This window comes from Aeromicrobium sp. UBA7512, assembly GCF_002476985.1.
Classification (GTDB): domain Bacteria; phylum Actinomycetota; class Actinomycetes; order Propionibacteriales; family Nocardioidaceae; genus Aeromicrobium; species Aeromicrobium phoceense.
Window position 1 is genome coordinate 176,523 of the sequence record NZ_DLNK01000005.1, and the last position, 109,944, is coordinate 286,466.

The following is a 109,944-nucleotide window of genomic DNA, read 5'->3' on the forward strand; positions in this document are numbered from 1 at the left end:
CGACACGATGCAGTTCATCTCCAACGACATCGTCACCGTCGGCATGGGCCTGGCCGCCTCGATGGGCCAGTTCCTGCTCGCCGCCGGCACCGCGGGCAAGCGCTACGCGCTGCCCCACACGCGGATCATGATGCACCAGCCCTCGGGCGGCATCGGCGGCTCCGCGTCCGACGTCAAGATCCAGGCCGAGCAGTCCATCCTGCTGAAGAAGCAGCTCAACCAGCTGCAGGCGCAGCACACCGGCCAGAGCGTCGAGCAGATCGAGGCCGACGCCGACCGCGACCGCTGGTTCACGCCCGCGCAGGCCAAGGAGTACGGATTGATCGACGAGATCGTCAACACGGCAGGAGACGTGCGATGAGTTATTACATGCCGCAGTGGGAAGAGCGCACGTCCTACGGATTCCGCCGGATCGACCCCTACACGAAGCTGTTCGAGGACCGCATCATCTTCCTCGGCACCCCGATCAGCGACGACGTCGCCAACGCGGTCACGGCCCAGCTGCTGTGCCTGCAGTCGATGGACCCCGATCGCGACATCAGCATCTACATCAACAGCCCCGGTGGCTCGTTCACCGCGCTGACGGCGATCTACGACACGATGCGCTACATCAAGCCCGACGTGCAGACGTTCTGCCTGGGTCAGGCCGCCTCGGCCGCCGCGGTGCTGCTGGCCGCGGGTACGCCCGGCAAGCGCTTCGCGCTGCCGAACAGCCGGATCCTCATCCACCAGCCCTACACCGAGGGCACGGGCGGCCAGATCTCCGACCTGGAGATCCAGGCCAACGAGATCATCCGGATGCGCGAGCTGCTCGAGAAGATGCTCGCCGAGGCCTCCAACAAGACGGCCGAGGAGGTCAGCCGCGACGTCGAGCGCGACAAGATCCTCACCGCCGCCGGTGCTGTGGAGTACGGAATCATCGACCAGGTGCTCGACACCCTCAAGGTCCCGGTCTGAGCGACACGACCGGACCGAACCGCCGTTGACGGGTCCCCCACGACGCCTCCGTGTGGCATCGTGGGGGGACCGCCAGGAAACGACAGGAAACAACTCGCATGGCACGCATTGGTGAGACCGCCGACCTGCTGAAGTGCTCCTTCTGTGGGAAGAGCCAGAAGCAGGTCAAGAAGCTGATCGCCGGACCCGGCGTCTACATCTGCGACGAGTGCATCGACCTGTGCAACGAGATCATCGAGGAGGAGCTGGCCGAGGGCGCCGAGGTCAGCCTCGGCGAGCTGCCGAAGCCGGCCGAGATCTACGAGTTCCTCAACACCTACGTCGTGGGCCAGGAGGGCGCCAAGAAGTCGCTCGCCGTGGCGGTCTACAACCACTACAAGCGCGTGCAGGCACAGGCCTCGGGCCGGATCAACAAGGACGAGACGGTCGAGCTGGCCAAGTCGAACATCCTGATGGTCGGCCCCACGGGCTGCGGCAAGACCTACCTCGCCCAGACGCTGGCGCGCATGCTCAACGTTCCGTTCGCCATCGCCGACGCCACGGCCCTCACCGAGGCCGGCTACGTCGGCGAGGACGTCGAGAACATCCTCCTCAAGCTCATCCAGGCCGCCGACTACGACGTCAAGAAGGCCGAGACGGGCATCATCTACATCGACGAGATCGACAAGATCAGCCGCAAGAGCGAGAACCCCTCCATCACCCGCGACGTGTCGGGCGAGGGCGTGCAGCAGGCGCTGCTGAAGATCCTCGAGGGCACCACCGCCTCGGTGCCGCCGCAGGGTGGTCGCAAGCACCCGCACCAGGAGTTCATCCAGATCGACACCACCAACGTGCTGTTCATCGTCGGTGGCGCCTTCGCCGGACTCGACCAGATCATCGAGCAGCGCAGCGGCAAGAAGACCCTCGGCTTCAACTCCGACATCGCGCCGGTGGTCGAGGAGAACGACCTGCAGAAGCTGTCGAAGGTCGTGCCCACCGACCTGCTGAAGTTCGGCCTGATCCCCGAGTTCATCGGCCGCCTGCCGGTCATCGCCGCGGTCAACAAGCTCGACAAGCCCGCCCTCATCTCGATCCTCACCGAGCCGCGCAACGCGCTCACGAAGCAGTACATCCGGCTGTTCGCGATCGACGACGTCGAGCTGGAGTTCACCGAGGACGCGTGCGAGGCGATGGCCGACCTGGCCCTCGAGCGCGACACCGGCGCGCGAGGCCTGCGCTCCATCGTCGAGGACGCCCTGCAGGACGTCATGTACGAGATCCCCAGCCGCGAGGACGTCGCGAAGGTGATCGTCACGGCCGACACCGTGCGCCACCACACGCCGCCGCGGGTGCTCACCCACGACGAGGCCGACAAGAAGGCGAGCTGACCCCGGTATAGCGTCGACCCATGGTCGATCTCACGCTCTTCGGAGCCACCGGGTTCACCGGCGGTCTCACCGCCGACTACCTCGCCGTCCACCTGCCCGCCGACGCCACGTGGGCGATCGCGGGCCGCTCGCGCGCGAAGCTCGAGCAGGTGGCGGCGCGCATCGCGGCCACGGGTCGTGAGGCGCCCGCGATCGTCGTCGCCGACCTGGCCGACGACGCCTCGATGGCGACGATGGCCTCCGGCACGCGGGTCCTCATCAGCACGGTCGGGCCCTACCTCGAGCACGGCGAGCCGGCGGTCAAGGCCGCCGCGGAGGCCGGTATCGACTACGTCGACCTGACGGGCGAGCCGCAGTTCGTCGACGAGATGTACCTCAAGTACCACGAGACCGCGGTGGCCGCCGGGGCCCGGCTGGTGCACTCCTGCGGCTTCGACTCGATCCCGTACGACCTGGGCGTCTTCCACACCGTGCAGCAGCTCCCCGCCGACGCCCCCATCACGATCAAGGGCTACATCCGCGCGAAGGCCTCGTTCTCGGCCGGCACGTACCACTCGGCGCTGGGCCAGATCGGCCAGTTCCGCGGCTCGAAGGCCGCCGCCAAGCAGCGTCGTGCCCACGAGGGCCGGCCCACGGGCCGCCGGGTGCGTGGCGGCGGGCGCGTCGGTCGCGCCGAGCCGCCCGTCAAGGGGTTCGGGGTGCCGTTGCCGACGATCGACCCGCAGATCGTGCTGAGGTCGGCCCGGGCGCTCGAGCGCTACGGCCCGGAGTTCACGTACGAGCACCACGCCCACTTCAGGACCCGCCGGATGATGGCGTTGGCCGCCCCCGTGCTCGGTGCGGTGGCGGTGGGCGCCCTGATCCCACCGGTGCGCACCATGCTGGTCAAGCTCAAGGCGGCCGGCGACGGCCCCACCGAGGAGCAGCGGGCGAAGTCGTGGTTCACGCTCACGCTCGTCGGAATGAGCGGCGACACCAAGCTCGTCACCACGGTGCGCGGCGGCGACCCGGGCTACACCGAGACCGCGAAGATGCTCGCGGAGTCGGCCATGTCGCTGGCCTACGACGACCTGCCCGAGGTCTCGGGACAGACCACCACCGCCGTCGCGATGGGCGCCGCCTTGGTCAACCGGCTGCAGAACTCCGGCATCGACTTCGCCACCCAGCCCGTCGAGTAGCGGTCAGGCGACGACGACCTCGACGCCGACGTCCTCGAGCATCGCGCGGTCACGTCCGGTGATGCCGTCGTCGGTGACCACGGCGGACGCATCGCCGAGGTCGGCGAACGAGAACACCCGGTGCGGGCCGAACTTCGTGGAGTCGGCGAGCACCACCCGGGTGCGCGCAGATCCGAAGAGCGCGCGCTTGACGGCGGCCTCCTCCGAGTCGGGGGTGCTGAAGCCGTGGTCGGCGGCGATCCCGTTCGTGCCGATGAACGCCACGTCGGCGCGCGTCCCGCGCAGGGCCTCCACCGTGGTCTGGCCCACGGCCACGCCGGTGACCTCGCGGACGCGGCCCCCGAGCGTGTGGAGGGCGATGCCGTCGTGGCCGAGCAGCAGGTGGGCGATGGCGACGCTGTGGGTCAGCACCGTCAGGTGGCGGTCGGCCGGCAGGACGTCGGCCAGGTGCGCCACCGTGCTGCCGCCGTCCAGCAGGATGCTGCCGCCGGTGCCGGGCAGGAACTTCAGGGCGGCCGCCGCGATGCGCGACTTCAGCTCGGGCCGCTCGCCCGTGCGCTGGGCGAGGCTGGCCTCGATGCGCGCGTACGCCGTGGACAGCACCGCACCGCCGTGCACCCGCGTGGCGGTGCCGGCGCGCTCGAGCACGTCGAGGTCGCGGCGGATCGTCTCGGTGGACACCGACAGCTCCGCCGCCACCTCGTTGACCGAGAGCCGCCCGTCGCGGGTGAGGCGCTCGGCCAGCAGCACCTGACGTTCAGCGGCGTACACGTGACCTCCCGAGCTGTGGAACTCTGTGGCTTTCGCTGGGAGTTTACGCGGTCAGGACTCCGCGAGCGTGGCGTCGACCTTCAGCGCGCCCTCGCCGGCGGTGGTGACGACCTCGCCGACGACCCGCCCGGCCGCCCGCACGTCGGGCAGCGCCGACGCGAGGAGGTCGAGCGTGGCGGCGTCGCCCGAGATCTCCACCTGCGTGACCTCGGTGCGCTGGCTGACCTTCGCCGTGGACTTCGCACCACGGATACCGGCCAGTGCCTCGCCCGCGATCGCGAGCAGACGAGCGTCGAACGCCTCGATCGCGAGGTCGTCGGCGGTGGGCCACGCGGAGCGGTGGATCGACCCCTCCTGCCACCACGACCAGACCTCTTCGGTGACGTAGGGCAGGAACGGCGCGAGCAGGCGCAGCTGCACCGAGAGCGCCAGCACGAAGGTGGCCTTCGCCGAGGTGCCCGAGGCGTCCTCGGCGCGGGCGCGCTCCTTCACGAGCTCGAGGTAGTCGTCGCAGAAGTCCCAGAAGAACTTCTCGGTGACCTCGAGCGCCGAGGCGTAGTCGTAGGCCTCGAAGTGCGCGGTGGCCGTCTCCACGACGTCGCGCAGGCCGGTGAGCAGCGCCCGGTCGAGCGGCTCGGTGACCAGCGTCGGGTCGAGCAGGGAGGCGTCGGCGCCGAGGCCGTACTGCTCGACCGGGGCGACGACGAACTTGCTGGCGTTCAGCACCTTCATCGCGAGGCGACGCCCGACCTTCATCTGGGTCTCGTCGAACGGCGAGTCCGCGCCCGGGCGAGCGCCCGCGGCACGCCAGCGCACGGCGTCGGCGCCGAACTTCTCGAGGATCTCGTCCGGGACGACGACGTTCCCCTTGGACTTGCTCATCTTCTTGCGGTCGGGGTCGACCACGAAGCCCGAGAGGGCGGCGTGCTTCCACGGAACGGTGCCGAACTCCTGGTTGGAGCGCACCACGGTGGAGAAGAGCCACGTGCGGATGATGTCGTGGCCCTGCGGGCGCAGGTCCATCGGGAACGTGCGCTCGAACAGGTCGAGGTCCCGCTCCCAGCCGCACACCAGCTGGGGGCTGAGCGACGACGTGGCCCACGTGTCGAGCACGTCGGGGTCGGCGATGAAGCCGCCCGGCTTGCCGCGCTGGGACTCGTCGAAGCCCGCCGGCGCCTGCGAGGCGGGGTCGACCGGCAGGTCGTACTCCGGCGCGAGGATCGGGTTGTCGTGGTCGGGCTCGCCGTCCTCGTCGAGCAGGTACCAGACGGGGAACGGGATGCCGAAGAACCGCTGGCGGCTGACCAGCCAGTCGCCGTTGAGGCCCTCGATCCAGTTCGTGTAGCGCGACTGCATGTAGCCGGGGTGCCAGTCGATGTCGTAGCCGAGGGCGACCAGGTGCTGGCGCAGCTCGGCGTCGCGGCCGCCGTTCTTGATGTACCACTGGCGGGTCGAGACGATCTCGAGCGGCTTGTCGCCGCGCTCGTAGAAGTTCGCCATGCGCTGCGTGGGCGTGGGCTCGCCGTCGAGATCGCCCGACTCCGCGAGGGCGGCCGTGATGGCCTCACGGGCGCTGAAGGTGGTCTTCCCCGCGAGCTCGGCGTAGACGCTCTCGCCCGGACCGCCGGCGACCCACTCGGGAACCTCGCGCAGGATGCGACCGTCGCGCCCGATCACGGTGCGGTTGGGCAGGTCGAACTCGCGCCACCACTGGACGTCGGTGAGATCGCCGAAGGTGCAGCAGTGGACGATGCCCGAGCCCTTCTCCGGGTCGGCCAGCGTGTGGGCCAGGACGGGCACCTCCACGCCGAAGATCGGCGAGTGGGCGGTGGTGCCGAACAGGTGCTGGTAGCGCTCGTCGTCGGGGTGCGCGATGAGCGCCACGGCGGCCGGGGTCAGCTCGGGACGGGTGGTCTCGATGAACACCTTCTGGCCGTCCGCGAGGTGGTAGGCGACGCGGTAGTAGTGGCCGGGGTAGTCACGTGCCTCGAGCTCGGCCTGGGCGACGGCGGTCTGGTAGGTGACGTCCCACATCGTCGGCGCGTCCTGGCTGTAGGCCTCGCCGCGCGACAGGTTGCGCAGGAACGCGCGCTGGCTGGTGACCTGCGCGTCGTGGCCGATCGTCGTGTACGTCTGCGACCAGTCCACCGAGAGGCCGAGCGTGCGCCACAGCTTCTCGAAGACCTGCTCGTCGCGCACGACGAGCTCGTTGCACAGCTCGATGAAGTTGCGCCGGCTGATCGGGATCTGCTTCTTCGGGTCGGGTTTGGCCGGGGGAGTGAAGCCGGGGTCGTACGGCAGCGAGGGGTCGCAGCGCACGCCGTAGTAGTTCTGCACGCGGCGCTCGGTGGGCAGGCCGTTGTCGTCCCAGCCCATCGGGTAGAACACCTCGAGACCGCGCATGCGCTTGTAGCGCGCCATCAGGTCGGTGTGGGTGTAGCTGAAGACGTGACCCACGTGCAGCGAGCCCGAGACGGTGGGCGGCGGGGTGTCGATCGAGTACACCTCGTCGCGCGTCTTGGTGCGGTCGAACGCGTACGTGCCCTGCTCGGCCCATACGTCCACCCACTTCTCCTCGAGGCCTTCGAGGACGGGCTTCTCCGGAACGCGGTTCTGTGCAGTGGTCACGAGCGTCGATTCTACGTGGCTTCGCCGGTGACATCCGCCGCGGGAGCACGGCCCGTCGCTCGGGCTCTACGGACCGGGGATCGCGATTCCGGGGTTGAGGATGTCGCCGGGGTCGAACGCCTGCTTGACGAGGCGGTGGGCGCGTACCGCGGAGGCGTCGAGCTCGGTGCCGAGCCACCCCCGCTTGAGGGCTCCGACCCCGTGCTCGCCGGTGATCGTCCCGCCCAGCTCGAGCGCGCGAGCGGTGATCTGGTCGAAGGCACGCAGCGCGGCGACGCGACTGTCGGGCCGGCCCTCGTCGTAGATGATCGTGGGATGCATGTTCCCGTCCCCGGCATGGCCGAAGACGCCGATCACCAGGCCCTCACGCGCGGCGATGTCCTCGACGGAGGTGATGAGGTCGACGATGCGGGACCGGGGCACGCAGACGTCGTCCAGCAGCCAGTCGCCGAGTCGCTCCAGGGCCGGCAGCGCGAGCCGTCGTGCCTGCAGGAGCAGGTCGCCCTCGCGGAGGTCGTCGCTGACGGCCACGTCCTCGGCCCCTGAGGCCCTGCAGAGGTCGGCCGCGAGGGCCACCTGCGCGGCACTGTCGGGCTCGTCGCTCTGGGCGAGCAGGACGGCGGCGGTGCCGGTGTCGAAGCCGAGTGGGCTCATCGACTCGATGGCGCTCAGCGTGGTCCGGTCCATGATCTCCAGCAGCGACAGCCGCGTGCCCGCCCGCGTCAGCTGCTGGACCGCGGTGCCGGCCGCGGCGAGCGTGCCGAAGGTGGCCAGCATGGTCGTGGGCGGCGCGGGCCGCGGGACGAGCCGCACCGTGATCTCGGTGATGACGCCGAGCGTGCCCTCGGAGCCCACCAGCAGCGAGGTGAGGTCGTAGCCGGCGACGCCCTTCGCGGTCCGCCGCCCGGTCCGCATCACCGAGCCGTCGGCCAGCACCACCTCCAGCCCACGGACGAAGTCGCGGGTGACGCCGTACTTGACGCAGCACATGCCGCCGGCGTTCGTGGCGACGTTCCCGCCGATGGTGCAGCTGTCGACGCTGCCGGGATCCGGCGGGTAGAAGAGGCCGTGCTCCAGCACCGCCGCACGCAGGTGGCCGGTGACGACGCCCGGCTGGACCACCGCGACCTGCTCGTCGGGGTCGATGGAGACGATGGAGTCGAGCCGGTGGGTCGAGAGCAGGATGGAACCGCGCTGGGCGTTGGCCCCGCCACTGAGGCCCGTGCCGGCGCCGCGAGTCACCACCGCCAGCCCGCGCCGAGCCGCCTCGCGCAGGACCTCGGCGACCTCCTCGGTGCTCCTGGGCGCGAGGACGGCCACCGGCATCGCGTGCTCGGTGAACCGCGACTGGTCCCGCGAGTAGCTCGCCATGACCTCGGGATCCGTCGACAGCAGCGCGGGTCCCCACCCGGAGAGGTTCGCGTCGTCCATCGGTCGATCCTTCCCTCGGTCCGGGTCGCGGGCAGCGCTGCCGCCGCCCGAGTGTCAACCTAGCCAACGTGGAGCAGGCGCCTCCCGGGCCGGTCGGGTGGTCGGCTCCGGCCGGCGGTCGAGCAGGATGGGGACCGGAGGCGATCAGATGAGCGAGGACGAGAGGCCGACGATCCACGTGGTCGCGGCGTTCACCACCGACGCGCAGGACCGGATCCTCATGGTCCGCAAGCGTGGCTCGGAGATGTTCATGCAGCCCGGCGGCAAGCCCGAGCCGGGCGAGGATGCGGTGCCGGCGCTCGTGCGCGAGCTGGCCGAGGAGCTGCTCGTCGAGGTCGCCCCGGACGACCTCACGGCGTGGGGCCGGTTCGAGGCCGACGCCGCCAACGAGCCCGGGCACCACCTCGTGGCCGACGTGTTCGCGCTGCGCCTCGACGGCGAGGTCACGGCGGCGGCCGAGATCGCGGAGGCCCGCTGGTTCACGCGGGAGGAGGCCCGGGCCCTCGGCGAGCGCCTGGCCCCGCTGGCCCGGCGCATGCTCGAGGTGCCCGAGGTCCGCTCGCACCTCCGGCCCTTCCGCTTCACCGAGCCGATCGAGACCGAGCGACTGCGGCTGCGGCCGATCACCCTGGACGACGTCGACGCCTTCCACGCGTACCAGGGCCGCGAGGACGTCGCCCGCTTCATGCTGTTCGAGCCGCGCACCCGCGAGGAGATGGCGGCCAAGGTGGCGGAGTGGTCGTCGCACACCGCGCTGGAGCGCGAGGGCGACTTCCTGGAGATCCCGGTCGAGCGCCGCACCGACGGGCGCATGATCGGGCACCTCTACCTGAGCCTGCGCAGCGTCGACCACCTCACCGCCGAGATCGGCTGGGGCCTCCACCCTGACTTCCAGGGGCAGGGCTTCGCCGAGGAGGGCGCCCGAGCGCTGCTCCGGCTCGCGTTCGAGGACATGCGCCTGCACCGGGTCGTCGCCGAGCTCGACCCGCGCAACGACGCCTCCGTGGCCCTGTGCCGCCGCCTCGGCATGCGCGAGGAGGCGTTCTTCCGTCAGGACATGTGGTTCAAGGGCGCCTGGGCCGACACCGGCGTCTACGCGATGCTCGCGGGCGACTTCTCCTCGACCTGAGGCTCCGGCGGTGCGGAGCCGTCGGTGCGGCCGAGCCGGCTGGGCCACCAGATCGACTTGCCGATGTCGAGGTTCAGCGCCGTGACCAGCACCGACCGGACGATGATCGTGTCGAGCAGCACGCCGATCGCGACCGCGAAGCCGAGCTCGGCCAGGAACACGATCGGCAGCGTCGCCAGGGCGGCGAACGTGCCGGCGAGCACGAGGCCGGCCGAGGTGATCACGCCACCGGTGGCCGCCAGCCCGATCAGCGCGCCTCGGCGCGTGCCGTGCAGCAGCGCCTCCTCGCGGACGCGGGTCATCAGGAAGATGTTGTAGTCGATGCCCAGTGCCACGAGGAACACGAACGCGAAGAGCGGGAACGAGGAGTCGGCGCCCTCGAAGTCGAACACGTAGTGGAACACCAGCGCGCTGATGCCCATGGCGGCCGCGAACGACAGCACGACGGTCAGCAGCAGGATCAACGGCGCGGCGATGGACCTCAGCAGGATCATCAGGACCAGCAGCACGACGAGCAGGATGATCGGGATGATCAGCCGGTTGTCGGCCGACGACGCCTCCTGGACGTCGAGGTTGAGGGCGGTGTTGCCGCCGACGAGGGCGTCAGCACCCTCCACGTCGTCGAGCGCCGTGCGGGTGTCCTCCACGGCGGTCTTGGCCTCCTCGGAGTCGCTCGGGACGCTCAGCGTCGCCTCGAAGTACGCGAGGTCGTCCTGGACCTGCGGCTCGGTGACCGTGGCGGGATCGACGTTCTCGACCCCGGCCACGACCTCGCGGACCTCAGCGGCCTGGTCGGCGTTCGTGATGATCTGGAGCGGGTCGCCTGCACCTGCCGGGAAGTGCTCGGCGATGCGCTCCTCGGCGACCACCGAGGGCTGGGTGGTGGTGAACGCCTCGGCGTTGCTCAGGCCCGTGGCGTCGAGCTTCACGATGCCGAACGACAGCGCCACGAGGATCAGGCTGGTGACGACCCAGACCGCGCGGGGCGCTCGGGCGATCCGCGTGCCGACCTTGGCCCAGAACCCGGTGTCGGTGCGCTCGGGGTCGCCGAAGTGGGGGATGAAGGGCCAGAACACCCAGCGTCCGAAGATCACGAGCAGCGCGGGCAGCAGGACCAGCATCGCGAGCAGGGCCACCGCGATGCCGGCGGCGCCCACCGGGCCGAGGCCGGCGGTGGAGTTCATCTGCGCGAAGAGCAGGCACAGCAGACCGATGATCACGGTGCTGCCACTGGCGAACACGGCGGGCGCCGCCCGGTGCAGCGCGTGCGCCATCGCCTCGTGCCGGTCCTCGTAGCGACGCAGCTCCTCGCGGTACCGCGCCACGATCAGCAGCGCGTAGTCGATGCCCGCGCCGAGCACGAGGACGCTGAGGATGCCGGCGCTCTGACCGTTCACCGTCAGCCCGCCGTACTTGGCCAGCAGGTAGACCAGGCCCTGCGAGGCGAAGACGCTCATCAGGCCGCAGAACAGCGGGATCAGCCACAGGATCGGGCTGCGGTACGTCAGCAGCAGCATCACCACGACGACGCCCACGGCGGCCGCGAGCAGGATGCCGTCGATCCCGGCGAACGCCTCGGCCTGGTCGGCGCCGAGCGCGGCCGGACCGCCCACGTCGACGCGCAGGTCGGTGCCCTCGACCGCGTCCTCCGCCGCCTCGGTCACGTCGTCGATCCAGTCGGGCAGCTCCTCCCAGCCCTCCTCGTCGAGGGTGATGGGCACGATGAGCTGCGCGGCCACGCCGTCCTCGCTGGGGATCGGCCCCGCGACCTCGCCGACCGGCACGTCCTCGAGGGCGCCGATCGCGGTGGCGGCCTCCTGGGCGGCGGCCAGGTCGGCCGGCGTCAGCGGCTCCTCCGACGTCAGCAGCACGATCGCGGGGGCCATGTTCTCGTCGTAGAACGAGCCCGCCTGCTGGATCACCTGTGTCGACTCGGCCTCGTCGGGAAGCCACGAGGCGATGTCGTTGTCCTGCACGCTCGTGAGCTTGGCGCCGAACGAGCCGAGGCCGCCGAGGATGACGAGCATGACGACCAGCACGACCCACTTGACCCAGCGATGAGTGATCCAGCCCGCGATCTGACGGTTCATGCGTTCAGTCTGTGACCGCGCTGTGGCCCCTGACCATGGGTGAAGACCCCGATTCTCGGACCGGTTCCGGCCACCCGCCACAGCAGGCGCCTCAGCCCCATGGGTGACGCGACAAACGCCTGTGACGCCACGCGATGCCCGGGCTGGGATACTGGGGACGATGAGGCCCACCTACCCCGATGTCGAGCTCGCTCTGCTGTCCCGCTGGCCCGAGACGCGGCTCGAGCCGTCGCTCGACCGGATCCGCGCCATCTGCGAGCTGATGGGTGACCCGCAGCGCGCCCAGCCGGTGATCCAGTTGACCGGGACCAACGGCAAGACCTCGACGAGCCGCATGATCGACGCCCTGCTGCGCGCGCTCGACCTGCGCACGGGTCGCTTCACGAGCCCGCACCTGCAGCGCATGAACGAGCGGATCTGCGTCGACGGCGAGCCGCTCTCGGACGAGCTCTTCGTCGACGCCTACGCCGACGTCGCGATCTACGCCGACCTCGTAGACCAGGGCCAGCCGCACCCCTTGAGCTTCTTCGAGATGCTCGTGGCGATGGGCTACGCGGCGTTCGCCGACGCCCCCGTCGACGTCGCCGTCGTGGAGGTCGGCATGGGCGGCGCGTGGGACGCCACCAACGTCGCCGACGCCTCGGTCGCCGTGATCACCCCGATCGACGTCGACCACGCGTCCTTCCTGGGCGACACGCCCGCCGACATCGCGGTGGAGAAGGCCGGGATCATCAAGCCCGGCTCGCGCACCGTGCTCGCCTCGCAGCCCGAGGAGGTCCTCGAGGTCATCATGGGCCGCGCGAACGAGGTCGGCTCGATGCTCGTGCTCGAGGGTGCCGACTTCGGCGTCGAGTCCCGCACGGCCGCGGTCGGTGGCCAGGTGCTCACGATCCAGGGGGTCAAGGGCCGGTACGAGGACATCCTGCTGCCGCTGCACGGTGCATTCCAGGCCCGCAACGCCGCTCTGGCGGTGGCCGCCGTCGAGGTCTTCACCGGTGACGCCGAGCTCGATCCCGACCTGATCCGCGCGGGCTTCGGTGCCGTCACCTCTCCCGGACGGCTCGAGGTCGTGCGCCGCAGTCCCACCGTCGTGCTGGACGCCGCCCACAACCCGCACGGGGTGCGGGCGATGGTCGAGTCGATCAGCGAGGAGTTCGCGTTCAGCCCGCTCATCGGTGTCGTCGGCATCATGGCCGACAAGGACGCCGAGGAGATCCTGCGCGAGCTCGAGCCCGTCGTGGCCCACCTCGTCTGCACGCAGAACAGCACCGAGCGGTCGCTCGACGCCGCCGACCTCGCCGAGGTCGCGAGCGGGGTCTTCGGCCCCGAGCGGATCACCGTCGTGCCCCGGCTCGACGACGCGCTCGAGCGGGCCATCGGGCTCGCCGACGCGTCCGGCGAGGACTTCGGCGACTCGATCGGCTCTGGCGGCGTGATCGTCACGGGCTCGGTCGTCACCGTGGGCGAGGCCCGCACGCTGCTGCGCGGCGGTGAGTCGCAGTGAGGCACATGTGCGCGGCGATGCTGTCGCTCCAGGCGATCATCCTGGGCCTGTCCATCCCGGTGATGATCGCGGTCGAGGACGTCTCGGCGCCGCTGGCATCGCTGATCGGCGGTGGGCTGGCCGTGCTGTGCGTCGTCGTGGCGGGTCTGCTGCGGCACCCGTGGGCCTACTGGGTCGGGCACGGGATCCAGGTGGCCACGATCCTCACGGGGTTCCTCGTGCCGATCATGTTCTTCATCGGGCTGATGTTCGCCGCCCTGTGGCTGGGTGCGTTCTTCCTCGGACGCAAGATCGCGGCCGACAAGGCCCGCTGGGCCGCCGCGGAGGAGTAGGAAGAGTCGCGCGATGTGACATGGCTCACCATGTTCCCCGGTACGGTTGAGACATGGTGCGCGTGCTCGTGGTCGCTGACGAGATCTCGCCGGTGATCCACGACGCCGGCGTCCGTCGGCTGCGCCCGGACGTCGTGCTCGGCGCGGGCGACCTGCCGTGGGACTACCTGGAGTTCCTGTCCTCGATGCTCGACGTGCCGGTGGTCTTCGTCCCGGGCAACCACGACCCCGCGGTGGAGGCGCCGCTCTCGGGCTTCCGCGGCTGGCTGACCAGCAACGGTCTGCCCCAGGAGGATCCGCGCCCCCTCGGCGGCGTGAACGCCGACGAGTCGGTGGTCGACGTGGCCGGACTCCGAGTCGCGGGCCTCGGCGGCAGCATCCGGTACAACGACGGCCCGAACCAGTACACCCAGGACGAGTTCGCCAAGCGTGCCAAACGCCTCATGAAGGTCGCCGCCAAACGTGGGGGAGGGGTCGACGTGCTGCTCACGCACTCGCCGCCGCGCGGGCTCGGTGACGGCGAAGACCCGCCGCACCACGGCTTCGAGGCGCTCCACGAGGTGATCGAGACCCTGCGGCCCACGTGGCACCTGCACGGTCACATCCACCCGTTCGGCCAGCCCCAGCCCGACCGGGTCGTCGGCGACACCACGATCCGCAACGTCGTGCCCTACAAGCTCCTCGAGATCGAGTCGGTGCTCGACCCGGTGGGCGGTCATGGCTGAGTCCGGCTCTCCCCGGATCGACGCCGAGAGCGACTTCATGCGGGCTCGGCGCCTGCAGACGCTCTCCGCCCTGGCCGCTCGCCTGCGCGGCGAGGGTGGCGAGGGCACCCGTGCGCTCTCCTTCGACGAGGTGGTGGACGCGCTCGGCCGGCGCGGCGAGCGCAGGATCGGGCTGCACCTGATCCCGCTCGACGCGATCATCGGCTCGGTCGACAAGGTGCGCGACTTCGACCGGCGGTTCCGGCCCACCTCGGACAAGAGCCGGGCGCGCTGGGAGCGGATCGCGCGTGCCAGCCGGATCGGCGAGGAGATCCCGCCGATCGACGTCTACAAGCTGGGCGACTACTACTTCGTGCGCGACGGCCACCACCGCGTGTCGGTGGCTCGCGCCCTGCGGCTGCGCCTCATCGAGGCCGAGGTCACCGAGGTGCAGACCCTGCTGGAGCCGCGCGACATCGGCCGTCGTGAGGACCTCGAGCTGAAGCACTGGCGCAAGGTGTTCCTGCAGCGCGTCCCGCTGCCCCCGGGAGTGCGCGACAAGGTCCGCGTGACCAAGCCGCACGGCTACGGCGTGCTGGCCGAGATGGTCGAGGCGTGGGCCGCCCGCACGATGCAGGCTGAGGCCCAGCTGATGGACAAGAAGACCATGGCGCAGCGCTGGATGGACGAGGAGTTCCTGCCGGTGCTCGAGCTGGTCGACGAGGCCGGCCTCAAGGGCGAGGACGAGACCGAGGGCGACGCCTACATGCGCGTGTCGGGGGAGCGGTACCGGCTGATCCGCGAGCACGCGTGGGACCGCGAGATCATGAAGCAGGTGGCCGCGGGCAAGCGGCGGCGGCGCAAGTCTCGTTGACCTGCGCCGCGCCCGCCCCGGGTCTCAGTGGGCGATGTTCTCGCCGGACTGCGCGTCGAACACCTGGATCTTGCTGGAGTCGACGTACAGCTCGGCGCTCTGGCCGCCGGCGACCTTCGACTCGGCGCTGAGCCGGGCGTTGACCTGCGTGCCGTCGCCGGCCATGTCCTGCCCGGTGTCCTTGGCCAGGTCGTCGAGATCGGCGTTCGCCGCCCCGCCCTGCACCGTGAAGTAGGCGTAGACGTCGGAGCCCATCTGCTCCACGAGGTCGACGTTCACCTCCACCCGCGCGCCGGGCACGTCGGAGGACACCAGCGAGGCGTCCTCGAAGTGCTCGGGCCGGATGCCCACGATGACGTCGCGGCTCGCGCTGCCCGACCGCAGCGCCTCGCGATACGCGTCGGGGACCGGCAGGTCGCCGATGGAGGTCGACAGCGACTCGCCCTCGATCGTGGCGGGCAGGAAGTTCATCGACGGGCTGCCGATGAAGCCCGCGACGAACAGGTTGTTGGGGTTGTCGTAGAGGTCGGTCGGCGAGCCCACCTGCTGGATCTTGCCGGCGCGCATGACCACGACCCGGTCGCCCAGCGTCATGGCCTCGGTCTGGTCGTGCGTGACGTAGACCGTGGTGGTGCCCAGCGTCTTCTGGATCCGCGCGACCTGCGTGCGCATCTGCACGCGCAGCTTGGCGTCGAGGTTCGACAGCGGCTCGTCCATGAGGAACGCCTTCGGGCTCCGCACGATGGCGCGGCCCATGGCGACGCGCTGGCGCTGGCCGCCCGACAGGTTGGACGGCTTGCGGTCCAGGTGCTGCTCCAGCTCGAGCATCTTCGCGGCCTCGGCGACCTTCTCCTTGATGGTGGACTTGTCCACACCGGCCAAGGTCAGCGGGAACGCCATGTTCTCGTAGACGGTCATGTGCGGGTACAGCGCGTAGGACTGGAACACCATGGCGATGTCGCGGTCCTTCGGCGCCTTGTCGTTGACGACCGTGCCGTCGATCTTGAGGTCACCGGTGGTGATGTCCTCCAGCCCCGCGATCATGTTCAGGGTGGTGGACTTACCACAGCCGGACGGGCCCACCAGGATGATGAACTCGCCGTCGGCGATCTCGAGGTTGAAGTCCTCCACCGCGAGGGCTCCGTCGGGGTACCGCTTGACCACGTGGTCCAGGACGATTTCAGCCATGATGATTCCTTTCAGCCCTTGACGGCGCCGCTGGTGAGGCCGGCAACGATCCGGCGCTGGAAGAAGAGGACGAAGATGACGATCGGGATGGTGATGACCACCGCGGCTGCGGCGATCGCCTGGGTGGGCTTCTCGAACGTCGTGGCGCCGGTGAAGTAGCTCAGGGCCGCCGGCACGGTGCGCGAGCGCTCACTGGAGGTCAGCGAGATGGCGAACAGGAAGTCGTTCCAGCAGGAGATGAAGACCAGGATGGCCGTGGTGAAGACGCCGGGCATCGCCAGCGGAGCGATCACCTTGCGGAACGCCTGGTAGGGCGTGGCGCCGTCCATCTTGGCCGCCTTCTCCAGCTCCCAGGGGATCTCGCGGAAGAAGGCGCTCAGGGTGTAGATCGCCAGCGGCAGGGCGAACGTGATGTAGGGGATGATCAGGCCGAGCCAGGTGTCGAACAGCCCGATGCCGGTCAGGATCTTGAACAGCGGCGTGACCAGCGCGATCTGCGGGAACATCGCGATCATCAGCGAGGCGCCCACGACGAACTTCTTGCCCGGGAAGTCCAGGCGCGCCACGGCGTAGGCCGCCATCGTTCCGACGACGATCGCGATGAACGTCGAGATGAGGCAGATGCCGATCGAGTTGATCAGGGCTCGGGTGAAGCTGTCGTTCTGGAAGATCGCCTCGTAGTGCTCCCCGGTGTACTGGCTCGGGAAGAAGCTGCCGTCGTTGAGGATCGCGTCGGGCTTGACCGACAGCGAGATGATCCACAGGACCGGGATGAACGCGTAGATGAGGACGATCGCGTTGACGCCCCACCAGATCGCCTTGCGCTTCGGTGTCTCCACTGCCGTGCTCATGGTCATCGCCTCCCTTCATCGGAGCCCGGCGCCGCGGCGCCGAACAGCTTCACGAAGATGAACGCGATGATCGCGATCGTGATGAAGATCAGCACCGACATCGTGGAGCCGATGCCCAGGTTGAGCCCTCGGATGAGGTTGTTGTACGCCACGATCGACACGCTGGAGGTGTCGTTGGCTCCGCTGGTCAGCACGTAGATGTTGTCGAAGACGCGGAAGGCGTCCAGCGTGCGGAACAGCACCGCGACCAGAATCGACGGCTTGATGAGCGGCACCGTCACCTTCCAGAAGCGCTGCCACGGGGAGGCGCCGTCGATCGAGGCCGCCTTGAGCAGGTCCTCGGGCACGAGCGCCAGGCCGGCCATCAGCAGCAGGGCCATGAAGGGGATGGTCTTCCAGACCTCGGCCAGCACGATGATCCAGAACGAGGACCAGTGGCCGGTCAGGGGTGCGTTGTCCCCGGCCAGCCAGCCGATGTCCTGGCTCCAGGCGAACCGCCAGCTGAACGCCGCGACGACCGTGACGATCGCGTACGGCACCAGCGCCGAGGTGCGGATGAGCCCGCGTCCGACGATCGTCCGGTGCATCACGATGGCCAGCCCCATGCCCAGCACCAGCTCGAACGCCACGCTGACCACGGTCAGCAGCAGCGTGAAGCCGAAGGCGCTCCACCAGATGTCGCTGGTGAGGACCGTGACGTAGTTGTCCAGGCCGACGAACTCGTTGTCGTCAGGGGTGCGCAGGTCCGCGCGGAACAGCGACAGCCAGATGGCGTACCCGATCGGGTACGCCGTGACGGCCACCATGAGGATCACGGCCGGCGCCACGAGCATCAGGCCCAGCCGGCGCTCGGCCTTCTTGCCCTCGCTGTAGCGCTGACGTGCGATCTCAGCACTCTCGTCGTCCGTGCGGGACTCGACCGGTGCGGTCGTGGTCATGGCAGGATCCCCTTCCCCACAATGGCGTCGTTGATCGCCGTGTCGAGCTCCTCGGCCGTGTTCTCACCGTCGATGCTCGACGGGGGCGAGAGTGTGGAGGAGATGATCGTCGAGATGTTCTGGTAGACCGGCGAGATCGGACGCGAGCTGGCCGCCTCGAGCGAGTCCAGGAGCACCTGGCCCTGCGGGTAGGCCTCCTTGAACTCCGCCTCCTCGAACACCGACTCGATGACGGGCGGCTCACCGGCCGTCAGCGAGTGCTTGAGCTGGTTCTCGGGGGAGCGCAGGCACATGGCCGCCTCGAACGACTCCTCCGGGTGCTCGCTGAACTTGCTGATGGCGAAGTTCATGCCGCCGACCGTGACCTTGGACGGCTGGCCCTCGACCGTGGCCGGGAACGGCGCGAACGCGAGGTCCTCGGCGATCTCGGGGCTGGCCTCGCGCATGGCGCTGAGGACGTACGGCCAGTTGAGGCTAAAGGCTGAGGCGCCGTTCTGGAGCTGGGCGAAGACCTCGGGCTCCTGCGAGTTCGACAGCGACGCGTTCGCCAGGCCCGACGTCGCGAGCTTGTTCAGCAGGTCCAGCGCCTGCACGGTCTTGTCGTCGATCGTGGTCTCGGTGCTGTCCTCGTTGACGATCGTGCCGCCGAACGAGGAGAGGATCGTGTTGAACCCGACGACGAGGCCCTCGTAACGGGCACCGGTGAAGCCGATCTCGTACGGGTCGCCCTCGGCCTTGAGCTTCTCGGCCATGTCGAACATCTCGTCCCACGTCTTCGGCGGCTCGCCGTTGCCCACCTTGTCGACGAGCGACTTGCGGTACCACATCAGCTGGGCGTTGGTGTGCTTCGGAATCGCGTAGAGCTTGTCCTTCCACGTCGCCGTCTCGAGCGGCACGGCGAGCGTGCCCTCGGACGCCTCGGCGCGCTGCGCGTCGGTCAGCGGGAGGATCCAGCCGGCCTCGGCGAACTCGGCGGTCCAGACGACGTCCATGCCGATCAGGTCCATGCCGGTGTCGCCCGCGGCGAGGCGGCGGACCATCTGCTCGCGCTGACCATCCGCGTCGCTGGGAACGAGGTTGCCCTCGATCTTCCACTTGCCCTCGGCCTGCTCGTTGCAGCCGTCGATGAGGTCCTGGAATCCCGTGGCGGACGCGCCGCCGAAGAGGTTGATGGTCGGGACCCCGCCCTCGTCACCGCCGCCACAGGCAGCCAGTGTCGCCATGAGGGTTGCGGCGGCAGCCAGCCCTATTCCACTGCGCGTCTTCCTCGATCGCCTAGTCACGTGCACCACCCGACCTTCCCCCGAGATCCTGCGGCGTGCGACTCGTGGAAATGTGACGCCGCTCACATGAAACTACGGCGGGTGGAAGAACGCCGCAAGTCCGGCGAGCGGGCGAATGTTCAGCCGGGGGCGATCCAAGCCGTGGTGTCGGTGGGCAGGCGGTGCCCGTCCAGCGGACCGCTCACGGCCAGGAGCTCGCCGTGGGGAAGGTCGATCGGATCCGCGCCGAAGTTCGTCACCACCTGCACCCGGCGACCGCCGGAGCCCACGACGGTGAACGCCAGGAGGTCGTCGGAGCCCTCCTGCCAGTGCAGCTCGCCACGGCCGAGGCCGTACTTGCGGCGCACGGTGAGCAGGCGCCGGTAGAACTCCAGCGTGCTGCCCGCGACGCCGTCCTGGCGGTTGGGCGCGAGGTCGCCGTACACCTCCGGCTGCGGCAGCCAGCTGCGGCCGGTGGGGGAGAACCCGAACGCGGGCTGGTCGGCGTGCCACGGCACGGGAACGCGGCAGCCGTCGCGGCCCACGTCCTTGCCCTCGGTGCGCGCGAACGTGGGGTCCTGGCGGACCTCGTCGGGCAGCGTCGTGGCCTCGGGCAGGCCGAGCTCCTCGCCCTGGTAGAGGTAGGCCGAGCCCGGCAGCGCGAGCATGACGCCCGTGGCGGCCCGCGCGCGGCGCAGGCCCAGCTCCGCATCGGGCTGGGGGTCGTCGGGACCGATGCCCAGCACGCGGGTCGCCCGGTCGATGTCGTACGACAGGCGCGACGCGTGACGCGGCACGTCGTGGTTCGACAGCACCCACGTCTGCGGCGCGCCGACGGCCGCGGTGGCCTCGAGTGCGGAGGTGATGGAGTCCCGCTGGTGCTGCGCCCTCCACGGGGTCATGAGGTAGCCGAAGTTGAACGACTGGTGCAGCTCGTCCGGCCGGACGTACTTGGCCAGGGACTCCTCGGGCACGACCCACGCCTCGGCCACCAGGATGCGGTCGGCGTCCTGGCCCTCGACGCGGTACTCGTCGACGAGGCGGCGCCAGTCGCGGTAGACCTCGTGCACGGCGGGCTTGTCCCACATCGGCTGGGCGGAGGTCGGGTGGATCGCGAGGTCGTAGTCGTCGGGCGCGTCCGGCAGGCCGGGCTCCTTGTGCAGGCCGTGCGCCACGTCGATGCGGAACCCGTCGACGCCGCGGTCGAGCCAGAAGCGCAGGACCGAGCGGAACTCCTCCTGGACCTCCGGGTTGTTCCAGTCGAAGTCGGGCTGGCTGGGGTCGAACAGGTGCAGGTACCACTGGCCGGGCGTGCCGTCGGGGTTCTGCACGCGGGTCCACGCCGGGCCGCCGAAGTTGCTCTCCCAGTTGTTCGGCGGGAGGTCGCCGTTCTCGCCCCGGCCGTCGTGGAAGATGTAGCGCGCGCGCTCGGGGCTGCCGGGATCCGCCGCGAGGGCCTCCTGGAACCAGGCGTGCTGGTCGGAGGAGTGGTTCGGGACGAGGTCGACGATGACGCGCAGGCCCAGCTCGTGGGCGCGGGCGGCCAGTGCGTCGAAGTCGGCGAGCGTGCCGAACAGCGGGTCGACATCGCGGTAGTCGGCCACGTCGTAGCCGGCGTCGTTCTGCGGGCTCGTGTAGAACGGCGACAGCCAGACGGCGTCGACGCCGAGCGCGACCAGGTGGTCCAGGTGCGCCGTGATGCCCGGCAGGTCGCCGATGCCGTCGCCGTCGGAGTCCGCCCACGAGCGCGGGTAGACCTGGTAGATCACGGCGTCCCGCCACCAGGCGGGAGTGGTGGTGTGGGTGCTGTCGACCATGGGAACTCCTTGGCGAGCGCGGGGGATAGGTTGGGCACATGACGCAGCGCACGCTTGTTCTCATCAAACCCGATGCCGTGGCCCGGGGCCTCGTGGGGGCCGTGCTCTCGCGGTACGAGGCCAAGGGATTGCGCATCGTGGCGATGGAGCACCGCGCGATCGACGCCGAGATGGCCGACGCCCACTACGCCGAGCACACCGAGCAGCCCTGGTACCCGCCGCTGCGCGAGTTCGCGGTGTCCGGCCCGCTCGTGGCCCTGGTGCTCGAGGGCGACGAGGCGATCGAGGTCGTGCGTGCGCTCAACGGCGTCACCGACGGCCGCAAGGCGGCGCCCGGCACGATCCGGGGCGACCTGTCGCTGTCCAACCGCGAGAACCTCGTGCACGCGTCGGACTCCGAGGAGTCCGCGGCGCGCGAGATGAGCCTGTGGTTCCCGGGGTTGTGACCCCATGGGCCCGCCGTTGATCCAGGCCTGCATCAACGGCGCGCGTCCTCCCGCAGTCCATCCGGCACTGCCCGTCACCCCGGTCGAGATCGCCTCGGACATCGCGGCGGTCCTGCGGGCCGGGGCCGACGGCGTCCACGTGCACCCCAAGGACGTCGACGGGCTCGACACCCTCGATCCCGACGCCGTCGACGCCGTGATCACGGCGGCCCGCTTCGTCCTGCCCTCGAGGCCGATCGGCGTCACCACCGGCGCGTGGGCCCTGCGCGACCCGGCCGCACGGGTGGCGGCCGTCCGCCGCTGGAGCGTGCTGCCCGACCTCGCGTCGGTCAACTGGCACGAGTCGGGGTCCGAGGCGGTGACCGCGGCGCTGCTCGAGCGAGGCATCGGCGTGGAGGCGGGCCTGTGGACGGTCGACGACGTCCGGGAGTGGGCCGTGTCGCCCCTGCGCGACGAGGCCGTCCGTGTCCTCCTCGAGCTGCCCGAGGGGATCGGCGACGCCCAGGTCGTCATCCTCGCCCAGGAGATGCTCGACGTGGTGCGCGAGGTCGCGCCCGCCGTCCCGGTGCTGCTGCACGGCGAGGCGCACTCCGCCTGGCCGACGCTGCGTCATGCGCTGCGCCTCGGCCTGCAGGCCCGCATCGGGCTGGAGGACACCCTGCAGCTGCCGGACGGCTCGATCGCCCCGGACAACGCCGCCCTGGTCCGGGCTGCGCGGTCGTTCGCCGACCAGCAGGCGGTAGACGTCGGCCTGCCCGAGCAGGACGACTCAGCGGTCTGACGGAGCCTGCTCCGCGAACTCCCCGTCGAGCCACGCGACGCGCCGCTCCAGCCAGCGTCGCAGCAGGTCGACCTCGTTCCGCCAGCCCTGGCCCACGTCGACGGCCGGGTCGGAGTTCGCGAACACGTACACCTCGGGGTCGTTGTCGAGGGCACTGGCGGCCACCGGCAGACCGGGGCCGTCGACCTCCGGAGGGCTGAAGTTGTCGACCGCGTCGTCGGCGATCACGGCCGCGCGCTCGTCGACGAAGTCCCCGATGGTGGAGAGGTCCTCGGACACCTCGGTCCACCGCTGCGCCACGCGCCCGGCGAAGTCGGGGTCGGACATCAGCACGTTGAAGTAGTGGCCCTGCGGCTCGTTCCAGACCTGCGTGGGCGAGAACGCGCGACGCCAGGCGGGGTCGTCGCTGATCGCGTACCAGGACCGCTGCAGCCACCAGCCCTTCGGATGGTCCAGGCGCCAGGAGCCGTTCCGGCGATTGCCCTGCGAGGCCGAGAAGTCCCACGGAGGCCCCATCGCCAGCGTGCCGTCACCGCGCAGCACGAAGTACACATCGTCGTAGAGCGGGCTGCCCAGGTTCTTGGTCACCTCGTTCAGCAGGTACCAGTCCACGAAGGAGTCGACGTCGATGCGGTCGCGGTAGCCGTTGTCGGGGAAGGCAGGGTCGTAGAGCAGGTCCTCCACGGCCTGGAAGCCCGCGGCCACCTCCTGCGGGTCGGCCTCCTCCGGGTCGGCAACGTGGACGCGCAGGCCTCGCTCGGTACTGAACCGCGGACCCTCGAGGTCGCGCGCGTCGGCCAGCAGCAGGACGTCGTCGTCGGCGAGCTCCGCGCGACCCTCCTGCGCGGTCGGGACCTCGCCGAACGAGTACAGGCCGCAGGGCGTGCCGTTGATCTCGAGGTTCGCCGGGACGAGTCGCGGTACCCAGTCGATCCCCAGGCGCCGGGCGATCTCCATCGCGGAGGCGGTGCGCAGCAGGGACCGGTCGGCGAACTCGTCGAGCAGCATCCAGTCGCGCGACGCCGGGAGCCCGAGCACGGAGGCGGGGTCGGCCAGCTCGACGGTGTACGGGCGCTTGAGGCCGTTGAACGGGTTGGCCGTCGCGGAGACGCGGACCTCGGCATCGAGCTCCTGCTGCTCCCCTTCGGAGGCGGTCACGGCCAGCTCGACGGACTGCGGGTCCGTGGCGCTCGTGACGAGGTCGCTGCACGGGGCGGCGGGCTCGGTGGCGAAGTCGTCGGTGGGGACGGTGAGCCGCACGGTGGCGACCCGTTCGACGTCCACCTGGGGCTGCTCGCGGGTCTCCTCGGCTGCCTCCGGGGCAGTTGCCTCGGGTGCCGCGCGGACGTTGACGACGATGACGAGCGCGAGGAGGGCCAGGGCCAGCAGGGCCGCCAGCGCCACGGCGGTCATTCTGGTCCGGCTCATGGTCCGACGATACGTCCCACGGGTCACGGGAGCACTCAGGAGCCCCCGGCGCCGAGACGGACGACGAAGGAACCGCAACCGAGGGTTACCGCCCGGTACGGTGTCGGGGTGAACCGATGGATGCCTTGGGTGTGGGCCGCGGTCGTCGGCATGCTCTACAGCCTGATCTCCCTGCTGTCGTGGCGGCGACTGACCGTGAACTCGTGGGACAACGCGATCTTCGAGCAGGCCGTCAAGGCCTACTCGCGGTTCGAGGCGCCGATCGTGCCGGTGAAGGGACCCGGGTACAACATCCTGGGCGACCACTTCTCGCCGATCGACGCACTCCTCGCGCCGGCGTACTGGCTGTTCCCCTACGGGCAGACGCTGCTCGTCGCGCAGGGGCTGCTGATCGGCCTGTCGGTGGTGCCGATCACGCGCCTCGCGGTCGACCGGCTCGGCCCGCGCGTGGGGTGGACCATCGCGCTGATGTACGGGTTGGCCTTCGGCTTCGGCAACGCCGTGGTGGCCGACTTCCACGAGGTCGCGTTCGCGGTGCCGATCCTGGCGATGGCGGGCGTGGCGTTCGTGGAGCAGCGGTACAGCGCCGTCGTGTGGTGGTCGCTGCCGCTGCTGCTGGTCAAGGAGGACATGGGCGTCACTGTCGCGGCCGTGGGCGTGGCGCTGTGGCTCGCCGGCGAGCGCAGGCGCGGACTCCTCCTCGCCCTGGGCGGGGCCGTCGCGCTCGTGCTGGTCGTGTGGGTGATCATCCCGGCGTTCAACACCGGCGGCGGCTACGACTACACCGGCAACCTGGGCGGCGAGGTGGGCGTCTGGGAGACGCTCACCACGGAGGCCGACCGCAAGCTCCTGACGCTGCTGCTGACCTTCGGCGTCACCGGCTTCGCGGCGCTGTGGTCGCCGTGGGCCGTGGTCGCGGCGCCCACCTTCCTGTGGCGATTCCTCGGCGACGTCGAGTACTACTGGGGCACCGAGTGGCACTACTCGATCGTCATCATGCCGATCGTGTTCGTCGCGATGATCGACGCGATCGGCAAGCGCCCGCGGCTGGAGTGGCCGGGTGTCGTGCTGGGCGCCGCGGTCGGCGGCTACCTGCTGGCCGGCGGGCCGGTGGTCCAGCTGCTCGAGCCCGAGACGTGGGACGCGTCGCCGCGGCGCGAGGCGATGCAGGAGGCGATCGCCACGATCCCCGAGGACGCCGTCGTCGAGACCGACATCGCGGTCCTGAAGTACCTCACCGGCAGCCACGACGCGGCCTACTGGATCGGCACGATCGGCGACGTCGTGCCCGACTACATCATCTTCGACCGCAACCTCACGCAGACCGACCCCATCCAGCACGGAGCCGAGCACGGTGCCTCGTACGAGGTGGTCTTCGAGCGCGACAACTACGTCGTCGCCCGCAAGGTGGGCTGATCTCGATACGCGTCTCGCTGCGCTCGCCAGCTACTCGATCACCGGGAGGCGGTGATCTCGATATGCCGCTCGTTCCTCGCGAGCTACTCGATCACCGGGTGGCGAGCTGGTGATCGAGTGCCGGCGAGCGGAGCGAGACGGTGTATCGAGATCAGGCACAACGACGAACGCCGCCCGCTCCAACGAGCAGGCGGCGTTCTCGGCTTCAGGCCATCAGGGGTGGGTCATGCTCATGACGTCCAGGGCGGCGTCGAGGTCGGCCTCGCTGATCTCGCCGCGCTCGACGTAGCCGTCCTCGATCACGACCTGGCGGATCGTCTTGCGCTCCTTGACCGACTTCTTCGCGATCGCGGCGGCGTTCTCGTAGCCGATGTGGCGGTTGAGCGGCGTCACGACCGACGGGCTCGACTCGGCCAGCTCGAGGCAGCGCTCCACGTCCGCGGTGATGCCGTCGATGCAGCGGTCGGCCAGCGTCGTGGAGGCGTTCGCCAGCAGGCGCATCGACTCCAGGATGTTGCGACCGATCACCGGCAGCATCACGTTGAGCTCGAAGGAGCCGGAGGCACCGGCGAACGCGATGGCGGCGTCGTTGCCGATGACCTGGGCGCACACCATGAGCGTGGCCTCGGGCAGGACCGGGTTGACCTTGCCGGGCATGATGCTCGAGCCGGGCTGCAGGTCGGGCAGGTGGATCTCGCCCAGACCCGTGCGCGGGCCCGAGCCCATCCAGCGCAGGTCGTTGTTGATCTTGACCAGGCTCACCGCGATGGTGCGCAGCTGGCCCGACATCTCGACCAGGCCGTCGCGGGCGCCCTGCGCCTCGAAGTGGTCGCGCGCCTCGGTCAGCGGCAGGCCGGTGCGCTCGGCGAGGATCTCGATGACGCGCTGCGGGAAGCCCTTCGGGGTGTTGATGCCCGTGCCCACGGCGGTACCACCGAGGGGGACCTCGGCCGTGCGGGGCAGAGAGGCCTCGACGCGCTCGATGCCGCGGCGGATCTGCGCGGCGTAGCCGGCGAACTCCTGGCCGAGGGTGACCGGCGTGGCGTCCATGAGGTGCGTGCGGCCGGACTTGACGACCTCGGCGAACTCGGCGGCCTTGGCCTCGAGGCTCGTCGCGAGGTGGTCGAGCGCGGGGATGAGGACCGTGAGGGCCGACTCGGTCGCGGCGACGTGGATCGAGGTGGGGAACACGTCGTTGCTGGACTGCGAGGCGTTGACGTGGTCGTTCGGGTGGACCTCGATGCCCGAGTTCCTCGTCGCGAGGGTCGCGATGACCTCGTTCGTGTTCATGTTGCTCGAGGTGCCCGAGCCGGTCTGGAAGACGTCGATCGGGAAGTGCGCGTCGTGGGCGCCGGTGGCGACCTCGTCGGCGGCGGCGACGATCGCGTCGGCCATCGCCTGGTCGAGGATGCCGAGCTCGGCGTTCGCGGTCGCGCAGGCGGCCTTGATCCGCGCCAGCGCGCGGATCTGCGCCGACTCGATGGGCGTTCCGGAGATCGGGAAGTTCTCGACGGCGCGCTGCGTCTGGGCGCGATAGAGGGCGTCGGCGGGGACCTTGACCTCGCCCATGGTGTCGTGCTCGATGCGCCACTGAGTGTTGTCGGTCATGCCTCGCACCTTAGTGGGCCGCGGTCGTCAGGACGTTGAGAGGTCGGGCCTCAGCGGGTGCGGGCGGCGGTGGCCGCGATGGCGTCGACGAAGGTCCCGTACAGCTGGGCCGGCAGGTCGTGGCCCATGCCGGCGATCTCGAGCAGCTCGGCCCCGTCGATGGCCGCGGCGGTGGCCCGGCCGCCCGAGCGGTGCACGAGCAGGTCCTTCGAGCCGTGGATGACCTGGGTGGGCACCGTGACCGCGCCGAGGCGCTCGGTGCGGTCGGGCTGGGTGAGCACGGCGAGCATGTGGCGGGAGACGCCGCTGGCGATCCAGCCCCGGTCGTAGGTCTCCAGGGCGCGGGCGTGGGCCACGTCGTCAGGGGTCGGGAACGCGGGGGAGGCCACCGCCTTGCCGTTCCTGACCGAGAGCTCGGCGTACTCGGGGCGGGTGCGGCCCGCCGACGCGAGCATCGTGCGCATGATCAGCGGGTGGATCCAGCCGACGCGGCGGCGACCCGTGGTGGACATGATCGACGTGAGCGAGCGGACCCGGTCGGCGTGCTCGACCGCGAGGGTCTGCGCGATCATGCCGCCCATCGAGACCCCCACGACGTGGGCCGCGTCGATGCCGAGGTGGTCCAGCAGCGCCGCGGCGTCGTCGGCGAGGTCGTCGAGCCCGTAGGGCGCCGAGCCGCGGCCGAGGTAGGCCTTCACGATGTCGGTCCGGGACACCCTGTGGTGGCGCAGCTTGGTGGAGCGGCCGGTGTCGCGGTTGTCGAACCGGGTCACGTGGAATCCGCGGGCGGCCAGCTGCACGCAGAACGCCTCGGGCCACCATGTCATCGGGCCGCCGAGCCCCATGATCAGCAGGACCGGCTCGTCGCCGGGGTCGCCGAACGTCTGGTGGCACAGGTCGAGCCCGCTGGGCAGGTGCGCGAACGACTCCTCGGAGACCGCGACGGACTCCTCGCGTGCCGGCCCTGGACCCATGGGCTCAGTGCTCGTAGTCGATGGAGGAGAAGGCCATCAGCTTCTGCAGGCGGTGCTCGCTGCGGATCGTGCGGATCGTGCCCGAGCGGGAACGCATGACGATCGACTCGGTGGTGGCGCTGCCGGCGCCGTACCGCACGCCGCGCATGAGGTTGCCCGTCGTGATGCCCGTGGCGACGAAGAAGCAGTCGTCGGCGGTGACGAGGTCCTCGGTGGACAGGATCCGGTCGAGGTCGTGGCCCGCGTCGATCGCGCGCTGGCGCTCCTCGTCGTCCACGGGCGTGAGGCGGCCCTGGATGACGCCGCCGAGGCACTTCATCGCGACCGCGGTGATGATGCCCTCGGGCGTTCCGCCGATGCCCAGCAGCAGGTCGACGCCGGAGTCGGGGCGGGCCGCGGTGATGCCGCCGGCGATGTCGCCGTCGGCGATGAACTTGATGCGGGCGCCGGTCTCGCGGATCTCGTGGACGAGTGCGTCGTGGCGGGGGCGGTCGAGCACGCAGACCGTGACGTCCTCGACGTCGAGGCCCTTGGCCTTGGCGACGATGCGGATGTTCTCGGCGGCGGGCAGGCGGATGTCGACCTTGTCGGCGGCCTCGGGGCCGGCGATGAGCTTCTCCATGTAGAAGACCGCGGAGGGGTCGTACATCGAGCCGCGCGGTGCGACGGCCATGACCGAGATGGCGTTGGGCAGGCTCTTGGCCGTGAGGGTGGTGCCGTCGATCGGGTCGACGGCGACGTCGCACTCGGGGCCGGTTCCGTCGCCGACGTGCTCGCCGTTGTAGAGCATGGGCGCGTCGTCCTTCTCGCCCTCGCCGATCACGACGACGCCGTCCATCGCGACGGTGTTGATCATCGACCGCATCGCGTTGACCGCGACGCCGTCGGCGCCGTTCTTGTCGCCCCGCCCGACCCAGCGGCCGGCGGCCATGGCCCCGGCTTCGGTCACCCGGACGAGGTCCAGGGCGAGGTTGCGGTCGGGGGCGGCCTCAGCGGGCTTCAGTCGGTCCACGCGGTCATCCTATCGGGCACGAAGGCTAGGCTGGCCAGCGCGACCGAACGGTTCTTCCCGGCACGACAGGAGCACGATGAGCGGGTACTCGCGAGGCAATCCGGCGATGGGCGACGTGGTGCGCTCGGTCCTCGTGCTCGGTGCCATCGTGGTGGGCCTGTTCCTGTTCGGCCGGCTCTTCACCGAGACACCCGACAACCCCACCTCCGAGGTCGACTGGCGCGGTGCCGCGTCGGGCGTGGAGGTGCGCGCCGGATTCGTGCCCCTCGTTCCCACCGAGCTGCCCGAGCGCTGGCGCGCCACACGGGCCGAGCTGATCGACGACCGCTGGCAGCTCAACGTGGTCACCGACGAGGGCGACTACGCGGGCCTGACGCAGCGGATCGGCGAGGCCGACGACCTGCCCAACCTCGTGGAGGACCGCGCGGCCGGCAGCACGCCCGACGGCGAGCAGAAGATCGCGGGCACGACGTGGCAGGTGTTCTCCGGACCCGACGACGCCGTCACCTTCGGCGCGGTCGTGGGCACCGAGCTCGTGGTGGTCACCAGCGGCGCCGAGCGCCCCGTGGTGGAGGACTACGTGGCCTCGCTGGAGCCCTTCGCGTCCTGACCCGGGTCGATCCGGGCCCGCGCGCCGTCGAGCCAGTGCTGACACGCCTCGGCGAGCGCCTCGCCGCGCTCCCACAGCGCCAGCGACTCCTCGAGCGTCGTGCCTCCGGTCTCGAGGCGCTGGACGATCGAGACCAGCTCGTCGCGGGCCTGCTCGTAGGAGAGCTCGGCCGGGTCGGTGGGCGTGGGTTCACTCATGCGGGTGCTCCTGCAGGTCGGTGACGCGGACGGTGGCGTGACCGTCGGTGAGGTGGAGGACGAGGTCCTCGCCGGCGGCGAGCGTCTCGACGGACGTGACGGCCCGGCCCGACGGGTCGAGGGCGACGGCGTAGCCGCGCTGCATCGTGGCCAGGGGTGAGAGGGCGCGAACGCGGGCCAGGTGGTGGCCGACCTCGTCGTGGGCCCGGTTCAGCCGGGCGCGCATCGCCAGCCGGGCGCGCTCGCGCTGGGCGGAGACCACGTCCTGCTGCGTGTCGACGAAGGCCGCGGGGGAGCGGAGTACGGGTCGGCTGCGCAGGGCGGCGAGCCCGGCCGCCTCGCGGTGCAGGTGGGCGGCGACGGCCTGGCGGGCTCGTTCGCGGGCGGCGGCCAGCCCGGCCAGCTCGTCGCCGACGTGGGGCACGACGCGCTTCGCGGCGTCGGTGGGGGTGGAGGCGCGCAGGTCGGCGACGAGGTCGAGCAGGGGCACGTCGGGCTCGTGCCCGATCGCGCTGACGACGGGTGTGGTGGCGCCGTGCACGGCCCGCACGAGCGCCTCGTCGGAGAAGGGGAGCAGGTCCTCGAGCGAGCCGCCGCCGCGGGCGATGACGATGACGTCGACGTGCTCGGCGGCGTCGAGCTCGCGCAGGGCGCCGATGACCGCCATCGCCGACTGCGACCCCTGCATCAGCGCGTGGCGCACCTCGATCGAGGCGCCGGGCCAGCGGTCGTGCACGTTCTGCAGGACGTCGCGCTCGGCGGCCGATCCCTTGCCGGTGACGAGCCCGATCGAGCGCGGCAGCAGCGGCAGCGGGCGCTTCCAGCGGGCCTCGAACAGGCCCTCGGCGGCCAGCAGCTGGCGGCGCCGCTCGAGCTGGGCGAGCAGCTCGCCCTCGCCGGTGGGGCGGATCTCCAGCAGCTTGAGCGAGAGACGGCCGTTGGGCGAGTAGAACTCGGGCTTGGCGTGCACGATCACGCGGGTGCCGTCGGTGATCGGGGTGGCGCTGGACTCGATCACGGCGCGGAACGCGATGGCACTGATGCTCATCGTGGCGGTGAGGTCGCGCAGGGTGAGGTAGTAGGTGTTGCCGCTCAGCTTCGGCTGCACGACCTCGGCCTCGACCCACACCGCGCCGAGGCGCGCGATCCAGCCCTGCAGCGCCAACGAGATGGAGCGCAGGGGAGCCGGGTTGTCCGCGCTCGTCTCCAGGGCCATGCGCCCACCCTATGAGGCGGCGCCGACGCTGCGGTCGTCTTCGGCGGGTCGGTAGGCTGGGCGACATGTCCACTCAGGTCAATCTCGGCATGCCCGGAACGTCGGGCCAGGTTCTCTTGGCCGACCCGCGAGGTTACTGCGCCGGCGTCGACCGAGCGGTCATCACCGTCGAGAAGGCGCTCGACCTCTACGGCGCGCCCGTCTACGTGCGCAAGCAGATCGTGCACAACAAGCACGTGGTGAACGACCTCGCCGCGCGCGGCGCGATCTTCGTGGAGGAGCTCGACGAGGTGCCTCACGGCGCCACCGTCGTGTTCAGCGCGCACGGCGTCTCGCCGGCCGTCCACGCCGAGGCCTCCGAGCGCAGCCTCAAGACGATCGACGCCACCTGCCCGCTGGTCACCAAGGTGCACCATGAGGCACGCCGCTTCGCCTCTGACGGCTACCGCATCCTGCTGATCGGGCACGCCGGTCACGAGGAGGTCGAGGGCACCGCGGGCGAGGCTCCCGAGCACATCACCCTGGTCGAGCACCCCGACGACGTCGACGGCCTCGAGTTTCCCGAGGGCACGCGGCTGAGCTGGCTGAGCCAGACCACTCTGAGCGTCGACGAGACGATGGAGACCGTCCGCCGGCTGCGCGAGAAGTTCCCGCAGCTGGAGGATCCGCCCAGCGACGACATCTGCTACGCCACCCAGAACCGCCAGGTCGCGGTGAAGGAGATCGCCAAGGACGCCGATCTGGTGATCGTCGTGGGCTCGTCTAACTCGTCGAACTCCGTGCGTCTCGTCGAGGTCGCGCTCGAGGCCGGCGCCAAGGCGTCGTACCGCATCGACGACATCACCGAGATCGACGAGGCGTGGCTCGAGGGCGTCAGCACCGTGGGCGTCACCTCCGGCGCCTCGGTCCCCGACGACCTCGTGCAGGACGTGCTCGGCTACCTCGGCGAGCGCGGCATCGGCAACGCCAAGGCCATCCGCACCGCCGACGAGTCGCTCATCTTCGCGCTGCCGCCCGAGCTGCGCCGTGACATGAAGGCCGCGGCGCAGGCCTGACGCCTCGCTGCTCGTCTCGAGGTCACGTCATCGGTGTGGTCTCGATTCACCGTCTCGCTGCGCTCGCCAGCACTCGATCACCGAGGCCGCCACCGGTGGTCGAGTGCCCGCGAGGAACGAGCGGCGGGGGCACCTCCCGCTTGCGGGGGAGTATCGAGACCGGTCAGCGACGACGGACCGGCTTGACCACCAGGGCGGTGCCGCCGCCCCGGCGCTGCGGCTCGGCCGCTGCGGTGGTGAGACCGCGGCGATCCACCTCGATCGTGGCGGCCGCGCCGATCTCCGCGGCCGACGTGAACGTGTCGCCCGACGGCACCAGCGTCTGACCGAACGGCGCGAGGTCGTCCGCGTACTGCTCGATGAAGGCCGGCTCGGCCGGGGTCGTGGCCGCGTTGCGCTGCGAGGCCCGCGGTGCCGCCACCGCCTCGGGCAGTGTCATGCCGAGGTCGATCCGGTTCATCAGGATCTGCAGCACGGTCGTGATGATCGTGGCGCCACCGGGGGAGCCCACCACGAACCGCACCTGGCCGTTCTTGGTGACGATCGTGGGCGACATCGACGAGCGCGGTCGCTTGCCCGGCTCGATCCGGTTCGGGTCGGTCGCGACGTACGTGGTGCTGAAGTCGGTCAGCTCGTTGTTCAGCAGGAACCCGCGACCGGGGACGGTGATGCCCGAGCCGCCGGTCTGCTCGATCGTGAGCGTGTACGCCACCGCGTTGCCCCACTTGTCGACCACGGACAGGTGCGTGGTGGAGACGTTCTCGGTGTCGCGCATCTCCTCGAAGGGCGCCGCGCCGCAGCCGGAGCCGTCGAGCGCGCCGGCCGGGACCGGGCGGGTGGACGCCTGGTTCGGGTCGATGGTGCAGTCACGCGAGTTGGCGAACCACTGGCTCAGCAGCGTGCGGGTGGGCACGTCGACGAACGCCGGGTCGCCCAGGTAGGCGGCACGATCGGCGAAGGCCCGGGCCGAGGCCTCGAGGTAGAGGTGCAGGCTCTGGCCGATCCGGGCGCCGCCGCCGAGACGGTGGTTCTCCAGGATGTTGAGTGCCTCGCCGACGGCGATGCCGCCGGACGACGAGGGCGCCATGCCGTAGACGTCGTAGCCGCGATAGTTCACCTTCGTGGGCTTCTGCAGGCGCACGGAGTAGCCGGCGAGGTCGCGCGTGGTCATCGACCCGGGCGGCACCGGCAGCGTGGTGTCGGGGCTCTTGGGCGGAGCCTGGACGGTGCGGGCGATGTCCTCGGCGAGCGCTCCGCGGTAGAACGCCTGCGGTCCGCGCCGCGCGATGAGCGCATAGGTCCGGGCGAGGTCGGGGTTGCGGAAGCGCGAGCCGACGACCGGCAGCTGGCCGCCCGGCAGGAACAGCCGCGCGGTCTCGGGGAAGGCGGCGAAGCGCGTCGCGTTGTCCTTCGTCTGGTTCTGGAAAGTCTGGTCCACCGTGAAGCCACGCGCGGCGAGCGAGGTGGCCGGCGCCAGGTTCCGCTTGAGGGAGCGCTTGCCGAACAGGCGGGTCGCCTTGTCCCACGTGGCGACCGTGCCGGGGACGCCGACGGAGACGCCCGAGGAGACCAGGTCGGCGAACGGGCGCGGCTGGTTCGTCGCCGGGTCGTAGAACGTGGTGGGGGTGACGCCCGCCGGAGCGGTCTCGCGGCCGTCGATCGTCGTCACCCTGCCGGTGCGGCCGTCGCGGAACACGAAGTAGCCGCCTCCGCCGACACCGGCGCTGTAGGGCTCGGTGACGCCGAGCGCGGCAGCGGTGGCCACGGCGGCATCGGCCGCGTTGCCCCCGGACTTGAGGACGGAGAGTCCGACCTGGCTCGCGTCACGGTCGACCGAGCTGACGGCACCGCCGTAGCCGTAGGCCGTGGGGCCCGCGGCGGTGGGGCGATCGGGGTGGTGGCCCCCACGGGCCTGGGCCGGTGACTGCAGGGCCACCGCGCCGGCGGCCAGGGTGAGGGCCGACAGGGCGGCGACGGAACGGCGGACGAACATGGTTTCCCCCCGGAAAGTGGTCGTCCTGCCACGGTAGGTCTCGCCCGGCAACTGGGCAACCGGGTCGTTAGGGTGGGGGGCCGCCTCGGGGAGGGGCGCGCCCGTACCGAGCGAAGGGGAGTTCCATGCGCCGCGATCAGACGCTGCTGCTGACCAAGGTGATCTCGTGCGTGGTGGCCGCGGGGGTGCTCCTGTACCTGCCGATCCTCATCGACGAGTCCGACGATCCGGAGCCCGGCCTGCTCTTCCTGACGCTGCTGATCTCCGGCATGGTCGCCGGCGTTCCCGTGCTGGTCAGCGCGGTCGTGCACGGGTGGGCGGGTCGCGCCGACACGTGGACGCCGCTGGTGGCCTCGGCGGCCACGGTGGCCGCGACGGTCATCCTGCTGACGAAGGGCGGTCGGGTCGCGAACCTGCTTCCCACGGCGTTCGTCCTCATCGCGCTCTTCACCGCGCTGATGTTCGTCGGGCTGTGGGTGGCGCGCCGGGTGTCGGGCGGCGGCGCGAAGGGGCTCAGCGCCGAGCGCTGAGTATCCGCGCCACGATCACGGCGATGGCCAGGGCGTGCCCGATCAGCAGGGGTACGCCGTGGGCGATCGTCGCGTTCAGCGTCAGGCCGAACACGCCGGTGGTCTCGGGCAGCCCCTCGATCACGATCGCGTCCGGAACGGTGGAGGCGAGCAGCAGCAGGGCACCGACCAGCAGCACCGGCGGCAGGACGCCGACGGTGAACAGCCCGGTCTCCTGCACCGCGGCGGCGGCCGTAAGGACCACCAGGACGAAGCCGACGGCGAAGGCGGGGCCGAGGCGCCCGTCGATGAGGTCGAGGCCCGTGACGGCGGCGAGGGTGAGCACGGCGCACAGGACCGTGGCACGCGGCGTCAGGTCGTACCTGGAGGCCGCGGCCGGAGTCCTGGCCAGGGCCATGACGGCGCCGGCTGCCGGCGAGCTCATGGTCATGAACTTAGTTCATCGAGCAGCTCGGGAGCGGTCATGACGCGGGGTGTCGCCTCGATCACACGCGGGTGGAACGGCGGGGTGTCGTCGACCTTCAGGTCGTGCAGTCGCCGGGCGCTGACGAGCAGGCGCGACTCCACCGAGGCGACCGTGTCGTTGTACGAGCGCACGGCGCGCTCGAGTGACGATCCGAGCCGGTCCACGTGGCCGGCGACCGTGCCGAGGCGCTCGTAGAGCTCGCTGGCGACGCGGTGGATCTCGCGGGCGTTCTCCGCGAGCGACTCCTGGGTCCACGCGAGGGCGACCGTGCGCAGCAGTGCCACCAGGGTGGTGGGGGAGGCCAGCACGACCTGCCGCTCGGCCGCGTGCTCCAGCAGCCCCGTGTCGGCCTCGAGGGCCGCCGAGAGGAACGACTCGCCGGGCACGAACAGCACCACGAACTGGGGCGCGGAGTCGAACTGGCGCCAGTAGGACTTGGCCGCGAGCTGGTCGACGTGGCTGCGCAGCTGGCGGGCGTGCCGGTCGAGGTGGGCCTCGCGGGCGTCGGGGTCGTCGCTGGCCGTGGCGTCGAGGAAGGCGTCGAGCGGCACCTTCGCGTCGACGACGATGTCGCGGCCGCCGACCAGCCGCACGACCATGTCGGGGCGCAGGCGGCCATCCTCGGTCGTGACCTGGAGGTCGAAGTCGCAGTGCTGCGTCATGCCGGCGAGCTCGGCGGTGCGCCGCAGGTGCATCTCGCCCCAGCGGCCGCGGACCTCGGGCCGGCGCAGGGCGGTGGACAGCGAGGCGGTCTCGCGGCGCAGGGCCTCGCCCGTGACCCGCACGGACTCCACCTGCTCGCGCAGCTGGGCGTGCCACTCGATGCGGCTGGACTCGAGGTCGCGCAGCCGCGTGTCGAAGCGGTCGAGGCTCTCGCGGACCGGCGCGACGGCGCGGGAGGTGGCGGTGGTGGCGATCTCGACGTCGTGCGCCGACGCGGTGCGCGTGCGGGTGCCGAGGAGGTAGCCGAGCGCGCCGGCGAGGCCGGCGAACAGGAGCAGGACGAGCAGCGCGGTCAGGCTGGGGAAGGTGGCCATGCGGCCATGGTGGCGGCGGGCACCGACAGTTCCCGGTCGCGAGGGCGTGGAGCGGTGGACACGGTGCGGTCGGGCGGGTCACGATCGAGACACCGGCGCACCCAGGAGGCACCATGCCGAAGATGACACTCACGATCAGCACGACGCTGGAGCCGCGCGGTCCCGCGGCGGCGGTGATCCTCACCGACCAGCAGGTGGCCTCGTTCGGCGCCGGCAAGTCGTTCCCCGTGCGGATCACGATCGGTGGCGTCACCGAGCCGGCGCGCCTCGCCCGCATGGATGCGGAGAACCTGATCGGCCTCAGCAAGGCCAAGCGGGAGGCGCTCGGCGTGAAGATCGGGGACGAGGTGGACGTGCGGATCGAGCTCGACGACGCTCCTCGTGAGGTCGACGTGCCCGATGCGCTCGCGGAGGCGCTGGCCGCGGCGGGACTGCGGGAGGCCTTCGATGCGCTGGCCTACTCGCACCGCAAGGAGCACGCGCGCTCGGTGGAGGAGGCGAAGAAGGACGACACGCGGGAGCGCCGGGTCCAGAAGGTCCTCGACGCCCTCCGCGGGTCGTGAGGGGTCAGCCCTGCGAGAGGTCGGCGACCTCGTAGCTCCAGACCTCGCTGTGGGTGGACACGGGCTTCGGCGCCTCGCCGCCCGACCGCTCGGACTCCGAGCGGTGTCCGTGCCCGAACGCGGGGGAGCTCAGCCACGCCTGGAACGACTCCTCGTCGCGCCAGCGAGTGACGACGAGCCACTGCTCGCGGTCGTCGGTGGGCTTGAGGAGCTCGAACCCCTCGAAGCCCTCCTGGCCGTCGACGGCTCCGGCGCGCTTGGCGAAGCGGTGGGCGAGCTCGTCGCCGGAGTCCTTGGGCACGGTGATGGCGTTGATCTTGATGACGGTCACGCCAGCCATGATCCCACCGACTCCGGATCCAGGACCAGCACGGCGTCCTCGTCGTCCTGCCACGCGATGCGGCCCGGGACACTCGCGGCCTGCTCGACCGAGAGCAGGGTGACGAACGCACCGCCGGGTGCGAGCCAGGCGGCGAGCGGCGCGACGACGGCGCGCAGGTGGTCGAGCCCGTCCCCGCCGCCGTCGACGGTCGAACGCGGCTCGTGGGCGCGAAAGTCGGGGTGGATGCCGTCGACGCGCGTGCTGGGGACGTGGGGGAGGTAGCCGACCGCGAGGTCGATCCGTCCGCGCAGGCTGCGCGGCAGGCCGTTCCACCAAGAGCCGTGGTGGGCGGTGAAGCCGAACCGCCGGCCGTTCGCGCGGGCCACGACGACCGCGGTGGGGTCGAGGTCGACGGCGTGGATCTGCGCGGCGGGCAGCAGCCGGCTCATCGCCGCGGCCAGCGCCCCGGACCCACAGCCGAGGTCGACGACGATGCGGGCGTCGGGCCGGTGGGCGGCGGCCGCCTCGGGGATCGCCTCGGCCCGGCGGCGCGGGACGAACACGCCCTCGGCGACCGCGACGGTCACGCCGTCGAACTCGGCCACACCCACGGCCTGCTCGAGCGGGACGCCGGCCACCCGGGCCGTGACCGCGCGCTCGACGTCGCCGGGATCGACGAGGTGGCGGCGCACGAAGGCGGCCTCGCGCTCGGCGAACACACAGCCCGCGGCGCGCAGCCGGGCGATGATCGGGTCGCTCTCCACGACTCGATCATCGCCCGGTCGGCTCATCGGGCTGCCGTCAGGGCAGCAGCCACAGGGAGCTGCAGTTCGACCTCACGGACTTGCCCGTCAGACGGTCGGCGAGCCAGTCGTGGGTCTGGCCCAGGCGCGTGATGGCCGGACCGAGGTGGTTGAGCGCCGTGCCGCCGGTGCCGACGAGCTGCACCACCGGGGTGTAGGTGACGTTCACGCCCTTCGCGCACCAGTCCTTCGCCAGCTGCTTGGCCTGCGCGTGGTCGACGATGTCGTCCTTCGTGCCCGTGAGCACCTGCACCGGCACGTTCGGCTTGAGGCGGCCGATCCGCTGGGCGTCGACGGGGGCGCGCAGCGCGGGGTCGGCCTTGACGATGTCGTACAGCGACTGGCCCGTGGTGGTCCACTTCGAGGTCTTCTGGAACCCGTACGAGAACAGCGTGCCACCGATGCACTGGGTCTTGACCTTCTCCAGCGCCTCCTTGCCGGCCGGCGTCGCGAGCTGGTCGAGCGCACCCTGCAGCTCGGGGTGGTACGGCGTGATGCCGTTGATCGCGTACGCGATGACGCCCGTGAGGTCGGTGCCGTCGGCGGACTTGAGCACCTCGACCAGGTTCGCCGGGGGAGCACCGGCGTAGGCGCCCTTCAGGTTCAGCTCGGGGGCGTAGGTGGGGGCGAGCTCGGCCGCGGAGCCGGCCGCGCCGCCACCCTGCGAGTAGCCGTAGAGGCCGATCGGCGAGGACGTCGTCACCGACGTGTCGGGCAGGTTCAGCGCGGCGCGGGCGGCGTCGAGGAGAGCCTGACCCATGTCGAGGCGGTTCGTGTAGGTGTGCACGCGGTCGGTGGTGCCCAGGCCGATGTAGTCGGTCAGGACGACGGCCATGCCGCGGTTGAGGAAGTCGTGGATGCTCGGGATCTCGTAGCCGATGCCGAACTCGTCGCCCTCGACGTTGAGGAAGGTCTCCAGCGACTTGGAGGGGGCGCACGCGTCACCCTGTCCCTGGGTGCCGGCGGCGACCGCGACCAGCGGGCGGGGGCCGGTGCCGGTCCACTTCTTCGTGGGCTCGATGTACGCGCCGCTGACGGCGGCGGGGGCGCCGGCCTCGTCGGTGGAGGTGTACATGATCCGCGTGGCCTTGCCCGGGAGGTAGAGGCCGTTGAGGGTCAGCGCGAGCTTCATCGGCTCGGTGCGGATGACCGTGCCCTTGCCGGCCGGCAGGTCCGCGGGCGGGTCGTAGAACGTGGGCGCGGCGGTGGCCTGGGGTGCCGCGGCGAGGCCGGCGACGAGGGCGCCGGCGGCCGCGAGGCCGAGGAATCTTGCGGAACGGAACACAGGGTACTCCCAAGTAATGTGACGCTGGTCACGCGAAAGGTATCACGGAGTTACACCTGAGCGACATGGGGAATTCTCTGGCTCGCAGGTCCCGGCAGTAGGCTGGCTCCCCGTGGCCCTCACCATCGGAATCGTCGGACTTCCCAACGCCGGCAAGTCGACGCTCTTCAACGCCCTGACCAAGAACGACGTCCTCGCGGCGAACTATCCGTTCGCGACGATCGAGCCCAACGTCGGAGTGGTCGGCGTGCCCGACTCCCGCCTGGAGAAGCTGGCCGAGATCTTCGGCTCGGAGCGGATCCTGCCGGCCACGGTCGAGTTCGTGGACATCGCCGGCATCGTCCGCGGTGCGTCCGAGGGCGAGGGCATGGGCAACAAGTTCCTGTCCCACATCCGCGACTCGGACGCGATCTGCCAGGTGACGCGCGTGTTCCGCGACGAGGACGTCACGCACGTCGACGGCGACGTGAACCCCGCGAGCGACATCGAGACGATCGCGATCGAGCTGATCCTCGCCGACCTCCAGACCGTCGACAAGGCGCTGCCGCGCCTCGACAAGGAGTCGCGCAAGGACAAGTCGCTCGTGGCGCAGTTCGAGGAGGCGAAGAAGGCCAAGGAGGCCCTCGAGGCCGGCACCGGCGTGCGCAACGCCGGACTCGACCTCGAGGCGCTGCGCGACCTGCACCTGCTCACCGCGAAGCGCTTCCTGTACGTCTTCAACTGCGACATCGACGAGCTGTCCGACGAGGACCTCAAGTCGAAGATGCGCGAGATCGTCGCGCCCGCTGAGGCCGTCTTCCTGGACGCCAAGAGCGAGGCCGAGCTGGTCGAGCTGGGCGACGACGAGGAGGCCGAGCAGATGCGCGCCGAGATGCTCGCCGACCTCGGCATCGAGGAGCCGGGCCTCGACCAGCTCGCGCGCGTCGGCTTCGACACCCTCGGCCTGCAGACCTACCTGACCGCGGGCCCCAAGGAGTCGCGCGCCTGGACGATCAAGAAGGGCGCCACCGCCCCCGAGGCCGCCGGCGTCATCCACACCGACTTCCAGAAGGGCTTCATCAAGGCCGAGATCGTGTCCTTCGAGGACCTGGTCGCCGCGGGCTCGATGAACGAGGCCAAGGCCGCCGGCAAGGTGCGCATGGAGGGCAAGGACTACGTCATGGCCGACGGCGACGTGGTGGAGTTCCGCTTCAACGTCTAGAACCTCTGGCAGCCGCCCTCGGCTGATGGAGCTGATGCTCGCGGACCCCTGGGCTGAGGGGTGAGCCCGCCTGACAGCCTACTGTCATGGGTCACGTCGACGTCGCACACCTTGATTACGTCCTGCCGGACGGGCGGATGCTGCTCGGGGACGTGTCGTTCCGCGTGGGGGAGGGTTCCGTCGTGGCGCTGGTCGGCCCGAACGGGGCCGGCAAGTCGACGCTGCTCCGGCTGATCGACGGCTCCCTCCAGCCCGACTCGGGCACCGTGAACGTCTCCGGCGGCCTGGCGGTGATGCCGCAGTTCGTCGGGACGGTTCGTGACGGGTCGTCGGTGCGTGACCTGCTGGTGACTGTGGCGCCTGATCGGATCCGCAACGCCGCGCGGGCGGTCGATGCCGCCGAGGCCGCGCTGGCCTCGAACGACGACGAGGCCACGCAGATGGCCTACGCCCAAGCGCTCTCGGACTGGGCCGAGGCCGGCGGCTACGACTACGAGAACACCTGGGACATGTGCACGATCGAAGCACTGGGTGCCTCGTACTACTCCGTCATGGACCGCGAGGCCGTGACGCTGTCGGGCGGCGAGCAGAAGCGGGTCGTGCTGGAGGCGTTGCTGCGCGGACCGGCCGAGGTGCTGCTGCTCGACGAGCCCGACAACTACCTCGACGTGCCCTCCAAGCGCCGGCTGGAGCAGCAGCTGCGCGAGACCCGCAAGACCGTGCTGCTGGTCTCGCACGACCGTGAGCTGCTGTCGGAGGCCGCTGACAAGATCCTGTCGGTCGAGCCGTCGCCGGCCGGGGCCGACGTGTGGGTGCACGGAGACGGCTTCGCGTCCTTCCACGAGGCCCGCAAGCAGCGCTTCGCCCGGTTCGAGGAGCTGCGCAGACGGTGGGACGAGCAGCACGCGCGGTTGAAGAAGCTGGTGGTGAGCCTGCAGCAGGCTGCCGCCGTCAGCCATGCGATGGCGTCGCGGTACGCCGCGGCGCAGACCCGGCTGAGGAAGTTCGAGGAGATCGGGCCTCCCCCTGAGCCGCCGCGCGATCAGGACATCACGATGCGCCTGAAGGGCGGCCGCACCGGCGTGCGGGCGATCACCGTCGAGAAGCTGGAGCTGACGGGCCTGATGATGCCGTTCGACCTCGAGGTGTTCCAGGGCGAGCGGGTGGCCGTGCTCGGCTCGAACGGCTCGGGCAAGTCGCACTTCCTGCGCCTGCTGGCGGGCCAGCCGGTCGACCACTCGGGCACGTGGAAGCTCGGCGCGAGGGTCGTGCCGGGTCACTTCGGGCAGACCCACGCCTACCCCGAGCTCGAAGGCCGCACGCTCCTGGACATCCTGTGGGCCGAGCATGCGCTACAGCGCGGGCCGGCGATGTCGTCTCTGCGTCGCTACGAGCTGGAGCAGCAGGCCGAGACCACGTACGAGCGGCTCTCGGGAGGGCAGAAGGCGCGGGTGCAGATCCTGCGCCTCGAGCTCGGCGGAGCGACGTCGCTGCTGCTCGACGAGCCCACCGACAACCTCGACCTGGAGTCGGCCGAGGCGCTGCAGTCCGCGCTCGAGTCGTACGAGGGCACCGTCCTGGCCGTGACCCACGACCGTTGGTTCGCCAAGACCTTCGACCGATTCCTGGTCTTCGGGGCCGACGGCGTGGTGCGCGAGAGCTCGGAGCCCGTGTGGGACGAGGGACGCGTGCAGCGCGACCGCTGAGACACTGGACTGCCCGGAACCGCTGCCCACACGCCGCTCGACTCCAGAGGAACACTGCATGACCGCAACACTCGTCGCCACCGGACGCTCTTTGACGACCTCGACCTGACGGTCGCGCCTGGCGACGTCGTCGGCGTGGTGGGTGTCAACGGGGCCGGCAAGTCGACCTTGTTGCGCATCCTGGCTGGAGACCTGGAGCCGCAGGCCGGCACGGTGCAGCTCGCGCCGGCCGACGCGTTCGTCGGAAGTCTGCTGCAGGAGCACGAGCGGGTCCCGGGCGAGACGATGGCGCAGTTCGTCGCGCGCCGCACCGGCTGTGCCGCCGCGACCACCGACATGGACGCCGCGGCCGTGGCGCTGGGGGACACCGAGCCTCCCGCTCCTGGCGCGCCCGACCCCGCCGACGTCTACCAGGCGGCGCTCGACCGCTGGATGGCCAGCGGCGCTGCCGACCTGGAGGACCGACTCCCGGCCGTGCTCGCCGAGTTGGGGCTCGTGCTGGAGGACTCAGCCGACCCGAACGCCGGCGCGCTCTCGCCCGACAGCCTGATGACGTCGCTGTCCGGCGGCCAAGCCGCGCGCGTGGGCCTGGCCGCGTTGCTGCTGTCGCGGTTCGACATCGTGCTGCTCGACGAGCCCACGAATGACCTGGACCTGGACGGCCTCGAACGCCTGGAGAAGTTCGTGCAGGGCCTGCGCGGCGGCGTCGTGCTGGTGAGCCACGACCGCGAGTTCCTGGCGCGCTGCGTGACCCGCGTCCTCGAGCTCGACCTCGCCCAGCACAGGAATCGGGTGTTCGGTGGCGGCTACGAGTCGTACCTGGAGGAACGCGAGATCGCCCGCCAGCACCAGCGCGACGAGTACGAGGAGTTCGCGGCCAGGAAGGCCGACCTGGTCGGGCGCGCCCGCGTGCAGCGCGAGTGGTCCAGCCAGGGCGTGCGCAACGCGATGAAGAAGAACCCGGACAACGACAAGATCCGCCGCAAGGCCGCGTCGGAGTCGAGCGAGAAGCAGGCGCAGAAGGTGCGGCAGATGGAGAGCCGCATCAGCCGGCTGGAGGAGGTCGAGGAGCCGCGCAAGGAGTGGAAGCTGGAGTTCGCGATCGGCGCCGCGCCGCGCTCGAGCGCCGTGGTGGCCACGCTCAACGAGGCCACCGTGCGGCAGGGTGAGTTCACGCTCGGCCCGGTCTCGGTGCAGCTCAACGCCGGCGAGCGCATCGGCATCACCGGCCCGAACGGTGCCGGCAAGTCGACGCTGCTGCGGGCGCTGCTGGGTCGGCAGGAGCTGACGAGTGGAACGGCCGGTCTGGGTGCGTCCGTCGCGATCGGCGAGGTGGACCAGGCGCGCTCGCTGTTCACCGGAGCCGCCACGCTGACCGACGTGTTCGAGGGGCTCGCGCCCGACATGTCACCGGCCGACGTGCGCACCCTGCTGGCGAAGTTCGGGCTGAAGGCCGACCACGTGACCCGACCCGCCGGTGAGCTGTCGCCCGGCGAGCGCACCCGCGCCGGACTCGCGCTGCTGCAGGGCCGCGGCGTCAACGTGCTGGTGCTCGACGAGCCCACCAACCACCTCGACCTGCCCGCGATCGAGCAGCTGGAGCAGGCGCTCGAGACGTATGAGGGCGCGCTGCTGCTGGTGACCCACGACCGTCGCATGCTGAGCACGGTGCGGCTCGACCGTCGCTGGCACGTCGAGGCCGGCCGGGTCACCGAACTCACGGCGTAGTCTGGCGTCGAGCGTCCCCAGTCGGAGGTGGTCCTGATCGTGACCGAGACGACCCCGCGATGGGAGTGGCGCAGCTTCGCCGACTCAGCCGTCGACATCGGGTCGGCGCTGATCCTCTCGCCTCCCGACCGGATTCAGGAGAGCGACGAGCTCTACCTGCTGTCGGCCGAGGGAACCGACACCGTCAAGATCCGCGACGACCTGATGGACGTCAAGCACCTCGTCGCCGTGGACGAGCGCGGGCTCCAGCAGTGGTCCCCGGTGATGAAGGCCGATTTCCCCCTGTCCTCGGCCGACGTCGACACCGTCTTCGCCGCTCTGGGCGTCGTGTCGCCGCCTCTGGCACGGGACATGTACACGCTGGGCCAGTTCATGAACGAACTGGTGCACCCCCACCCCGACGTGGTCGCGGCCGACGTGCACAAGAGGCGGGAACGACACACCATCGGAGGTTGTCTGGCCGAGCTGACCGAAGTGCGCAGCGGGCAGGGATCGACCCGCACCATCGCGATCGAGTCTGAGGACCCGGCCCTGGTGATGGCCGCACTCCGCCAGCTCGGGTTGCCACCGATGCCCAACGTGAGCTTCCCGCGCGGTCTCAAGTCGCTCCTGCGGCTCGGCACGGAGCGCTATGGCGTCATCGACGTGGGCACCAACTCGGTCAAGTTCCACCTCGGTGAACGAGGCGCTGACGGTCACTGGCGGGCGGTCGCCGACCGTGCCGAGGTCACGCGGCTCGGTGAAGGTCTCCACGAGGCCGGCCGACTCGGCCCCGAGCCCTTGGAGCGGACGGTGGAGGCCATCGTCGCCATGGTGGACGAGGCCGCACGGGCAGGCGCCGCGGAGACCGTTGCGGTGGGCACCGCCGGCCTGCGGATCGCCTCCAACAGCGAAGATCTCATCGCTGCTGTTCGGGCACGGTGTGGTCTGACGATCGATGTCGTCTCCGGAGACGAGGAGGCACGACTGGCCTATCTCGGTACGAGGGCCGGGATCGGACAGTCGCGAGGCTCCCTCGTGGTGTTCGAGACCGGCGGCGGCAGCTCCCAGTTCACGGTCGGGCACGGCGAGGAGATCGACGAGCGATTCAGCCTGGACGTGGGCGCTGTTCGCTACACGGAGGCACATGGACTCGGAGCGGCGGTCTCCGAAGACGCCCTCGCCGAGGCGTTCGCAGCGATCGCTGCCGACCTCCGCCGGCTCGACGACCGGCCGACACCGAACCTGCTCGTGGCGATGGGTGGCGCTGTCACCAACATGGCCGCCGTCATGCACGCCCTGGGGGAGTACGACGCCAACATCGTGCACGGCACGGTGCTCGACAGGAACGAGATCGACCGGCAGATCGAGCTCTATCGCACGCGCTCCAGTGACGAGCGTCGTTCGATCATCGGCCTGCAGCCCCAGCGGGCCGACATCATCCTCGCCGGTGCGTGCATCGTGCGAACGGTGCTCGCCGCGTTCGGCAACGAGTCGCTCACGGTGAGCGATCGCGGACTGCGACCGGCCTGCTGGTCGAGAGATTCGGCTAGTCACTCCCTGAGAGCTGGGCGGAGAAGTACTCGAGCGCTGACTTCGTCTTCGTCTGCTGCTCGCCCGAGAGATCGAGACCCTTCAGGGTCAGGAAGGCCCTGAGCTCGGCCGCGGCCTGGAAGGTCTCTGCCGGAGGGCACTTGGCCGAGAGCTCGAGGATCCGGGAGCCGTCCGGGTAGAGCCAGAGCTCCGCGACGAGACGCATCCGCAGCTCGGGCGGATGCAGCTTCAGCTTGAGCACGGTGATGGGGCCGAGGATCGACAGGTCGTCCAGTTCGACACCCTCGGGCGCATGGGCCGTGAAGAACGATCGTTGCTCCTTGGAGAACGCCTTGTGGATCGCCTTCGCGCCTGAGGCGACCTCCTTCACCAGGGTCGGTTCCCACGTGGCTTTCATGGACGCCGAGCAGACGAAGCCCCCGGGCATCGCATCGACCTCCACCCCGAGGTTGTCCGAGGCCCACGCCTCCTGGATGTGAGCCGGCGCGACGGGCCTCAGCTTGACCACCGAGTCGTCTCCCCGCCGCTGCGCCCGGCGGGCCCGGACGACGACACCGGCCTTGTCGAGCCTCAGGTCAGGAGTGTCGAAGAAGTACACCTGGCGAATCTGGGCATCGAGCGCATCCATCCCCAGGGCCACCACGGCAGCGCGTCGATCCGAGTCCGGCACGGTCATCTTGAGCTCGACGCTGTCCACGTCCCTGGTCAGCGCGAGCAGCTCGGCGACCTGCGCATCCGAGATTCGGCCCTGCGATTGATCGGTCACGTTCGGCACCTGTGCCTTCCGGACGGTGGAGGTCGCGCCGTTGCGACACCGCACCCCGTCAGCCACTGTGCCGCGTGGCGGAGAGCGGGACATCACCCACCGCAGGTGAGTGGCGGCCCGGCCTGCCCGCGATGGCCGTTGGCGCCGGCGAGGTGCGAATGGAGGGCAAGGACTATGTGATGGTCGACGGCGACCTGGTCGAGTTCCACTTCAACGTGCGAGCTCGCGCGCTTCGTCCGATCGCTTCGGGCTTCGTGCGCGAGGGGGCGGGCGGCTACTCGGAGTGGGCCAGCTGCTCCGGTTGGCGTGTGGCGTCGAGGGCCACCCGGACGAGGGTGGCCGTGATGAGCAGGATCAGGGGTGGCAGCAGGAAGTAGGGCAGGATCACGCTGGGGTACTCGTTCGCCTGCCCGGCGCCGGTGTGGAAGGTCGAGGTGTAGAACAGCACCCCGGCGACGACCGCGCACACCTTGAACCACTGACGCCGTCGAGGCGCGACGAAGGTGCCGATGAGGCAGCAGGCCGTGGCCACCCCGAGCGACCGCTGCAGGCTGTCGGCGCCGAAAGGGAGCCACCGGGAGTCGAACGGCAGTTCCACCTCGTGGTAGTCGATCGTTGCCGAGATCACGGCGACGAGCGCGAGCGCGGCCAGGACGATCGACCAGCGCCACGAGACGATGGGCATGCCTGATGGTGCCACGCGGCCTTGCCGGCGCGTGGCGGTTCCCGATCTTGTGTCGTTGACGCCCCTATTTGGGCTCAATCGACACAAGATCGGGTCAGTCGGGCGATGTTCAGCGCTGGTCGGGCAGGGTGCCGTAGCTGTTCTGGTACTGCTGGCCGGGCTTCGGGTGGGTGAAGCGCAGCGCGCTCCAGGTGTCGTCCACCGACAGGCACGTGCTCTCCACGAGGCCGTGGTCGTAGCCGATCTCGATCACGGTAGGCAGGGTCAGGTCGGACCCGAGCCGGCGGCCCTTCGGCCACGACAGCCAGAGCTTTCCCTGCGGCGCGAGGTGCGGGACGAGGCGGGGGAACTCGTCACGCATCTGCTCCTGGGTCGTGACGAAGAGGTGGAGGTAGTCGACCTCGCCGCTGAGGGGCACCGGCTGGAGGTCGGGCAGACCCATCGACTCCGGCACGCCGTCGGGAGCGTTCACGAAGTGCGCCGTCCAGCCTGCTCGCAGGCCCATCTTGTCGGCGACGGTGCGCATGGTCATGCGCTCAGCCTCATGAGTTCGGGCCCGGCAGGTCGAGGTCGGCGCCGGTGACCTCCCAGTGGTCGACGTGGAGGTCCTTCTCGACGAGCAGCTCGTCGTCGCCGGGGTAGAACACGGCGACCTCGGGCTGCTCGCCGGCGAACCGGCGGACGTCCTCCATCGAGTCCCACAGGGAGAGCGTGACCACCTCGACCAGGTCGCCGAGCGGCCGTCGCAGGACGAACACGCCGCGGTTGCCCGGAGTGGCTCGGTACTCGCGCACGCCGGTGTCGTCCTGGTGGGCGATGTAGGCATCGGCGTCCTGCGCCCTCACCGCTCCTCGCCATCGCCGCATGATCACGGATCCATTCTTGTCCGCGGCGGTGGCATGCTGCACGGTATGGAGTCTCGTCACGTCAGCCGGGTCATTGCCGTTTCGCCGCAGGACGTCTACGAGTTCGCGGTCGAGCCCGCGAACCTGCCGCGCTGGGCCTCCGGTCTGGCGGAGGCGGAGGTCGAGGTGAGGGACGACCACCTCGTCGTGCAGTCGCCGATGGGCGAGGTGCGCGTGCGGTTCGTCCCGCGCAACTCCTTCGGCATCCTCGACCACGACGTGACGCTGCCGTCCGGTGTCACCGTCACCAACCCGTTCCGGGTCCTCGCCCACCCCGACGGCGCCGAGGTCGTCTTCACCGTGCGCCAGCTCGACCTCTCGGACGAGGAGTTCGAGCAGGACGCCCGCACGATTGCCAAGGATCTCGACGCGCTGGCGGCCCTGGTCGAGTCCTGACGGCTCCGTCGTGGCGAAGTGCACCCGACGCGGTCGGGTTCGTGGGACGGTTTCGCCATGGATTCTGCTGTCCTTCTCCCATTGGCGACGTTGGTGCTGGGCTCCGTCCTCACGTTCACGCTGGAAGCAATTCGACATCGCCGCCAGAGGAAGGAGTCGGTCCAGGACGCACGCCGTCTGGAGCGGTCACAGGCTTACGTCGACTACTTGGAGTGCGCGCACGAGGCGGCACACCTCCTCGGCCGCGCGACCCCGGGCTGCCCCAATCCTCTCGAGGACATCGCGCACAGCTACTGGCTCGTCGACAGCTCGGTCGCCTCGCGCCTTCGGGTGATCGAGGTCCTCGGCTCGGAGGACGTGATCAGCCGGGCGAAGGGCATGCGTACAGCGCTCGTCACGTTCCGCCGCGACCTCCAAAGCGAGGAAATGACCTACTGGTCGGAGGAATACCAAGACGCGTACGGCCTCGTCGTGTCCGCCCGCGGAGCCTTCATCGAGGCGGCTCGATCGGACCTGCGGCAGACCTGAAGCGATCTCAGGGGTGGACGGCGCGGCTCTCGGCGGGGTGGCCGGGCTCGAGGTGAGTGGCCGCCGACACGCGCAGCGGCGTGAACGGCTCGCCGGCGTGGGCCGCCACGACGCGCGACGCCAGGCACACGTGGTCGCCGCCGTCGTCGAGCACGGCGATCCGCTCGAGCACGATGCGGTTGGGGCAGTCGCGCAGGAGGGGGACCGCGTACTCGTCGGTGTCCACGTCGAGGCCGTCGAACTTGTCGGTCTCGGCGCTGCACGTGGTGCCGAACCGCTCGGCCAGGGCGAGGTCGCGGTCGGTGAGGAAGTGCACGGCGAAGTGCTTCGCGCGCAGGCCGGTGCGGTACGTGTGGTTCGCCTTCGACAGCCACACGCTGTAGTGCTCGGAGTCGATGCTCGACTGCGCGTGGAACCCGACGAGGCACCCCGCGCGTTCGTCCTCGGCGGCCGTCGTCACCACCACGAGCGGCTGGTCGACGGAGGCCATCAGCGTCTCGAACGCGTCGTCATCCACGCGACGACCCTACGTCCGGTCGCGCGGGTCCGCAGGGAACGAACAATGAGGCATTCGGGTACCTGAGCGGGGCGAAGGGCATCATCGTTCGTCGCCTACGGTGGACGCGTGACCGAGGAGCTGGTGGGCCGGGCCGTGATCGGCGTGGTGATGCTGGGCATGGGAGTACTGCTGTGGTGGATGGCGCGCGCCGCGGCAGCGGGCCGGTTGGAGCGCAACGCCCTCGTCGGCATCCGCACGCCGAGCACGATGGCGAGCGACGCGGCGTGGCTCGCCGCCCACCAGCGTGCCGAGCGACCGACCAAGGCGGCGGCGATCACCTCCGTCGCCGTGGCCGCGGCCTGCCTCGTCCCGATGCCCGAGGCAGCGCTGGTCACGGTGGTGCTCGGCGGGTCCGCCGTCATCCTCGGGCTCGTGATCCGCGCCGCCGTGGTCGGCGGCCGGGCCGCCCGCGCCACGTCGGCCGACTGACCTCACACGTCGGCGAGGTCGGTGCCCTCGGGCGCCCAGTTCCCGTGGAAGCCGGCCGGCACCCGGCCGGGCAGGTGCACGGTGGCCACGTCGTCGAGCGTCGCCGCGTCGAGCAGCCGCAGTTGGCTGCGCCCCTCGGCGCGGTCGTGGACGTACCCCATGAGCACGCCGTCGTCCTCGGCCGTGCCGTCGGGATTCGGCACGAAGCAGAACTCGCTGGCCTCCAGCCCTGCGCCGAGCCGACGCGACTCGGTGGAGCCGGACTCGAGGTCGTGTCGCAGCAGCGTGTCGCCCGGTACGCCGTCCTCGAAGCCGACGGCCCAGCCGTAGCGGTGGCGCCGTCCCGTGAGCCGCTCGTCGTGACGCGGGAACTCCTGCGAGCGCTGGTCGATGCCGGTCTCGCTGGCCCGTCCCGTCCGCAGGTCGAGGGTGAACCGGGTGAGGACCGCCGGGCCCTCGTCGGGCCCGTTCAGCACGGTCGCGAACATCTTCGGGTGGCGGATCACGTCGACCACGACGGTGTCCCCGTCGTCGTAGGCGTTGAGGGTGTGGAACACGTAGCAGGGCGCGATCTCGAACCACCGGACCGAGGCGCTGTCGCCGTCGCGCGGCATGATCCCGATCCGGGCCGGGTAGTCGGGATTCCAGCGGTAGGGGAGGGAGACCGCATCCCCGCCGCGGGCGATCCGCGCGATCACGGGCTCTGGCAGCGGGTTGCGCCCGATGACGCGGTTGAGCAGGCCCCGCACCAGCGGCCGGACGAGGCGCGGCACGTCCTCGGTGGCCGTGCCGATGTCGAACGTGACGGGCAGGTCGAGGATCACGACGTGGCGCTCGGTGAGGGCGAAGTCGTGCATCATCGGGCTGCCGTGCACCTCCACGTCGACGCTGCGCCTGATGCGACCGTCGTTCCCGAGCACCGAGTAGGCCACGCGATTCCCGGCGGTCCAGTTGTAGGACAGGGCGTGCAGCTCGCCGGTGTCCGGGTCGCGGTGAGGGTGCGCGGCGTAGCCCGGCCGGCCGGCGACGGTGGGCAGGGTGCCGCCGAAGTCGCACGGCCCGACCGTCTCGAGGTCGTGGGTCAGCTCGTACGGCGGCGCCCCCGCCTCGACGAGCGCCAGGGTGCGGCCGTGGTGCTCCAGGACATTGGTGTTCGCGGCGAAGTCACGCTCGCCGGGCGTTCCCCGCTGTTGCTCGCCCAGCGCGTCGGCGACGCCGGCCGAGCGCACCCAGCGATTGCGGTACCACTCGGCGTGCCCGTCGCGGATCCGCACGCCGTGCACCATGCCCTCGCCGAGGAACCAGTGGTGCTGGTCGCCCGGGTCGTCGAGCGGGTTGGGCCCGATGCGCAGGTAGCGGCCGTCGAGGTGGTCGGGCAGGCGGCCGGTGACGGTGAGGTCGGTGGCGGTGAGCTCCTCGCGCACCGGCGCGAAGTTGTCGCGCAGGTACCGGTTCGTGGACTCGGTGGTGGGGTGGATGGTCTCGGTCATGACGTCTCTCCTGGTGACGCGCGCCCGAGTCGCATAACACTGTTATCCACGACCATAACGGCGTTATGCCATGCTGTCGAGTATGAGTTCTGTACCGGGTCCGCAGGCGCCTGCCGTCCGTGCGCGGCTCCTCGAGGAGGCGGCGCGGATCCTCGACGAGGAGGGACCCTCGGCACTGTCGACCCGTCGGCTCGCCACCGGCGCGGGCACGTCCACGATGGCCGTCTACACGCACTTCGGGAGCATGGGCGGGGTCGTCGACGCCGTCGCGACCGAGGGATTCCGCCGCCTCATCGACCGGGTGGGTGCCGTCGAGAGGACCGACGACCCCGCGGCCGACCTGCTGGCGGCCGCGGTGGCCTACCGCGAGAACGCCCTCCAGAACCCTCATCTCTACGCGGTGATGTTCGGGGCGATCAGCGTGCGGGGTCTCGGCGGCCAGGGACCCGATGCGGACGTCGCGTACGCGGCGTTCCAGCAGCTGGTGGCCTTCGTGGAGCGGGCCATGGACGCGGGACGACTGCGGCCCGACGATCCGAAGGCGGTGGCGGCGCAGTGGTGGAGCGCGCTCCACGGCTACATGATGCTGGAGCTCGCAGGGATGGACCAGGTGGTGAAGGACCCCGAGCACCACGTGCTCTGGGAGCTCATGGGGAACCTGCTCCGTTCGTTCTCCGTATGACGCGTCAGGCGCTGCGCGGGGCGTACATGATCACTGCCACGCCGACGAGGCAGATCGCGGCGCCCGCGACGTCCCACCGGTCCGGCCGGAAGCCGTCGAACAGCATCCCCCAGGCGAGCGAGCCGGCGACGAACACGCCACCGTACGCGGCCAGGATGCGGCCGAAGTTCGCGTCGGGCTGCAGCGTGGCCACGAATCCGTAGAGCCCCAGTGCGACGACGCCCAGACCCATCCACATCACGCCGCGGTGCTCGCGGACGCCCTGCCAGATCAGCCAGGCGCCACCGATCTCGGCGACCGCGGCCACGGCGAACAGGCTGATCGATCGCATGACGTCCATGCCGCATTGTGTCGTGCCAGGTCGGGGTCGTGCGAGGCTGGTGCCGTGACGGACCGGCCCCTGACCGCCGAGGCGCTCATGCGCTCGCGGTTCGACGCGTTCAGGCGCGGCGACCGCGACTGGCTGCTCGCCACCTGGCACCCCTCGACCCGTCCGGCCGAGCTGGACCTCTCGGACAACCCGCGCTGGCGCGGACTCCAGATCCTGGACACCGAGGCCGGCGGGCCGCAGGACGACGGGGGAGTGGTGGAGTTCCGCGCGACCTACATCGCCGACGGCGAGCTGGGGATCCTGCACGAGCGGTCGACGTTCCTGCGCGAGGACGGCCGCTGGTACTACGTGGACGGAGAGATCAGATGACGAACGCCGATGCACCCCGGCCCAGCGGACTGCCCGCATCGATCGGGCGCCCCGCGACGAACGCCCTCGCCGCGCAGGGCATCACGTCGCTGGAGCAGGTCGCGGGGCTCTCCGAGTCCGAGCTGCTCGCCCTGCACGGCGTCGGCCCGAAGGCCGTCCGCCTGCTCGGCGAGGCCCTCGCGGCACGCGGCCTGGAGTTCGGGTCCCGAACGACCGGGACTGACTAGGCTCGACTCATGAGTGAGGACGTCAAGGGCCCCGCGTCGTACTTCCCGGCGATCGAGAAGAAGTACGGCGAGCCCATCGAGCACTGGATGCGCCAGCTGGAGTCGGTCGTGACCGCCAAGCACATGGAGCAGGTCGCGTTCCTGAAGGACGACTTCGGCTTCGGGCACGGCCATGCCAACGCGGTCGTCGCGGTGTTCCGCAAGGATCGGGGCCTCTGAGTGGCACGCATCGCCTTCGCCACGTGCGACCGACTCGCCGACGGGTTCGAGGACGACCACGAGGCCGCCCGTCTCCTCGGAGCCGAGTTCGTCGTCTGGAACGACCCCGACGTCGACTGGTCGGTCTACGACCACGTGGTCATCCGCTCGGCCTGGGACTACACGATCCAGCGCGAGGCGTTCGTCGTGTGGGTGCGCTCGCTCGGTGACCGCGTCTCCAACGCGCCCGACCTGGTCGCCTTCAACTCCGACAAGGCCTACCTCGGCGCGCTCGGCGTCCCCACCGTGCCCACGGCGTACGTGGTGCCCGGGGCGCAGGCGCCGCAGCTGCGTGGCGAGGTCGTCGTGAAGCCCACGGTCTCGGCCGGTGGGCGCGACACGGGCCGCTTCGACCCTGACCACCACGACGACGCCCGCGACCTGATCGCGCGGATCAACGCCTCGGGGCGCGTCGCGATGGTCCAGCCGTACGTCGAGGGCGTCGACGCCGCGGGCGAGACGGCCGTGGTCTTCATCGGCGGCGAGATCTCGCACGTGCTGCACAAGAAGCCGGTCCTGCGCGAGCAGGGCACCGCGGCCCTGCTCGACCCCGACGACCCGGCGTCCGAGGCCGCGATCATGCACGACGAGGACCTCGTCACCGCCGGGGACGCGGCACCGGAGTACCTCGACCTGGCGAACGCCGCCCTCGGCGAGCTGGCCGCGCGCTTCGGCGTGCCGCTCTACGCGCGCGTCGACCTGGTGCCCGGCCCGGCGGGTCCGGTGGTCATGGAGATCGAGGCCGTCGAGCCGTGCCTCTACCTCGACCTCGTTCCGGGGGCGGCCGAGCGCTTCGCCGACGCGATCAGGTCGCGTCTGAAGCGCTGAGCGTGACGTTCGAGGGGTGCTTCACGGCGTGTCGGCCCCGGAAAGGTCACGCTCAGCGATGCGGGTGGGTGCCAGCCAGACGGCGATGACCGTGGTGATGGGCACCGCCAGCACGAGGCCGATCGCGCCGACGAGTGTGCGCACGATCTCCTGCGCGATCCCCTCGGTGACGGCGACCTCGAGCAGCGGGCGCTGGTACGCCGAGATCAGCAGCAGCGTGGTCATGGCCGTGCCGGCGTACGCGAAGACCAGCGTGTAGACGCTCGAGGCGATGTGGTCGCGGCCGATGCGCATGGCCGAGCCGAACAGCTCGGTGCGACCGGCGGTGGGCTTGAGGGCCCGCATCTCCCACACCGCGCTCGCCTGCGTGACCGTGACGTCGTTGAGCACGCCGAGTCCGGCGATCACCATCGAGGCCGAGACGACGCCGGCCAGGCTCATCTCGGGCGCGGTGGCGAGCAGCAGGTGGTCGTCCTCCGACCCGACCCCGGTCAGGTGGGCCCAGTCCGTGGACATCGCTCCGGCGAGGGCCGTGAAGCCGATGCCGAACAGGGTGCCGAACAGCGCCGCGGTGGTGCGGATCGAGACGCCGTGCGCCAGGTAGAGCACCGCCAGCATGATCACGGTCGAGCCCGCCACGGCCACCGCGATCGGTGGCTGGTCGGCCAGCAGCGCCGGCAGCACGAACCTCAGCAGGACCAGGAGGGTGATGCCGATGCCGACGAGCGCGAACAGTCCGCGCCAGCGACCGACCACGGCGACGAGGATCGCGAACACGATCGCCAGGATCATCAGCTGGGGACCGCGCTGGTGGTCGTAGAACTCGTACGTGGGCTGCTGGCCGTCGGGGGCGACCTCGATGACGCGGATGTCGTCGCCCTTCTCCACGGCTCCGCCGACGTAGCGCGTCGGGTCGAGGGTGAACACCGCCGACGTCCCGCGCTCGGTCTCGGCCGTGACGTTCGCGCACGAGCCCTCGACCATGGGGATGTTGTCGGGCCCCGTGCCCGTGCTGTTGCAGTCGAACGGGGTGACGTCGGTGACCGTCGCGTCGAGGATCGCGACGGCGCCGTACGGGTCGGCGCCCTGCGGGACGTCGTCGGGATCGGGCCACAGGGCGGCCACCGCGCCGAAGGCCAGGAGGGCCACGGCGAGCACCACGGCGGTCAGCGACCACGCCAGGCGGGGTCGGGGCGGTCCCTCGGCAGGCTCGATCGCGTGGTGATGTGTCACGATGCCAGCGTGGCACGTGGTGAAGAGATCCCCGAACACCTCCCCGGTGGTTCCGGCGGCGTGTGGCGTGTGGGCCGCACGGTCCGGCGCCCCACCGGCCCCTGGACGCCGGCCGTCCACGAGCTGCTGGACTGGCTCGCCGGCGAGGGCCTCGGCGGCATCCCGCACGTCTCCGGACTCGATGAGGACGACCGCGAGGTCGTCTCCTACATCGAGGGCCGCGGCGTGCCCGTCGACGACGAGGTCGTGCTCGACACCGTGCTCGTCGAGGCGGTGGCGTGGCTGCGCGACTTCCACGACATCGTCGAGGACTTCCGGCCCGACGGCCCGCGCACGTGGCGCCAGGCGGGCGAGGTCGAGCTCGGCGACGACGAGATCATCTGCCACAACGACCCCGGAGCCTACAACTGGATCATCCAGAGCGGGCACTTCGTGGCGATGATCGACTGGGACCTCGCCGGGCCGGGGCAGCGCATCGACGACCTCGCCTTCCTGTGCTGGACGGCCATCCCGCTCTACCGCGAGATCCCGCTCGAGGACGTCGTCCGTCGACTGGACCTCGTGGTCGACACGTACGCCGAGTGGGGCCCGATGGCGCTGCTGGACGCAGTGGTCGCCCGGATGACCACCGCGACGGAGCGGATCGCCGCCGGGATCGAGCGAGGTGACCCCGGCATGCTCAACCTGGCGCGCAAGGGAGAGCCCCAGCGCACGCGCGACCGGCTGGCCGCGTTCGAGGCCCGCCTGCCGGCCATCCGCGCCGCCCTCTGAACCCGCCCGGAATGTGACACCCGTCACGTAGGGTGTCGGCCATGGATTCGATGCTGTCGACCGTGGGCCTGCCGATCGCCCTCGGGATCATCATGTTCGGTCTCGGGCTGTCGCTGACCGTCGCGGACTTCGCGCGGGTGCGGAGGTCGCCGAAGGCCGTCGCGATCGCGCTGCTGTGCCAGCTCGTGCTGCTGCCGGTCGTGTGCTTCGGGCTCGTGCTGGCGCTCGACCTGCCGCCCGTGCTCGCGGTGGGCATGCTGCTCCTGGCCGCCTCGCCCGGCGGCAGCACCGCAAACCTGTTCAGCCACCTCTTCCGCGGCGACGTCGCCCTGAACATCACGCTGACCGCGATCAACTCGGTCGTTGCGATCGTCTCGCTGCCGATCGTCACGAACCTGGCCATGGCCTACTTCGACCTCGGGGACGAGGTCACGCTGCAGTACCGCAAGGTGGTCGAGGTCTTCGCCATCGTGCTCATCCCGGTCGTGATCGGCATGTGGGTGCGGGCGAAGCGGCCCGACTTCGCCGACCGCATGGACCGGCCCGTGCGGATCGGCTCGGCGCTGGTGCTCTTCATCATCATCGTGGGCATCGTCGTCGACCAGCGCTCGAACGTGGGGGACTACGCGGCCTCGGTCGGCCTGGCGGTCGCGATCTTCTGTGCCGCGAGCCTGGTCATCGGGTTCGTGGTGCCCGCCTGGGCGGGCGTCACCGAGCGGCAGGCCGTGGCGTGCTCGTTCGAGATCGGCGTGCACAACGCCACGCTCGCGATCTACGTGGCGGTCGAGGTGCTCGACAGCGTGGAGCTCTCGGTGCCGGCGGCCGTCTACGGACTGGTGATGTTCGTGATGGCCGCGCTGTGGGGCCTCGCGCTCACCCGGTGGATCCTGCCGCGGACGGAGGCCCGGACGCTACCGTCGCACCATGGCTGACGTGCACTTCGACGAACGCGACGACGCGGAGGCGTTCGCCGCGGCGCTCGGGGCCGAGGGCATCACCTGCCGGCTGCACCGCGACGAGTTTGCCGGCGAGGACGACTTCGAGGACGCCGCCTGGCTGGTCGAGGTCGACGACTCGGTGCCGGCCCTGGCCGACCGTGCCGAGCAGGCCGGGGGATGGGTCGTCGTGGCGCCGGATCCACCCTCCGCCGCTCCCGCGCCCCTGCCTGCGGCGCCCCGACGGATCAAGCGATCCCCGCACCGTTGACGAGTTGCTTGTTTTTTGCAAGTGTGGGATCACGGCACTCCGCAGACGGCGCTGGGCCGCTCGTCATCGACTGGAGTTCGATCATGACCGACATCTTCGTGAACCTGCCCACCTCCGACCTCGATCGCGCGAAGGCGTTCTACACGGCGCTCGGCGCGAGCCTCAAGCCGGAGTTCACCGACGACAACGCCGCGTGCGTCGTCTGGGACGAGCACATCTACTTCATGGTGCTCACCCGCGAGTTCTTCTCGACCTTCACCGACAAGCAGGTGGCCGACCCGGCCACCACGGCGTTGGTGTCGACCGCCTTCAGCCGCACGTCCCGTGAGGTGGTGGACCGCGTCGTGGAGGCCGGTCTCGCCGCGGGAGGCGCCGAGCCGCGCGAGGCGCAGGACTACGGCTTCATGTACAGCCGCGACCTGGACGACCCCGACGGGAACAGCCTGAGCTTCCTCTACATGGATCCGGTGGCGGCCGAGCAGGGCCCCGAGGCCTACCTCCCCGAGCAGGGGCAGCAGGCCTGACGCGGTGGTGGCCCGGAGCTACGACCAGTACGACGGGGTCACCGCCGCGGTCGAGGTGATCGGCGAGCGGTGGGCGCTGCTCATCGTGCGTGACCTGCTGGTCGGCGCGCGGCGCTACACCGACCTCAAGCAGGGGCTGCCCCGCATACCGACCAACATCCTCTCGGCGCGGCTCAAGGACCTGCAGGATGGTGGCGTCGTCCAGCGGGTGCCGCTGCGGAACTGCGGACTCGTCTACCAGTTGACGGAGGCCGGTCGGAGCCTCGAGCCGATCGTGCTCGCCCTGAGCCGGTGGGGCGTCGAGCGGCTGGGGGAGCCCGGCGCCGAGGACCTGACGACGGCGGACGGCCTCACGGTGGCGCTCCGGGCGGCGTTCCGGCCCGAGGCCGCGGCGGCGCCGCCGGTCGACTTCGAACTGCGTGTCGAGGCGGTCGTGCTGCGGGTGCGGGTGGGCTCCGGTGAGCTGGTGATCCACCAGGTGGCACCCCCGGCGCCGCCGGTGGCCGGGAGCGCTCCGGAGGGGGACCCGGACGTCGTCCTGGTGGCCGGGCGCGACCTGCTGCGCGGCGAGTGGCCGCAGGTGGCGTCCGGCGACCCCGCGCTGGCCGAGCGGTTCGCCGGGTGCTTCGCGCTCAGGTGGGGACCGAGGTCTCCTCTTCCGGCAGCTGGATGATGCCGTTGAAGATCGTCACCATCATCTGGTCGAGCACGCTCTCGCGGTCGAACGGGCGCTCGGTCCACCGGGCCATCTCCGCGGTGAACCACAGGGCGCCGAAGACCTTCTCCATGCCCAGCCTGACGTCGACGTCGTCGCGCATGAGATCGGGGATACCGCTGACGGTGATCGCCGTCGCCACCTCGAAGAGTGCGTCGAGGCGCTCGATCAGCTTCGTGCGGACGGGCGACTCGGGACCGAAGCCGGTGGCGCCGATGAGCGGACCGAGGTCGACAGCGAGGTCGAGCAGGTCGGTGAAGAACTTCCGGATGCCGTCCTCGATGTCGGTGGCCGAGCCGGCGAGGTCGCGGCTGATGCCCCGGGCGTTCTCCGTGGCGCGCACCATCGCCGCGTCGATGGACTCCAGGACGGAAGCCTCGAAGAGCTCCTCCTTGGACGGGAAGTGGCGGTAGAGCATCGCCTCGTTGACGCCGGCCTCCGCCGCGATCTCGCGCGTGCGGGTGGCGGCGAAGCCCTTCTGGGCGAACACGTGACGCGCCGAGTCGATGATCTGGGCACGGCGTCGTTCGGCGCTCATCCGCCGCTTCGGCCCACGTTCAACGGTCACGGCTGAACCGTAGGACACGCACTCGCCACGGGTGTTGAGAAGTGAAACTGGTGGGGGACATGTGTCCAATGTGACTGGATTGACGAAGAAATGTCGCCGGAATCACAAATTCTCAGGTTTCGATTGCAACTCGCGTCATAGCCCCCCTAATCTGGCGTCACTTGCTTGAAGTCAATACCTACTTACTTAGGTCGGATGCTGCCCCGACCTTCGCGAAGGAGAAGACATGAGCGTTCCGAAGCCGCTCGTCCGTACCCGCCTCCTGCTGGCGCGACCCGTGATGCACTCGACCCGCGTCAGCCTTGGTGCCAAGCGCACCATGGCCGACTCGATCGCCTCTGCTGCCCGCGCCCCCGAGGGCGCGATCTACGACTTCGACGTGATCGCCGGACTGCCCGTGCAGTTCGTCACCGTCGAGGGCACCGGCCCGGCCACCGGCCGCGCCACCATGATCTACCTGCACGGCGGCGGTCACGTCGTCGGCAGCTCGCGCGCCTACCGTGCCTTCGCCGCCCATGTGGCGATGCACGCCGGCATGGACGTGCTGCTGCCGGAGTACCCGCTGGCTCCCGAGAGCCCCTACCCGGCCGCGCTGGACATGCTCATCGCGCTCTACCGGGCGCTCCCGTCCTACGGCGTCGACCCGAGCACGGTCGTCCTCGCGGGCGACGACGCCGGAGCCGGCCTGGCCCTGGCCATGGCGCTCGAGATCCGCGACCTCGGCCTGCCGATGCCCGCGGCGATCGGCATGATCAGCCCCTGGCTCGACATGCATGCCGACATCGAGCGCTCGCGCCCCTCGGCCTCCGACCCGTGGTTCACCCCGGCGCTGGCCACCCGGTGGGCCCGCACGTACCTGGGCGGCGCCGATCCGCTCGATCCCGGCGTCTCGCCGCTGCACGGCGACTTCGACGGTCTCCCGCCCATCGTCATCCACTACAGCGGCCTCGACCCGCTGCGCACCGACTCCGAGGCGTTCCTGCAGAAGGTGACGCTGAAGTCCGACAGTCCTCGCGTCATCGCGCGGGAGTACCCCGAGATGTGGCAGTCGTTCCACCTGCAGGCCGGCCGCCTCGACGCGGCCGACCAAGCGATCGAGGAGTTCGGCAAGGCGATGGCCTCGCTCGTCGAGGTCCCCGGCGGTCACGGCGACGTGGTGCCGATCAACCGCCCGGTCGCGGGCCAGGGTGGCCGTCGCCTGCGGCTGGTCAAGCCAGCTGCTGCCGCAGGAACTCCATCTGTATGAGCTTGAGGTTCTCCGCGACCTCTTCCTGAGGCGTCATGTGGGTGACCCCCGACAACGGCAGGACCGTGTGGGGGCGTCCCGCCGCCAGCAGGGCTGACGACAGCCGAAGCGTGTGCGCCGCGACCACGTTGTCGTCGGCCAGCCCGTGGATGAGCATGAGCGGACGCTCCAGCCGCGGCGCGAGCGGCAGCAGCGAGTTGGCGTCGTAGACGTCGGGCTGCTCGTCCGGGTGTCCGAGGTAGCGCTCGGTGTAACAGGTGTCGTACAGCCGCCACTCGGTGACGGGAGCGCCGGCGACTGCCGCGTGGAAGACGTCAGGACGGGCCATCACGGCCAGCGCCGCCAGGTAGCCGCCGTAGGACCACCCCGTGATGCCGACGCGCCCGGGATCGATGTCGTCGGGGAACCGCTCGGCGACCGCGGCGACGGCGTCGACCTGGTCCTGCAGCGTGACCTCGGCGAAGCGGTCGCGGATCTCGCGCTCCCACGCGGACCCGCGTCCCGGCGTGCCGCGCCCGTCGGCCACGACCACGCAGAAGCCCTGGTCGGCCATCCACTGCGCCTCGAGGAACATCCGTCCCGAGGCCAGCACGCGCTGGGCGCGCGGGCCGCCGTACGGATCCATCAGCAGCGGGAGGCGCCGCGACCCGCGCACGTGGTCGCGGGGGAAGAGGACCGCGGCCCGCAGGTCACGCTCGCCCAGGTGGACGATCTCGACCTCGGGCGTGAAGGGCGCGGGCTCGGCGAGGACCCGGATCGAGCCCGTCGCGTCGCCGGAGTGGACGGTGATCGTGGCGGCGGTGGAGTCGAGGCCGTGACGCACCACGACCGCGGTGCCGCCGTCGGCCACCGCGCCGTGCACGGCCGCGCCCTCGGTGAGCACCTCGGTTGAGCCGTCGGCCCCGAAGCGCACGAGCTGGACCTCGGTGGGCTCGGCCGACGCGGTGGTGAGCACGCCCGCGTCGTCGACCGTGACGATGGAGCGCACCTGCCACTCGTCGCCGCTGACGGGGGAGCCGTCGAGGCACACGCGGTGGCGGCCGGCGACGTCCTCGAGCGTGACGAGGTGGCCCTGCACGTCGCGGCGCGGGGCCGAGGAGAGCTCGACCCAGGCGTCGTCGGTCAGCTCGCGCAGGGTGCGCGTGGCGCCGGTGGCGGGATCGGCCTCGAGGACGAGGCTGCTGCGCTGGTCACGGCTGAGCACCTGCAGGACGGGATCGTGGCCGGGCGTCCAGTCGACCCGCGCGAGGTACTCGTGCGCCTCGTGGTCCCACGCGATCTCGGTGGGCGCCGTGCCGTCGAGGCTCACGTGCCAGAGGCTGACCGTGCTGTTGGTCGTGCCGGCGGCGGGGTAGCGCTGCTCCACGGCGGGCTGGTCGGGGTTGGCGGGGTCGGCGATGTGCCACACCTGGACGTCGGCGTCGTCGTACCGCTCCACGAGCAGCGAGCGGCCGTCGGGCGCCCACCAGAAGCCGCGGAAGCGATCCATCTCCTCCGCCGCGATGAACTCGGCGCGACCCCAGGCCTGCGTGGGGGAGTCGGGCGTGACCAGGGCGCGGTCGTCGGTCCCGGCCACGCCCACGACGCGCAGCTCGCCCGCGGCGTTGGCGTAGGCGACGTGGCGGCCCGTCGGATCGAGGCGGGGGTCGATGACGGGGCCGGCGGCCGGGAGCTCGCGCACCGCTCCCGCGCCGAGGTGGATCGCGAAGAGGCGCCCGGACAGGGGGAAGCAGGCCCAGCGGCCCGTGCCGTCGACGTCGTAGGAGACGAGGCCGCCGGCACCCTCGCGGCTGCGCTCGCGGCGGGCGCGCTCCTCGGGGGAGAGGTCCTCGTCGGCGCCGCCGAGCACCTCGACCGGGTCGGCCAGCAGCGACTCCTCGCCGGTGGCGACGTCGTACTCCCACAGCGCACCCGAGCGCGTGACGCCGTCGGGCGTACGGATGAAGCGGACCGTGGCGCCGTCGGGGGAGACCGTGAGGTTGCGGGGGATGCCGAGGGTGAAGCGCAGCGTGCGTGCGGCCAGTCGGGGGTAGGACTCCGTCATGCCTCCCATCCTGTCAGGGCGGCCTGGCGGCGTCGGCCCCTACATTGGGGGGCATGTCCGATCGCCGACTCCTCCTCGTGCACGCCCACCCCGACGACGAGTCCATCCAGTCCGGCCTCACGATGGCCAAGTACGTCGCCGAGGGAGCCCACGTCACCCTCGTCAGCTGCACCCTGGGCGAGCACGGTGAGGTCCTCGTCCCCGACCTCGAGCACCTCGCCGCCGAGCGGGAGGACCGGCTCGGCCCGCAGCGGCTCATCGAGCTGAGCGACGCGATGGCCCACCTGGGCGTCACCGACTTCCGCCGGCTCGGCGGCGACGGCGCCTTCCGCGACTCCGGCATGGTCTGGGACGAGAACGGCAACGCGGCCGCGATGGAGGACGTCGACCCGCGCTCGTTCTGGCGCGCCGACCTCCTCGAGGCCGCGAACCACCTCGTCGCGGTGATCCGCGAGCTGCGCCCGCAGGTGCTGGTCACCTACGACGAGTTCGGCAACTACGGTCACCCCGACCACATCCAGGCCCACCGGGTGGCCCACTACGCGGCGGCGCTGGCCGCCGTGGAGTCCCACCGGCGCGACCTCGGTCCGGCGTGGGACGTGCCCAAGATCTATTGGACCGCCGAGTCCGCCTCCCGGATGCGCGAGGGCGCCAGGATGATGGCCGAGGCCGGCCAGCCGCCGCCGTTCGAGATCGACCCGGAGAACCTTCCGCCGATGTTCATCGAGGACGAGGACCTCAGCACGGCGGTCTCATCCACGCCTGAGCACGTCACCGCCAAGCTCGACGCGATGCGGGCGCACGCCACGCAGATCACCCCCGACGGAGTCTTCTTCGCGATGGGCATCGACCTCGCGGCGATCGCGTGGGGCACCGAGTACTACCGGCTCGCCAAGGGTCGCCGGGGCCCGGCCGGCGCGTCGGGGTTCGAGGAGGATCTGTTCGCCGGTCTTGACTGAACTGCGGGCGAATCTGCCGCTTGGGCCGGAGCCCGTAGGCTTGTCGGGTGGAGAAGTCCGTCGACCAAGCTGCTTTCCGGGGTGCACTGTCGCGATTCGCCAGTGGCGTGACCGTCGTGTCCACCCAGCACGACGGCATCGATCACGCCATGACCGCGAGCGCGTTCACGTCCGTGTCCCTCATCCCGCCGCTCGTCCTGGTGTGCTCGAACAAGGGCAGTCGCTTTCACGACGCCGTCCGCGAGTCGCGCCGGTGGGGCGTCTCGATCCTGTCCGAGCACGGTCGTGAGGCGTCGGCCTGGTTCGCCCACCGCGGGCGCCCCCTCGACACCCAGTTCGCCGGCGTCGAGCACCACCCCAGCCCGGGTGGCCTTCCGCTGCTCGACGATGCCCTGGCCTGGCTCGAGTGCGAGACCGAGGCCGAGCACGACGGCGGCGACCACCTGATCCTCATCGGTCGCGTCACGTGGGCGCAGTACCAGGACGAGACCGACGATCCGCTGCTGTACTACCGCTCGCACTACGGCACGATCATCCGTCAGGCCGACTCCGAGAAGACCGTCTACCGAGGGGGCGCATGAGTCGCCGTCGCGGGCTGATCGCCCTCGGCGCCGTGGTGGCCGCGCTCGCGATCGCCTACGTCGCCGGCTACGTGATGACCGGGCAGCGCCTGCCCGCCGACACCTCGATCGCCGGCGTGGACGTCGGCGGCATGAGTCCCGACGCCGCCGAGGACGCCCTGACGAAGGGGCTGTCCGATCGCGTCGAGGAGCCCGTCGTCGCCACCTTCGAGGACCGCGAGATCGAGATCCAGCCCACGCAGGCCGGTCTCGCGGTGGACGTCCCCGCCAGCGTGAAGGCCGCAGGGGGTCGGTCATGGGACCCGCGCGACATGATCGCCCTCGTCGCGGGTGGGTCCGACCACGATCCCGTGCTCGACGTGGACTCGGCGAAGCTCTCCGCGGCCGTCGCGTCGATCGCAGAGACGGTCGACCAGCCGGTGGTGGAGGCCCAGATCACCTTCCCCGACGCGAAGCCGAAGGCACGTCGCCCGAAGGCCGGCAACGAGGTCCCGCAGGACGAGTTCGCCGAGGTGATCCAGGAGTCGTGGCTGGTCACCGACGAGCCCGTCGAGGTCCCCGTCGAGTCCGTCGCCCCGGCCGTCGACGTGGCCGGACTGCGCCAGGCGCTGCGCGACATCGCCGCGCCGGCCGTCGCCGGTCCCGTGGCGCTGAAGGTGGGCGACGCCACGGTCGACCTGCCCGTCACCGCCTACGCGCCCGCGCTGTCCGTGGTGGTCAGCGACGGGAAGATGGTCCCGGTCGTCGACGCCAAGGACCTGGCGAAGCCGCTCACCAGCTCGACGACGGGAGTCGGCAAGCGCGCGGTCGACGCCTCGTTCCGGTTCGAGGGCGGCAAGGCCGTGGTCGTGCCCAGCAAGGCCGGTGTCGGCCTGGATCCCGACACCATGGCGAAGCAGCTGGTCCCGGTGCTGACCAAGACCGGCGCCGCTCGCTCGATCACGGTCGAGGCCAGTGCGGTGCAGCCCGAGTTCACCACGAAGGACGCCGAGGCCCTCGGCATCAAGGAGAAGATCGGCAGCTTCACCACCGAGTACCCGCACGCCGACTACCGCAACACCAACCAGGCCGAGGCCGCCCGCCGCATCGACGGCGTCATCCTCGAGCCGGGTGAGACCTTCAGCTTCAACGACATCGTCGGCGAGCGGACGGCGGCCAACGGGTTCGTCGCGGGCTTCGTCATCAACGGGGGAGTGTTCCGCGAGGAGCTGGGCGGTGGCGTCTCCCAGGTCGCCACCACGGCGTACAACGCGGCGTTCTTCTCGGGTCTCGACGACGTCGAGCACCACCCCCACGCCTTCTACATCGACCGCTACCCGGTGGGCCGCGAGGCCACGATCTACTACGGCAGCCTCGACCTGCGGTTCCGGAACCCCTACAAGACCGGCGTCGTGATCCGCGCCTGGGTCGACCGGAGCTCCCCGGGCACGGTCGGCAGGATGAACGTGGAGATGTACGGCACGAAGGTCTACACGGTGAAGTCGCGCTCGAGCGAGCGCTACAACTTCCGCGAGCCCGGCACCCAGTACGACGACACCGACGCGTGCGTCAGCCAGTCCCCGGTCACCGGCTTCGACATCGACATCCACCGCGACTTCTACCAGGGCGGGAAGCGCGTCAGGACCGAGAAGGACACCGCCTACTACCAGGCGGCCGACCGCGTCATCTGCGGCAAGAAGCCCAAGGCCGACTGACCTCGCGGAGACGGTGATCTCGATACACCGTCTCGCAAGCTCGCCGGCACTCGATCACCGGTGGTTGAGTAGCACGGCGAGGAACGAGCCGGCACATCGAAACCACCGGCTCAACCGGGCGTGAGGTAGCGGTACGCGTGGTGCGTCGTGAAGCCGTAGGGCTCGTAGAGCGCGAGGGCGGGCGCGTTGTCGCGCATCGTCTGCAGGTAGGCCTTGTCGGCGCCGTGGGCGACGGCCCAGGCCAGCGAGGTCTCGACGATGCGCCGGGCCAGCCCGCGGCGCCGGTGGGCGGGGTCGACCTCCACCGCGGCCAGGCCGGCCCACTCGCCGGTCACCACCACGCGCCCGATCGCCACCTCGCCGATCGACACGAAGCCCACCGTCGCGGGACCCTCCATCACGGCGCGCGCGGCGGCGGGGTCGCGGACGCGTCCGTAGAGCCCGAGCCACGCGTCGCTGGCGTGATCGCTGACGACCGCCTCCGGGTCGGTCTCCGGTGCCGAACGGAGGTCGGCCACCTGCACGATCGCGCCCGGCGGCTGGTCGGCCACGCCCGTCCAGCCCGCGTCCACGAAGCGCCGGTGCCAGGGCGAGTCCTCGACGACCTGAACCAGCGGCCGCAGCCCGCGCGTCGCGTAGAAGTCGACGACCGCCGCGAAGGGATCGTCCACGCCGGGGTCGCCGTGCACGGCCGCGGAGTTCGCCCGGCCGGTGAAACCTCCCGACGCGCGCAGCTCCCACTCGCCCAGCGATGCGGACTCGACGGCGGGCCAGCCGCGCGACGTGATCCGGGTCAGGTCCTCGGGGGTGACGGTGTTGGCACGGCGCGTGCGCACGGGACGATCGGGGACCACCCGCATCGCCAGGACGGTGCCCGTGGGGACGAACGCGAGGTCGCCGTCGCGCCGCTCGATGCGCAGCCCGTCGGCCTCCGCGCTGATCACGCGGCCGACCACGTCGCGCACCCCGTCGGCTGCACGATGCCGCACGGAGACGCGGCGCCCGACCAGATCCACGACGCCACGATCTCATGAGGCGAACCCGCCCAGCGCCACTTGGGTCGGGCACGCGATACTGGAGCCGAACCGAAGGAGCAAGCCCGTGACGTATGTGATCGCCCAGCCGTGTGTCGACATCAAGGACCGTGCCTGTGTGGACGAGTGTCCGGTCGACTGCATCTACGAGGGCAACCGCATGCTCTACATCCAGCCCGACGAGTGCGTGGACTGCGGCGCCTGCGAGCCGGTCTGCCCCGTCGAGGCCATCTTCTACGAGGACGACACCCCGGACGAGTGGAAGGACTACTACGACGCGAACGTGCACTTCTTCGACGACCTCGGCTCGCCCGGCGGCGCGGCGAAGATGGGCGTGATCGACGACGACCACCCGCTCATCAAGGCGCTGCCCCCGCAGAACCAGGAGTGACGTTGTCAGGCGTCCGGGTGTCGGACCGGTTCCCCGACTTCCCGTGGGACACGATCGCCGCCGCCAAGGCCCGCGCGGCCGAGCACCCCGACGGTCTCGTCGACCTCTCGATCGGCACCCCGGTCGACCCGACGCCCGAGGTCGCGCGCCAGGCCCTGGTCGCCGCCGCCGACTCGCCGGGCTACCCCACGGTCCTGGGCCCCGAGTCGCTGCGCCGCGCGGTCGTCGACTGGCTGGAGCGCCGCTTCGCGATCACGGGGGTGGGCACCGAGCACGTGCTGGCCACGATCGGCAGCAAGGAGCTGATCGCGAACCTGTGCGTGCAGCTGGGCGTCGGGCCCGGTGACGTCGTCGGACTCCCGGAGACGGCCTACCCGACCTACGCCGTGAGCGCCGCCTACGCGGGCGCCACCGCGATCCCCACGGACTCGCGCGTCGCGTTCGGGCCCCAGCGGCCGAAGCTGGTCTTCATCAACTTCCCCGCGAACCCGCACGGCCGCGTCGTGGGACGCGAGCACCTCAAGGCGTGGGTGGACTTCTGCCGCGAGTCCGGGGCCTTGCTCGTGAGCGACGAGTGCTACCTGGAGTTCGTCTGGGAGGGCGAGCCCGTCTCGGTGCTCGACCCCGAGGTCAACGGCGGGTCGCTCGACGGCATCATCGCGCTGCACTCCCTGTCGAAGCGGTCCAACATGGCCGGCTACCGCGACGCGTTCGTCGTGGGCGACCGGTCGGTGGTGGCCGAGCTGCTGGCCGTGCGCAAGCACCTGGGCTTCATGCTGCCCACGCCCGTGGCCGCCGCGATGCAGGCCGCGCTGGGCGACGACGCCCACGTCGACGAGCAGCGCGCGCGGTACCTGGCGCGCCGCTCCACCCTGCGGGCCGCGCTCGAGGGCGCGGGCTTCCGCATCGACCACTCGCAGGGGTCGCTCTACCTGTGGGCCACCCGTGGAGAGCCCTGCCGCGAGACGGTGGACTGGCTCGCCGAGCGGGGCATCCTCGTCGCACCGGGCGACTTCTACGGGGCCACGGGCTCGCACCACGTGCGGTTCGCCTTCACGGCCACCGACGAACGCATCGCCGCGGCGGCGGCCCGGCTGGCCTGATCAGCCCGGCAGCTCGACGGCCTCGAGGGCCATCAGCACGCTGCCCACGCACGAGGGGCGCCCGGTCAGCTCCGAGCCGGTGACCCGCACCTCGCGGGCGACCGGGGTCAGGGCGTGGCGACGCATCGAGGCCCGGACCTCGTCCAGCAGCAGGTCGCCCGCGGCGGCCAGGTCGCCTCCGATCACGACGACCTCGGGACCGAGCAGGTTCGCGACCGCGGCGACGGCCTCGCCGAGGTGGCGGCCCGCGTCCTCGATCAGGCGGCGGGCACCCTGGTCGCCGCGCAGGGCCCGCTCGACGAAGCCGGGGACGTCCAGCTCGCCGCCGGTGGGGGCGTACTGGGCGATGAGGGCCGCTCCGCCGACGTAGGCCTCGAGGCAGCCGCGGCTGCCGCACCGGCACAGGGGACCGGACTCGTCGATCGTCAGGTGACCGAGCTCGCCGGCGGTGCCGAGGCCGCCGTGGTGGATCCGTCCGTCGAGCACGAGTCCGCAGCCGACACCCGACGCGATCTTGATGTAGACGAGGTCCTGGTGGCCGCGCCCGGCGCCGAGCCTCCACTCGGCCAGAGCACTGAGGTTGGCGTCGTTGTCGACCACGGTGGTGCGCTCGAAGACCTTTTCGGCCGCGGCGCGGGCCTCCACGCCCACCCAGCCGGGGAGGATCGAGCCGGAGTCGATGATCCCGTCGCGGCCGATGGGGGCGGGGATCGCCATGCCCACCGCGCGGAGGCTGTCGTGGCCGAGGCCGGCCGACCCGAGCAGGTCGTCGATCATGGTGCGGGCCAGGGCGAGCGAGCCGTCGCTGGGGGCGTCCGGCGCGAGGGCGGCCAGCCGCGAGTCGCTGATCTCGCCCCCGAGATCGGCCAGCGCGACCTGCAGGTGCGCGTGGCCGAAGTCGACGCCTGCCACCACTCCGGCCCCGCGCGAGACCGTGACGGTCGCGCCGCGGCGGCCGGCACCGCCTTCGGACTGCAGGAAGCCCGCGGCCACGAGCTCGCGGATGATGCCCGAGACGGTGGCCGGAGCCAGTTGCGTCCGGCGGGCGATCTGGGCCTGGCTGAGCCCGCCGGCCTCGCGTACCGCCTGCACGACGCGACTCTGGTTGGAGGCGCGCAGGGCGGCGGTCGAGCCGGGGCTGGTGGACATGGCGTCCACTGTGACTGACGTCGCAGTTGTCGTCAAGACCTGAAGGCAACGTCATGGCTTACGGTGTACCGACCTGATTTGCGTTCATCTCTTGACGTCAAAGTTGTGACGTAGTTCACTGGTCATGCTCCACGCCGACGTGGGGTCGACATTTCTTGGAGGAACTGTGAACACCATCTCCCGTGTCGCCGTGGTGACGGCGACCCTGACGATCGGCCTCGGCGGCCTCGCCGCCTGCGGCTCCAACGACGACGGCGGCAGCGGCTCGGACGAGGGCAAGACCATCGCGCTCCTGCTCCCCGAGACCAAGACCACCCGCTACGAGAGCTTCGACAAGCCGCTCTTCGAGGCCAAGGTCAAGGAGCTGTGCGACGACTGCAAGGTCGACTACCTCAACGCCGACCAGGACGCGTCCAAGCAGCAGCAGCAGGCCCAGTCGGCGATCACCAACGGCGCTTCCGTGCTCGTGCTCGACCCGGTCGACGGCAAGGCCGCGACCACGATCGTCAAGTCCGCCCAGGGCTCCGACGTGCCGGTCGTCGCGTACGACCGCTTCATCGAGGGTGCCGACTACTACATCTCCTTCGACAACGAGCGTGTCGGCCAGATGCAGGGCGAGGCCCTCGTGGAGGCCACCGGCGACAAGGGCGACATCCTCATGCTGAACGGCTCGCCGACCGACCCGAACGCCGCGCAGTTCAAGAAGGGCGCGCACTCGGTGCTCGACGCCAGCGGCCTGAACATCGTGGCCGAGTACGACAACCCCGACTGGAGCCCGGACAACGCGCAGAAGTTCACCAGCTCGCAGTTCAACAAGGTCGACCCGGGCGACCTGGCCGGCGTCTACGCCGCCAACGACGGCCAGGCCGGTGGCGTGTTCGCCGCGTTCACGTCCGCCGGTGCCAGCGAGGTCCCGCCGATCACCGGGCAGGACGCCGAGCTCGCCGCGATCCAGCGCATCGTCGCCGGTCAGCAGTTCATGACCGTCTACAAGCCGATCAAGGCCGAGGCCGAGCAGGCCGCCGAGCTGGCCGTCGACCTCGTCAACGGCGAGGACATCAGCGGCACCGAGGACTTCCAGGGCGTGCCGTCGTTCATCCTGGACCCGATCTCGGTCAAGCAGGACAACGTGGGCGACACGGTCGTCAAGGACGAGTTCTACACCGTCGACCAGATCTGCACCGCCGAGTACGCCGACGCGTGCACGAAGGCCGGTCTGTCCTGAGTGAGCCACGGTGGGGCCGGCCCGGCCGGCCCCACCGTGCTTCCTCTCCCTCACTCGTTCGACCCCAGGAATTCCCATGACCACACCCGTGCTTTCCCTGCGCGGCGTCGGCAAGCGGTTCGGTGCCGTCCAGGCTCTCACCGATGTCGACTTAGACGTGCGACCCGGCGAGGTGGTGGCGCTCGTCGGAGACAACGGCGCCGGCAAGTCCACGCTCGTCAAGATCATCTCCGGCGTCTACTCCGCCGACTCCGGCGCGATCGAGGTGGAGGGCCGTGAGGTCCAGATCCACGGTCCGAAGTCGGCCCAGGCCCTCGGCATCGCCACGGTGTTCCAGGACCTGGCCCTGGCCGACAACCTCGACGTGGTGGCCAACCTGTTCCTCGGCCAGGAGGCGACCTCGGCCGGTGTCCTCGACGAGGAGACGATGGAGTCGCGCAGCTGGGAGCTGCTGCGTCAGCTCTCCGCCAAGATCCCGTCGGTGCGCATCCCCATCGCCGCCCTGTCCGGCGGTCAGCGCCAGACCGTGGCCATCGCCCGCAGCCTCGTGGGCGAGCCGAAGATCGTCATGCTCGACGAGCCGACCGCCGCCCTCGGCGTCGCCCAGACCGCCGAGGTGCTCAACCTCATCGAGCGGCTGCGCGAGTCCGGACTGGGCGTCGTCGTGATCTCGCACAACATGGCCGACGTGCAGGCCGTGGCCGACCGGATCTACGTCCTGCGACTGGGCCGCAACGCGGCCGAGTTCACCATCGACGAGGTCACCACCGACCAGCTGGTCGCGGCGATCACCGGCGCCTCGGACAACGTCGTGGCCGCCCGCCGCGCCCGCGCCGAGGGAGCCGACGTGTCCCCGATCCCGCAGGTCGACCTGCCCGAGGAGCAAAAATGAGTTTCGCGGACCGCGCCGACGAGCGCCTCGTCCAGGACACGTCACCGAAGGCCCTGCTCGGCAACGTGAGCCGGCGCCTGCGATCGGGCGACCTCGGGATGATCCCCGTGATCGTCGGGCTGGTCGTCATCTGGATCGTCTTCTACGCGATGAACCCGCGGTTCCTGTCGTCGCGCAACCTCGTCGAGCTGAGCCTGGACTCCGCCACGATCGGCATGATCTCCGTCGGCATCGTGCTGGTGCTGCTGCTCGGCGAGATCGACCTGTCGGTCGGATCGGTGTCGGGTCTCTCGGGATCGATCCTCGCGGTGCTGCTGGTCTACCAGGGCTGGCCGCTGCTCGGGTCGATCCTGGCCGCGCTGTGTGCGGGCCTGCTGATCGGTGTCTTCTACGGAGTGCTCTACACCCGCTTCGGCGTGCCGAGCTTCGTCATCACGCTGGCGGGCCTGCTGGCCTTCCTGGGAGCCCAGCTCCAGGTGCTCGGCTCGAACGGCACGGTGAACCTGCCCGGCGACTCGGCGCTGATCGAATTCGCCAACTTCACGTTCCTTCCGCCGTGGCTCTCGTACGTCCTGGCGGGCGTCGTGGGCCTGGCGTACCTGCTCGCGCGGGTGCGGACGATCCGCCGCCGTACCGCGGCGAACCTCTCGACCCCGGGCCTGCAGTCGGTGGTCGTGAAGGCCGTCCTGATCACGGCGGCCGTCGCCGGCGTCGCCTGGTACCTCAACATCGACCGCGGCATCGGCGCGATGCCGCTGCTGTGGGTCGGCGTCATCATCGGGATGGACTTCCTGCTGCGCCGCACCACGTGGGGCCGGCACGTGTTCTCCGTCGGTGGCAACGAGGAGGCCTCGCGTCGCGCCGGCATCGGCGTCGACCGCGTGTACATCTCGGTCTTCGCGCTGTGCTCGATGTTCGCCGCGTTCGGTGGCGTGCTGGCGGCCGGACGTCTGCAGGCCGTGAGCCAGACCAGCGGCGGCACCGACACCAACCTGATGGCGATCGCCGCCGCGGTGATCGGCGGCACCAGCCTCTTCGGCGGCCGCGGCTCGGTCTACTCGGCGCTGTTCGGGATGCTCGTGCTGCAGTCGATCACGAGCGGCCTGAACCTCGTCGGCGTCGACGCCTACGTGCGCTACATGGTCACCGGCGCCGTGCTGCTGCTGGCCGTCACCATCGACTCGCTGTCTCGCCAGGCGCGCAAGAGCAGCGGCAGCGGCTGAGCCGTCGCCGCCGCCCTGCGTCGTCCCCCCGGCACGGCGAGCGGCGCAGAAGAGCCCGCCACTCAGCGAGTGGCGGGCTTTTCTGCGCCACTCGGGAGGTGGGCTTGCACCGCTCGCGGACCAACCTGAACCTGACGTTAGGGTCGAGACATGCGAACCGAGACCGACATCGTCGTCGATCACCTGACCAAGCAGTTCGGTTCCGTCAAGGCCGTCGATGACCTGAGCTTCACCGTCCGTCCCGGTGCGGTGACCGGATTCCTCGGCCCGAACGGCGCCGGCAAGACCACCACCCTGCGCATGCTCCTGGGCCTCGTGAAGCCCACCGGCGGCCACGCCCTCATCGGCGGGAAGCGCTACGAGGAGATCCACCAGCCCGGATCCATCGTCGGCGCCGCGCTGGAGGCCTCGAGCTTCCACCCCGGCCGCACGGGCCTGGACCACCTGCGCGTCTACGCGCCCCAGGTGGGTGCCAGCGACGCGCGCTGTCACGAGCTCCTCGAGCTGGTCGGCATGACCGACGCGGCCAAGCGCCGGGTCGGCGGCTACTCGATGGGCATGCGGCAGCGCCTCGGCCTGGCCTACGCGCTGCTCGGCGATCCCGAGGTGATCCTCCTCGACGAGCCGGCCAACGGCCTCGACCCGCAGGGCATCGTCTGGCTGCGTCACCTGCTGCGCGCCTTCGCCGCGGAGGGCCGCACCGTGCTGGTGTCGAGCCACGTGCTCAGCGAGGTGCAGCACACCGTCGACGACGTCGTCATCATCGCCGGCGGACGCCTCGTGCACTCCTCGCGGCTGCAGGGTCTGCACGCCCTGGTGGAGTCCCGCGTGCGCCTCGCCGGACCCGCGCCCGACCGCATCGAGGCTCTCGCCGCCGAGCGGAGCTGGCGCAGCGAGCCGGTCGCCGGCGGCGTCGACATCATCGACGTTCCCGCGGCCGAGGTCGGCGCCGCCGCGTTCGGCGCGGGCATCGAGGTGCACCAGCTGGCCGACGTGGGCGTCGGCCTCGAGGACGTCTTCCTGCGCCTGACCTCCAGTCCCGACGCCCCGGCGTCGCGAGGGGGTGTGGCCGCATGAGCACGGCGATCCGCGCTGAAGTGCGCAAGCTGTTCACGACCCGTCTGTGGTGGCTGCTGGCTCTCGTGCTGGTGGCGTACCTCGTGTTCATCGGCGCCGTGATGGCGTTCTCGTTCACGGTCGACACGGGCGATACCGGCATGACCGGCGCCGGGCCCCTGGCGGAGGGGGAGGAGCTGGCGAAGCAGATCTACTCCCTGACCAGCCCCATCGGCTACGTCTTCCCGCTCATCATCGGCAGCCTGCTGTTCACGGGCGAGTTCCGGCACAAGACGATCACCGCGTCCCTGCTGGCGCAGCCGAACCGCTCGGTGCTGATGGCGGCCAAGCTGGTCGCCGGCCTCGTCGTCGGCGTCGTGTACGGCGTCATCGGGACACTGTCGACGGTGCTCGGCGCCGCACCGATCCTCGCGTGGCGCGGTGACGGGGCGTACCTCGGGTCGAGCGACGTGCTGGTGCTGCTGGGCATGTCCGTCGTCGTCATGACGATCTGGGCCGTCCTCGGCACCGCGGTCGGCAGCGTGCTGACCAACCAGGTCGCCGCGATCATCGTGATCCTGGCGTTCACGCAGTTCATCGAGCCCATCGCGCGCGTGGCGCTCGGTGCCTGGGATGCCACGTCGGAAGTGGCGAAATACCTGCCCGGCGCGGCGGCCGACGCCGTCATGGGCTCGAGCTTCTTCGCGAGCGACGCCTCGGCCGACCTGCTGTCGCGAGGCGCCGGCGCCGGCGTGCTGCTGGTCTACGTCGCGGTGTTCGTCCTCATCGGGCGCCTCGTCACCCTGCGTCGCGACGTCGGCTGAGCGGCCGCCCGAGCTCCCCGGGTCGCCCGGCCCCCCGCTCCACTTGTGGAACGGGATCCACCGTCTGCCAGCCCAGGAACGTGGATCCTGTTCCAAAAGTGGGCAGGGGGGAGCGGGAGAGGCCGGCGTCAGCGACGGACGAAGCGCACCTCGGTGCGGCTGGCGTCCTCGGTGGGCTCCCAGCCGGGCTCGCTCTGGCCCGCCTCCCAGCGCATGTCGTCGAACGTGACCTCGCTGATGCGGAACTCGGTCGAGTTCGCGACGAGGAACTGCGCGAGCGCCCAGCCGCGCGCGTCCACGTCCTCACCCGTGAGCGCGATCGCGCTCTGGCCCGACGACGGGTCGGTGTCCACGCGCACGCGGCCGAACGCCGCGTCCAGGTAGTCCTCGAGGTCCGCGGACGTGCTCGACTCGGCCTTCAGGTCGGTCGCGCAGGCGAACGCGGCGGGGGAGAAGCCACGCAGCGACGAGGCCAGCACGCGCGCGTCGGCCTCGTGGTCGGCGTAGGCGTCGGGGAAGCCCGAGCGCTGCACGGCCTGCGCCGCATCGGTGATCTCCATCGACTCGTAGTCGTCGAGCTTCTCCAGCGCGTCGTAGAACTTCGTGATCGAGTACTGCGGGTCGAGGATCTGCTCGACGGTGCCCCAGCCCTGCGAGGGTCGCTGCTGGAACAATCCCACCGAGTCGCGGTCGCCGTAGTCGATGTTGCGGATCTTCGACTCCTGGTAGGCCGTCGCGATGGCGATCGTGGTGGCCCGCGGAGGCAGCCCCCGCTGCTGGGCCTTGGCGGCCATGAGGGACGCCCACTTCGCCTGCTCGAGGTCGACCTCGACCGTGCGGTCGCCGACCGTGGCGACGCAGAAGCCGCTCGCGTCGGTGCCGCTCTCGAAGACCTTGAAGACGACGAGCACGAGCGCCACCGTCGCGACGACGGTGGCGACGATCCAACGCATCAGTTGGCGTGCAGGTCGGCGTTCAGCTCGACGCCGGTGCGGCCCCCGCGGGGACGCGCCTCGATGGCGCCGGTCTGGCTGTTGGTCAGGAAGAGGATGCCGTCGGAGCCGGACAGCTCGGCGGCCTTCACCACGGAGCCGTCGGGCAGGGTGACCTTGGAGCCGGCCGTGACGTAGGTGCCCGCGGCCACGACGCAGTCGTTGCCCAGGGAGATGCCGATGCCCGCGTTGGCGCCGATCAGGCACCCCTCGCCGACGCTGACGACCTCCTTGCCGCCGCCGGAGAGCGTGCCCATGATCGAGGCGCCGCCGCCGACGTCGGAGCCGTTCCCCACGACGACGCCGGCCGAGATGCGGCCCTCGACCATCGCGTGCCCGAGCGTGCCGGCGTTGAAGTTCACGAAGCCCTCGTGCATGACAGTGGTGCCCTCGGCCAGGTGTGCGCCGAGGCGCACGCGGTCGGCGTCACCGATGCGGACGCCGGCGGGGACGACGTAGTCGGTCATGCGCGGGAACTTGTCCACGCTGGTGACCGCGACGGTGAGCCCGGCGGCACGGGCGCGGGCGCGCACGTCCTCGAAGTCCTCCACCGGGCACGGGCCGATGGTGGTCCACACGACGTTGGTGAGCAGTCCGAAGACTCCGTCGAGGTTCTGCCCGTGCGGCTGCACGAGACGGTGCGACAGCAGGTGCAGGCGCAGGTAGACGTCGTAGGCGTCGGTGGGAGCAGCGTCCAGGTCGGCGATCTCGGTGTGCACCACGCGGGTCTCGACCCCGCGGATCGCGTCCTCACGAGCGGCGGCCACGAGGGCGGACGGCTCGGTCGTGGTCTCCGGCGCGGAACCCAGCAGGGGCTGCGGGTACCAGACGTCGAGGACGGTGCCTTCGGGCGTGACGGTGGCCAGGCCCCAGGCGTGGGCGGATCGGGGGGAGTCGCTCATGCCCCAAGGCTATCGAGCGGTCACACCCCGCCGGCGAACCCGTGCTGCCGCCAGGCCTCGTAGACCGCGATGGAGGCGCAGTTGGCCAGGTTCATCGACCGGCGCGACGGCAGCATCGGCAGCCGGAGCCGGTCGGTCACGCGGTCGTCGGCGAGGACGTCCTCGGGCAGGCCGGTCGGCTCGGGCCCGAACAGCAGCACGTCTCCGGGCTCGTAGGCGACGTCGGCGTACCCCGTGGTGGCGGCCGTCGTGAACGCGAACACCCGCGCCGGGAGCAGGGCCTCGTAGGCCTGGTCGAGCGTCTCGTGCACCGTGACGACGGCGAGGTCGTGGTAGTCCAGGCCGGCGCGGCGCAGCTTGCTGTCCTCGAAGTCGAACAGCGGATCGACCAGGTGCAGGTGGCTCCCGGTGGCGGCGGCCAGCCGGATCGCGTTGCCGGTGTTGCCCGCGATCCGCGGCTCGAAGAACAGGATCCGGAACACGGACCCACAGTAGGCGCTAGCACTTCCACGACGGCGCGGACGTCCGTTCTTGATGGGTGAGACGTGGTCGAAGGGGCGTCTGGGACCTGCCTACGGTCGTCGTGGCTCCCCCCACAAGGACCGGGGCCGTCGCACCACCGAAAGGAACCACCACCGTGTCCGACCAGAACTCCCCCCTCATCGAGGCCCCCAAGCGCCGCGGACCCGCGATCGCGCTGGCGGTCGTCGTGATCGCCGTCATCGGCGCCCTGATCGCCTTCGCCCTGACCCGGGGCGGCGACAGCGCCGGCAGCGACCTCGAGAAGGTCAAGCTCGGCGTGGTGGGCGCGAGCGACCCGTACTGGAAGACGCTCACCGAGGAGGCCGAGAAGGAGGGCATCGACCTCGAGGTCGTCGACTTCGCCGACTACGCCCAGCCCAACCCGGCGCTGACCGAGGGCGAGATCGACATCAACCAGTTCCAGCACATCGTGTACCTCGCGGACTACAACGTCGCCAACGACCAGGACCTCGTCCCGCTCGGCGCCACGGCGATCTACCCGCTGGGGCTGTACTCGCAGAAGGTCGACTCGGTCGAGGAGATCAAGGCCGGCGACACCGTCGTCGTGCCCGACGACGACAGCAACCAGGCCCGCGGCCTGCTGATCCTGCAGTCGGCCGGGCTCATCGAGCTCAAGGACGGGGGCTCGATCTTCTCGACCCTCGCCGACGTCGACACTGACGCCTCCAAGGTGAAGGTCAAGGCCATCAAGGCCGACCTCACGCCCACCTCGCTGCCCGACGTGACCGCCGCGATCGTCAACAACGACTTCGTCGAGAAGGCCGGCCTGAAGTTCTCCGACGCCATCGCGCAGGACGACCCGGCCGACCCGAACGCGCTGCCGTACGTCAACATCTTCGCCGTCCGCGCCGAGGACAAGGACAACGCGACGTACAAGAAGCTGATCGAGGTCTACCAGAACAGCCAGCCCGTCCTCGACGGGGTCCAGGAGGTCTCGGGCGGTACCGCGCAGCTGCTGAAGACGCCGGCCGCCGACCTCCAGGCGTCGCTGGCCGACGTCGAGGCGGACACCCGCGCGCAGGGCTGACATGGCACTGGTCGAGCTGCGCGACGTCCACAAGACGTTCGCGCCGACGAAGAAGGGCGGCGCTCCGATCGAGGCGATCCGGGGCGTCGACCTCGACGTCGAGGCCGGGGAGATCCACGCGATCGTGGGCTACTCCGGCGCGGGCAAGTCCACCCTGGTGCGACTCGTCAACGCGCTGGAGCAGCCGACGTCCGGCAGCGTCACGGTGGACGGGACGCGGCTCGACCAGCTGGGCGAGCGCGACATCCGCCGGGTCCGGCAGGGCATCGGGATGATCTTCCAGCAGTTCAACCTCATGCGGTCGCGCACCGTGTGGGGGAACCTGGAGTTCCCGCTGAAGCTGGCGGGGGTCGACCAGGCGGAGCGCCAGCGCCGGATCTCCGAGCTGCTGCACTTCGTCGGTCTCGCCGACAAGGCGCACGCCTACCCCGAGCAGCTCTCGGGCGGGCAGAAGCAGCGCGTCGGCATCGCCCGGGCGCTGGCCACGAACCCGTCGATCCTGCTGGCCGACGAGTCGACGAGTGCCCTCGATCCCGACACCACGCGCGAGGTGCTGTCGCTGCTGCGCAAGGTGAACGAGGACCTGGGCATCACGATCATCGTCATCACCCACGAGATGGACGTGGTCCGCACGCTGGCCCACCGGGTGAGCGTCATGGAGCACGGTCGCGTCGTCGAGTCCGGCGACGTCGCCGAGGTGTTCGCCCGCCCGCGCGAGCAGGTGACGCGCCGCTTCGTCGCGACGCTCGTCGACGAGGTGCCGCAGGGCGCCGAGCTGGAGGCGCTCCGCGAGCGCTTCGGCGGCCGGCTGCTCGTGGTGGACGTCGAGGGCCACACCAGCCAGGCGGAGGTCTTCGCGGCGCTCGCCGCGCGCGGCGTCTCGGTCGAGGTCGTCCAGGGCGGCGTGAACCGCGTCGGCTCGGCCGTCTTCGGGCACGTGACGCTGTCGGTGCACGGGGATGACGTCGATGCCGCGGTCGCCCAGGTGGGCCGCCTCGAGGGCGTGGAGGTGCTCGCATGATCGCCACCGACACCAACCTCCCCGACCTCTGGCCGCTCATCGCCGAGGCCACGTGGGAGACCGTCTACATGGTCGCGATCACGGTCGCGATCGGTGGCGTCCTCGGCCTCGGCGTGGGACTCGCGCTCTACGCCACCCGCTCGGGCGGGCTGTTCGCGAACCGCGTCGCGTTCACGGTGCTGAACGTCGTGGTGAACTTCTTCCGCCCCATCCCGTTCGTCATCTTCATCGCCGCGGTCCAGCCGCTGGCGCGCATCGTGGTGGGGATCGGCATCGGCAACAAGGCGATCATCTTCGCGATGACGCTCGCGGCGATGTTCGGCATCGCGCGCATCGTGGAGCAGAACCTCGTCACGGTGGAGCCCGGCGTGATCGAGGCGGCGCGGTCGATGGGCGCGAGCAGGCTGCGGATCCTCACGACCGTCGTCGTGCCCGAGGCGCTCGGGCCGCTGATCCTGGGCTACACGTTCGCCTTCGTCGCCATCGTCGACATGAGCGCCATCGCGGGCGCGATCGGCGCCGGCGGCCTCGGTGCCTTCGCCCAGCAGTACGGCTACCGCCAGTTCGACACCGTGGTGACCTGGACCGTCGTCCTGATCATCGTGGCCTTCGTCCAGGTGGGGCAGTTCCTCGGCAACACGCTGGCGCGCAAGGTCCTGCGCCGCTGACCACGGCGTGCCGGTGAGTGGGGTTGGCTATCACCCGATCGACCACATCCTGAGACGGTCCGCCCCGTTTGGTTGCACATGAATGACTGAAGTCCCATTCACGAGTACCCGTCCGGAGGTGACCGTCATGACCGAGCCGATCCGTCGCCCGGTGTCGCAGCTGCGCGCCGGCGACCTGATCGCCCTGGACGACGAGGGGACCGCCCTGGTGGTGTGTGCCGTGTCGCAGCCGCTCGGCGCGAGCCGCCGCGTGGAGCTGGCCGATGCCGCCACCGGCCGGACCGTGCCGTGGGTGCGGCTCGACCTGCACGACGCCGTGCTGACGCTCCCGGGCCGGGCGCGGTGGGTCGTCGCCACCGACGGGCAGGGCCGCGCGGAACAGCTCGTCACCGGCGACGACTTCGAGGCCCCGGCCGGCGACGGCCGTTCGTACGCGTGGTGGCCGGTGGAGGTCGATCCGCTCAGCCGGCCGGGCTGGGAGGAGCTCCGCCGGGGACCCCGCCGGGACGAGGCCTCGGCCGCCTGAACAGCGGCCGCGCGGTCAGAGGAAGTCGCGCGGGTCGAACTCGTCGATCGGGATGATCCTGATGCGCGGCAGCGGCACCGTGAAGGCGTCGACGTCGTGCTCGAGGTCGAAGCACTCCAGGCCCCGGGGGACGAGCGCGGCGAAGCGGGAGTTGCGGAACTCCTCGAAACCGAGCACCGCCACGCGCCGCGACCCGCTGACGAGGGCCTCGACCTGGGGGACGAAGTCGCCGTCGTTGCTGGCGAGCATCACGTCGGCCTCGCGGCGGGCGATCTCCTCCAGGGTCCGCTGGATGGCCAGGTCGACGACCTTCTGGTCGGACGCGCCCGACAGCGGCACCGGCCGGTAGCCGATCGACGTCAGCGCCTGCACGAACGGCATCGGCAGCTCGGTGTCGACGGCGAGGAAGAACAGGCCCTGCACGGGCTGCTCCCAGAGGTCCTCGGCGAAGCGCAGGAGGCGGTCCCAGCGGGGGCGCTCCTGCGGCTGGGGGCGACGCCCCAGGATCGACATGCCGAGGGTCGCGTCGATGTTCTCGCCGTCGACCAGGAGGTAGGTCTGGTTGCCGGGGGCACTCTGGTTCACGGTCCGACCCTACGCGGCCCGCCGGCGCCCTCGTGCCCGCGCCCGCCGCCACTTTTGGAAACGGTTGCACGTCGATCGGCTCCGGAAAGGTGGATCCGTTTCCAAAAGTGGCGAGGGGGCGGGCAGGGGACGGGCGAGTCAGGCCGGCGGCCCGGGAACGCACGACGCCCCCGGGATATCCCGGGGGCGTCGTGGCGGACGTGCCTCAGACGAGGTCGTAGCGGTCCAGGTCGACGACCTTGGTCCACGCGGCGACGAAGTCCTTGACGAACTTCTCCTTCGCGTCGGCGCTGGCGTAGACCTCGGCCAGCGCGCGCAGCTCGGAGTTCGAGCCGAACACGAGGTCGGCGCGGGTGCCCGACCAGCGGCCGTCCTTCGTGGCGAACTGCGTGCTCGTCGAGTCGGTGGCGGTCCACTCGGTGTCGATGTCGAGCAGGTTGACGAAGAAGTCGTTCGTCAGCGTGCCGACCCGGTCGGTGAGCACACCCAGGTCCGAGCCGTCGTAGTTCGCACCCAGGACGCGCAGGCCACCCACCAGCACGGTGGTCTCCGGCGCGGTCAAGGTCAGCAGGTTCGCCCGGTCGATGAGCTCGTACTCGGCCGGCATGCCGCCCTTGCCCTGGTAGTTGCGGAACCCGTCGTGACGCGGCTCGAGGTAGCCGAAGGACTCGACGTCGGTCTCGTCGGCGCTCGCGTCGACGCGGCCCACGGTGACTGGCACCGTGATGTCCACGCCACCGTCACGCGCGGCCTTCTCGACCGCGGCCGCACCGGCGATCGCGATGACGTCGGCCAGCGAGACGTTCTTCTCGTAGTCGTCGGCGACGCCCTGCAGGACCGAGAGCACCTTCGCGAGCTGCGCCGGGTTGTTGACCGCCCAGCCGTTCTGCGGGGCGAGGCGGATGCGAGCGCCGTTGAGGCCGCCGCGCTTGTCGCTGCCACGGAAGGACGACGCGGCCGCCCAGGTGGTGGAGACGAGCTCGGAGACCGTCAGGTTGGTCTCGAGGACCTTCGCCTTGAGCGCGGTGACATCGGCGTCGCCGATGACCTCGCCCTCCCACGCCGGCAGCGGGTCCTGCCACAGCAGGTCCTCCTGCGGGACCTCGGGACCGAGGTACCGGGCCTTGGGGCCCATGTCGCGGTGCGTCAGTTTGAACCAGGCGCGGGCGAACGCGTCGCCGAAGGCCACCGGGTCGTTCTTGAACCGCAGCGAGATCTCGCGGTAGGCGGGATCCTCGCGCAGCGCGATGTCCGACGTGAGCATGCGGGGCTCACGGCGGCCGGTGCCGTGCGCCTCGGGGACCATGTCCTCGCCCATGCCGTTGACCGGACGCCACTGGTGCGCACCGGCGGGGGACGTGAACAGCTCCCACTCGTAGGCGAACAGGATGTGGAAGAACTCGTTGTCCCAGCGCGTCGGGTGGTAGGTCCACGTGACCTCGAGGCCCGACGTGATCGTGTCGGCGCCGTGGCCGGTGCCGTGGGTGTTCTTCCAGCCCAGCCCCATCTGCTCGATGGGCGCGCCCTCGGGCTCGGGCTGCAGGTGGTCGGCCTCGGCCGCACCGTGCGTCTTGCCGAAGGTGTGGCCGCCGGCGATCAGCGCGACGGTCTCCTCGTCGTTCATCGCCATGCGGCCGAACGTCTCGCGGATGTCGCGCGCGGAGGCCAGCGGGTCGGGGTGACCGGCGGGGCCCTCGGGGTTGACGTAGATCAGGCCCATCTGCACCGCGGCGAGCGGGCTCGCGAGGTCGCGGTCGCCGCTGTAGCGGTGCTCGTCGCCCAGCCACTCGGTCTCGGCGCCCCAGTAGACGTCCTGGTCGGCCTCCCACACGTCCTCACGACCGCCGGCGAAGCCGAAGGTGGAGAAGCCCATGGTCTCCAGCGAGACGTTGCCCGCGAGGATCATCAGGTCGGCCCAGCTGATCTTCTTGCCGTACTTCTGCTTGACCGGCCACAGCAGGCGGCGGGCCTTGTCGAGGTTGACGTTGTCCGGCCACGAGTTGAGCGGGGCGAAGCGCTGCTGTCCCGCGCCCGCGCCGCCGCGACCGTCGGTCACGCGGTAGGTGCCCGCGCCGTGCCACGCCATGCGGATCATGAACGGGCCGTAGTTCCCGAAGTCGGCCGGCCACCAGTCCTTGGAGTCGGTCAGGACGGCGGCGATGTCGGCCTTCACGGCGGCCAGGTCCAGCGACGAGAACTCCGCGCGGTAGTCGAAGTCGTCGTCCATCGGGTTCCGGACGGGGGCGTTCTTGGCCAGGATCTGCAGGTTCAGACGCTCAGGCCACCACTTGCGGTTGGCGTCACCGACCGTGGGGGCCGGCAGCTGGTTGTGGACGACGGGGCACTTGCCCTTCGCCTCGTCCGGGTCGTTGACCTCGGCGAGAATCGCGTCGTCGTGGTTCTTGTCAGACATGCTGGTCCTTTCGGGGTTCTTCAGGCGTTTGTGGAGGAGCAGGAGGGGCACAGACCCCAGAAGACGACCTCGGCCTCGTCGATCACGAAGCCGTGGTCCTCGGCGGGAGTGAGGCACGGGGCCGCACCGATCGTGCAGTCGATGTCGACGATCCGGCCGCAGGACCGGCACACGAGGTGGTGGTGGTTGTCGCCCGTGCGGGACTCGTAGCGGGCCACGGAGCCGGCCGGCTCGATGCACCGCACGAGGCCGGCGTCGGTCAGCGCCTTCAGCGCGTCGTAGACGGCCTGGTGGGAGAGCTCGGGGATCGACTCGCGTGCGTGGTCGATGATCGCCGCGGTCTCCGCGTGCGGGTTGGCCGCCACGGCCTCGAGGACCGCCGTGCGCTGACGCGTGACCCGCAGTCCGGCGTCGCGCAGCGACTGCTCGGGAGCGGGGGAGAGGGTCATGGCTCCACCCTAGTGAGTTTTCTTGAATGGATCAAGAAAACTGGTCAGGGTGTCGCGCGGCGGGCCTCACGCGGGCAGACTGGCCTCATGCCACTGACTGGAGAATACGAACCGAGCACGTCCGAGTGGGCGCGCAAGCAGGCCGAGACCTTCGAGGCGACGGACGGCCGCGAGGCCAACACGCTCAAGGGGGTGCCGATCATCGTGCTCACGAGTGTCGGTGCGAAGTCGGGCAAGCTCCGCAAGACCGCGCTGATGCGGGTCGAGCACGACGGCGACTACGCGGTCGTCGCCTCCAAGGGCGGACACCCCGAGCAGCCGAACTGGTACTGGAACATCAAGGGGAACTCGCACGTCGAGCTGCAGGACGGCGCCGAGAAGAAGGACTACCGCGCCCGCGAGCTCGACGGGGACGAGTACGAGACCTGGTGGGAGCGCTCCGTGGCCGTGTGGCCCGACTACGCCGAGTACCAGAAGAAGACCGACCGGAAGATCCCGGTGTTCGTGCTCGAACCGATGGGCTGAGCTCGGTGCCGGTGACAGGACTTGAACCTGCACGCCCGTGAGGACACCAGGACCTAAACCTGGCGCGTCTACCATTCCGCCACACCGGCAACTGGCCCCAGCGTAGGGCCGGGGCGGGCGACGCCTCAGGCGGCGTCGAGCCCCAGGTCGCGCCGCAGCTTCGCCACGTGCCCCGTGGCCTTGACGTTGTACTGCGCCACCTCGACGCGGCCCTCGGCGTCGATCACGAAGGTCGAGCGGATGACGCCCTCGACGACCTTGCCGTAGAGCTTCTTCTCGCCGAAGGCCCCGTACGCACCGAGCACCTGCTTGTCCGGGTCGGACAGCAGCGTGATGCCCAGGCCGTCGCGCTCGCGGAACTTCGCCAGCTTCTCGGGCTGGTCGGGGCTGATGCCCAGCACGTCGAACCCCTCGGCCTGCAGGCGGTCGAGGGAGTCGCTGAAGTCGCAGGCCTGCTTCGTGCACCCCGGCGTCATGGCGGCGGGGTAGAAGTAGACGATCACGCGACGCCCACGCAGATCGGAGAGGGTCACGGTCCTCCCGTCGTCGGTGGGGAGGGTGAAGTCGGGTGCCGGATCGCCGGGCTGCAGTCGGGTCGTCATGGGCACTATCCTGACAAGGCATCCCGCACCGATCGAGAGGACTCCCGTGGCACGAGGACATGCGGAACCCGCCCAGACGTCCCCCGACGTGATCGTCGACGAGCTGGAGGTGCTGCTGACGCGCTTGAGCGGCAACATCGACGAGCTCGTCGACCGTGTCAAGCCCGCCAACGTCGCCAAGCGACAGGTGCAGCGCATCAAGGAGTACTTCGTCGACGAGCAGACCGGCCCGCGGTACGAGCACATCGTCCCGGTCGTCGTCGGCACGGTCGGCACGATCGCCGGCTTCGCGGTGCTGCGTCGACTCCTGAAGTGATGGACGCCAAGCTCCCGATCCGCATGCTGCACGACCGCCTCCTGGTCGCGCTCGACACGGAGTCGGGCGACCGCCGCTCGTCCGGCGGCATCGTCATCCCCGCCACGGCGGCGATGGGCCGCCGGTTGGGGTGGGCCCGCGTCGAGGCCGTCGGGTCGCAGGTCCGCGCGGTCGAGGTGGGCGACCGCGTGCTGTTCGACCCGGAGGACCGTGCCGAGGTCGAGGTGCGCGGCGAGAGCTTCATCCTGCTGCGCGAGCGCGACCTGCACGCCGTCGCGTCCGAGCGCATCGACGAGGGCCAGACCGGCCTGTACCTGTGACCACCAGCGACCGGCTCCCGTTCCGCCGGTTGCGCCTGCCCCACTCCGACGTCTCGGTCCGCGACCGCCTCGAGCGGGTCCGCCGCAGCTGGCGTCTTCTGCTGCGGCTCGCGGTCGCCACCGGCGCCTCCTACGCCATCGCCACCTACGCGTTCGGTCACTCGCAGGCCTTCTTCGCGCCGATCGCGGCGGTCATCGCGATGATGGCCGGCGCGGGCCGTCGTCAGCGGGTCGTCTTCGAGCTCGTGCTCGGGGTGGCCTTCGGCGTGCTGGTCGGCGAGCTCCTCATCCTGGCCATCGGCCGCGGTGCCTGGCAGATGGCGCTCATCGCCTCGCTGACCGCGATCGTGGCGATGCTGTTCAACCTCACGGGGATGGCGTTGACCCAGGCGATCAACTCGGGGGTGCTCCTGGCGGCCGTCGTGCCGCTCGCGGGGACCGCCAATCCCGCGGTCACCCGCTTCACCGACGCGCTCATCGGGGGCCTGTGCGGGTTCGTCATGATGCTGCTCCTGCCGCGCAACACCCGCCGCGACATCGACGAGAGCCTCCAGAAGCTGCTGGCCGGGCTGGCCGAGGTGCTGACGCACGTCGGCGACGCCATGCGGACCCACGACGTCTCGGTCGCGGAGAAGGCACTCACCGAGGCCCGGGAGACCCAACCCGTCATCGAGTCCCTGCAGGCCACGGCCACGAACGTCAGCGAGATCGCCCGGCTCGCGCCCCTGCGCTGGAACCAGCGCGCCGATGTCGCGCGCTACGCCGGAAGCGTCAACGACCTGGACAACGCGCTGCGCGACGCGCGGGTGCTGGCTCGCCGCGTCGCCTCGATGCTGCGCCACGGGGAGCAGGCGCCAGAGCGACTCACGGAGTCCGTGGAGACCTTGGTGACCGCCGTGCGGATCTACGCGGACGAGTTCGCCTCGGCCGTGGACCTGGAGCGGGCGAACGAACGTCTGGTCCACGCCTCCGACCTGGCCATGCACGCGATGGGCGACCGGCTCACGGTCAACACCGCCTCGATCGCCGCCCAGGTGCGGTCGCTGGCGGCCGATCTGCTGATGGCCGGGGGAGTGCCGCGCGCCGCTCTCGACGACCTTCTGGACGTGGACTGATGGAGCCGAGACACCTACTCGAGGAGCTGCGGCGACGGCTCGGACTACCGGGCCCGGAAGAAGATTCCGAGAAACACGCCGAAGAACCCTCGACAGAGGACGACTCACTCCACTATCTTCGATGAGTCGCTTCGATCGAAGTGACACAGCACACACCAGGAGGTGAGCCCCGATGACCAAGTTCTTCGCGCTCACGAACGCCCCCGGGCGTCGCTCCGTCGTGTTGCTGACCTAGTCGACCTTTTCGACACGTATCACCAGCCGCTTCGGACGCTCGTCCGGAGCGGCTCTTCTTTTGCCCACCCATCCCCACGAATCAGAAAGGAGGCGCGTCATGACCACGACTCTCACCCACCTCATGCCCGCGAACACCACTGCCCCGACCACAGTCCCGAACCCCGGGACCGTCCACGCGGAGGCGACCACGGGAGAGGAGGTGACCTCCATGTCGTTGTTCGAGTTCAAGAGTCAGCCACGACCGCGCGCCGACCTTGATCGAATCGTGGTCCTGGAAAGGATGAAGCAGCGCCGTCGCGCCGAGCGCCATGCGTCTGCTGTCTACAGCCAGGTCTGGGGCATTCGCGCCAACCGGTGAGCATCGCCGGTCGAGTAGCTTGCGAGCGCAGCGAGCGGCGTATCGAGACCACGTCACGTGATCTCGATACGCCGCCTCGCCAGCTCGGCGGCTACTCGATCGTCTTTCAGCGGCCCTGCAGGGCCTCGGCGTAGGCCAGGATCCGCTTCGCGTCGCGGATGTGCAGCTCCTCGATCATCTTGCCGTTGTACGTGGCCACGCCCTTGTTCTCGGCGGCGGCCTCGTCGAACGCGGCGATCATGCCCTCGGCACGCTCCACGTCGGCCGCGCTGGGGGCGAACGCCTCGTTGGCCGGCTCGACCTGCGAGGGGTGGATGAGCGTCTTGCCGTCGAAGCCCATCTCGCGGCCCTGGCGCGCCTCGGCGGCGAAGCCCTCGGGGTCCTTGACGTCGTTGTAGACGCCGTCGATGACGACCTTGCCCGCGGCGCGGACGGCCAGCAGCGTCCACGCGAGCGACGTCAGGACGACGGCGTTGCGGCCGGGCACGTGCAGGCCGTACGTCTCGTTGACGATGTCGTTCGTGCCCATGACGATCACGGTGAGGCGCTCGTGCGCGGCGGCGATCTCCTCGGCGCGCAGCAGCGCCTTCGGCGTCTCGATCATGGCCCACAGCTGCGTGGACTCCGGCGCGCCTGCGGCCTCGATGGCAGCCACGAGGTCGCGCACCTGCTCGGCCGACTCGACCTTCGGCACCAGGATCGCGTCCGGTCCGGCCTGGGCGGCCGCGGCGATGTCGTCGTCGTGCCACTGGGTGCCGATCGAGTTCACCCGGATGGCGAGCTCGCGGTGGCCGTACTCGCCGGAGGTCACGGCGGCGCACACGTTGGCGCGGCCGGTGTCCTTCGCGTCGGGGGACACCGAGTCCTCGAGGTCGAGGATCAGCGCGTCGGCGTCGATCGACTTGGCCTTCTCGAGCGCGCGCTCGTTGGCGCCGGGCATGTAGAGGACGGAACGGCGGGGGCGGATCTGCGTCATCTCAGGCTCCTCAGAGGTCGTAGGCCGCGGCCAGGTCGGCATCGCGCTCGGCCAGGGACTTGGCCAGGTCGAGCATGACGAGGCACTGCTTGCAGGAGGCGTCGTCCTCCATCTTCCCGTCGATCATCACCGCGCCGGAGCCGTCGCCCATCGCCTCGACGACGCGCTTGGCGTGCGCGACGTCCTCGGGGCTGGGGGAGAAGACCTTCTTGGCGATGTCGATCTGCACGGGGTGCAGGCTCCACGCGCCGACGCAGCCGAGCAGGAAGGCGTTGCGGAACTGGTCCTCGCACGCGACGACGTCCTTGATGTCACCGAACGGGCCGTAGAACGGGAGGATGTCGTTCATCGCGCAGGCGTCGACCATGCGCGCGATCGTGTAGTGCCACAGGTCCTGCTGGTACGTGGTGCGGCCCACGGTGAGGTCCTCGCCGGTGGGGTCCTGGCGCACGATGTAGCCGGGGTGCCCGCCGCCGACGCGGGTGGTCTTCATGCGACGGCTGGCGGCCAGGTCGGCCGGGCCGAGGCTGATGCCCTGCATGCGCGGGCTGGCCGCGGCGATCTCCTCGACGTTGGCGACGCCCTCGGCGGTCTCGAGGATGGCGTGCACGAGGATCTGGCGGTCGAGGCCTGCGCGGGCCTCGAGCTGGGCCAGCAGGCGATCGACGTAGTGGATGTCCTGGGCGCCCTCGACCTTCGGCACCATGATGACGTCGAGCTTGTCGCCGATCTCGGTGACCAGCGTGATGATGTCGTCGAGGACCCACGGGGAGTCGAGGCTGTTCACGCGGGTCCACAGCTGCGTGTCGCCGAAGTCGGTCGCCTTCGCGATGTCGACGAGGCCCTGGCGCGCCGCTTCCTTCTTCTCGGTCTTCACCGCGTCCTCGAGGTTGCCGAGGATGATGTCGACCTTCTTCGCGATGTCCGGCACCTTCGCGGCCATCTTCTCGTTGCTCGGGTCGAAGAAGTGGATCATCCGGCTCGGGCGGAACGGGACGTCGGAGCTGGGCTTCGGGGCGCCGACGGCGAGCGGACGCAGGAAGGCACGGGGATTGCGCACGGGAACTCACTTCCGTGGGAGTCAGGGTCCGGGCCAGTATGGCGCGCCGGGTGAGCGGCGGCGCGACGGGTCCGGAATCCGAGGGTGACGATGCTTGCTTTGTTGGGCCCAATGGACTAGTCTTGGTACATCAGTTCGAAGGCGGATCGGGGGATGCGTGGACGTCGTCAGTGGGCTCAGGTCGGGGCAGCGGTTCCTGGCCGACGCGCGCTCGCGCGACCTGGGTTCACTCGGCCCCGAGCAGCTCGCGGCGGAGGTCGCCGCGGTGCAGGCGCTGCGTCGCGAGGCCGACGCGCTGAACCTCGCGCTGGTGGCCGCTGCCGACCAGAAGGACGCCCACCGCGCCACCGATGCGCCGAGTCTGACGGCGCTGGTCGCCATGGAGTCCGGTGTGACCCGGCGCGACGCCGCGAGGGAGATTCGCTTGGCGAACCGGATCGAGGCCGCGCCGCGGGTGAAGGAAGCGATGGCGAAGCCGGGCATGTCGACGGCGAAGGCCGCGATCGTGACCGACGCGCTCGACACGTTGCCGACCGGGCTCACGATCGAGCAGCGCGACACCGTGGAGGCCGACATGGTCGCCGCGGCGCAGATGATGACCGCCGAGCAGCTGCGCCGCAAGGCGCGCCGTGCGGTCGAGGTGGTCGACGCCGACCGCGCCGACCGGATCGAGAACACTGGCCTCACTCGCGACGAGTCGGGCCAGCGCCAGCTGCGGGAGTTCTGGATCGGATGTCCCGACGAGACCACCGGACTGGTGCCGTTCGGCGGGAAGACGGATGCGGTCACTGCGGACATGTTGCGCGCGGTGGTGGAGTCCAAGACCAGTCCTCGTCGGCGTGCGCTCACCGAGACGTCACCTGAGGAGTCGAACCTCGAGCCGCGCGAGAAGGCGGGCGAGGCGTTCGCCGAGATCGTGCGCCACCTGCCGCGCGATGGCTATGGCAACCACGGCGGCGTCGCCGCCACTCTGGTCGTCACCGTCGACGAGAAGACCCTGCGCGGCGAGACCGACCGCGCCGGGGTCACCGAGTTCGGCACCCCGGTGTCGGCGGGCCAGCTCCGCAAGCTGGCATGCGGAGCCGGGATCCTCCCCGTCGTGATGAACGGGTCGAGCCAGGTCCTCGACGCAGGACGGGCGAAGCGCCACCACACCGCAGCCCAACGCGTCGCCCTCGCCCAACGCGACCAGGGCTGCGCGTTCCCCCAGTGCGACCGACCACCGGGCTGGACCGAAGCCCACCACGCGATCCCGTGGAGCCAGCACGGCGAGACCAACCTCGAGACAGGGGTCCTGCTCTGCTCACACCACCATCACCGCGTCCACGAGGCCCACATCGCGATCAGGTTCAGCACCGACGACGGCACACCCGAATTCCGCATCAAGAACCAATGGCAGCGCAACCACCGCTATCGACCCCTCGCCGCCTGAGGGTCAGAGGATCTCGTCGACCGACTCGATCGGTCGGGCCAGTCGGGTGCCCTTCTCGGTGACGACGAAGGGCCGCTCCACGAGCACCGGGTGCTCGACCATCGCGGCGAGAATCTGGTCGTCGGTGGCGTCGGCGAGGCCGAGCTCGGCGTAGTGCGGGTCGCGCCTGCGGACGGCCTGGGCCGGGGTGAGCCCGGCGGCGGCGAACAGGTCGCGCAGCTGCTGCTCGGTCCAGCCCACGTCCACGTACTTCACGACCGTCGGCTCGATTCCGGCCTCGCGGAGCCGGTCGAGCGTCTTGCGCGAGGTCGTGCAGCGGGGATGGTGATAGATCGTCGCTTCCACGCCTCCGACGGTACTCACCACACGCGGGGCAGCACGTCCACCCGGCCGCCGGGTGCGATCCCCGAGCGGGGCACGACGGCGACGACGTCGGCCTCGGCCAGTCCACGCAGCATGTGCGGTCGGCTGGTCCCGGCGGGGACGACACCGTCCGGGGTGTGCACGGCAGGGACGAGGGTGGTGCCGGCTCGGCCCTCGAACGCCGCCCCGGCGACGGCGACCGCGGGCTCACGGAGGGCACCACCCGTGAATCCGGCGACCAGTGCCGGTACGAACGAGAGCGCCGTCAGCGCCGCGGCCAGGGGATTGCCGGGCAGGGCGAGCCAGGGGCGCCCGTCGGGCAGGACCGCCAGCGAGACGGGGTGCCCCGGACGCACGTCGACGCCGCGGAAGCGCACCTCGGCGCCGAGTGAGGACCACGCGCCCGCGATCGGGTCGGCCGAGGAGTGACCCGTTCCGCCCGCACTGATCAGGAGGTCCGCGTCGCTCGACCGCGCCTTCTGGGCCACGGCGGTCGCCTCGTCGTGGACGTGGTCGTGGTGGGAGGTCTTGGCGCCGAGCGCGGCGAGCAGCGGGGGCAGCATGGGCGTCATGACGTCGCGCACCTGACCCGGTTGGGGAAGGCCAGACCCGACGAGCTCGTCGCCCGTGACCAGCAGGTGCACGAGCGGGGCACGGCGGATCCCCACGTGGTCGTGGCCCGTGGCGGCCAGTACAGCGAGCCTCGCCGGGGTCAGTGCCGACCCGGCCGGAACGATCACGTCGCCGAGCGCGGCCTCCTCGCCCGCGGGTCGCAGGTGCCGGCCGGGCGGGGGAGCGTCGCCGTGAAGCAGGTCGCCCTCGACCCGGCCCAGCTCGGAGGGCAGCACGGAATCGGCGCCCTCCGGGGGAACGCCTCCCGTGACGATCGGCCGGGCGCTGCCGGTCGCGAGGGCTCCTTCGGACAGGTCGAGGCGCCAGGCCCCGGGGCCCGCCACGGCCCACCCGTCCATGGCCGAGGTGGTCGCGTGGGGGACCGGGCCGAGGGCGCACAGGTCCTCGGCGGCCGTGGTGCCCAGCGCCTCCGTGACGAGGAGCTCGATCACCTCGCCGGGGCTGATCGAGGCCTGCGCGATCACGCGGGCCTCGTCCCAGGAGGGGTGGGTCACGCGAAGTCCTCCGCGGCGCGCTCGGCGCGGGCGACCAGGTCGGCCAGCCCGTCCCGGTCGGCGTCGGCCAGTCCGGCGGCGTAGCCGACCAGGAACGTGGTCAGCGGCGCGGCGGGTCGTACGACCGAGTGCGCCGCCGTGCCGGCGAGGTCCAGCAGGGCCTCGGGATCGGCGTCGGGTGCGATGCCCAGCTCGGTCGTCAGGGCCTGCCACCAGCGCGCGAGGGTCTCATCGTTCGTCATCGGCGTACTCCTCCAGATCGTCGGGGGTGTCGAGGTCCGCACCGGCCTCGGTGCTGACAGGGACGTCGACCGGGTCCAGCCGGCCGATCAAGGATCGCAGGGAGAGGCCCTCCGTGGGCAGGGACGCGACCGCCGCGGCCAGGTCGGCGGCCCGGACCACGCTGGCGGCCCACTGGCGACGGCCCGAGGGGTCGACCGCCACCCGGTTGCCGGTGCCGTCGCGCAGCGCCGCCACCACGAGGTCGGGCCGGACGTGGTCGGCGGCGAGGACGAGAATCTCGTCGGCGGTACCCGGTGCCAGCGCGGCCAGGCCCGCGACCACCGCGTGGGCGGGGCCGGCGAACGGCGGGTCCTCCCGCACCCAGACGACCTCGCGACCGAGGTCGAGATCGCGTCGCGGACCCACGACCACCACGTCCGCGGCGTCCGCCACGGCGTCGATGGCCCGCCCCAGCAACGGCGTTCCGTCCACCGGGACCAGGACCTTGTCGATCCCGCCCAGCCGGCTGGAACGCCCGCCGGCCAGGACGATCGCGTGGAACCGGGACATGGCCTCATCGTGCCCCAGGTGACACGAGGGTTGCGCGTGACCCACCCCAGAGACTTGGTTGGAGCCATGGCGAAGCCTCCCGATGGCCCCGCAAGCGCTGCACTGCTGCGAACCGGCCGGTTCTTCACGCGATGGGACGAGACGGACGACGGCAGGGCGGTGTTCCGCGAGGGTGGTCGTCGCGGCGACGTCTTCTACCGCGACCGCTGGAGCCACGACAAGGTCGTGAGGTCCACCCACGGCGTGAACTGCACGGGCTCGTGCTCCTGGAAGATCTACGTCAAGGACGGGATCATCACGTGGGAGGCCCAGCAGACCGACTATCCCTCCGTCGGACCCGATCGCCCCGAGTACGAGCCGCGCGGCTGTCCCCGGGGCGCTGCTTTTTCTTGGTACACCTACTCGCCGACCCGCGTGCGCTACCCGTACTCCCGCGGCGTGCTGCTCGAGATGTACCGCGAGGCCAAGGAGCGCCTCGGCGATCCGGTGCTGGCGTGGGCCGACGTGGTCGGCGACCCCGAGCGCCGGCGCCGCTATCAGCAGGCGCGCGGCAAGGGTGGCTTCGTCCGCACGAACTGGACCGAGGCCGTCGAGATGGTCGCCGCCGCCCAGGTGCACACGATCAAGGAGCACGGCCCCGACCGGATCGCGACCTTCAGCCCCATCCCGGCGATGTCGATGGTGTCGCACGCCGTGGGCGCCCGCTTCACGCACCTGCTCGGTGGCGCGATGACCTCGTTCTACGACTGGTACGCCGACCTCCCCGTGGCGAGCCCGCAGGTGTTCGGCGACCAGACCGACGTGCCGGAGTCGGGCGACTGGTGGGACTCGACCTACCTGATGATGTGGGGCTCAAACGTCCCCGTCACCCGCACGCCCGACGCCCACTGGATGGCCGAGGTCCGCTACCGCGGCACCAAGGTCGTCACGATCAGTCCGGACTTCGCCGACAACACGAAGTTCGCCGACGAGTGGCTGCCCGCGCAGGCCGGCACCGACGGCGCCCTCGCGATGGCGATGACCCACGTCATCCTCAAGGAGTTCTTCGTCGAGCGCCGGGTGCCGTTCTTCGTCGACTACGTCCGGCAGTACACCGACCTGCCGTTCCTCATCACGCTCACGCCGAACGAGGAGCACGGCGGACTCGTGCCGGGCAAGTTCCTCACCGCGCGGGACCTCGGCGACGAGGCGCCCGAGGGCGCCTGGAAGACCGTCCTGATCGACGCCGCCACGGGCGAGCCGGTGGTTCCCAACGGCACGCTGGGCGACCGCTACTCCGAGTCGGGGGAGGGCAGGTGGAACCTCGACCTCCAGGGCGTCACCCCGGCGCTGTCGCTGCGGGACGCGAAGCTCGAGCCCGACGCCGCCGAGGTGCTGCTGCCATCGTTCGCGGGGCTCAACGGCGACGGCGAGGTGCTGCGTCGCGGCGTGCCGGTCACGCGCATCGGCGACCGGCTCGTCACCACCGTCTTCGACCTGATGCTGGCCCAGCACGGGGTCGGCCGGCCCGACCTGCCGGGCCGGTGGCCCACCGGCTACGACGATGCGCAGTCCCCGTACACGCCCGCCTGGCAGGCCGAGATCACGAGCGTCCCGGCCGAGGCGTGCCTGCGCATCGCCCGCGAGTTCGCCACGAACGCCGAGGAGTCGGGCGGCCGCTCGATGATCATCCTGGGCGCCGGCGTGTGCCAGTGGTTCCACGCCGACGCGACGTACCGGGCGATCCTCTCGATGCTGCTGCTGACGGGCTGCATGGGCCGCAACGGCGGCGGCTGGGCCCACTACGTCGGCCAGGAGAAGTGCCGTCCGATCACGGGCTGGATCTCGCTGGCGAACAACCTCGACTGGAGCCGCCCGCCACGCACCATGACGGGCACCTCGTACTGGTACATGCACACCGACCAGTGGCGCACCGACGGGTACCGCGCCGACGCGCTCGCGTCGCCGCTGGCCGAGGGTCACCTCTCCGGCATGCACACCGCCGACACGATCGCCCAGTCGGCGCGGATGGGCTGGATGCCCTTCTACCCGCAGTTCGACCGCAACCCGCTCGATCTCGCGGACGAGGCGCAGGCGGCGGTGGATGCGGGCACCGCCACGGACGTCAACGACTACGTGGTGCAGCGGCTCAAGGACGGAACGCTGAGGTTCGCGATCGAGGACGTCGACGCGCCCGAGAACTGGCCGCGCACCCTCATGCTGTGGCGGTCGAACCTGTTCGGCTCCTCCGCGAAGGGCAACGAGTACTTCCTCAAGCACCTGCTCGGCACGCACTCGAACGCCGTGGCCGTCGACGGGGAGCCGGCCGTGCGCCCCAAGGACGTGGTCTGGCGCGAGCAGGCGCCCGAGGGCAAGCTCGACCTGCTCGTCTCCGCGGACTTCCGCATGACGTCGACCACCCTGCTCTCGGACGTCGTCTTCCCGGCCGCCACCTGGTACGAGAAGCACGACCTGTCCTCGACGGACATGCACCCGTTCGTGCACGCCTTCACGCCGGCGATCGACCCGCCGTGGGAGTCCAGGACGGACTTCGACCTCTTCCACCACGTCGCCCGCAAGTTCTCCGAGCTCGCGAGAACGCATCTGGGCGTCCGCAAGGACATCGTCGCCGTCCCGATGCAGCACGACACCCCGGGCGAGACCTCGCAGCCCGGCGGCGTGGTGCTGGACTGGAAGCGCGGCGACGTCGAGCCCATCCCGGGCCGCACGATGCCGGCGCTGCACGTCATCGAGCGCGACTACACGGCGGTGGCCGACAAGCTCAAGGCGATCGGCCCCCTCGCCGACCGGCTGGGCTTCGGCGTCAAGAACGTCACGTTCGACCTGTCGAAGGCGCTCGACATCCTCGCGAGGTCCGGCGGCGTGTTCGACTCGGGTCCCGCCGCGGGCCGCCCCGCGATCGACACGGACTCCAAGATGGCCGAGGCGATCCTGACGCTGTCGGGCACGACGAACGGCGAGCTGGCCACGCAGGGCTTCCACACGCTGGAGAAGCGGGTCGGCAAACGGCTCGCGGACCTCGCCGAGGGATCGGAGGAGAAGCGGATCACCTTCGCCCAGACGCAGGCGGCACCCGTGCCGGTCATCACCTCCCCGGAGTGGTCGGGCTCCGAGACCGGCGGCCGGCGGTACGCCCCCTTCACGGTCAACGTCGAGCGGCTCAAGCCGTGGCACACGCTCACCGGGCGAATGCACTTCTTCCTCGACCACGACTGGATGCGCGACCTCGGCGAGGCGATGCCGATCTACCGGCCACCCCTGGACATGAGCCGGCTGTTCGGCGGGCCGCGCCTGGGCGACAACGGCGAGCGCGAGATCACGGTGCGCTACCTGACGCCGCACTCGAAGTGGTCGATCCACTCGGAGTACCAGGACAACCTGCTGATGCTGTCGCTCTCGCGCGGTGGTCCGACCGCGTGGCTCAGCCGGGAGGACGCCGCCGCGATCGGGGTCAGCGACAACGACTGGATCGAGTGCTCGAACCCGAACGGCGTGTTCGTGTGCCGGGCGATCGTGACGCACCGCCTGCCCGAGGGCGTCACCTTCGTCCACCACGCGCAGGAGCGCACGATCGACGTGCCGAAGTCGGAGTTCTCGGGCCGTCGCGGCGGCATCCACAACAGCGTGACCCGGGTGCTGGTCAAGCCGACGCACCTCATCGGCGGCTACGCGCAGCTGTCCTACGCGTTCAACTACCTCGGTCCCACCGGCAACCAGCGGGACATCATCGCGACGATCCGTCGCCGTTCGCAGGAGGTGACGTACTAGTGAGAGTCATGGCCCAGATGGGCATGGTGATGAACCTCGACAAGTGCATCGGCTGCCACACGTGCTCCGTCACGTGCAAGCAGGCGTGGACGAATCGCGCGGGCACCGAGTACGTGTGGTTCAACAACGTGGAGACGCGGCCCGGACAGGGCTATCCGCGCCGCTACGAGGACCAGGAGCAGTGGAAGGGCGGCTGGGAGCTGAACGGCCGCGGAAACCTCGTGCTCAAGGCCGGCGGACGCCTGAAGAAGCTGTTCGGCATCTTCGCCAGCCCCGTCCAGCCCGAGCTGAGCGACTACTACGAGCCGTGGACGTACGACTACTCCACGCTCATCGACGCACCGCTCGGCGACGACTTCCCCGTGGCCCGGCCGAAGTCGCTCATCACGGGCGAGGACACCAAGATCTCGTGGTCGGCGAACTGGGACGACAACCTCGGCGGCACAAGCGAGCTGGGGCACCTCGACCCGATCGTGGAGAAGGTCCGCCGCGAGAGCGAGGACCGGATCACGTTCGAGTTCGAGCAGACCTTCATGTTCTACCTGCCGCGCATCTGCGAGCACTGCCTCAACCCGTCGTGCATGGCGTCGTGCCCGTCGGGCGCGATCTACAAGCGCGAGGAGGACGGCATCGTCCTGGTGGACCAGGACCGCTGCCGCGGCTGGCGCCAGTGCATCACCGGATGTCCGTACAAGAAGATCTACTTCAACCACAAGTCCGGCAAGGCCGAGAAGTGCACCTTCTGCTACCCGCGGATCGAGGTCGGCCTGCCGACCGTGTGCGCCGAGACGTGCGTGGGCCGGCTGCGCTACCTCGGGCTGTTCCTGTACGACGCCGACGCCGTGACGGACGCGGCGTCGACCCCCGATCCGCAGGACCTGTACGAGGCGCAGCTCGACCTCATGCTCGACCCGGACGATCCCGAGGTGGCGCGCGCCGCCCGCGAGCAGGGCATCCCCGACGACTGGATCGCCGCCGCCCGCCGGTCGCCGGTCTACGCGCTGGCCAAGAAGTACCGGGTCGCGCTGCCGCTGCATCCGGAGTACCGCACGATGCCGATGGTCTGGTACGTCCCGCCGCTGTCGCCGATCGTCGACCTGCTGCGCGAGCAGGGCCACGACGCGGAGGCGCCCGCGACGCTGTTCGGCGCGATCGACGCGCTGAGGATCCCGGTGGAGTACCTCGCCGAGCTCTTCACCGCCGGCGACACCCAGGTCATCACCGAGGTGCTCAACAAGCTCGCGGCGATGCGGTCGTACATGCGCGACGTCAGCCTGGGCCGCGAGGGCGACGCGTCGATCCCCGAGGCCGTCGGGATGACCGAGGAGTCGATGTACGAGATGTACCGGCTGATGGCCATCGCGAAGTACGAGGAGCGCTACGTCATCCCGAAGGCGCACGCCGAGCAGGCGCACGACCTCGAGGAGCTCGGCTGCTCGCTCGACTTCGACGAGGGCCCCGGGATGGGCGGCTCGGGTCCGTTCGGCGAGGCCAGCGGCGGGCCCGTGCCGGTCGCGGTCGAGACCTTCCACGCGCTCAAGAACCGCCAGGAGGGCGACTCGCTGGCCAGCGACGACCAGCTGCGCGGCCGGGTCAACCTGCTGAACTGGGACGGCAACGGCACGCCCGCCGGGATGTTCCCCGACCGGGGCGCGGACGCGTGAGCGCGCGCATCGTCCACCAGGTCGCCTCGTGGGTGCTGTCCTACCCGCACGACGACGTGGTCGAGGCGCTCCCCGGACTCGCCGACGCCCTGCGCGAGCAGCGCCGGCCGACCGAGGCGGTGCGCGAGCTGCTCGCCGTCGTCGAGGCGCTCGCGCAGGTCCCGGCGGAGCAGCTGCGACACGACTACGTCGAGACGTTCGACCTGACCCGGCGGCACGCGCTGCACCTGTCCTACTGGACCGAGGGCGACACGCGGCGCCGCGGCGAGGTGCTGGCCGCGTTCAAGCAGGTCTACCGCGACAGCGGCCAGGTGGTCCGCCTGGACGGCGAGCTGCCCGACCACCTGCCGGTGGTCCTGGAGTTCGCGGCCGTCGTCGACCCCGAGACGGGCACCGCGCTGCTGCAGAAGTACCGCGCGAGCCTGGAGCTGCTGCGCATCGAGCTCGAGGACGACGCGTCGCCGTGGGCCGGAGCGGTGCGCGCCGTGTGCGCCACCCTGCCGGGTGCGTCGCCGCGCACGAGGACCGAGGCGATGGCGCTGGCCGGTCCGGTGCAGCCGGTCGAGTCGGTGGGACTGGAGCCGTACGACCCGCGGCTGCTGCCGCTGGCGGAAGGAGCGCGCTGATGGACGTCCTGCTCTGGGGCGTGCTGCCCTACGTCATGCTGGCCGTCCTCGTCGGCGGCACGATCTGGCGCTACCGCTACGACAAGTTCGGGTGGACGACGCGCTCGTCGCAGCTCTACGAGTCGCGGCTGCTGCGGATCGGCTCCCCGCTGTTCCACTTCGGCATCCTCATGGTCGCGATCGGGCACTTCGGCGGCCTCGTGATCCCCAAGAGCTGGACGGAGGCGCTCGGCGTCTCGCAGGACCTCTACCACTTCAACGCCCTGTTCTTCGGTGCGATCGCGGGGATCGCGACCCTCGCGGGCATCGTGCTGCTGATCTACCGCCGTCGCACCACCGGTCCCGTCTTCATGGCCACGACGACGAACGACAAGGTCATGTACGTCGTGCTCGTCTCCGCCATCGTGCTGGGACTGTGGACCACCCTCGTGTCGGTCGGCGCCGGGCACGACGCGCACGACTACCGCGAGACGGTCTCGCCGTGGTTCCGGTCGATCTTCGCCCTCCAGCCGAACGTCGACGCGATGGCGGCGGCGCCGTACCAGTTCCACATCCACGTCCTGGTCGGGATGCTGCTGTTCACGATCTGGCCGTTCACCCGGCTGGTCCACGCCTTCACGGCGCCCCTGCACTACCTGTTCCGTCCCTACATCGTCTACCGCAGTCGCGACGTGGGACGCAGCGCCGGGGCCCGCGCCCCGCGGGCCGGATGGGACCCCGTCGGCACACGCGACAACGCACGCGGAAGGAGATCACGATGAGCGATCAGCAGCACCAGCTCGAGGCCGGCCGGGGGAGGAACCTGGCCCTGGCCACCCTCGCTTTCACGATCAGCTTCTGGGCGTGGAACGTCATCGGGCCGCTGGGCGTGCGCTACGCCGAGCAGCTCGACCTCACCGCCAACGAGAAGTCGCTGTTGGTGGCGACGCCCGTCCTGGTCGGCTCGCTCGGGCGCATCCTCGCCGGAGCGATGACCGACCGCTTCGGCGGCCGGATCATGTTCCCCGTCCTGATGATCGTGTCGGCTCCCTTCGTGCTGCTCGTCGCCTTCGCCGGCGACCGGGGGTCGTACCCCCTCCTGCTGGTGTTCGGGTTCTTCCTCGGCATCGCGGGCACGACGTTCGCGGTGGGCATCCCGTTCGTCAACGCATGGTTCGACAAGCCGCGACGAGGCTTCGCCACCGGCGTCTTCGGAGCGGGCATGGGCGGCACGGCGCTCTCGTCGTTCTTCACCCCGCGGATGGTGGAGTGGTTCGGCTACGGGCTCACGCACGTGCTGATCGCGGCGGCGCTGGTCGCGGTGGCGGTGCTGTCGTGGGTGATGATGCGCGACTCGCCAGCCTGGACCGCCAACAGCGACCCGGTCGCGCCCAAGCTGGTCGCTGCCCTGAAGCTGCCGATCACGTGGCAGATGTCGTTCCTCTACGCCGTGACCTTCGGCGGCTTCGTCGCCTTCTCGACCTACCTGCCGACCTACCTGAAGGACGTGTACGACTTCGACCTGGCCGCCGCGGGCACGCGCACCGCGGGGTTCGCGCTGGCTGCCGTGGCCGCGCGTCCGCTCGGCGGCACCCTGTCGGACAAGCTCGGCCCGAAGGTCGTCACCGGCGTCTCGCTGGTGGGCACCGTCGTGATGGCCGGCGTGGTGGCCCTGCAGCCCGTGCCCGAGATTCCCGCCGGCGCCTCGTTCATCCTGCTGGCGCTCTTCCTCGGCCTCGGTACCGGCGCCGTCTTCGCGTGGGTCGCGCAGCTGGCACCGCCGGAGCGGGTCGGCAGCGTGACGGGGATCGTCGGCGCCGCCGGTGGCCTCGGCGGGTTCTTCCCGCCGCTCGTGATGGGCGCGACGTACGACGCCGAGGACCACAGCTACACGATCGGGCTGGTGCTGCTCATGGCCGTCGCCCTGGCCGCGTTCGTGTTCTCCCAGTGGGGGATCCGCAAGCGGGTCAGCCGATCCCCAGCAGGTTCGCCATGACGGTGACGCCCGTGACGATGATGACGATGCCGATGACGTCGAACACGATGCCGGAGCGCAGCATCTTGGTGATCGGGACCATTCCGGTGCCGTAGACGATCGCGTTCGGCGGCGTCGACACCGGCAGCATGAACCCGAACGACGCGCCGAAGATGGCGGCCAGCACGGGGATCGCCGGGTTCACGTCGGCCGCGAGCGCCAGTTGGGCGGCGATCGGCGCGACCACCACGACGCTGGCGGTGTTGCTCGTGGTCTCGCTGATGATCACGGCGATGACGGTGGCCAGGATGGTGATGCCGACGAGCGTCTCGGTGCCCAGCAGGTCGCCCAGGGAGGTGCCCATCGTCTCGGCCAGGCCCGTGGACGACAGCAGCCCGCCGAGGGCGATGCCGCTGCCGAACAGGATGATCGTGCCCCAGTCGATCTTGACCGCGTCGTTCCAGTTCAGGGTGAACTCGCGCTTCTCCCAGTTCAGCGGCAGCAGGAAGAGCAGCGAGGCCGCGAAGATCGCCACGGCGCCCTCGTCGAGGTGCTCCAGCAGCCAGTCGTAGGTGGCGGACTCGCCGCCCGTGACCAGGCCGACCGCGCCCGGCAGGATCCAGAGGGTGACCGCGACGCCGAACGCGATGAGGGTGTTGCGACCGCCCGTGCCCATCGAGCCGAGCTTCTCGCGCTCCTCGGTGATGTAGCCCTCGACGCCCTCCACGTGCTTGAGCTCGGGCTTGTTGAGCCGCACCAGCAGGACGCACAGGACGGCGAACATCACCAGGACGAGCGGGAACGCCAGGAGCATCCACTGGAAGAACGGGATGGTGATGTCCAGCTCCTCCTCCAAGTAGGCCCGGCCGATGAGGTTGGGCGGGCTGCCCACCGGGGTGAGCAGGCCGCCGACGCTGGCGCTGTAGGCGACCATGAGCATCAGCGCGGTGGCGAACCGGAGCCGCTGGGGGTTCACGTCGACGTCGCCGTCACCGCTGCGGCGCATCGCCGAGGCCATGAAGCCGACGATGCCGGCGGCGATCGGCATCATCATCGCGGCGGTGGCGGTGTTGGAGACGAAGCCGCTCAGCACGGCCGTGATCACGCCGAACGCCACCACGATGCGGGTCGTCGATCGGGCGATCCCGGGCAGGTTCAGGATGCCGAACGCGAAGCGCCGGTCGAGGCCGTGCTTGCTCATCGACTCGGCCAGGATGAAGCCGCCGATGAAGACGAAGATCGTGCTGTTGCCGAAGGAGCCGAAGACGTCGTCGGCCGGGGCGATCCCCAGCGCGATGACCGCCGCCATCGCCAGCATGGCCGTGACCGGGATCGGGATGGCCTCGCAGATCCAGTAGACGGCCACCCAGGCCAGGACGCCCGCCAGCCGCTGGGCCGGCTCGTCGAGCGAGCTGCACGCGAGGTAGACCACGATCCCCAGGACGGGCCCGGCGAAGAGGCCGGTGGTGCGGCGGATGCGCTCGAACCGCTGCTCCGCCGGACTCAGGGTCTCCTGCACCTCGTCGAACGTGCGGTAGGTGGTCGGTCGTTCCTCGGCCGTGCTCATCGCGCCCCCTGCAGGTGGTGATCGGAGTCACATGCAGCCTAGGGAGGCCCACCGGGTTGCGCGAACGGAGCGGCTCAGCCGAACGGCAGCTCGCCCTGGTCGTCCTCGTCGTCGGCGCTGCTGGCCAGGTGGCGGTGGGCCTGGAGGATCTCGACCTCGGGTCGGTCGGCCATCCAGCGCTCCACGGAGTCCAGCACCTCGACGACGTGGGACCGGTCGATCGACACGAGCGACCCGCCGATCCCGGCGCGGCGGTACAGGTCGAGGGAGTCCGTCTCGGCCGCGGACACCGAGAACCGGCGCCGCAGCTCGTTGACGATGGGTCGCACGATCGCGCGCTTCTCCTTCAGGGAGTGCACGTCACCCAGTCGCAGATCGAACTCGATCCATCCCACCCACACAGGCTCAGTGTGGCAGCAGGTCGTCGACGAACCGGTGCAGGTGCGTGCGCAGGTCCTCGAGGGGCTGCACGGTGCGCAGGGCACGCGCGGTCAGGATGGCGCCCTCGATGGCGCTGATCTGGAAGCGCGCGAACGCCGTGGCGGCCTCCGGCTCGGCGCCGGCCGCGACCAGGCGGTCGGCGAACGATCTGGTCCACGTGGCGAACGCCTCGGCCGCGGCCTCGACCACCTCCGGGTACTCGCTGCCGGCGAGTGCGGCGGCCGCGACGGGGCAGCCCAGCGCGAAGTCGTGCCGCTGCAGTTGGCGGATCCACCAGTCGATGCGGCGGTCGAGATGGGCGTGCGGATCGGTCGCCTCGTCGGAGCGGACGATGAACTCGCCGGCCCGCCGCGTCGCCGCCGCGACCAGCTCGGCCTTGCCACCGGGGAAGTGCTGGTAGATCGACTGCCGTGCCGTGCCGCTCGTGTGGAGCAGCTCGGCGATGCCGGTGCCCTGGACGCCGTGGCGGCGCAGCGAGGTGATCGTGGCGTCGAGGAGCCGCTCGCGAGGGGAGGGGCGGGAGGCCATGTGGACACAGTAGACCGATCGGTCTACATTGACCAGCATGAGTGCCCCCGGCCTGACCGATGACCAGCTCGCCGCCATGTCCCGCATGAGCGGCCTGGAGTTCCTGCGGTTCGCGTTCGCGCTGCCGAGCGACCAGCGTCCCGCCGTGATCGGCGACCTGTTCGGGATGCGGATCGTGTCGCTGGAGGAGGGGACCGCCTCGTTCTCGATCCAGTCCCTGCCCACCGCCGCCAACCCCTTGGGCACGCTGCACGGCGGTGCGTGCGCCACGCTGCTCGACTCCGTCATGGGGTGCGCTGTCCACACGACGCTCGGCGCCGGCGTCGGGTACGGAACGCTCGAGCTCAAGGTCAACTACATCCGCACGGTCCCCGTCGACGGCCGCACGCTGACCGGCACCGGGAACGTGATCCACGTGGGCCGCAGCACGGCCACGGCGGAGGGCAAGGTGCTCGACGAGAACGGCAAGCTCGTCGCCCACGGCACCACCACCTGCATGATCTACTCCTGACCCCGTGCCTCGCGCCCGTTAGGGTGGAGTCAGGTGTGCCGGGAAGTCTGGTCGGCGTCCTGCCGCCGACCCCTCGAGGAAACCCATGAGCTCACCTGGTCTGTTCACCCGCGGAAGCTGGCCCGAGGCCTCCCGCGTCGCCGACGTGCTGCGCCGCGAGACGGTCGGCGGGACGATCCTGCTGGTCGCCGCGGTCGCGGCTCTCGTCCTGGCGAACTCGCCGTGGTCCGATGCGTACTTCGACCTGGCGGAGACGCGCATCGGTCCGGCCTCCCTGCACCTGGACCTCACGGTCTCGGCGTGGGCGGCGGACGGGCTGCTGGCCATCTTCTTCTTCGTGGTGGGACTCGAGCTCAAGCGGGAGTTCGTCGCCGGCGACCTGCGCGACCCGCGCCGCGCGATGCTGCCCGTCGTGGCGGCGGTGGGCGGCATGATCGCCCCTGCCCTCATCTTCGTGGCGATCAACGCCGGCCACGGGACCACGCACGGCTGGGCGATCCCGACCGCGACCGACATCGCCTTCGCGGTGGCGGTCCTGGCGGTGCTGGGCACGTACCTGCCGCTGGCCCTGCGCACCTTCCTGCTGACGCTCGCCGTGGTCGACGACCTCCTGGCGATCACCGTGATCGCGGTGTTCTACACCGCCGAGCTGGACCTGGCCATGCTCGCCGCGGCCTTCATCCCGCTGCTCGCCTTCGCGGTCGTCGCCCGCCGCGCTCCGAACTTGTGGTGGCTGCTGATCCCGCTCGCCGTGGTGACGTGGGTGCTCATGCACGAGTCGGGCGTCCACGCGACCGTCGCGGGCGTGCTGCTCGGCTTCACCGTCCCGGCGCACGGCCACCACAGCGTCGCCGAGCGGATGGAGCACCGCGTCCGGCCGGTGTCCACGGGCTTCGCCGTGCCGGTGTTCGCGTTCTTCGCCGCCGGGGTGGCGGTGTCGGGAGAGGTGCTCTCGGGTGCCTTCGACTCCCCGGTGACGTGGGGCATCGTCCTGGGTCTCGTGCTCGGCAAGCCGATCGGCATCGTCGGCAGCTCGATGCTGCTGTCGGCGACGACGCGCGCCCAGCTGGACCCGAGCATCCGCTGGATCGACGTGGTCGGCGTGGCGATGCTCGCGGGGATCGGCTTCACCGTCTCGCTGCTGATCGGCGACCTGGCCTTCGTCGACGAGGGCCGCGAGGAGTACGTGAAGATCGGCGTCCTGTTCGGCTCGCTCGTCGCGGCCGCGCTCGCGGCGGTGGTGCTGCGGGCGAGGAACCGCCACTACCGCGAGGTCGAGGAGCAGGAGTCGCGCGACGACGACGCCGACGGCGTCCCCGACGCGTTCCAGCGCTGAGTCAGAGCACCCAGACGAAGCCGGCCACGCAGAACGACAGCAGCAGCACGAGCCACGGAGTGGTGCGCCAGCTGATCGGCGGCTTGTCGAGGATCACCACGGTGACGCCGTAGATGATCAGCGCCAGCGGCACCGAGACCACCAGCAGGATGATCTGGTCGCTGCGCCGGTCCGCCCCGAGGGCGTAGGCGGCGCCGATCGCGCCGAACAGGCCGTGGATCGACGTGACCACCCAGGTGATCGCCATGATCCGGCGTCGGACGATGTTGAGGGACTCCTCCGAGGCGTCGGGGAGGCGCTGGCTCATGCCGTGGTCCTTTCGTGGGCGCGGTCGGCCCGCTCGATGAGTTCGTGCAGCCACCGGTTGACCTGCTCCAGCTCGGCGACGTCCATGTCGAACCGGTCGAGCATCGTGGCCGGGACCGCGAGGGCTCGCTCGCGCAGCGCCCGGCCCTCGGGCGTCACGGTGAGGGCGAAGGCGCGGTCGTCACCGGCGCGGCGGTCGCGGCGGACGAGGCCGGATGCCTCGAGGCGCTTGACGAGGGGAGAGACGGTGGCCGGCTCGAGGCGCAGCACGTCGCTCAGGCCGCGCAGCGTCAGCCCGTCGTTCTCCCACAGCGCAAGCATCACGAGGTACTGCGGGTGCGTCAGGCCCAACGGCTCGAGGACGTCGCGGTAGCAGCCGATCACGGTGCGCGACGCCACGGACAGCGCGAAGCAGACCTGCTCGTCGAGGGACAGCGGATTCGGGGCGGCCATGCCGTCAGTGTACTAATGGTTCGTGCACTCACGAAATCACCCGTGCGGTTGGCCCCCGGGGGTCGTAGGTTGACCCCATGGCCTTCCGCCACCGTCGTGAGTACGACGAAACCGTGCCGCAGGCACTCCGTGCCGCGCGTGAGTCGTACGACGCCGCCTCGGCCGAGTACGAGGAGGCGATCACCCGCGCGAGGCGCGAGTGGGCCGCCGCCCTGGCGACCGCCATCGAGGCGGGCATGTCCTACCAGGAGATCGCCGACGAGGTCGGCGTCTCGCACACCAGCATCAGCCGGGCGATCAAGCAGTACGGCTCGACCTGACATGAGGCGCGTCGGCGTCGTGGTGCGCGGAACCGTCCAGGGTGTGGGCTACCGCTTCAGCCTGCGCGTGGTGGCCGAACGCGCAGGCGTGTCGGGTTGGGTCCGCAACCGCGCCGACGGCAGCGTCGAGGCCGAGCTCCAGGGCGCGCCCTCGGCGGTGGACACGGTGCTGGCGTGGATGGCGGAGGGGCCGCCCGGCGCCCGGGTGGACTCCCGCGACGTCACCGACCTCCAGCCCGAGGGCACGCAAGGCTTCGAGGTGCACTGAGCCACCAACGTCAAAGGCCCCGGCGAACCGGGGCCTTCGACATTGGTACACCCCCTCGGACTCGAACCGAGAACCCATTGATTAAGAGTCAATTGCTCTGCCAATTGAGCTAGGGGTGCTCGCGCGCTGCGCGATCACCAACTCTACCGCATACCTTCACGCGACATGAAATCGAGTGCCATGCTTCCGCCATGACAGCGCTCGCGCGGTGGGACCACGGCACGTTCACGCACGACGGGATCACCCACGAGACGTGGCGTCAGGGCAGCGGGCCGGGTGTCGTGGTGATCCACGAGATCCCCGGGATGACGCCCGAGGTCATCGCCTTCGGGCAGGAGCTCGTCGACCATGGCTTCACGGTGGTGATGCCGCTGCTCTTCGGCGAGCCGGGTCGGCCGATGACCGCGGGATACACGGTGAAGTCCCTCGTGCGGGGGTGCGTCAGCAAGGAGTTCGCCGCGCTGGCACTGCGCCGGACCGCGCCGGTGACCCGCTGGCTGGCCGCGCTGGCGAGCGACCTGCACGGCTCCGTGGGTGGACCGGGCGTGGGGGCGGTGGGGATGTGCTTCACCGGCGGGTTCGCGCTGGCGATGATGGTGGACGACGCGGTCGTCGCGCCCGTGCTGGCCCAGCCGTCGGCGCCGTTCCCCATCACGCCCGCCCGCTCGCGCGACCTCGGCCTGTCGCCGGCCGACCGCGACACCGTCGTGGCGCGCGCGAACGCGGGCTGCCCCGTCCTGGGCCTGCGGTTCGAGAACGATCCCGCGGTGGGCCGCCGCTTCGAGGTGCTCCACGAGGAGCTGGGGGAGAATTTCACCGCGGTCGAGTTCCCGGGCCGACGGCACAGCACCCTGACGCTGCACCGGCAGGAGCGCGGCGTCCGGGCCGTCCTGGACTTCCTCGACGGGCGCCTGCGCTAGGAGAGCAGCGCTTGCGCGGCGTTGTGGCCGCCCAGCCCGCTGACCGCGCCACCGCGCCGCGACCCGCTGCCGCACAGCAGCACGCGCGGGTGCGCGGTCGCCACGCCCCAACGCTGGGCGGGGGAGTGGGGACGCTCGTCCTCCTCGAGCCACGGCCACGTGAGGTCGCCGTGGAAGATGTGCCCGCCCGGCATCCACAGCTCGTGCTCGATCTCCGTGGGCGTCTTGGCCTCCAGACCGAGGATGAGGGGCTCGATCGGCTCGGCCAGGTGGGCGTCGAGGGCGGCGAGCACCCGCGCGACGGCCTCGTCCTTGGCGCCGGGGGCGTCGAGCACACCCGGCGGCGTGTGCAGGCCGAAGTAGGTCAGCGTCTGGGCGTCGGAGTCGCGCAGGTCGGGCCCGAGGATCGAGCGGTCGGTCAGGGTGTGGCAGTAGAACTCGCCCGTGGCCGGGGGCAGGTCGCCCGAGGCGGCGGTCGCCCACGCCCGCTGCAGCTGGTCGTAGGACTCGTCGAGGTGGAACGTGCCGGCGAACGCGACCGCCGGGTCGGCGCCGGACCTGAGCGCCGGGAGGCGGGAGAGCAGCAGGTTGAGCTTCAGCTGCGCGCCCGCGGGCTTGGCCGTGGGGGTGTGGCCCAGCAGCCGCTCGAGCACGTAGGGCGCCGCGCCGAAGAGCACGTGGTCGGCCCGCTCGACGAACCCGTCGCCACAGACGGTCACGTCGACGTCGCTGACGTCGATGCCGTCGACCTCGGAGTTGAGCCGGATCGTCGCGCCCGCCTCGGTGGCCACCCTGGCCAGCTCGGCGGTGACCGCACCCATGCCGCCGACGGGCACCCGCCACTCGCCCGTGCCGTTGCCGATCAGGTGGTAGAGGAAGCAGCGGTTCTGCACGAGGGACAGGTCCTCGAGGGAGGCGAACGTGCCGATGAGGGCGTCCGTCGCGACGACCCCGCGGACGACGTCGTCGGCGAAGCGCCGCCGGATCGCCGTGCCGATGGGCTGCTCGACGAGGTCGGTCCAGATCGCCATCTCCACCCGGTCGCGCAGGTCGCCGATGTGGGGGAGCGGCTGCATCAGCGTGGGGGCGATCGCGTCGGCGAGCGTGCCGATCTCGGCGTAGAACCGGTTCCAGGCCTCGAGCTCGTCGTCGCCGCCCGTGAGCTCGGCGAACGAGGCCCGCGTGGCCTCCCCGGGCCGGGTCTCGACGAGCAGGCCGCCGTCGCGCCCGTCGCGGTGCCAGGGCGTGAAGGAGGCGGTGTCGCGCGACCGGAGCTCGAGCTCGAGGCCGAGATCGTCGATCAGCGCCTGGGGGAACAGGCTCACGAGGTAGGAGAACCGCGAGAGCCGCGCGTCGTGCTCGGCGAACGGCGCGCCGCTGACGGCGGCACCACCGACCCTCCCGAGCCGCTCCAGCACCAGCACCTCGACGCCCGCCCGGGCGAGCAGAGCCGCCGCCACGAGCCCGTTGTGTCCCGCTCCGACGATGACGACGCGTTCGGCCATGCTTCACCCTATGACGCCTCGGGGCCGGACTTGCGTCATACGGAGCGGTCGCCCGCGCCACCGCGTCGTATGACGTCCGGCTCGGGCCGCCAGCCACCTCGCACGAGCGCCTCCCTGACCTGCGCCAGGAACTCGGCGGGCGCGACGCGGAGGCCGAGGTTCGGCACGCGGATGACGGTGGAGCGATGCAGCACCAGGTGGTTCTGGCGCAACGCGTCGTCCACCATGATCGGTGCGCTGGAGTGCTGCACTCCGTCGACCTCGACGACCACGCCGTACTCGGACCACTCGACGTCGAGGTACGCCGAGCCCCGTGCGGTCCTGCGCGGTGCCTGACGGGTCGGCTCGGGCAGCCCGTGCTCGCGGCACAGGCGGGCGAAGTCCAGCTCGCCGAGCGCTCGCACCCCGTCGACCAGCTGGGTGGAGACGTCGAGCAGCAGCCGCCGGCGCGTGTGGCGCCGGATGGCCAGTGCCGCCCGAGCCACGTCCTCGGCCCGGCAGAGTCGCTGCTGGACGCTCGCGGTCAGGAAGAACGCCGCCTGCCGATCCGAGCGTGCCCACAGCGCGGCGCGTACCGCCGCGATCTCGGGGCGGACGCGGGGGAGACCCGGACCGGCCAGGTCCCGCCGGGTGAGCCGGCGAGTCTGCCGGAGCGTCACGCCGGCGATCCTCGGTGTGCGGGCGCCGCGCGGCACCGACACGCGGACGGTCTCGACGTCGACGCCGGTGAGACCGGCCGCCTGGAGCGCGGAGACGCCATCGAGCATCGACCGGGGGCCGGCCTCGATGACAGCGCGCCACCACACCGACCGCAGGGGCAACGGCCCCGAGTGCAAGGCGATCGCGTGCCGTCCCCACGACCGCCACCGACCGGCCTCGAGCTGTGCTCGCAGGGTGGCGCGTGTGACTCCCGCGGCGAACAGCTGGCGACGGCTCACCACCTGCTCCTGCGCGGCGACCGTGGCATGCAGGCTCGGATCCATCCCGTGAGGGTGGCGGTTCCACGGCACCTGGTCGATCCGGCGTCCACAGGTGACGCAACAGCCGCGCCCGCGTGGCTAGGGTGAGGCCCATGTCACAGCAGTTCGTCGGCGCGATCGACCAGGGCACCACCAGCACCCGCTTCATGGTCTTCGACCACCAGGGCGAGGAGAAGGGCCGGCACCAGGTCGAGCACGAGCAGATCCTGCCGCGGGCCGGCTGGGTGGAGCACGACGCCACCGAGATCTGGGAGCACACCCGCGAGGTCGTCGAGCAGGGCCTCGAGGCGGCGGGGATCACGGCCCGCGACCTGGCCGCGGTCGGCATCACCAACCAGCGTGAGACCACGGTCGTGTGGGACCGGCGCACCGGCGAGCCCTACGCCAACGCCATCGTCTGGCAGGACACCCGCACCGCCGACCTCGCCAAGCGCCTCGACGAGGACGGCAGCGGCAAGGTCATCCACGCGAAGTCGGGGCTGCCGCCCGCGGCCTACTTCGCCGGCGGCAAGCTGCACTGGATCCTGGAGAACGTCGACGGGGTGCGCGCGGACGCCGAGGCGGGCCACGCCCTCTTCGGCACGATCGACACCTGGCTCATCTGGAACCTCACCGGCGGGCCCGAC

At 70.7% G+C, this 109,944-nt stretch carries 118 protein-coding genes and 2 tRNA genes (2 of these 120 running past the window's edge); 65 read left to right on the top strand and 55 right to left on the bottom strand.

Features of this window, described 5'->3' with window-relative positions; genetic code table 11:
• From B2363_RS07210 to B2363_RS07225, 4 genes are all read left to right on the top strand, one after another.
• A protein-coding gene (locus B2363_RS07210) for an ATP-dependent Clp protease proteolytic subunit (protein ID WP_078698878.1) crosses the window boundary here: on the top strand, positions 1-361 show its 3' portion. 215 nt of this gene lie to the left of the window's left edge; only the last 361 of its 576 coding nucleotides appear in the window; the start codon falls outside the window, past its left edge; the stop codon is at positions 359-361.
• Positions 358-957, top strand: a complete 600-nt coding sequence (locus B2363_RS07215) for an ATP-dependent Clp protease proteolytic subunit (protein ID WP_181754906.1) — start codon at positions 358-360, stop codon at positions 955-957. The genes B2363_RS07210 and B2363_RS07215 overlap by 4 nt, the downstream gene beginning before the upstream one ends.
• Positions 958-1,055: 98 nt before the next feature.
• Positions 1,056-2,324, top strand: coding sequence for an ATP-dependent Clp protease ATP-binding subunit ClpX (clpX, locus tag B2363_RS07220; RefSeq protein ID WP_181754908.1), 1,269 nt, complete (start codon positions 1,056-1,058; stop codon positions 2,322-2,324).
• 20 nt (positions 2,325-2,344) lie between these two features.
• Positions 2,345-3,502: a saccharopine dehydrogenase family protein gene (locus B2363_RS07225; protein WP_286929424.1), complete on the top strand. Its 1,158-nt coding sequence runs from the start codon at positions 2,345-2,347 to the stop codon at positions 3,500-3,502.
• A gap of 3 nt (positions 3,503-3,505) precedes the next feature.
• On the opposite strand, the gene B2363_RS07230 is transcribed toward B2363_RS07225, so the two are convergent.
• The 3 genes from B2363_RS07230 to B2363_RS07240 all read right to left on the bottom strand — a co-directional run bounded on the left by B2363_RS07230 (position 3,506) and on the right by B2363_RS07240 (position 8,332).
• A complete protein-coding gene (locus B2363_RS07230; protein WP_286929425.1) occupies positions 3,506-4,273 on the bottom strand; it encodes a DeoR/GlpR family DNA-binding transcription regulator in 768 nt (255 codons plus the stop codon).
• 51 nt (positions 4,274-4,324) lie between these two features.
• A complete protein-coding gene (valS, locus tag B2363_RS07235; RefSeq protein ID WP_286929426.1) occupies positions 4,325-6,901 on the bottom strand; it encodes a valine--tRNA ligase in 2,577 nt (858 codons plus the stop codon).
• 66 nt (positions 6,902-6,967) lie between these two features.
• A complete protein-coding gene (locus B2363_RS07240) occupies positions 6,968-8,332 on the bottom strand; it encodes an FAD-binding oxidoreductase (protein ID WP_286929427.1) in 1,365 nt (454 codons plus the stop codon).
• A gap of 148 nt (positions 8,333-8,480) precedes the next feature.
• Between B2363_RS07240 and B2363_RS07245 the strand changes: the two genes are divergently transcribed.
• A complete protein-coding gene (locus B2363_RS07245) occupies positions 8,481-9,461 on the top strand; it encodes a GNAT family N-acetyltransferase (protein ID WP_286929428.1) in 981 nt (326 codons plus the stop codon).
• Here B2363_RS07245 and B2363_RS07250 read toward each other — a convergent pair.
• Complete coding sequence (locus B2363_RS07250; protein ID WP_286929429.1) at positions 9,425-11,551, bottom strand: MMPL family transporter; 2,127 nt, start codon at positions 11,549-11,551, stop codon at positions 9,425-9,427. The two genes, B2363_RS07245 and B2363_RS07250, sit on opposite strands and share 37 nt — an antisense overlap.
• Positions 11,552-11,711: 160 nt before the next feature.
• Here B2363_RS07250 and B2363_RS07255 point away from each other — a divergent pair, with 160 nt between their 5' ends.
• From B2363_RS07255 to B2363_RS07270, 4 genes are read left to right on the top strand one after another with little or no spacing between them, the layout of a single operon-like run.
• Positions 11,712-13,055 carry a bifunctional folylpolyglutamate synthase/dihydrofolate synthase gene (locus tag B2363_RS07255; protein ID WP_286929430.1) on the top strand — a complete coding sequence of 448 codons (1,344 nt, stop codon included), beginning with the start codon at positions 11,712-11,714 and terminating at the stop codon, positions 13,053-13,055.
• 5 nt (positions 13,056-13,060) lie between these two features.
• Entirely contained in the window at positions 13,061-13,387 is a 327-nt protein-coding gene (locus B2363_RS07260; protein WP_181756198.1) for a DUF4233 domain-containing protein, read from the top strand.
• A 53-nt stretch (positions 13,388-13,440) separates the two neighbouring features.
• On the top strand, positions 13,441-14,112 hold the full coding sequence (locus B2363_RS07265) for a metallophosphoesterase family protein (protein WP_286929431.1): 672 nt from the start codon (positions 13,441-13,443) through the stop codon (positions 14,110-14,112).
• Positions 14,105-14,965, top strand: a complete 861-nt coding sequence (locus B2363_RS07270) for a hypothetical protein (protein ID WP_286929432.1) — start codon at positions 14,105-14,107, stop codon at positions 14,963-14,965. The genes B2363_RS07265 and B2363_RS07270 overlap by 8 nt, the downstream gene beginning before the upstream one ends.
• 24 nt (positions 14,966-14,989) lie before the next feature.
• On the opposite strand, the gene B2363_RS07275 is transcribed toward B2363_RS07270, so the two are convergent.
• The 5 genes from B2363_RS07275 to B2363_RS07295 form a co-directional block, all read right to left on the bottom strand.
• Positions 14,990-16,153, bottom strand: a complete 1,164-nt coding sequence (locus B2363_RS07275) for an ABC transporter ATP-binding protein (RefSeq protein WP_181754928.1) — start codon at positions 16,151-16,153, stop codon at positions 14,990-14,992.
• An 11-nt stretch (positions 16,154-16,164) separates the two neighbouring features.
• On the bottom strand, positions 16,165-17,004 hold the full coding sequence (locus B2363_RS07280) for a carbohydrate ABC transporter permease (RefSeq protein ID WP_078701265.1): 840 nt from the start codon (positions 17,002-17,004) through the stop codon (positions 16,165-16,167).
• Between the two features lie 2 nt (positions 17,005-17,006).
• Positions 17,007-17,942: a carbohydrate ABC transporter permease gene (locus tag B2363_RS07285; RefSeq protein WP_286929433.1), complete on the bottom strand. Its 936-nt coding sequence runs from the start codon at positions 17,940-17,942 to the stop codon at positions 17,007-17,009.
• Entirely contained in the window at positions 17,939-19,165 is a 1,227-nt protein-coding gene (locus tag B2363_RS07290) for an ABC transporter substrate-binding protein (RefSeq protein ID WP_286929434.1), read from the bottom strand. Before B2363_RS07290 ends, B2363_RS07285 begins: the two co-directional genes overlap by 4 nt.
• Positions 19,166-19,344: 179 nt before the next feature.
• On the bottom strand, positions 19,345-21,021 hold the full coding sequence (locus tag B2363_RS07295; RefSeq protein WP_286929435.1) for an alpha-amylase family glycosyl hydrolase: 1,677 nt from the start codon (positions 21,019-21,021) through the stop codon (positions 19,345-19,347).
• 38 nt (positions 21,022-21,059) lie between these two features.
• Here B2363_RS07295 and ndk point away from each other — a divergent pair, with 38 nt between their 5' ends.
• Entirely contained in the window at positions 21,060-21,467 is a 408-nt protein-coding gene (ndk, locus tag B2363_RS07300) for a nucleoside-diphosphate kinase (protein WP_181754935.1), read from the top strand.
• A 4-nt stretch (positions 21,468-21,471) separates the two neighbouring features.
• Positions 21,472-22,248: a 3-keto-5-aminohexanoate cleavage protein gene (locus B2363_RS07305; RefSeq protein WP_286929436.1), complete on the top strand. Its 777-nt coding sequence runs from the start codon at positions 21,472-21,474 to the stop codon at positions 22,246-22,248.
• Here B2363_RS07305 and B2363_RS07310 read toward each other — a convergent pair.
• Positions 22,237-23,676, bottom strand: a complete 1,440-nt coding sequence (locus B2363_RS07310) for a CotH kinase family protein (protein WP_286929437.1) — start codon at positions 23,674-23,676, stop codon at positions 22,237-22,239. The two genes, B2363_RS07305 and B2363_RS07310, sit on opposite strands and share 12 nt — an antisense overlap.
• Positions 23,677-23,784: 108 nt before the next feature.
• Between B2363_RS07310 and B2363_RS07315 the strand changes: the two genes are divergently transcribed.
• Positions 23,785-25,092, top strand: a complete 1,308-nt coding sequence (locus B2363_RS07315; protein ID WP_286929438.1) for a DUF2079 domain-containing protein — start codon at positions 23,785-23,787, stop codon at positions 25,090-25,092.
• Between the two features lie 213 nt (positions 25,093-25,305).
• On the opposite strand, the gene B2363_RS07320 is transcribed toward B2363_RS07315, so the two are convergent.
• The 3 genes from B2363_RS07320 to glpX are packed head-to-tail and all read right to left on the bottom strand — an operon-like array spanning position 25,306 to position 28,686.
• On the bottom strand, positions 25,306-26,700 hold the full coding sequence (locus tag B2363_RS07320) for a class II fumarate hydratase (protein ID WP_286929439.1): 1,395 nt from the start codon (positions 26,698-26,700) through the stop codon (positions 25,306-25,308).
• Between the two features lie 50 nt (positions 26,701-26,750).
• Positions 26,751-27,674, bottom strand: a complete 924-nt coding sequence (locus B2363_RS07325; protein ID WP_286929440.1) for an alpha/beta fold hydrolase — start codon at positions 27,672-27,674, stop codon at positions 26,751-26,753.
• Positions 27,675-27,678: 4 nt separating this feature from the next.
• Complete coding sequence (glpX, locus tag B2363_RS07330) at positions 27,679-28,686, bottom strand: class II fructose-bisphosphatase (protein WP_181754959.1); 1,008 nt, start codon at positions 28,684-28,686, stop codon at positions 27,679-27,681.
• 76 nt (positions 28,687-28,762) lie between these two features.
• On the opposite strand from glpX, the gene B2363_RS07335 reads away from it, so the two are divergent.
• Positions 28,763-29,296, top strand: coding sequence for a DUF4245 domain-containing protein (locus tag B2363_RS07335; protein WP_286929441.1), 534 nt, complete (start codon positions 28,763-28,765; stop codon positions 29,294-29,296).
• On the opposite strand, the gene B2363_RS07340 is transcribed toward B2363_RS07335, so the two are convergent.
• Both B2363_RS07340 and xseA read right to left on the bottom strand, forming a co-directional pair.
• Positions 29,263-29,493: an exodeoxyribonuclease VII small subunit gene (locus B2363_RS07340; RefSeq protein ID WP_286929442.1), complete on the bottom strand. Its 231-nt coding sequence runs from the start codon at positions 29,491-29,493 to the stop codon at positions 29,263-29,265. The genes B2363_RS07335 and B2363_RS07340 overlap by 34 nt on opposite strands.
• On the bottom strand, positions 29,486-30,709 hold the full coding sequence (gene xseA, locus B2363_RS07345; RefSeq protein ID WP_286929443.1) for an exodeoxyribonuclease VII large subunit: 1,224 nt from the start codon (positions 30,707-30,709) through the stop codon (positions 29,486-29,488). The genes B2363_RS07340 and xseA overlap by 8 nt, the downstream gene beginning before the upstream one ends.
• Positions 30,710-30,774: 65 nt before the next feature.
• On the opposite strand from xseA, the gene B2363_RS07350 reads away from it, so the two are divergent.
• Positions 30,775-31,764 (top strand): 4-hydroxy-3-methylbut-2-enyl diphosphate reductase, encoded by a 990-nt coding sequence (locus B2363_RS07350; RefSeq protein ID WP_286929444.1) that lies wholly within the window; start codon positions 30,775-30,777, stop codon positions 31,762-31,764.
• 163 nt (positions 31,765-31,927) lie between these two features.
• Here the strand turns inward: B2363_RS07350 and ggt are convergent, their stop codons facing one another.
• On the bottom strand, positions 31,928-33,757 hold the full coding sequence (gene ggt / locus B2363_RS07355) for a gamma-glutamyltransferase (RefSeq protein ID WP_286929445.1): 1,830 nt from the start codon (positions 33,755-33,757) through the stop codon (positions 31,928-31,930).
• Positions 33,758-33,882: 125 nt separating this feature from the next.
• Between ggt and B2363_RS07360 the strand changes: the two genes are divergently transcribed.
• Positions 33,883-34,287, top strand: a complete 405-nt coding sequence (locus tag B2363_RS07360; RefSeq protein WP_286929446.1) for a hypothetical protein — start codon at positions 33,883-33,885, stop codon at positions 34,285-34,287.
• On the opposite strand, the gene B2363_RS07365 is transcribed toward B2363_RS07360, so the two are convergent.
• Together B2363_RS07365 and B2363_RS07370 are read right to left on the bottom strand one after the other, a co-directional pair.
• Positions 34,271-34,711, bottom strand: coding sequence for a DUF6542 domain-containing protein (locus tag B2363_RS07365; protein ID WP_286929447.1), 441 nt, complete (start codon positions 34,709-34,711; stop codon positions 34,271-34,273). The genes B2363_RS07360 and B2363_RS07365 overlap by 17 nt on opposite strands.
• A gap of 2 nt (positions 34,712-34,713) precedes the next feature.
• A complete protein-coding gene (locus tag B2363_RS07370) occupies positions 34,714-35,790 on the bottom strand; it encodes a DNA recombination protein RmuC (RefSeq protein WP_286929448.1) in 1,077 nt (358 codons plus the stop codon).
• Between the two features lie 113 nt (positions 35,791-35,903).
• Between B2363_RS07370 and B2363_RS07375 the strand changes: the two genes are divergently transcribed.
• On the top strand, positions 35,904-36,353 hold the full coding sequence (locus B2363_RS07375; protein ID WP_286929449.1) for a YdeI/OmpD-associated family protein: 450 nt from the start codon (positions 35,904-35,906) through the stop codon (positions 36,351-36,353).
• 4 nt (positions 36,354-36,357) lie between these two features.
• On the opposite strand, the gene B2363_RS07380 is transcribed toward B2363_RS07375, so the two are convergent.
• From B2363_RS07380 to B2363_RS07390, 3 genes are read right to left on the bottom strand one after another with little or no spacing between them, the layout of a single operon-like run.
• Positions 36,358-36,684, bottom strand: coding sequence for an antibiotic biosynthesis monooxygenase family protein (locus B2363_RS07380; protein ID WP_286929450.1), 327 nt, complete (start codon positions 36,682-36,684; stop codon positions 36,358-36,360).
• On the bottom strand, positions 36,681-37,439 hold the full coding sequence (locus B2363_RS07385) for a 50S ribosomal protein L11 methyltransferase (protein ID WP_286929451.1): 759 nt from the start codon (positions 37,437-37,439) through the stop codon (positions 36,681-36,683). Before B2363_RS07385 ends, B2363_RS07380 begins: the two co-directional genes overlap by 4 nt.
• 37 nt (positions 37,440-37,476) lie before the next feature.
• Entirely contained in the window at positions 37,477-38,763 is a 1,287-nt protein-coding gene (locus B2363_RS07390) for a lipase family protein (RefSeq protein WP_181754978.1), read from the bottom strand.
• Between the two features lie 112 nt (positions 38,764-38,875).
• Here B2363_RS07390 and ychF point away from each other — a divergent pair, with 112 nt between their 5' ends.
• From ychF to B2363_RS07410, 4 genes are all read left to right on the top strand, one after another.
• Positions 38,876-39,964 carry a redox-regulated ATPase YchF gene (gene ychF, locus B2363_RS07395; RefSeq protein ID WP_286929452.1) on the top strand — a complete coding sequence of 363 codons (1,089 nt, stop codon included), beginning with the start codon at positions 38,876-38,878 and terminating at the stop codon, positions 39,962-39,964.
• Positions 39,965-40,050: 86 nt separating this feature from the next.
• Complete coding sequence (locus tag B2363_RS07400; RefSeq protein ID WP_286929453.1) at positions 40,051-41,670, top strand: ABC-F family ATP-binding cassette domain-containing protein; 1,620 nt, start codon at positions 40,051-40,053, stop codon at positions 41,668-41,670.
• Between the two features lie 54 nt (positions 41,671-41,724).
• On the top strand, positions 41,725-43,398 hold the full coding sequence (locus B2363_RS07405; RefSeq protein ID WP_286929768.1) for an ABC-F family ATP-binding cassette domain-containing protein: 1,674 nt from the start codon (positions 41,725-41,727) through the stop codon (positions 43,396-43,398).
• Positions 43,399-43,437: 39 nt separating this feature from the next.
• Positions 43,438-45,033 (top strand): Ppx/GppA family phosphatase, encoded by a 1,596-nt coding sequence (locus B2363_RS07410; protein ID WP_286929454.1) that lies wholly within the window; start codon positions 43,438-43,440, stop codon positions 45,031-45,033.
• On the opposite strand, the gene B2363_RS07415 is transcribed toward B2363_RS07410, so the two are convergent.
• The 4 genes from B2363_RS07415 to B2363_RS07430 all read right to left on the bottom strand — a co-directional run bounded on the left by B2363_RS07415 (position 44,927) and on the right by B2363_RS07430 (position 47,254).
• Entirely contained in the window at positions 44,927-45,697 is a 771-nt protein-coding gene (locus tag B2363_RS07415) for a hypothetical protein (protein WP_286929455.1), read from the bottom strand. The genes B2363_RS07410 and B2363_RS07415 overlap by 107 nt on opposite strands.
• Before the next feature lie 274 nt (positions 45,698-45,971).
• Positions 45,972-46,382 carry a hypothetical protein gene (locus B2363_RS07420; RefSeq protein WP_286929456.1) on the bottom strand — a complete coding sequence of 137 codons (411 nt, stop codon included), beginning with the start codon at positions 46,380-46,382 and terminating at the stop codon, positions 45,972-45,974.
• A 109-nt stretch (positions 46,383-46,491) separates the two neighbouring features.
• Positions 46,492-46,914, bottom strand: a complete 423-nt coding sequence (locus B2363_RS07425) for a hypothetical protein (protein WP_286929457.1) — start codon at positions 46,912-46,914, stop codon at positions 46,492-46,494.
• A 10-nt stretch (positions 46,915-46,924) separates the two neighbouring features.
• Entirely contained in the window at positions 46,925-47,254 is a 330-nt protein-coding gene (locus tag B2363_RS07430) for a hypothetical protein (RefSeq protein WP_286929458.1), read from the bottom strand.
• Positions 47,255-47,293: 39 nt separating this feature from the next.
• Between B2363_RS07430 and B2363_RS07435 the strand changes: the two genes are divergently transcribed.
• Positions 47,294-47,683, top strand: a complete 390-nt coding sequence (locus B2363_RS07435; RefSeq protein WP_286929459.1) for an SRPBCC family protein — start codon at positions 47,294-47,296, stop codon at positions 47,681-47,683.
• A gap of 57 nt (positions 47,684-47,740) precedes the next feature.
• Complete coding sequence (locus B2363_RS07440) at positions 47,741-48,211, top strand: hypothetical protein (protein ID WP_181755000.1); 471 nt, start codon at positions 47,741-47,743, stop codon at positions 48,209-48,211.
• A gap of 7 nt (positions 48,212-48,218) precedes the next feature.
• Here the strand turns inward: B2363_RS07440 and B2363_RS07445 are convergent, their stop codons facing one another.
• A complete protein-coding gene (locus B2363_RS07445) occupies positions 48,219-48,728 on the bottom strand; it encodes a flavin reductase family protein (RefSeq protein WP_181755002.1) in 510 nt (169 codons plus the stop codon).
• Positions 48,729-48,836: 108 nt separating this feature from the next.
• On the opposite strand from B2363_RS07445, the gene B2363_RS07450 reads away from it, so the two are divergent.
• Positions 48,837-49,199 (top strand): SdpI family protein, encoded by a 363-nt coding sequence (locus B2363_RS07450; RefSeq protein ID WP_286929460.1) that lies wholly within the window; start codon positions 48,837-48,839, stop codon positions 49,197-49,199.
• A 2-nt stretch (positions 49,200-49,201) separates the two neighbouring features.
• On the opposite strand, the gene B2363_RS07455 is transcribed toward B2363_RS07450, so the two are convergent.
• A complete protein-coding gene (locus B2363_RS07455; protein WP_286929461.1) occupies positions 49,202-50,689 on the bottom strand; it encodes a carotenoid oxygenase family protein in 1,488 nt (495 codons plus the stop codon).
• 82 nt (positions 50,690-50,771) lie between these two features.
• Here B2363_RS07455 and B2363_RS07460 point away from each other — a divergent pair, with 82 nt between their 5' ends.
• On the top strand, positions 50,772-51,371 hold the full coding sequence (locus tag B2363_RS07460) for a TetR/AcrR family transcriptional regulator (RefSeq protein WP_286929462.1): 600 nt from the start codon (positions 50,772-50,774) through the stop codon (positions 51,369-51,371).
• Positions 51,372-51,375: 4 nt separating this feature from the next.
• Here the strand turns inward: B2363_RS07460 and B2363_RS07465 are convergent, their stop codons facing one another.
• The gene (locus B2363_RS07465; RefSeq protein ID WP_286929463.1) at positions 51,376-51,711 is read right to left on the bottom strand and encodes a YnfA family protein; all 336 of its coding nucleotides are present in this window, start codon (positions 51,709-51,711) and stop codon (positions 51,376-51,378) included.
• 45 nt (positions 51,712-51,756) lie between these two features.
• On the opposite strand from B2363_RS07465, the gene B2363_RS07470 reads away from it, so the two are divergent.
• Genes B2363_RS07470 through B2363_RS07485 form a run of 4 tightly spaced genes read left to right on the top strand, consistent with a single transcriptional unit; the run spans position 51,757 to position 53,384 of the window.
• Positions 51,757-52,071 (top strand): YchJ family protein, encoded by a 315-nt coding sequence (locus B2363_RS07470; RefSeq protein WP_286929464.1) that lies wholly within the window; start codon positions 51,757-51,759, stop codon positions 52,069-52,071.
• Positions 52,068-52,298, top strand: coding sequence for a hypothetical protein (locus B2363_RS07475; protein ID WP_286929465.1), 231 nt, complete (start codon positions 52,068-52,070; stop codon positions 52,296-52,298). Before B2363_RS07470 ends, B2363_RS07475 begins: the two co-directional genes overlap by 4 nt.
• 9 nt (positions 52,299-52,307) lie before the next feature.
• On the top strand, positions 52,308-52,517 hold the full coding sequence (locus B2363_RS07480) for a DUF4287 domain-containing protein (RefSeq protein WP_286929466.1): 210 nt from the start codon (positions 52,308-52,310) through the stop codon (positions 52,515-52,517).
• Positions 52,518-53,384 carry an ATP-grasp domain-containing protein gene (locus B2363_RS07485; protein ID WP_286929467.1) on the top strand — a complete coding sequence of 289 codons (867 nt, stop codon included), beginning with the start codon at positions 52,518-52,520 and terminating at the stop codon, positions 53,382-53,384.
• A gap of 21 nt (positions 53,385-53,405) precedes the next feature.
• Here B2363_RS07485 and B2363_RS07490 read toward each other — a convergent pair whose 3' ends face one another.
• On the bottom strand, positions 53,406-54,617 hold the full coding sequence (locus B2363_RS07490; protein WP_286929468.1) for a YibE/F family protein: 1,212 nt from the start codon (positions 54,615-54,617) through the stop codon (positions 53,406-53,408).
• Positions 54,618-54,626: 9 nt separating this feature from the next.
• On the opposite strand from B2363_RS07490, the gene B2363_RS07495 reads away from it, so the two are divergent.
• From B2363_RS07495 to B2363_RS07515, 5 genes are all read left to right on the top strand, one after another.
• On the top strand, positions 54,627-55,388 hold the full coding sequence (locus B2363_RS07495) for a phosphotransferase (RefSeq protein ID WP_286929469.1): 762 nt from the start codon (positions 54,627-54,629) through the stop codon (positions 55,386-55,388).
• Positions 55,389-55,429: 41 nt separating this feature from the next.
• A complete protein-coding gene (locus B2363_RS07500) occupies positions 55,430-56,320 on the top strand; it encodes a bile acid:sodium symporter family protein (RefSeq protein WP_181755019.1) in 891 nt (296 codons plus the stop codon).
• On the top strand, positions 56,313-56,594 hold the full coding sequence (locus B2363_RS07505) for a hypothetical protein (protein ID WP_181755021.1): 282 nt from the start codon (positions 56,313-56,315) through the stop codon (positions 56,592-56,594). Before B2363_RS07500 ends, B2363_RS07505 begins: the two co-directional genes overlap by 8 nt.
• A gap of 83 nt (positions 56,595-56,677) precedes the next feature.
• Complete coding sequence (locus tag B2363_RS07510) at positions 56,678-57,118, top strand: VOC family protein (protein ID WP_286929470.1); 441 nt, start codon at positions 56,678-56,680, stop codon at positions 57,116-57,118.
• Between the two features lie 4 nt (positions 57,119-57,122).
• Positions 57,123-57,791, top strand: a complete 669-nt coding sequence (locus B2363_RS07515; protein WP_286929471.1) for a winged helix-turn-helix transcriptional regulator — start codon at positions 57,123-57,125, stop codon at positions 57,789-57,791.
• Here the strand turns inward: B2363_RS07515 and B2363_RS07520 are convergent.
• The gene (locus tag B2363_RS07520; protein WP_206679984.1) at positions 57,751-58,401 is read right to left on the bottom strand and encodes a TetR/AcrR family transcriptional regulator; all 651 of its coding nucleotides are present in this window, start codon (positions 58,399-58,401) and stop codon (positions 57,751-57,753) included. The genes B2363_RS07515 and B2363_RS07520 overlap by 41 nt on opposite strands.
• 226 nt (positions 58,402-58,627) lie before the next feature.
• Between B2363_RS07520 and B2363_RS07525 the strand changes: the two genes are divergently transcribed.
• Positions 58,628-59,647 carry an alpha/beta hydrolase fold domain-containing protein gene (locus tag B2363_RS07525; RefSeq protein ID WP_286929472.1) on the top strand — a complete coding sequence of 340 codons (1,020 nt, stop codon included), beginning with the start codon at positions 58,628-58,630 and terminating at the stop codon, positions 59,645-59,647.
• Here the strand turns inward: B2363_RS07525 and B2363_RS07530 are convergent.
• Positions 59,610-61,691, bottom strand: coding sequence for a S9 family peptidase (locus B2363_RS07530; protein WP_286929473.1), 2,082 nt, complete (start codon positions 61,689-61,691; stop codon positions 59,610-59,612). The two genes, B2363_RS07525 and B2363_RS07530, sit on opposite strands and share 38 nt — an antisense overlap.
• A gap of 53 nt (positions 61,692-61,744) precedes the next feature.
• Here B2363_RS07530 and mshB point away from each other — a divergent pair, with 53 nt between their 5' ends.
• The 3 genes from mshB to B2363_RS07545 are packed head-to-tail and all read left to right on the top strand — an operon-like array spanning position 61,745 to position 64,925.
• Positions 61,745-62,650 carry an N-acetyl-1-D-myo-inositol-2-amino-2-deoxy-alpha-D-glucopyranoside deacetylase gene (mshB, locus tag B2363_RS07535; RefSeq protein ID WP_286929474.1) on the top strand — a complete coding sequence of 302 codons (906 nt, stop codon included), beginning with the start codon at positions 61,745-61,747 and terminating at the stop codon, positions 62,648-62,650.
• A gap of 47 nt (positions 62,651-62,697) precedes the next feature.
• On the top strand, positions 62,698-63,231 hold the full coding sequence (locus B2363_RS07540) for a flavin reductase family protein (protein WP_286929475.1): 534 nt from the start codon (positions 62,698-62,700) through the stop codon (positions 63,229-63,231).
• Positions 63,228-64,925 carry a VanW family protein gene (locus B2363_RS07545; RefSeq protein WP_286929476.1) on the top strand — a complete coding sequence of 566 codons (1,698 nt, stop codon included), beginning with the start codon at positions 63,228-63,230 and terminating at the stop codon, positions 64,923-64,925. The genes B2363_RS07540 and B2363_RS07545 overlap by 4 nt, the downstream gene beginning before the upstream one ends.
• Positions 64,926-65,035: 110 nt before the next feature.
• Here the strand turns inward: B2363_RS07545 and B2363_RS07550 are convergent, their stop codons facing one another.
• Positions 65,036-65,941 carry a GNAT family N-acetyltransferase gene (locus B2363_RS07550; RefSeq protein ID WP_286929477.1) on the bottom strand — a complete coding sequence of 302 codons (906 nt, stop codon included), beginning with the start codon at positions 65,939-65,941 and terminating at the stop codon, positions 65,036-65,038.
• Between the two features lie 85 nt (positions 65,942-66,026).
• On the opposite strand from B2363_RS07550, the gene fdxA reads away from it, so the two are divergent.
• Both fdxA and dapC read left to right on the top strand, forming a co-directional pair.
• A complete protein-coding gene (gene fdxA / locus B2363_RS07555; RefSeq protein WP_078698823.1) occupies positions 66,027-66,350 on the top strand; it encodes a ferredoxin in 324 nt (107 codons plus the stop codon).
• Positions 66,351-66,367: 17 nt separating this feature from the next.
• Positions 66,368-67,453, top strand: coding sequence for a succinyldiaminopimelate transaminase (gene dapC, locus B2363_RS07560; RefSeq protein WP_286929478.1), 1,086 nt, complete (start codon positions 66,368-66,370; stop codon positions 67,451-67,453).
• Here dapC and B2363_RS07565 read toward each other — a convergent pair whose 3' ends face one another.
• On the bottom strand, positions 67,454-68,602 hold the full coding sequence (locus tag B2363_RS07565) for an ROK family transcriptional regulator (protein ID WP_286929479.1): 1,149 nt from the start codon (positions 68,600-68,602) through the stop codon (positions 67,454-67,456).
• 166 nt (positions 68,603-68,768) lie between these two features.
• Here B2363_RS07565 and B2363_RS07570 point away from each other — a divergent pair, with 166 nt between their 5' ends.
• From B2363_RS07570 to B2363_RS07590, 5 genes are all read left to right on the top strand, one after another.
• On the top strand, positions 68,769-69,827 hold the full coding sequence (locus B2363_RS07570; protein ID WP_286929480.1) for a substrate-binding domain-containing protein: 1,059 nt from the start codon (positions 68,769-68,771) through the stop codon (positions 69,825-69,827).
• Positions 69,828-69,903: 76 nt separating this feature from the next.
• A complete protein-coding gene (locus B2363_RS07575) occupies positions 69,904-70,719 on the top strand; it encodes an ATP-binding cassette domain-containing protein (protein WP_286929481.1) in 816 nt (271 codons plus the stop codon).
• Complete coding sequence (locus B2363_RS07580) at positions 70,716-71,942, top strand: sugar ABC transporter permease (RefSeq protein ID WP_286929482.1); 1,227 nt, start codon at positions 70,716-70,718, stop codon at positions 71,940-71,942. The genes B2363_RS07575 and B2363_RS07580 overlap by 4 nt, the downstream gene beginning before the upstream one ends.
• Positions 71,943-72,092: 150 nt before the next feature.
• Complete coding sequence (locus tag B2363_RS07585) at positions 72,093-73,019, top strand: ATP-binding cassette domain-containing protein (RefSeq protein ID WP_286929483.1); 927 nt, start codon at positions 72,093-72,095, stop codon at positions 73,017-73,019.
• Positions 73,016-73,822 carry an ABC transporter permease subunit gene (locus B2363_RS07590; RefSeq protein ID WP_286929484.1) on the top strand — a complete coding sequence of 269 codons (807 nt, stop codon included), beginning with the start codon at positions 73,016-73,018 and terminating at the stop codon, positions 73,820-73,822. Before B2363_RS07585 ends, B2363_RS07590 begins: the two co-directional genes overlap by 4 nt.
• A 128-nt stretch (positions 73,823-73,950) precedes the next feature.
• Here the strand turns inward: B2363_RS07590 and B2363_RS07595 are convergent, their stop codons facing one another.
• The 3 genes from B2363_RS07595 to B2363_RS07605 are packed head-to-tail and all read right to left on the bottom strand — an operon-like array spanning position 73,951 to position 76,198.
• Positions 73,951-74,775, bottom strand: coding sequence for a hypothetical protein (locus B2363_RS07595; protein WP_286929485.1), 825 nt, complete (start codon positions 74,773-74,775; stop codon positions 73,951-73,953).
• On the bottom strand, positions 74,775-75,716 hold the full coding sequence (dapD, locus tag B2363_RS07600) for a 2,3,4,5-tetrahydropyridine-2,6-dicarboxylate N-succinyltransferase (RefSeq protein WP_181755058.1): 942 nt from the start codon (positions 75,714-75,716) through the stop codon (positions 74,775-74,777). Before dapD ends, B2363_RS07595 begins: the two co-directional genes overlap by 1 nt.
• 20 nt (positions 75,717-75,736) lie before the next feature.
• Positions 75,737-76,198 (bottom strand): tRNA (cytidine(34)-2'-O)-methyltransferase, encoded by a 462-nt coding sequence (locus B2363_RS07605; RefSeq protein ID WP_286929486.1) that lies wholly within the window; start codon positions 76,196-76,198, stop codon positions 75,737-75,739.
• A gap of 155 nt (positions 76,199-76,353) precedes the next feature.
• On the opposite strand from B2363_RS07605, the gene B2363_RS07610 reads away from it, so the two are divergent.
• From B2363_RS07610 to B2363_RS07625, 4 genes are all read left to right on the top strand, one after another.
• The gene (locus B2363_RS07610) at positions 76,354-77,286 is read left to right on the top strand and encodes a MetQ/NlpA family ABC transporter substrate-binding protein (RefSeq protein WP_286929487.1); all 933 of its coding nucleotides are present in this window, start codon (positions 76,354-76,356) and stop codon (positions 77,284-77,286) included.
• Position 77,287: 1 nt separating this feature from the next.
• Complete coding sequence (locus B2363_RS07615) at positions 77,288-78,307, top strand: methionine ABC transporter ATP-binding protein (protein ID WP_181755062.1); 1,020 nt, start codon at positions 77,288-77,290, stop codon at positions 78,305-78,307.
• Positions 78,304-78,975, top strand: coding sequence for a methionine ABC transporter permease (locus B2363_RS07620; RefSeq protein WP_286929488.1), 672 nt, complete (start codon positions 78,304-78,306; stop codon positions 78,973-78,975). The genes B2363_RS07615 and B2363_RS07620 overlap by 4 nt, the downstream gene beginning before the upstream one ends.
• 127 nt (positions 78,976-79,102) lie before the next feature.
• Positions 79,103-79,501, top strand: a complete 399-nt coding sequence (locus tag B2363_RS07625) for a hypothetical protein (protein WP_286929489.1) — start codon at positions 79,103-79,105, stop codon at positions 79,499-79,501.
• A gap of 15 nt (positions 79,502-79,516) precedes the next feature.
• Here B2363_RS07625 and B2363_RS07630 read toward each other — a convergent pair whose 3' ends face one another.
• The 3 genes from B2363_RS07630 to B2363_RS07640 all read right to left on the bottom strand — a co-directional run bounded on the left by B2363_RS07630 (position 79,517) and on the right by B2363_RS07640 (position 82,948).
• Complete coding sequence (locus B2363_RS07630) at positions 79,517-80,086, bottom strand: NYN domain-containing protein (RefSeq protein ID WP_181755068.1); 570 nt, start codon at positions 80,084-80,086, stop codon at positions 79,517-79,519.
• 205 nt (positions 80,087-80,291) lie between these two features.
• Positions 80,292-82,499, bottom strand: coding sequence for a catalase/peroxidase HPI (gene katG / locus B2363_RS07635; protein WP_286929490.1), 2,208 nt, complete (start codon positions 82,497-82,499; stop codon positions 80,292-80,294).
• 20 nt (positions 82,500-82,519) lie between these two features.
• Entirely contained in the window at positions 82,520-82,948 is a 429-nt protein-coding gene (locus B2363_RS07640) for a Fur family transcriptional regulator (protein ID WP_286929491.1), read from the bottom strand.
• Between the two features lie 87 nt (positions 82,949-83,035).
• Here B2363_RS07640 and B2363_RS07645 point away from each other — a divergent pair, with 87 nt between their 5' ends.
• Positions 83,036-83,473, top strand: a complete 438-nt coding sequence (locus tag B2363_RS07645) for a nitroreductase family deazaflavin-dependent oxidoreductase (protein WP_181755076.1) — start codon at positions 83,036-83,038, stop codon at positions 83,471-83,473.
• A 6-nt stretch (positions 83,474-83,479) separates the two neighbouring features.
• On the opposite strand, the gene B2363_RS07650 is transcribed toward B2363_RS07645, so the two are convergent.
• Both B2363_RS07650 and bcp read right to left on the bottom strand, forming a co-directional pair.
• Positions 83,480-83,562, bottom strand: a tRNA-Leu gene (locus B2363_RS07650).
• 36 nt (positions 83,563-83,598) lie between these two features.
• A complete protein-coding gene (bcp, locus tag B2363_RS07655) occupies positions 83,599-84,075 on the bottom strand; it encodes a thioredoxin-dependent thiol peroxidase (RefSeq protein WP_181755090.1) in 477 nt (158 codons plus the stop codon).
• A gap of 46 nt (positions 84,076-84,121) precedes the next feature.
• On the opposite strand from bcp, the gene B2363_RS07660 reads away from it, so the two are divergent.
• From B2363_RS07660 to B2363_RS07675, 4 genes are all read left to right on the top strand, one after another.
• Positions 84,122-84,391 (top strand): DUF3618 domain-containing protein, encoded by a 270-nt coding sequence (locus B2363_RS07660; protein WP_181755092.1) that lies wholly within the window; start codon positions 84,122-84,124, stop codon positions 84,389-84,391.
• The gene (locus B2363_RS07665) at positions 84,391-84,711 is read left to right on the top strand and encodes a GroES family chaperonin (protein ID WP_286929492.1); all 321 of its coding nucleotides are present in this window, start codon (positions 84,391-84,393) and stop codon (positions 84,709-84,711) included. Before B2363_RS07660 ends, B2363_RS07665 begins: the two co-directional genes overlap by 1 nt.
• Entirely contained in the window at positions 84,708-85,826 is a 1,119-nt protein-coding gene (locus tag B2363_RS07670; RefSeq protein ID WP_286929493.1) for an FUSC family protein, read from the top strand. The genes B2363_RS07665 and B2363_RS07670 overlap by 4 nt, the downstream gene beginning before the upstream one ends.
• A gap of 445 nt (positions 85,827-86,271) precedes the next feature.
• Positions 86,272-86,421, top strand: coding sequence for a hypothetical protein (locus tag B2363_RS07675; protein WP_286929494.1), 150 nt, complete (start codon positions 86,272-86,274; stop codon positions 86,419-86,421).
• 106 nt (positions 86,422-86,527) lie between these two features.
• Here B2363_RS07675 and B2363_RS07680 read toward each other — a convergent pair whose 3' ends face one another.
• Positions 86,528-87,397 (bottom strand): HpcH/HpaI aldolase/citrate lyase family protein, encoded by an 870-nt coding sequence (locus B2363_RS07680; protein WP_286929495.1) that lies wholly within the window; start codon positions 87,395-87,397, stop codon positions 86,528-86,530.
• A 10-nt stretch (positions 87,398-87,407) separates the two neighbouring features.
• Positions 87,408-88,457: an HpcH/HpaI aldolase/citrate lyase family protein gene (locus B2363_RS07685; RefSeq protein WP_181755102.1), complete on the bottom strand. Its 1,050-nt coding sequence runs from the start codon at positions 88,455-88,457 to the stop codon at positions 87,408-87,410.
• Between the two features lie 157 nt (positions 88,458-88,614).
• Between B2363_RS07685 and B2363_RS07690 the strand changes: the two genes are divergently transcribed.
• Positions 88,615-89,889: an HNH endonuclease signature motif containing protein gene (locus tag B2363_RS07690; RefSeq protein WP_286929496.1), complete on the top strand. Its 1,275-nt coding sequence runs from the start codon at positions 88,615-88,617 to the stop codon at positions 89,887-89,889.
• Between the two features lie 3 nt (positions 89,890-89,892).
• Here the strand turns inward: B2363_RS07690 and arsC are convergent, their stop codons facing one another.
• The 4 genes from arsC to mobA are packed head-to-tail and all read right to left on the bottom strand — an operon-like array spanning position 89,893 to position 92,171.
• Positions 89,893-90,234: an arsenate reductase (glutaredoxin) gene (gene arsC, locus B2363_RS07695; RefSeq protein WP_286929497.1), complete on the bottom strand. Its 342-nt coding sequence runs from the start codon at positions 90,232-90,234 to the stop codon at positions 89,893-89,895.
• Between the two features lie 14 nt (positions 90,235-90,248).
• A complete protein-coding gene (locus B2363_RS07700) occupies positions 90,249-91,379 on the bottom strand; it encodes a molybdopterin molybdotransferase MoeA (RefSeq protein WP_286929498.1) in 1,131 nt (376 codons plus the stop codon).
• Complete coding sequence (locus tag B2363_RS07705; protein ID WP_181755112.1) at positions 91,376-91,621, bottom strand: DUF6457 domain-containing protein; 246 nt, start codon at positions 91,619-91,621, stop codon at positions 91,376-91,378. The genes B2363_RS07700 and B2363_RS07705 overlap by 4 nt, the downstream gene beginning before the upstream one ends.
• Positions 91,608-92,171, bottom strand: a complete 564-nt coding sequence (gene mobA / locus B2363_RS07710; protein ID WP_286929499.1) for a molybdenum cofactor guanylyltransferase — start codon at positions 92,169-92,171, stop codon at positions 91,608-91,610. Before mobA ends, B2363_RS07705 begins: the two co-directional genes overlap by 14 nt.
• Before the next feature lie 66 nt (positions 92,172-92,237).
• Between mobA and B2363_RS07715 the strand changes: the two genes are divergently transcribed.
• The 5 genes from B2363_RS07715 to B2363_RS07735 are packed head-to-tail and all read left to right on the top strand — an operon-like array spanning position 92,238 to position 100,204.
• On the top strand, positions 92,238-95,939 hold the full coding sequence (locus tag B2363_RS07715) for a nitrate reductase subunit alpha (RefSeq protein WP_286929500.1): 3,702 nt from the start codon (positions 92,238-92,240) through the stop codon (positions 95,937-95,939).
• Entirely contained in the window at positions 95,939-97,603 is a 1,665-nt protein-coding gene (gene narH / locus B2363_RS07720) for a nitrate reductase subunit beta (protein WP_286929501.1), read from the top strand. Before B2363_RS07715 ends, narH begins: the two co-directional genes overlap by 1 nt.
• Positions 97,600-98,229, top strand: coding sequence for a nitrate reductase molybdenum cofactor assembly chaperone (gene narJ / locus B2363_RS07725; protein WP_286929502.1), 630 nt, complete (start codon positions 97,600-97,602; stop codon positions 98,227-98,229). The genes narH and narJ overlap by 4 nt, the downstream gene beginning before the upstream one ends.
• Entirely contained in the window at positions 98,229-98,990 is a 762-nt protein-coding gene (gene narI, locus B2363_RS07730; protein ID WP_181755120.1) for a respiratory nitrate reductase subunit gamma, read from the top strand. Before narJ ends, narI begins: the two co-directional genes overlap by 1 nt.
• Entirely contained in the window at positions 98,987-100,204 is a 1,218-nt protein-coding gene (locus B2363_RS07735) for an MFS transporter (RefSeq protein ID WP_286929503.1), read from the top strand. The genes narI and B2363_RS07735 overlap by 4 nt, the downstream gene beginning before the upstream one ends.
• On the opposite strand, the gene B2363_RS07740 is transcribed toward B2363_RS07735, so the two are convergent.
• The 3 genes from B2363_RS07740 to B2363_RS07750 all read right to left on the bottom strand — a co-directional run bounded on the left by B2363_RS07740 (position 100,176) and on the right by B2363_RS07750 (position 102,719).
• On the bottom strand, positions 100,176-101,750 hold the full coding sequence (locus B2363_RS07740; protein WP_181755132.1) for an SLC13 family permease: 1,575 nt from the start codon (positions 101,748-101,750) through the stop codon (positions 100,176-100,178). The genes B2363_RS07735 and B2363_RS07740 overlap by 29 nt on opposite strands.
• A gap of 74 nt (positions 101,751-101,824) precedes the next feature.
• The gene (locus B2363_RS07745) at positions 101,825-102,145 is read right to left on the bottom strand and encodes a DUF503 domain-containing protein (protein ID WP_286929504.1); all 321 of its coding nucleotides are present in this window, start codon (positions 102,143-102,145) and stop codon (positions 101,825-101,827) included.
• A gap of 10 nt (positions 102,146-102,155) precedes the next feature.
• Complete coding sequence (locus B2363_RS07750) at positions 102,156-102,719, bottom strand: TetR/AcrR family transcriptional regulator (RefSeq protein WP_286929505.1); 564 nt, start codon at positions 102,717-102,719, stop codon at positions 102,156-102,158.
• 37 nt (positions 102,720-102,756) lie between these two features.
• Between B2363_RS07750 and B2363_RS07755 the strand changes: the two genes are divergently transcribed.
• The gene (locus B2363_RS07755; protein ID WP_181755139.1) at positions 102,757-103,230 is read left to right on the top strand and encodes a PaaI family thioesterase; all 474 of its coding nucleotides are present in this window, start codon (positions 102,757-102,759) and stop codon (positions 103,228-103,230) included.
• A gap of 85 nt (positions 103,231-103,315) precedes the next feature.
• Complete coding sequence (gene nhaA, locus B2363_RS07760) at positions 103,316-104,566, top strand: Na+/H+ antiporter NhaA (RefSeq protein WP_286929506.1); 1,251 nt, start codon at positions 103,316-103,318, stop codon at positions 104,564-104,566.
• A 1-nt stretch (position 104,567) separates the two neighbouring features.
• On the opposite strand, the gene B2363_RS07765 is transcribed toward nhaA, so the two are convergent.
• Complete coding sequence (locus tag B2363_RS07765; RefSeq protein ID WP_286929507.1) at positions 104,568-104,873, bottom strand: hypothetical protein; 306 nt, start codon at positions 104,871-104,873, stop codon at positions 104,568-104,570.
• Positions 104,870-105,325, bottom strand: coding sequence for a MarR family winged helix-turn-helix transcriptional regulator (locus B2363_RS07770; RefSeq protein WP_181755145.1), 456 nt, complete (start codon positions 105,323-105,325; stop codon positions 104,870-104,872). Before B2363_RS07770 ends, B2363_RS07765 begins: the two co-directional genes overlap by 4 nt.
• A 77-nt stretch (positions 105,326-105,402) precedes the next feature.
• Between B2363_RS07770 and B2363_RS07775 the strand changes: the two genes are divergently transcribed.
• A complete protein-coding gene (locus B2363_RS07775) occupies positions 105,403-105,645 on the top strand; it encodes a helix-turn-helix domain-containing protein (protein WP_181755146.1) in 243 nt (80 codons plus the stop codon).
• 1 nt (position 105,646) lies between these two features.
• A complete protein-coding gene (locus B2363_RS07780) occupies positions 105,647-105,913 on the top strand; it encodes an acylphosphatase (protein ID WP_286929508.1) in 267 nt (88 codons plus the stop codon).
• Positions 105,914-105,956: 43 nt separating this feature from the next.
• Here the strand turns inward: B2363_RS07780 and B2363_RS07785 are convergent.
• Positions 105,957-106,032 (bottom strand) — tRNA-Lys (locus B2363_RS07785).
• A gap of 72 nt (positions 106,033-106,104) precedes the next feature.
• Between B2363_RS07785 and B2363_RS07790 the strand changes: the two genes are divergently transcribed.
• Positions 106,105-106,833, top strand: coding sequence for a dienelactone hydrolase family protein (locus B2363_RS07790; protein WP_286929509.1), 729 nt, complete (start codon positions 106,105-106,107; stop codon positions 106,831-106,833).
• Here B2363_RS07790 and B2363_RS07795 read toward each other — a convergent pair.
• Together B2363_RS07795 and B2363_RS07800 are read right to left on the bottom strand one after the other, a co-directional pair.
• Complete coding sequence (locus B2363_RS07795; RefSeq protein WP_286929510.1) at positions 106,830-108,338, bottom strand: phytoene desaturase family protein; 1,509 nt, start codon at positions 108,336-108,338, stop codon at positions 106,830-106,832. The two genes, B2363_RS07790 and B2363_RS07795, sit on opposite strands and share 4 nt — an antisense overlap.
• Positions 108,339-108,373: 35 nt before the next feature.
• Complete coding sequence (locus B2363_RS07800; RefSeq protein ID WP_286929511.1) at positions 108,374-109,321, bottom strand: hypothetical protein; 948 nt, start codon at positions 109,319-109,321, stop codon at positions 108,374-108,376.
• A gap of 89 nt (positions 109,322-109,410) precedes the next feature.
• On the opposite strand from B2363_RS07800, the gene glpK reads away from it, so the two are divergent.
• Positions 109,411-109,944, top strand: partial view of a glycerol kinase GlpK gene (glpK, locus tag B2363_RS07805; protein ID WP_286929512.1) — the beginning only. The gene runs 975 nt beyond the window's last position; only the first 534 of its 1,509 coding nucleotides appear in the window; the start codon lies at positions 109,411-109,413; its stop codon lies beyond the right edge, outside the window.

Coding starts and splice junctions, on each gene's coding strand:
- B2363_RS07215 (WP_181754906.1), top strand. CDS start 358: ATGAGTTATTACATGCCGCAGTGGGAAGAGCGCACGTCCTACGGATTC.
- clpX (WP_181754908.1), top strand. CDS start 1,056: ATGGCACGCATTGGTGAGACCGCCGACCTGCTGAAGTGCTCCTTCTGT.
- B2363_RS07225 (WP_286929424.1), top strand. CDS start 2,345: ATGGTCGATCTCACGCTCTTCGGAGCCACCGGGTTCACCGGCGGTCTC.
- B2363_RS07240 (WP_286929427.1), bottom strand. CDS start 8,332: ATGGACGACGCGAACCTCTCCGGGTGGGGACCCGCGCTGCTGTCGACG.
- B2363_RS07245 (WP_286929428.1), top strand. CDS start 8,481: ATGAGCGAGGACGAGAGGCCGACGATCCACGTGGTCGCGGCGTTCACC.
- B2363_RS07250 (WP_286929429.1), bottom strand. CDS start 11,551: ATGAACCGTCAGATCGCGGGCTGGATCACTCATCGCTGGGTCAAGTGG.
- B2363_RS07255 (WP_286929430.1), top strand. CDS start 11,712: ATGAGGCCCACCTACCCCGATGTCGAGCTCGCTCTGCTGTCCCGCTGG.
- B2363_RS07260 (WP_181756198.1), top strand. CDS start 13,061: ATGTGCGCGGCGATGCTGTCGCTCCAGGCGATCATCCTGGGCCTGTCC.
- B2363_RS07265 (WP_286929431.1), top strand. CDS start 13,441: ATGGTGCGCGTGCTCGTGGTCGCTGACGAGATCTCGCCGGTGATCCAC.
- B2363_RS07270 (WP_286929432.1), top strand. CDS start 14,105: ATGGCTGAGTCCGGCTCTCCCCGGATCGACGCCGAGAGCGACTTCATG.
- B2363_RS07275 (WP_181754928.1), bottom strand. CDS start 16,153: ATGGCTGAAATCGTCCTGGACCACGTGGTCAAGCGGTACCCCGACGGA.
- B2363_RS07280 (WP_078701265.1), bottom strand. CDS start 17,004: ATGAGCACGGCAGTGGAGACACCGAAGCGCAAGGCGATCTGGTGGGGC.
- B2363_RS07285 (WP_286929433.1), bottom strand. CDS start 17,942: ATGACCACGACCGCACCGGTCGAGTCCCGCACGGACGACGAGAGTGCT.
- B2363_RS07290 (WP_286929434.1), bottom strand. CDS start 19,165: ATGGCGACACTGGCTGCCTGTGGCGGCGGTGACGAGGGCGGGGTCCCG.
- B2363_RS07295 (WP_286929435.1), bottom strand. CDS start 21,021: ATGGTCGACAGCACCCACACCACCACTCCCGCCTGGTGGCGGGACGCC.
- ndk (WP_181754935.1), top strand. CDS start 21,060: ATGACGCAGCGCACGCTTGTTCTCATCAAACCCGATGCCGTGGCCCGG.
- B2363_RS07305 (WP_286929436.1), top strand. CDS start 21,472: ATGGGCCCGCCGTTGATCCAGGCCTGCATCAACGGCGCGCGTCCTCCC.
- B2363_RS07310 (WP_286929437.1), bottom strand. CDS start 23,676: ATGAGCCGGACCAGAATGACCGCCGTGGCGCTGGCGGCCCTGCTGGCC.
- B2363_RS07320 (WP_286929439.1), bottom strand. CDS start 26,700: ATGACCGACAACACTCAGTGGCGCATCGAGCACGACACCATGGGCGAG.
- B2363_RS07325 (WP_286929440.1), bottom strand. CDS start 27,674: ATGGGTCCAGGGCCGGCACGCGAGGAGTCCGTCGCGGTCTCCGAGGAG.
- B2363_RS07335 (WP_286929441.1), top strand. CDS start 28,763: ATGAGCGGGTACTCGCGAGGCAATCCGGCGATGGGCGACGTGGTGCGC.
- B2363_RS07340 (WP_286929442.1), bottom strand. CDS start 29,493: ATGAGTGAACCCACGCCCACCGACCCGGCCGAGCTCTCCTACGAGCAG.
- xseA (WP_286929443.1), bottom strand. CDS start 30,709: ATGGCCCTGGAGACGAGCGCGGACAACCCGGCTCCCCTGCGCTCCATC.
- B2363_RS07350 (WP_286929444.1), top strand. CDS start 30,775: ATGTCCACTCAGGTCAATCTCGGCATGCCCGGAACGTCGGGCCAGGTT.
- ggt (WP_286929445.1), bottom strand. CDS start 33,757: ATGTTCGTCCGCCGTTCCGTCGCCGCCCTGTCGGCCCTCACCCTGGCC.
- B2363_RS07360 (WP_286929446.1), top strand. CDS start 33,883: ATGCGCCGCGATCAGACGCTGCTGCTGACCAAGGTGATCTCGTGCGTG.
- B2363_RS07365 (WP_286929447.1), bottom strand. CDS start 34,711: ATGAGCTCGCCGGCAGCCGGCGCCGTCATGGCCCTGGCCAGGACTCCG.
- B2363_RS07370 (WP_286929448.1), bottom strand. CDS start 35,790: ATGGCCACCTTCCCCAGCCTGACCGCGCTGCTCGTCCTGCTCCTGTTC.
- B2363_RS07375 (WP_286929449.1), top strand. CDS start 35,904: ATGCCGAAGATGACACTCACGATCAGCACGACGCTGGAGCCGCGCGGT.
- B2363_RS07400 (WP_286929453.1), top strand. CDS start 40,051: ATGGGTCACGTCGACGTCGCACACCTTGATTACGTCCTGCCGGACGGG.
- B2363_RS07420 (WP_286929456.1), bottom strand. CDS start 46,382: ATGCCCATCGTCTCGTGGCGCTGGTCGATCGTCCTGGCCGCGCTCGCG.
- B2363_RS07425 (WP_286929457.1), bottom strand. CDS start 46,914: ATGACCATGCGCACCGTCGCCGACAAGATGGGCCTGCGAGCAGGCTGG.
- B2363_RS07435 (WP_286929459.1), top strand. CDS start 47,294: ATGGAGTCTCGTCACGTCAGCCGGGTCATTGCCGTTTCGCCGCAGGAC.
- B2363_RS07440 (WP_181755000.1), top strand. CDS start 47,741: ATGGATTCTGCTGTCCTTCTCCCATTGGCGACGTTGGTGCTGGGCTCC.
- B2363_RS07455 (WP_286929461.1), bottom strand. CDS start 50,689: ATGACCGAGACCATCCACCCCACCACCGAGTCCACGAACCGGTACCTG.
- B2363_RS07460 (WP_286929462.1), top strand. CDS start 50,772: ATGAGTTCTGTACCGGGTCCGCAGGCGCCTGCCGTCCGTGCGCGGCTC.
- B2363_RS07465 (WP_286929463.1), bottom strand. CDS start 51,711: ATGGACGTCATGCGATCGATCAGCCTGTTCGCCGTGGCCGCGGTCGCC.
- B2363_RS07475 (WP_286929465.1), top strand. CDS start 52,068: ATGACGAACGCCGATGCACCCCGGCCCAGCGGACTGCCCGCATCGATC.
- B2363_RS07480 (WP_286929466.1), top strand. CDS start 52,308: ATGAGTGAGGACGTCAAGGGCCCCGCGTCGTACTTCCCGGCGATCGAG.
- B2363_RS07500 (WP_181755019.1), top strand. CDS start 55,430: ATGGATTCGATGCTGTCGACCGTGGGCCTGCCGATCGCCCTCGGGATC.
- B2363_RS07505 (WP_181755021.1), top strand. CDS start 56,313: ATGGCTGACGTGCACTTCGACGAACGCGACGACGCGGAGGCGTTCGCC.
- B2363_RS07510 (WP_286929470.1), top strand. CDS start 56,678: ATGACCGACATCTTCGTGAACCTGCCCACCTCCGACCTCGATCGCGCG.
- B2363_RS07525 (WP_286929472.1), top strand. CDS start 58,628: ATGAGCGTTCCGAAGCCGCTCGTCCGTACCCGCCTCCTGCTGGCGCGA.
- B2363_RS07530 (WP_286929473.1), bottom strand. CDS start 61,691: ATGACGGAGTCCTACCCCCGACTGGCCGCACGCACGCTGCGCTTCACC.
- mshB (WP_286929474.1), top strand. CDS start 61,745: ATGTCCGATCGCCGACTCCTCCTCGTGCACGCCCACCCCGACGACGAG.
- B2363_RS07545 (WP_286929476.1), top strand. CDS start 63,228: ATGAGTCGCCGTCGCGGGCTGATCGCCCTCGGCGCCGTGGTGGCCGCG.
- B2363_RS07565 (WP_286929479.1), bottom strand. CDS start 68,602: ATGTCCACCAGCCCCGGCTCGACCGCCGCCCTGCGCGCCTCCAACCAG.
- B2363_RS07575 (WP_286929481.1), top strand. CDS start 69,904: ATGACCACACCCGTGCTTTCCCTGCGCGGCGTCGGCAAGCGGTTCGGT.
- B2363_RS07580 (WP_286929482.1), top strand. CDS start 70,716: ATGAGTTTCGCGGACCGCGCCGACGAGCGCCTCGTCCAGGACACGTCA.
- B2363_RS07585 (WP_286929483.1), top strand. CDS start 72,093: ATGCGAACCGAGACCGACATCGTCGTCGATCACCTGACCAAGCAGTTC.
- B2363_RS07590 (WP_286929484.1), top strand. CDS start 73,016: ATGAGCACGGCGATCCGCGCTGAAGTGCGCAAGCTGTTCACGACCCGT.
- B2363_RS07595 (WP_286929485.1), bottom strand. CDS start 74,775: ATGCGTTGGATCGTCGCCACCGTCGTCGCGACGGTGGCGCTCGTGCTC.
- dapD (WP_181755058.1), bottom strand. CDS start 75,716: ATGAGCGACTCCCCCCGATCCGCCCACGCCTGGGGCCTGGCCACCGTC.
- B2363_RS07615 (WP_181755062.1), top strand. CDS start 77,288: ATGGCACTGGTCGAGCTGCGCGACGTCCACAAGACGTTCGCGCCGACG.
- B2363_RS07620 (WP_286929488.1), top strand. CDS start 78,304: ATGATCGCCACCGACACCAACCTCCCCGACCTCTGGCCGCTCATCGCC.
- B2363_RS07625 (WP_286929489.1), top strand. CDS start 79,103: ATGACCGAGCCGATCCGTCGCCCGGTGTCGCAGCTGCGCGCCGGCGAC.
- katG (WP_286929490.1), bottom strand. CDS start 82,499: ATGTCTGACAAGAACCACGACGACGCGATTCTCGCCGAGGTCAACGAC.
- B2363_RS07640 (WP_286929491.1), bottom strand. CDS start 82,948: ATGACCCTCTCCCCCGCTCCCGAGCAGTCGCTGCGCGACGCCGGACTG.
- B2363_RS07645 (WP_181755076.1), top strand. CDS start 83,036: ATGCCACTGACTGGAGAATACGAACCGAGCACGTCCGAGTGGGCGCGC.
- bcp (WP_181755090.1), bottom strand. CDS start 84,075: ATGACGACCCGACTGCAGCCCGGCGATCCGGCACCCGACTTCACCCTC.
- B2363_RS07665 (WP_286929492.1), top strand. CDS start 84,391: ATGGACGCCAAGCTCCCGATCCGCATGCTGCACGACCGCCTCCTGGTC.
- B2363_RS07675 (WP_286929494.1), top strand. CDS start 86,272: ATGTCGTTGTTCGAGTTCAAGAGTCAGCCACGACCGCGCGCCGACCTT.
- B2363_RS07680 (WP_286929495.1), bottom strand. CDS start 87,397: ATGACGCAGATCCGCCCCCGCCGTTCCGTCCTCTACATGCCCGGCGCC.
- B2363_RS07705 (WP_181755112.1), bottom strand. CDS start 91,621: ATGACGAACGATGAGACCCTCGCGCGCTGGTGGCAGGCCCTGACGACC.
- mobA (WP_286929499.1), bottom strand. CDS start 92,171: ATGTCCCGGTTCCACGCGATCGTCCTGGCCGGCGGGCGTTCCAGCCGG.
- B2363_RS07715 (WP_286929500.1), top strand. CDS start 92,238: ATGGCGAAGCCTCCCGATGGCCCCGCAAGCGCTGCACTGCTGCGAACC.
- narI (WP_181755120.1), top strand. CDS start 98,229: ATGGACGTCCTGCTCTGGGGCGTGCTGCCCTACGTCATGCTGGCCGTC.
- B2363_RS07735 (WP_286929503.1), top strand. CDS start 98,987: ATGAGCGATCAGCAGCACCAGCTCGAGGCCGGCCGGGGGAGGAACCTG.
- B2363_RS07740 (WP_181755132.1), bottom strand. CDS start 101,750: ATGAGCACGGCCGAGGAACGACCGACCACCTACCGCACGTTCGACGAG.
- B2363_RS07750 (WP_286929505.1), bottom strand. CDS start 102,719: ATGGCCTCCCGCCCCTCCCCTCGCGAGCGGCTCCTCGACGCCACGATC.
- B2363_RS07755 (WP_181755139.1), top strand. CDS start 102,757: ATGAGTGCCCCCGGCCTGACCGATGACCAGCTCGCCGCCATGTCCCGC.
- nhaA (WP_286929506.1), top strand. CDS start 103,316: ATGAGCTCACCTGGTCTGTTCACCCGCGGAAGCTGGCCCGAGGCCTCC.
- B2363_RS07765 (WP_286929507.1), bottom strand. CDS start 104,873: ATGAGCCAGCGCCTCCCCGACGCCTCGGAGGAGTCCCTCAACATCGTC.
- B2363_RS07770 (WP_181755145.1), bottom strand. CDS start 105,325: ATGGCCGCCCCGAATCCGCTGTCCCTCGACGAGCAGGTCTGCTTCGCG.
- B2363_RS07775 (WP_181755146.1), top strand. CDS start 105,403: ATGGCCTTCCGCCACCGTCGTGAGTACGACGAAACCGTGCCGCAGGCA.
- B2363_RS07780 (WP_286929508.1), top strand. CDS start 105,647: ATGAGGCGCGTCGGCGTCGTGGTGCGCGGAACCGTCCAGGGTGTGGGC.
- B2363_RS07790 (WP_286929509.1), top strand. CDS start 106,105: ATGACAGCGCTCGCGCGGTGGGACCACGGCACGTTCACGCACGACGGG.
- B2363_RS07795 (WP_286929510.1), bottom strand. CDS start 108,338: ATGGCCGAACGCGTCGTCATCGTCGGAGCGGGACACAACGGGCTCGTG.
- B2363_RS07800 (WP_286929511.1), bottom strand. CDS start 109,321: ATGGATCCGAGCCTGCATGCCACGGTCGCCGCGCAGGAGCAGGTGGTG.